Below are 112977 nucleotides of genomic sequence, written 5' to 3'. Positions count from 1 at the left end.
CCCAGTCCGGTTCGGCGGCGTCCCTGGCCGCCGGCAGGAAGAGGAGATCGGTTTCATAAGCGTTGAAGAGCAGCCGGTGCAGGACCAGAGCGCTGTTGCTGGCGAGACGGTCTGGGCCCAGCGGCCGGTCGAGCGGGATGAAGGGGAGATCCTTGGCCCGTGTCGGGCGGCGGAAGGGATCGCCCGCGATCAGACATTCGCTGGCCCGCGCTTCCGCCTGAAAGGAAAGGCCAGCGAACAGGGTGATCGGGTCGCAAGCTGCGTCGACAAGAGAGGTCATGTGTCGCCTCCGTTTCGCATCTACAACTTAAACGATATGTATTTATATTCTACACAACCTGTATTCGAACGCCACAACCAGGCCGAGTAAAATACATCGGCGCTACATTTATTTTCGGGGTGGGAAAGGGGCCATGGAGCGCCCATAATCGTCGGCGCGTGCTGCCCCGCCGCGACCGGGCGGCAGTGAACGGATCGGCTGCAATCATGCCCCAGGCGAAAGCGCAGAAATTTTCGGCAGCGGTGCGCGAAGCCATCGACGCGCAATGGTTCGACGTCGATGCCGTGCCGGTTCCGGTCCTGGTGGTGCCGATCAACTATCCGGCCGACTGGCATATCGAACCGCATTATCACCGGAAATCGCAGCTGATCTATTGCTGCGCCGGCGTGATGACGGTGGAGACCGCCCATGGACAATGGGTGGCGCCGCCTAACCGCTGCGTCTGGGTGCCGGGCGGCACCGAACACGAAATCCGCATCAACCAGGCAGCGGCGATGCGGACACTCTATGTCGAGCCGGATATACGTGCCGGTCTGCCGCCCCTGCCCTGCTCGCTGGCCGTTTCACCCTTGCTGCGCGAGTTGATCCTGGCCGCCGTCATTTCGACCCAGGCACCGGATCCGAAGGATTTTGCGCCCGGCACGCCCAATGCCCACATCGCCGAAGTTCTGCTCGACCAGATCATCGCCATGCCGGCCAGCGAATTGCACATACCGATGCCGAGCGACCGGCGCTTGCGGCCGATCTGCGCGGCATTGACTGCCGATCCCGGCGATCGCCGCAGCCTCAAGGACTGGGCCGAGCGCGTCGGCACGTCCGACCGCACCATCGAGCGCCTGTTCATGCAGGAGACCGGCCTCACCTTCCATCGCTGGCGCGAACAGATGCGGGTGCTGAAAAGCCTCACGCTGTTGGGCTCCGGCCGCGCCGTGAAGAGCGTGGCGCTCGAGCTGGGCTTTGCCAATCCCAGCACCTTCATCACCATGTTCCGCAAGATCATGGGCGTCACCCCCGGCGCCTATCTGAAGGGCCCCATCTGAAGAGCCCCATTTGAAGAGCGGGGAATAGCGCCCTTCAGGCGGCATTCTCGCGCAGCTTTGCGGCATCCGGTTGCCCGACTGTCTCCGGCGGCAGCGTGACTGCCGGCACCTCGGGTCGTTGTGGCGCGGTGTTGTCGGGTCGGCGCGATTTCAGCACGGGGGCATCGCCGATAACGTCGAAATCGAAGCGGGTCATGGTCGGTCTCCTTGGTTGAGACCGCCTCCCCCAAATCGGCACCCGGATTATCCAATCACTGGAAAAGCAAAGGCCGCCTGGTGGAAGGCGGCCCTGATGTCTTGAAGCGAAGGTGTGAATACCTCTCAGGCCGCCGGGTTATACCAGCGGTACCAAAATCGCTGGCCGAGCGACACGGCAGCGGAGAGGGTCAGGTTCTTGCTCATGCGCGAAACTCTAGCCGGGTGGCGGCGTCCTGGCAAGAGGGGGTCGCCGGGACGACAGCGCGCTCCGGTGTCGCAGGGTCAAGCTTGCGGCAGACATCCGCGAGGGACACATGGATCAAGCCACCCGGGAGCAAGCCACCCCGGACCAAGCCACCCAGAAGAGCGGAAGCGGACAGTGCCTGTGCGGCGCCGTCCGTTACCAGGTGACGGGCAGGCTGCGCCCGGTCATTGCCTGTCATTGTTCGCAATGCCGGCGTGCCACCGGGAACTTCATGACCGCCACGGCGGCGATGAGCGGCGACCTCGCCATCGAAGGCGCCGAGAACCTCACCTGGTTCACTTCCTCCGACACGGCGCGGCGCGGCTTCTGCCGCATCTGCGGATCGAACCTGTTCTGGGAAGGGAACGGCCTGTCCTATGTCAGCATCACGGCAGGCTCGCTCGACAGCCCCACGGGGCTCACCCTGGATCGGCATATCTTCGTCGCGGACAAGGGCGACTATTACACCATTGCCGATGGCGTCCCCCAATCGCAGGCCTTTGAGGATTACGATCCGACGCCACCGCAGAACGGAAGCGCCGAATAGCGACAAGGGCGGAAAATTCGGCTAAACGGTCGCCATGCTCGACCCAGCTCTCGATAGCCTGTTTCTGCCCTTTGCCACCGGCGCCCTGTCCTGGCCGACGGAAGGCCAGATTCTGTTCCTGCGCGCGCGCATGGGCGCCGCTTTGCGCGAAAGCGGCGTGCCCCGCGAGCGCTTCATCTGCCGGCAGAGCTTTCTGCCCTTCGCCAGGGAATTGTCGCTGGGCTTCCGCGCGCCCGACGCGGGCGCCGAGACGCCGGAAGGCCCCTTCCCGCTCGTCATCAGCCTGCCGCCGCGCCAGCGCGACGAGGCGCGCTTCGTGCTCGCTGAGAGCGTCGCGCGCGCCGGTGCCGGCGGCATCGTGATGGCTGCTGCGGCCAACGGCGAAGGGGCGCGGTCGCTGGAATCGGATCTCGGTGCTCTTGCCGGCGACGTCATCTCGCTCTCCAAGAACAAATGCCGCGTCTTCTGGGCCAGGATCGACCCGGCACGGATCGACCGCGACCTGTTGCTGGCCTGGACAAGGCTGGGCGAAGCGCGGCGCTTGAGTGAGGATGCGCGCTTCCTCAGCCGGCCCGGTCTTTTTGCCTGGGACCGCATCGATGCGGGATCGGCTTTGCTGGCCAGGCACCTGCCCGCCGATCTTGCGGGGAAAGGTGCGGATCTCGGTTGCGGCTTCGGCTATCTCAGCGCCGAGATTCTGGCGCGCTGCCCGCGGGTGACGGGCATCGATCTCTACGAAGCGGAGCGCGTGGCGCTGGAACTGGCCCAAATAAACCTGCCGCCGCTGGCGCATGGCGTGGCGCTCGATTTCCTGTGGCATGACGTCACCACCGGGCTGCGCGGTTTTTATGATTTCATCGTCAGCAATCCGCCCTTTCATACGGGCAAGGCCGACCGGATCGATCTCGGCCAGGCCTTCATCATCGCCGGCGCCAAAGCACTCAGACCCGGCGGACGCATGCTGATCGTGGCCAACCAGCATCTCCCCTATGAGGCGACCTTCGCCGGGCATTTCGCCCGGCAGCGGATCGTTGCCGTTGCCGACGGATACAAGATCATCGAGGCGGAAAAATAGGAATGAAGCTGGTCAAGCACCTCGCCAATCTGGGTTATGGCAGCCGCAAGGAGATGATGGCCCTCATCCGCAATGGCCGCATCACCGATGCCGCCGGCGGCGAGCTCGATTTCGACACGAGCATCGCGCATAAGGACATCCGCTTCGACGGCAAGCCGCTCGACCCGGATGCCAGCGCCGTCATCATGCTCAACAAGCCGCTGGGCGTCACCTGCTCGACCAAGGATCCGGGCCGCATCGTCTATGACATCCTGCCGATGCGCTGGCGGTTCCGTAAACCGCCCATCTCGCCCATCGGCCGGCTGGATCGCGACACCTCCGGCCTGCTGCTCTTCACCGCCGACGGCGCCTTTCTGCACCGTGTGATCTCGCCCAAGTCGAACGTGCCGAAAATCTATGAAGTGACCCTGGCGCGGCCGCTCGAGGGCACCGAGGCCGCCGTTTTTGCGAGCGGGACAATGATGCTGGAATCGGAAACCAAGCCGCTGCTGCCGGCCGAGCTTGACGTGACCGGCGAGAAGACCGCGCGTCTGACCCTGCATGAGGGACGCTATCATCAGGTGCGGCGCATGTTCGCCGCCATCGGCAACCATGTCGAGGCACTGCACCGGTCCAGCATCGGCGCACTGACCCTGGGCGATTTGCCGGAAGGACAATGGCGCGAACTGACGGCGGAAGAGATTGCCCAGGTCATTCTGCCCTGAAGGTCAGGCGAAGGAGAGATAGTCCAGCAGGTAATGGGTGAAGCCGATCGGCCAGAGCGAGCCGGTGCGGCGGTAGCAGGCCATGGCAAGGGCGCCGTAGATTGCCGCCGCGATCATGCCGGCGGGGGCCCGCCACCAGTGAATGAGACCGAAGAGAACCGCGCTGACCAGAATGACGCGCCAGGATCCCCAGCCGAGGGCTGAAAGAGCCTGGTTGGCGAGCTTGCGGAAGATGAGCTCCTCATGGAGCGCCACCAGGCCGAGCCCCAAGGTGATGTCGATCGCATAGAGCAGGCCCTTGGGTTGCGGATAGTCCCCCAGCGGCGCCTGCGGGAACAGGGCGCCGAGATAGGCTTCGATGGGGGTGGCCTGGAACAGCAGCACGATGCCGAGCACCCAGAGGGCGGCTTCGAGCGTGCCGACCTTGAGATCATCCTTCTGCTTCAGGCACCAGCGCCCGGCCGGCAGGACGAAGAGGACACCGATGGCCATGAACCGGCCGGCATAGTCAGCCAGAAGCCAGGGCAGCGCCTGATCCTGTGCCAGACGGTAAAGCTGGGTCGGCAACATGGCGAGAATGGCCAGAAGGACACAGAGCAGCAGCCGCTGCGACCGGGGAACCGGATCGGTCCGCAGCTGCTGCCCTGTGATCAACGCCTCGATATCCGTCATGGCTGGCACCCCATGGCCACATCATGTGTCCGCCCCAAAACGCCAGCATGCCAGCTGGCGGTCGGGGCGGACTGTGACGGCCATCACATTCCAGCGGCGTTGGGGGGCATCGGCTGGAATAATTTCAGGGCTGCGGCACGGACGGAATACAGAGGAACGGGGCAGCAGCGGCATGACAAGCGCCGCCGCCCCGGACCGGCATGCGGATCTCAGCTGTAAAAGTAGGGATCCAGCACGCGGACTTCGGAAATCTTGTCGACCGGCAGATTGGTCTTGCCGGCCACCCGGCGAATGGCCTCCGGATTGGGACCGTCATAGATGCAATAGGATTTCTTCTTGTCGGTGCTGACATAGGAATGCACCCAGGTCACGCCATCGGCGAGATTCGTATCGACCACCTTGAGGCAGGCCTTGGCGCCCTCGTCATTGATCGGCACGACGAGACCGGCGGCGAATTCACGTTCAACGACATAGCGAGGCATGTCAATTCTCCTGATCTGGTTTCCGGGCACGGGACCTGCCGGCAGAGCGCAGCCTATGGCCCGGGCCACGCCCTCACATCGGGAGATTTCCCTATTTTGTCCTCATCCTTCCCAGGGTCGCTTGAGCATTTCGAACTCGATGTCGGCACGGGTCAGGCCGATATCCTTCAGCATATGGTTGCTGAGCCGGCCGAGGCGACGGCGCTGGCGGCTGCGTTCGAGCCAGAACAGGAGCCGGTCGATCGTGTCGGCCAGCATTTTCTTGCGCACAGCCGGCATTTCGGCGGCGGGCAAATAGCGCTTGCTCATGACGGGTCCTGCCATGATCAAAGCTCCCGCTCATAGAAGACCAGCCAGTCGCGCATTTCCGCCGGCATGGCGTAATAGGGTTCGATGCGGTTGAAGCCGCAGCTCTCATAGAGGCGGATCGCTTCCGCCTGGCGCTTGCTGGTGTCGAGCCGCATGGTGCGGTAGCCGACCTCGCGCGCCTGCGCCATGACGCGCATGGCCAGCGCCCGGCCGATGCCGAGGCCCCGAAAGGCGTCGCCGACGAACATCCGCTTCATTTCACAAATTCCAAGACCGAGATTGCGCAAGGCGACGCAGCCCGCCGGCTGGCCGCGGTGATAGGCGACAAGAAGTGCGCCATGCGGCGGCGCATAGACGCCCGGCAATTCGTCCAATTCGCGGTTGAAGGTCGCGGCATCGAAATAGCGGTTGATGAGGGCGAGATCCTGGTGGTGCCGCGAGCGGTGCCACGCCACGAAGTCGCGCATCAATCCGCGCACATGATCCAGTTCGGTGTCGGTCGTCGCGCGGACGATGTCGGCACTCATATTGAAGGCCGCCGGATTTGGCTCGGCCTTGATGGCATTGTTCATATCAGGTCCTTGAAGAGCTATCGGAGCCTGAAACCTAGGTGTGCCGGCATCCAGGCACATCGGGAGGATTCCCTATTTTTTCCCCATGGCAACCTTCGCCACCTCGAATGTGGGTGCAAGACCCAGCCGGTTGGCCATGGCCGCCGCCTCGCCGCGCGAGCGCACGCCGAGCTTCGCCAGAATCGAGGAGACATGATGATCGACGGTCTTTTCCGAGACGAACAGGCGCCTTGCGATATCGGCGTTCCGGCAACCTTCGGTGAGCTGCGAGAGAACGCCGAGCTCGCGCGTGGTGAGGCCGTGCGGGTTCTGGCGGTTGCGTTCCTGCACCCCGCGCGAGATGCCGCGGATGCCACCGGCCCGAAGCTTGCGGCGCAGGATGCCGGCAAGCGGTGCGGCGCCCAGTCGGTCGCAGATCTGCAAGGCCGCGCGCAAATCCTGTTCGTCTTCGCTGTCGGCCAGGGCCATGGCGCATTGATAGTCGCAGCCGAAAGCCCGCCAGGCGGCGGCGGCCTTGTGCCGGGCGCCGGCAATCTGGTCGACGAAAGGGCCGGCGCAGCCATCGACGTTGCGGATCATGGGATTGCAGCGCCAGCGCCAGAAGGCAAGCTCGCCATCCATCCAGGGTTCCGGCTGCTGGGCGGCAAGATCCGCGGTCCAGGCGAGCTCGTCCGCCATGGCGGCGATGTCACCCTGCAGCCAGGCGGCCTCGGCGCGCGCTATGGTGACGAGGCCGAGGCGCTGCATCTCGCCGGTCGGAAGTGCCAGGCTGCGCGCTTCATCGAGCAGCTGCGCCACGCCTTCCTCGCCGCGACGCGCGCGGATCAGTCCGAGGACGATCAGCGCCGGTATCTTGCTGATCGGCGCCGTGCGCGGATGGCGGACCACGGCTTCGGCATCGGCCACCGCCTCGGCCCAGTTGCCCAGTTCCATTTCCATGCGTGCGCGCAGGACGGTCATATACCGGCCCCAGGCATCGAGATCGTATTTTTCGCAGAAGGAAATGCCGTCATCGAGATAGCTGCGCGCCATCTTGAATTCACGCATGCCAACGGCGCGGGTGGCAAGGTTGGTGTAGGCGCGCGCCGCCTGTTCGCGGAAACCCCCGTCAAGCGCCAGGGCGAGACTCTGTTTGAGTTCACTTTGCCCGCTGAGGTCGCTTTTGGTCAGTTTGGCCGTGCCCACATTGTTGAGGGCGTGGCTGAGGATTTCCATCTCGTTGAGTGCGGTCGCAAGCTTGATCGCCTTGGCGCCCCATTCCAACGCCAAAGCGGTGCGATTGGAGAGCATGTAGAGCTGCGCGCAATTGCTGTAGGCCATGGCGAGCTCGGGGCCAGGCGGCAGCGGTTCAAGCAAGGCGATGGCTTCGCGGGCATATTGCTCTGCCTCGGCCTTCTGGCCGTTGAACCAGGAGAGGCGCGACAGCCAGCGCAGGTTATCGCCCTCGCGTAAGCGCTCGCCGACCTGGCGCCACAGTGTCAGCGCTGCCTTGCGCGCGGCGATCGCGTCCGGCGCGCGGTCGATCACATAGCATTCATAAGAGAACTTCTCGTGCAGCTGGGCATGTTCGGCCGGCGGCAATTGCGCCGCATAGCGCAAGGCCGTCTCGTAATGGGCGGCGGCTTCCCGATGCGCGCTGAGGCGTGCTGCACTTTCCGCCGCCAGCGGCGCCAGCCGCAGGACGGCGGCGCGGTCCTGCGCCCGGTCGGCATGATGCACTAGGCGCGCCGCCACCACTTCCTCCGCCGCATGGTTTTCCAGGGCGTAGAGGATGCAGGCATGAAGATCGCGCTGGCGCGGCAGCGGCACATTCTGCTCGACCGCGCGCCGGGCCAGTTCGTGGCGGAAAGCGACCGGCCCTTCCGGCAAGACGACCATGCCGACCGCGAGGCATTCCTCAATGGCGGCGCTGTTGTCGCCGACGGTGCGGTCGAGCAGCCAGCGTTCGGCCTTGCCGGGAATCAGAGAAACGATGTCGGCGAGCGACCGCGATTCCGGCGAGAGGCGGGCAAGGCGCGCCATGACCGCATCGCGCACGGTGGCCGGCACCTTGTCGTCGCTGACCGCCAGGGCCTCGGTAACGAAGAAGGGATTGCCGCCGGTCGCTTCATGAAGGCCGGCTGCCGAACGCCCGGCGGAGGCCGCAAGCCAGGCCACGGCTTCGGCGCTCAAGGGCGCCAGTTCCAGACGCCGCACATTGGCCGGCGGCAGATCGCCGATGACCGCACGCAAGGGATGCTTGTCGCCGACCTCGTCATCGCGATAGCTGACGATGAGCAGGATGCCGAGTGTCGCCAGGCGCCGGCCGAGGAACTTGATAAGGTCCAGCGTCGCCTCGTCGGCCCAATGCACGTCTTCAAAGACGAGGATGGTGGGAAGGGAACTGCGCGTCAGTTCCTCAATGGTAAGGTTGAAGACCATCTCGCGCCGGCCGGCGGCTTCGAGCGCCGCTGGAAAGGCGCCGCCGATCTGCCGCGCCACGTCATAAAGTGGCGCCAGTGGATGCGGCGTGAACAGGGCTTCGCACCCGCCCCAGAGAATGCGGAACAACCGGCCCGCCTTGCACAAGGAGAGGTCGCCCGATTGATCATTCGTGAATTGCTGCAGCAAGGACGTCTTGCCGATCCCCGCCTCGCCCCGCAGCAGGACGATCCGTCCCGCGCCATTGGCGGCTTCGCAGGCCCAGGTGACCAGTGACGTCAGATGTGACTCGCGCTCAAGCAGACTCATGATCTTCATTGTCTCCCGGCGAAGGATGCCCTGGTGGCAGAGGATGCCCTGGGCATGCCCTGGCGATTGAGGGCCCCGCGGTACCATGCGTGATTCACACTCCGCAAGCCGAGGTCGCTCCATTTCCAGGACTTGCCCCCGTGTTAGTGGCATTTTGTGAACTGGATCACACCGCTTTCTCTGTCGCTTTAAGAAAATGAGCCCGAGCCTTGCACCCGGCTGTATCCACCGCCGTACGCCGCGCCAGCGAGATGTGGCGTGCACCGCAAGCATCAGATAAAGCTGAATTTAGGAGTGCGGATTTTAAATTGCGCGAAGAGGGTTGGGGACCTGGCCACAGGATGCAGCAGCGTTCGGCGAGCCGAAATCCCTTCATTCGACCCCGGGTTGTCAAACCGGAACGGTTTTGCCAGTATGCGCGCGATGATTGTTCACGATTTACCCCGACAACCCCCGGTCAACCCCCTCCAGGTCCCCCATGGTCGCCCGCGTTCGTACCGTTGCATTTGAAGGCGTCGATGTGCGGCCCGTGGATGCGCAGGTACAGGTCTCCGGTGGGATGCCGGCTTTCACGCTCGTCGGTCTCCCCGATAAGGCGGTGGGGGAATCGCGGGAGCGGGTGCGGGCGGCGTTGACGGCGATCGGGCTGGCGCTGCCGCCCAAGCGCATCACGGTCAATCTGGCACCGGCGGATCTCCTCAAGGAGGGGTCGCATTTCGACCTTCCCATCGCGCTGGGGCTGCTGGCGGCGATGGGGGTGATCGAAGCGTCGGCGCTCGACAGTTTCGTCGTGCTGGGGGAATTGGGGCTCGACGGGTCGGTGGCGGCGGTGGCGGGCGTGCTGCCTTCGGCGCTGCATGCGGCGGCCAACGATCTCGGCCTCATCTGCCCGTCGGCCCAGGGTGGCGAGGCGGCTTGGGCGGGTGAGATCAATGTGGTGGCGCCGAACAATCTGCTGGCGCTCATCCACCACCTCAAGGGCCAGCAGGTGCTCCGCGCACCCGAGCCGAAGATGGCGGAGGATCAGGGTTCGACCCTCGACCTCAGGGACATCAAGGGGCAGGAGAGCGCCAAGCGCGCGCTGGAGATCGCGGCGGCCGGCGGGCACAATCTGTTGATGATCGGCCCGCCGGGTTCGGGCAAATCCATGCTGGCGCAGCGCCTGCCGGGGCTCCTGCCGGGGCTTTCGCCAGCGGAAGCGCTGGAAGTCACCATGATCCACAGCCTTGCCGGCAATCTCGCCGAAGGACGGCTGCTGCGCCGGCGCCCGTTTCGCGACCCGCATCATTCGGCGAGCCTGCCGGCGCTGGTCGGCGGCGGCATCCGCGCGCGGCCGGGCGAGATCAGCCTGGCGCATCTCGGTGTCCTCTTCCTCGACGAATTGCCGGAGTTTCAGCGTTCGACCCTGGAGGCCCTGCGCCAGCCGATGGAAACCGGCCGCGTTTCCATCGCGCGCGCCAATGCGCATGTGACCTATCCGGCGCGCGTGCAGGTCGTGGCGGCGATGAATCCCTGCCGGTGCGGGCATCTTGGCGATCCGTCGCTGGGTTGCGGCAAGGCGCCCAAATGCGCGCTCGATTACCAGTCGCGCATTTCCGGCCCGCTTTTCGACCGCATCGATCTGCATGTCGAGGTGCCGGCGGTTTCCGCCGCCGATCTTTCCCTGCCGCCGCCGGCGGAAGGGTCGGCCGAGGTGGCGGCCCGGGTCGCCGCTGCCCGTGCCCGCCAGGTCGAGCGCTATGTCGCGCACAATCTGCGCTCGAATGCCGAGGCCGATGGCGAGTTGCTGGAAGCGCTCGCTGCTCCCGATGCGGAAGGCCGCCGCCTGCTGACGCAAGCGGTCGAGAAATTCCGCCTCTCGGCCCGCGGCTATCACCGCGTGCTACGCGTCGCCCGCACACTCGCCGACCTTGCCGGCGCTGCCGATGTGAAAGCGCTCCACATCGCCGAAGCACTCAGCTATCGACGCATCGCACCAAGCCGGGCCGGTTAGCGCCGCGCTTTCTCCGCCTTCTCCGCGACCTTGGGCACAAAGCGGTCCCAGCGCACGATGGCGCGCTGGTGGCTGCCTTCGCCGATCAGTTCCACCTCGTCTTCGGCGCGGACATGCCAGGCGATGCGGCGGCCGTCGATCCTGGTGCAGGTGGCATGCACCGTCACTTCCATGCCGGGGGGCGTCGCCGCCACATGGGTGACGTCGATATGGATGCCGAGGCTGCCTTCGCCTTCGTCGAGATGGGGTTTCAGCGCATCGATGCAGGCCCATTCCATCAGCCCCACCATGAAGCCGGTGGCAAAGACCGCCGGCATGGCGCGGAAATCGGGCGATTCGGGATAGAGGGCCGGCACCGTCTTCGCGTCCGTCACGGTGAAGCGGAAGGTGTGAGTATCGCCGACCTGCAGCGTCTCCTTCACAGTACGCGCTCCACCAGCGGGATATGCGGGGCGGCCGAGCGCGGCAAGGTGCCGGTGAGGCGCGGGTCATCCTGCACCTCGACCATGAAGGCATAAGGCACGAAGCCGGCCTTTTGATAGAAGCTCAGCGCATTGGGGTGATCGAAGGTGCAGGTATGTACCCACATGCGCTCGATCGGCGCCTGGCCAGTGCGCCGGTTCCAGGCGAGATGGATGCCGCGATCGATGAGATAGCGCCCGGCGCCCTTGCCGATCGCCTCCGGCACGACGCCGAAGAAGGAGAGCTCGCATTGCCCCGCCTCGCGGAAATCGAGCTCCAGCAGGCCCAGGACCGCGTCGCCATCCATCAGCCGATAGAGATCGACATTTTCGTCATCGAGGATCGCCTGCAATTTGGCGTCAGCCATGATGAGGCGCGAATACCACAGCCAATCCTCACCGACACGGCGGAAAAGCGCGCGGAATTCATCAAGCGTCGCTTTCCAGGGCACGAGGCGGAATTTTTCATCCCCCGCCCGGGCTGCGCGCGGCGCCGGCGGCGCCAGCATTTCCAGGCAGGTGACGACATTGGCGATTTGCCCGGGGGCCAGCGGCGAATAGCCCAGTGGCAGCGTTGGATTGGTCATAGCTTTGCGGAACCTGATTGCGAGGACCGATCATTCCTAGCGAGAGTGGCGGCAAAAGAAAAGCGCCCGGCAGATCCCGGGCGCTTTCATGAGCGGCAGGCAATGCTGCCGGCTTATTTGACGACGGTCACCGGCGCCGAGGCATGGGAGACAACGGCGGTCGCCACCGACCCCAGGAACAGCCGCGCCAGCTCGTTGGTGGTGTTGGTGCCCATGACGATGTGGTCGGATTTGTTCTTCTCGGCATAGGAGACGATGGCGTCCGCCACATTGCTGCCATTGGCGACGACGCAATCGTAATTGTCGAATTTCACGGCCTTGGCCGACTTCACCGCCGAGGCCAATTGCTTGTCGGACTGGGCAGCGGCGGCATTCATCGATTCGGCGTCCCAATAATGCGTGCGCCGCGCGCGGGTCGGCACGACATTGACGGTGAGAAAGGTCAGCTTCGCCCCCGTCGCCTGCGCCAGCTCGACCGCGCAGCCGGCAACCCGACCGGTGATCTTCGATCCGTCAATCGCGCAGAGAATTCTCTTGATGGCCATGATCCATTTTCCTCCGGTATATCGGCGTGCGGGCGCACTGCCCCACCCGAAGCAATCATGCACCGCGGGTGGGGGTGATTGCTTGACCTAAATCAACCGGAAATGTGTCGAAAATGGACCGAAACAAAGCGGCCGTGGGATCGGAATCCACACGGCCGCTTCGGGTCGGGTCTTTGGCCGGGCGCTTACACCCCGGCCAGATTCCGCAACACATAGGGCAGGACGCCGCCATGGCGGTAGTATTCGACCTCTTCCGCGGTGTCGATGCGGCAGGTGACGACGATCTCCTCGACCTTGCCGCCCACGCGGGTGATCTTCACCGGCACGTCCATGCGCGGCTTGATATTGCCGGCCTTGCCGGGACCCGCGAGTCCGACGATGTCGAAGATTTCCGAGCCGTCGAGGCCGAGGCTCTTCCTGGTCATGTCGCCCTTGAACATCAGCGGCAGGACGCCCATGCCGACGAGGTTGGAGCGGTGGATGCGCTCGAAGCTCTCCACCAGCACCGCCTTGATACCCAGCAGCAGGGTGCCCTTGGCTGCCCAGTCGCGGCTGGAGCCGGTGCCGTATTCCTTGCCGCCCACCACGACCAGCGGGGTCTTGTCCTTCTGGTACTTCATGGCGGCGTCATAGATCGACATCACATCGCCGGCCGGCATATAACGCGTAACGCCGCCCTCGGTGCCCGGCGCCATCTCGTTCTTCAGGCGGATATTGGCAAATGTGCCACGCATCATCACTTCATGATGGCCACGACGTGCGCCATATGAATTGAAATCCGCCGGCTGCACGCCGTTGGCGATCAGATACTGGCCGGCCGGGCCGTCCTTTTTGATCGACCCCGCGGGGCTGATATGGTCGGTGGTGATCGAGTCACCGAGGATGGCCAGCGGACGCGCACCGCGAATGTCGCTGATCGTGCCCGGCTCCTTCTTCATGCCCTGGAAGTAAGGCGGGTTGGCGACATAGGTCGAGACCTTGGGCCAGGCATAGGTAAGGCCCTTGGCCGTCTTGACCTTGCGCCAATTGGCGTCGCCCTTGAAGACGTCGGCATAGCGCTTCTTGAAGTCGGATAGCTTCACGGCCTTCGCCACCGTGTCGGCCACTTCTTTGGTGGTCGGCCAGATGTCCTTCAAATAGACCGGCTTGCCCTTCTTGCCATAGCCGATCGGGTCCTTGGTGATGTCGATCTTCATCGACCCGGCCAGGGCATAGACCACGCAGAGCATTGGCGAGGCGAGGTAGTTCGCCTTGCAATGCGGATTGACGCGGCCTTCGAAATTACGGTTGCCGGAAAGGACAGCGGCCGCCACCAGATCGCCCTTGGTGATGGCGTCGGCGATGGGTTCCGGGAGCGGACCCGAATTGCCGATGCAGGTGGTGCAGCCATAGCCCACGAGGTTGAAGCCGAGCTTGTCGAGCGGCTTGTTGAGGCCGGCATTCTTCAGATAATCGGTCACCACCTGCGAGCCCGGCGCGAGGCTGGTCTTGACCCAGGGCTTCACGGTGAGGCCGAGTTCGACAGCCTTCTTCGCCACGAGACCGGCACCCAGCATCACGGAAGGATTCGAGGTGTTGGTGCAGGAGGTGATGGCGGCGATGACGACGGCGCCGTCCTCGATTTCCCAATCGGCACCCTTCACGCCGACGGCGCTCTCATTCCCCTTGCGGCCGAAGACGTCGACCAGGTTCTTCTTGAAGCTCTCCGCCGCGGTGTTGAGCGGCACGCGGTCCTGCGGACGCTTCGGCCCCGCAAGGCTCGGCTCGACCGTCGAGATGTCGAGGCTTAAGGAATCGGTGAAGATGGGATCCGGGCTTTTCTTGTCGCGCCACATCCCCTGCGCCTTGGCATATTTCTCGACCAGGGCGATGCGATCAGCCTTGCGGCCGGTGGCCTTGAGATAGCGGATCGTTTCGGCATCCACGGGGAAGAAGCCGCAGGTGGCACCATATTCCGGCGCCATGTTGGCGATGGTGGCGCGGTCCGGCAGCGCCAAATCATCGAGGCCCGGGCCGTAGAATTCGACGAATTTGTTGACGACGCCCTTCTTCCTGAGCATCTGCGTGACGGTAAGGACGAGGTCCGTCGCCGTTGTGCCTTCCTTGAGCTTGCCGGTGAGCTTGAAGCCGATCACTTCGGGAATGACCATCGAGATGGGCTGGCCGAGCATGGCGGCTTCCGCTTCGATGCCGCCAACACCCCAGCCCAGCACAGCGAGGCCGTTGACCATGGTGGTGTGGCTGTCGGTGCCGACCAGCGTGTCGGGATAGGCGACCGTCTTGGCGGGCGTCTTCTTGCCCTTCACCGTGGTCGCCGGTTCCTTCAGCGTCCAGACGACCTGGGCGAGATTCTCGGTGTTGACCTGGTGGCAGATGCCGGTTCCCGGCGGAACCACGCGGAAATTGTCGAAGGCCATCGAGCCCCAGCGCAGGAACTCATAGCGTTCGCCGTTGCGCTCATATTCGAGGTCGACATTCTTCTTGAAGGCGCCGGGGCCGGCGAAGAAATCGACCATCACTGAATGGTCGATGACGAGGTCGACCGGCGACAGGGGATTGATCTTCTGCGGGTCGCCGCCCAAGGCCTTCATCGCGTCGCGCATGGCGGCGAGGTCGACCACGGCGGGAACGCCGGTGAAATCCTGCATGAGCACGCGGGCCGGGCGATAGGCGATCTCGCGGTCCGAGCGCTTGTCCTTCAGCCACTTCTTGACCGCCTGGATGTCCTTCACCGTGACGCTGCTGCCATCTTCGTAGCGCAGCAGGTTCTCCAGCAGCACCTTCATCGAATTGGGCAGGCGCGAGAGATCCCCTAAGGTTTTTTCGGCCGCCTTCAGGCTGAAGTAATCATAGGATTTCGACCCGACCTTGAGGCTCTTGCGGGTTTTCAGACTGTTCAATTGAGGCACGGAACCACTCCCAGTTTGCGGCGCAATATCAGCGACCCCACTCCCTGGCGCAGCGTCATGCGCTCCTCGGCTGCGATATGCGGCTGGCAATTGGGCCGACCGCCCAGGCTAGCAGGACATAAAACCTAAGATCGATCCCCGATCATGACCAACTCACGACCCCGTTCTTGCCCCTTGCTCTGCCGGGGCGTGGGCAAACCGAGTCGAATGGCGGCTAATTTACCATGAAGGACCGGTCCCAGCGAGGGGCAAAGGGCGGCAAAGTCCCGGAATCTCAAGGGAAATCTTCCCTAGGGGCCGTACCGTCCGGCGTCGCTTGGTTAATCCTTAAGTTAGATGCAATTAGAGTAGTTTTACGCGTACCGAGAGAGTGAAATTCCGCAGCCTACCCACAGGAAAAGTTGGGCTGACGATCTGAGGGGCGCCGGATTCCGGCCGCCACCCCGGGCCCTGCCGAGACGGCCAATTCCTTATTCTTGCCACATTCCCGTCCTAAACGGGACACAGGGCAAGTGAAGAGTGCCTTCGGGACCGGAAGGCCATCCCCCTTTCCGTCCCATTGCGACCCAGGCGTTTGGTCGGCCCATTCGCCCGGATGCCCCTCGAAGGGTTCCTCCTGACCGGTGCCCGCGCGCCGAGCAGCGGAACCCAGGCCGAGAACCGCGCCAGTCCCTACCCCCGAATGGCGCGGTGTGAAGGGCAGGCCGCCGCGCGCCATCCCCATCCCCCGGCGCGCGGCGCCGCCTTCTTGAGGCGGCGACGCACGCCTCCGGCTGATCCCTGGGCGCGGCGCCGCCTTCTTGAGGCGGCGACGCACGCCTCCGGCTGATCCCTGGGCGCGGCGCCGCCTTCTTGAGGCGGCGACGCACGCCTCCGGCTGATCCCTGGGCGCGGCGCCGCCTTCTTCAGGCGGCGACAATATGATCTCGTATTGCCGCCAACGTGATCGAAGTATGCAACCGCCACACTGCACCGCGCGCCTTCCCGGCAGCGCGGTTCTTTTTTGCCGGAATTTCGGTGCCGGCATTTATTACGCGCACATTCCAAGATTGGCTTCCGTCGCGGTGAAGCTATGATCGGGTCATGATTCATCATTCCGACCCACCCATTCCGCATTGGCCAGGGCTGGCCGGGCGCAGCATCGACTGGGCGCGGCCCGAGGATTTTGCAACGGCGCCGCTGCGCCGCATTTTCGCCTGGTGGAATGCACATACCGGCACCGAGTTGCCGCGGCGCGAGGATTTCGACATCACCGCCTTTGGCGATATCGCCGAGAATCTCTACATCATCGCCAGCGTGGCCGAAGGGTATGAACTGCGCCTGGCCGGTGAAGAATATATCCGCCTGTTCGGGATCAAGAAGGGCTGGATCTGGCAGCGCAATGCCAGCGACCCGGTGATGCGCGATTCGGCGGCCCTGCTCACCTTCGTCGCCCAGGCGAAGCGTCCATTGCGGACGATCGGCCGGCTGGAGCTCATTGAACGGCATTGGATCGAGCTTGAAGCTCTGATCTGTCCTCTGCGGCCCGACGCCGATGGCGGTGCGAAGTTCCTGGGCTGCACGGCAGCCATACCAAGGCTGACTTAGCGCCCCCTGGCCCTATTCCGCTGCGCTACGGGCCGCCTTGTCGCTGGCGAGCGGTAAGTGCAGCGTCACCACAGTGCCCTGGCCAAGCTCGCTTTCCAGCGTGAAGGAACCGCCGGAGAGATCGGTCAGCGATTTGACGATGGGCAGCCCCAGCCCGGTCCCCGATTGCCGCCGCTGCAAGGCGCCGTCGACCTGCATGAAAGGCTTCAACACCTCGGGGATGTCGGCTTTGGCGATGCCGATGCCGGTGTCGCGCACGATGATTTCGGCCTGGGTCGCATCCAGGCGCCGGGCGATCAGTTCGACCGTGCCGTCCTTGGGCGTGAACTTCACAGCATTCGAAACAAGATTGGTCACAATCTGCTTGGTGACACGCAGATCCGCAAAGAGCGGCGGCAGATCCGGTGCCACCTCGGCCCGCAGCTGGACACCGCCATTCTTGGCCCGTTCGCGCATCAGGATCATCGCCGAATCGAACACGTCGGCGACGGCGACAGGTTCTGGATGCAGCTCCATCTTGCCGGCCTCGATCTTCGAGAGATCGAGGATGTCGTTGATCAGCGACAGCAGCATGTTGCCGCTGTCATAGATGTTCTTGGCATAATCCTGGTATTTCGGCGTGCCCAGCATGCCGAACAGCTCCATCTTCATCACTTCGGAAAAGCCGATGATGGCGTTCAAGGGCGTGCGCAGTTCGTGGCTGACATTGGCGAGGAATTCCGACTTGGCGCGGTTGGCAAGCTCGGCCTGGTTCTTCGCCTCGCGCAGGCTTTCCTCAGCACGGATGCGCTGGGTGACGTCGCTCATGATGCCGACGAATTGCAGGATGCGGCCCTGTTCGTCGGTGATCGGGCTGATCGCCAGCTCGTTCCAGAAGGTGCGGCCGTCCTTGCGGTAGTTGCGTAAGGTGACGCTGATCGACCGGTGCTGCGCCAGCGCCCGGCGCAATCGGTCGAGCGCTTCGGGATCGGTATCGCGCCCCTGCAGGATGCGGCAGTTGCGGCCGATCATCTCCTCGGCCGCGTAGCCGGTCATGCGGGTGAAGGCGGCGTTGACGAAGCTTACCGGGTGGCCCGGTTTGGTCGCATCGCAGATGATGATGCCGCTGGAAACGGCGCCCACCACGGTCGCCAGGACCTCGTTGCGCTGGGCGAGTTCGGTAAGGCGCATCTCGCGCCCCTTGATCGCCGTGACATCCGTCATCAGGCGCAGGGTGCCGCCCTCGGCGGTCCGCGATTCGATGACCAGCAGGGTGCGGCCGTCGGGCCCCGGCGTTTCAAAGCGCCAGGGCAATTGGCGATGGCGTCCCAGATAGTCGGCGATGCTGGCTTCCGGATCGGCCACCGACGTCTCTTCCCGGCTTTGCCCGCGCAGGATGCTGGCGCGCACCAGATCGGCATAGCTGGTGCCGATGACGAGAAGGTCGGAGATGATGGGATTGAGTCGCCGATAGGTCGCGTTGCAGGCAACCAGCCGGTCCGCCGCATCGAACACGGCAACGCCCTCCGGCAGATCGGCAATGGTGCGGCTGATGAGCGGTGCGGCTCTCAGTTCTTCCTCAGGGGCGGCATCGGTCGCCGATTTTGCCGTGACCGGGTCCGCGAGCAGCAGGCGGGCCATGCCGAGCAAAGCGGGACCGTAGGCCAGAAGCGCCAAGGCGCCGAGGCCCATGGCGAGGGGCGTTTGGGCAAGCGCTGCCGGCACCAGCAGCAGCGCCGGCACATAAGCGAGGGCGGCAAAGTGCCGGTCATCATGCAATGCGTCCCAGCGGCGCAGGGCCGGCGGCAGAAAGATAGCGGCCACGGCAGCGATCGCCGCAAGCCCGAGGCCGGGCAGGCCCATCACCGGCACGGCAAGCAGCACGATGGCGATCGCTGCCAGTCGGCCGAGCAGCGCATCGAGGCGCAAGGCCGCCAGCAACGGCAGAATGAAGGGAGACATGAGAAAGGCGCTGTCGCGCCAGGAGGCCCAATCGGTCGCCGCGAGCGATGGTTGCAGCGCGACGCCCAAGCGGACCAGTCCCAGCGCCGCAATCACGAAGCAACCGAACAACAGCCCGGCACCGGCACGGCCAAGTCGCCCGTAGCCGCGCCATCCCAACAGGCCGAGCAGCCGGAAACCGGCCACCAGCGTCAGCGCCAGAGCAAGGTTGGTAAGGCCCAAGGTCGGAGCCGCGCTGAGAATCGAGAGGGTGCCGTCGCTCACTGTCGGGAGTCTTTCCAGGATCAGCTGAGGGTCACCAGGGGTCGGTGCAGCTTATACCCGGCTCAGTAACATGGGGCAATCTTAACAATATCAAGCATTTGAGACAATTTTGCGCCGTCCCGGTTTTCTCTCGATTTCCGTGCAAGAATTTTTGCTCGAAGTAAATTTCTGCCAACTCTTATTGCTGGTCCTGGCTGCCGAATCGGCCAGCGCCAGCAACGGCCTTGCGCAGCTGCGACTCCAAGCCGATCCGCCGGCCCAGGCCATCAGGTTATCGATCGTGGCGCTCTTCCGCCAGCCACCGGCGCGCAGCTGCGCCCAGGCCATGAGATCGCCCATGGCACCGATCGCTTCCTCGCGCCGCGCGGCGTCGCCGGCCAGATGCACGATTTCAAGCTTGTCCTGGTCGGGCTGCAATTCGCGGAAAGTGAAATCATCGGCGCCGATCTTGAGTTCGGTCAAAAAAGCGGGTGCGGCTGCCTGCAGATGATATTCGACCTTCACCACGCGCTCGGCCTCGCTGGCGAAAGGCGGTTGACGATGGCCGGCCTTCGCCAGGGCCTTCACCAGCGCCGAACCCGGCTGCGATTTGAGATCGATGAGCGACTGTCCGTCCTTGCCGCCATTGCCCTTGATGAGCGCCACGTAGCGCGGTCGCCCCAAGGCACCGAGGCCGGCAACGCGCTGCGCCACATCCAGCACGTCGAAAAACTCGGGATGGGCGCGGCGTTTGGCAAAGCGCCGCAGGGCCGATCTGACGGCATCGGTTTCGGCCCCTTCCAGCCTGATGGCCTTGCCGGTATCGAACCGCAAGCGGCGCTCGCCGCCTTTTACGACCGTGCGCTTGTCGAGAAGATCGGCCTGGCTGCGGCGTTCGAGATCGGTCAGCAATTCACCGATTGCGCCGCGGGCCGTGCGCCGTTCCAGCCAGCGCGGCTTGCCGTCGGCAAGTGCGCTGCGATAGCGCTCCAATCCATAGGCGGCAAGGCCCTTCGCCTCCTTGCGCGCCAGGCCCAGTTCGGGTGCTGCCAAAATGATGCCGGTAAGGAACCGGAGCAGATCGATCACCGCCGGCCCCCGGCAGGCGTCGTCGAAATCACCGATATCGAAATAGGTCAGCCGATTGTCACCGCGATAGGTACCGAAATTCTCGAGATGCATGTCACCGTTGAGCCAGACCGAAGGGGCGGCGATACCCAGCACCGGCTTCAGCCATTGCCCATAGAAATCGGGTGCCGTGCCACGATACCAGGCAAAGGCCGATTGGCTCATCTTGCGCTGCTTGAGCGCGGCCAGTTCCGTCGCGATGTTCTTGCGTTTCATGACGTTACTATGCCCCGCCATCCGCCCGATCGCTACTTTTCCTTCTGTGACGTGGATCATTGTCCTGTCCGGGTCATCCAGGTGATGGCAGAAAATGCCGGGGAAATGTCATTGCTGCCATAGACGGTGCCGTGCAGGATGAAATCCGGAACCGAAACCGGAAAGGAAGCGCGCATGTGTGCCGCCCCGCGCCGCAAGGCCCCGCGCGAGATCGCGATGTTCATCTATCCGGATGCGCATCTCCTGGACATATCCGGGCCGATGTCGCTCTTTGCCGCCGCCAATGATTTTGCCGGATATCGCGCTTATGCGGTCAGCCTCGCTGCCGCGAAGCCGGGGCTCGTCACCACGTCGGCCGGCCTCTGCCTCGCGGCGACGCGCCGGATCGGCCCGGTGTTGAAGGGCGTCGACACGCTGCTGGTGGCCGGCGGCATCGGGGTTGATGCCCAGCTTCGCGACAAGAAGGTGATCGGCTGGCTGCAGCGGCAGGCACCGCAATGCCGGCGCGTGGCGTCGGTGTGCAGCGGCGCCCTGCTGCTGGCCGAGGCCGGCCTGTTCAACGGCCGCCGCGCCGTCACGCATTGGGAACGTTGCGAGCAACTCGCCGCCGACTATCCCAAAGTGACGGTCGAGCGCGATCCGATCTTCATTCGCGACGGCAAATTCTATTCATCGGCCGGAATCAGTGCCGGCATGGATCTGGCCTTGGCCCTCATCGAGGAAGATCTGGGCAACGACGTGGTGGCGGCGCTGGCCCGCGAATTCGTCCTTTATATGCGCCGGAGCGGCGGCCAGGCACAGTTCAGCCCGGCCTTGAAGGCGCAAGGCACGACGCCCGGCAAGATTGCCGGCCTGCAGCAATGGATCCTCGCTCATCTCGAGCAGCCCTTGCGGATCGACAATCTGGCGGAACGCGTCGCCATGAGCCCGCGGCATTTTGCGCGCCGCTTCCTGGAGGAAACCGGCCTGACACCGGCAGCTTTCGTGGCGGCAGCGCGGATCGACGCGGCACGCGCCGCCCTCGCCGCCGGCCGCGAGCAGATCGAGGAAGTGGCGGCACGCTTCGGCTTCGGCAGCGCCGAGCGCCTGCGCCGCACGTTCCGTCGCCATCTGGCCGTCACGCCCAGCCAGTTCCGCCAGCATTTCCAGACATCGGGAGTTGCCTGACCATGAAGACCGTCGCGCTGTTGCTGTTTCCGGATGTCGAAGTGCTCGACTTCGCCGGTCCCTTCGAAGTCTTTTCCGTCGCCGCCCAGGCGCGCGAACCGGCCGCGTTCAAGGTCGTCACCGTGGCTTTGAACGACGCACCGCTCGATGCGGTCGGCGGCCTCACCGTGGTGCCTGATTATGCGCTGGAGAACGCGCCGCAGGCCGACATCCTGCTGATTCCCGGCGGCAATGGCAGCCGCCGCGCCATGCGCGATGCGCGCATCCTGGAATGGGTGGCAGCGCAAGCCCGGGGAGCCGAGATCGTCGCCAGCATCTGCACCGGTGCGCTGATCCTGGGCAAGCTCGGCCTGCTTGACGGGTTGCGTGCCACCACGCATTGGACCGCGATCGACGAATTGAAGGCCGTGAGCGACAAGATCAACGTGCAACCGCAGGCGCGGTTCATTGACAACGGCAAGTATCTGACCTCCGGCGGCATCACCGCGGGGATCGATATGTCACTTTACCTGGTGAAGCGCCTCACCGATCAGGCGCTGGTGGATATGGTCATCGCCGAGATGGAATATGATTGGCGGATGAAGGCGGCCGGTTAAAGCCGCCCTCACCCTGCCCACCCCCACCTTTTGCGCCCCTTAGGGAACCGGATCCTCAGATCGCCCGGACCCTCAGATTGCCCGGACCCGGCTGATGAAATCGCCGACCGCGCGGCTCAGCACACTGGATTGCTGGCCGAGATCGGTGGCGGCACCGAGCACCTGGCCGGCCGCCCGGCCGGTTTCGCCGGCAGCTTCGGTGACGCCCTGGATATTGCCGGAAACCTGGGTCGTGCCCTGGCTCGCCTGCTGCACGTTGCGGGCGATCTCATTGGTGGCAGCGGCCTGTTCCTCGACCGCCGCGGCAATGGTCGTCGAGATGTGGCTGATCTCTTCGATCACCTTCGAGATGTCCTGGATGGCAGCCACCGAATGTTCGGTCGCCTGCTGGATCTCGGCGATCTTGCTGCCGATCTCTTCCGTCGCCTTGGCCGTCTGCGAGGCAAGGCTCTTCACTTCGGACGCCACAACAGCAAAGCCTTTGCCGGCCTCGCCGGCGCGGGCCGCCTCGATCGTTGCATTCAAGGCCAGCAGATTGGTCTGGCTGGCGATGTCGTTGATGAGCTGCACCACGGCGCCGATCGCTTGCGCGGAGGTCGCGAGCCCCTGGACCTGGGTGTTGGTGAGGGCTGCCTGATTGACGGCCTTATGCGCGATACTGGTGGATTGGCTGACCTGGCGCCCGATTTCGCTGATCGAGCTGGTCAATTCCTCGGTTGCCGCCGCCACGGTTTGCACATTGGCCGTCGTCTGCTCGGCCGCCGCCGCCACCGCGTTCGATTGCTGGTTGGTCTGTTCAGCGGTCGCCGACATGGATTGCGCCGAGGTCTGCAGCTCAGACGCCGCCGAGGAAAGGGTGCCGACCAGTTCGCCCACCTGGCCTTCGAAGCCCTTGATGAGATCGTTGAGTTCCTGCGCGCGCTGCAGCTTTGCCTCGGCATCGGCCTTGGCGGCGGCATCGGCCGCGCGCTGTGCCACGAGCGCGTCCTTGAACACCACGACGGTGCGCGCCATGTCGCCGATTTCGTCCTTGTTCTGCAGGGCCGGGATCGCGGTATCGAGATTGCCCTTGGCCAGTTGGTCCATGGCACCGGTCATGTCGCGCACCGGATGCGCGATGCTGCGGCCGATCAGCCAGCCGGCAAAGGTGCCGACAGCCAGGGCGACGCCAGCCACGATGATCAGGATGGTGATGGCCGAGGCAATCGTCGAGATGACGGTTCCCTTGACCTCCTCCATGCTGCCGAGCTGCGAGTCGAGCACGGTTTTCGACACCTCGGCAAAGCGGGTGGCCTGTTCGGTCATCGACTTGTCGAGCGTCTCGAGCTTGGTTGCCATGTCGGCAAGGGCCACCAGATTGGCGCCGTAATCCTTCATCGTCTTGGCAACTTCGAGGGCGCGGGCCCGATAGACCATGTTGGCAAGCTTGTTCTGCAGGGTCGTCGCATCCATGCCGAACATGGAGACGTATTTCTGCGCCGATTCGATCAGCTTGGGATCGCCCGTGGCGGTATAGCGCGCCGCCGCGATGCGGGCGGTCAGCATCTTTTCGATGGCCTGGCCAGCAAAGGCCGCGCCGACGAAATCTTCGCTGTTGAGAGCGGCCGAAAGGAGATCGGACATCGTCTTGCCGGCGGTGGCGCCCAAGGTCGCCATCTGTTCGTTCTGCACCTTGTCGCGCTCGGTCTTGAGTGCCACGACATTGTCGAGGCTGCCGGCATAGGCATCGACCAGCTGCGCCATCTCGGTAAACATCGCCTTGCGGTCAGCCGATTTGGTCGTCTGGACGCGGTTGTCGATGTCGGCCTTCAGCTGCGACAGGAGCTCACGCGCCGCGTCCAGGGCTTCCGGCTTGCCTGTCGTCATATAGCCGATGACGTTCCGCCGCAGGTCGACGACGTTGCGGTCGATGCGCTGCACCGTCATCGCGTTTTCGGAGATGCGGACATATTCATCGAGACTGCCGCGGATGTTCTGCAGCGACATGAAGCTGAACAGGATGACACCAGCCAGCAGCGTCAGGACGATGCCGAAGCCGAGCAGGATGCGGGTTCCAATGCGCAAGCGCGCCAGAACGGAATGAAACATGAAGGTCGACCCTCTGCGAGTTCGCGGAATTTTTCTTAACCTTCCTGCGACATGATTCTTAAAAATCCGCCGCATTTAGGCATTTGATCTGCACAGGGCTAAAGCTCGGCCAGAAACTCCAAAGATTCGTTAACGCGAACGCCTATTCTGCAAATTTTTCCGCGATCTCACATTTCGGTATGGCTCGGCCGCTGTGCCGCCCTGATTTGGCCAAGCCAATCTTCCCAAGTATTTTTTCCAGGAATTTCTAAAGAAACCGTCGCCTCTTATGCGGCCACGTGCATTTTGCGCAGGAAAGGCCCCTGGCACCGTAACCGGGATGCAAGACGGACGCAGTCCCGCTTGGGTCTCAGTAACCGCGGGCGCGGTCGGCGACGTGTTCGAGCGGCTGGCCGGTAAGGGAGCGCCCGATCTGGCGGGCGATTTCGCCAAGCCCCCCGGCGGGATCGGTATCGCTGGCATTGTGCGGCGACATGAAAATCCGGGGGTGCCGCCAAAAGGGGTGATCGGCCGGCAGCGGTTCCTTGGCAAAGACGTCGAGGCTCGCCGCCAGCAATTGGCCGCTCGCCAGGGCTTCCAGCAGGTCGGCCTCGACGAGATGCTGCCCGCGCCCGACATTGATGAGCGAAGCACCGGGCTTCAGCCCCGAAAAGAGCCCGGCATTCAAGATGCCCCGCGTCGCCTCGGTCAGGGGCAGCAGGCAGATGAGGATTTCGAGATCCCTGAGGAAGGCCGGCAATTCTTCCGGGCCGGCGAAGCTCTCTATGTCGGCATGCTGTTTGCGCTGGCGCGACCAGCCGCGCACGGGAAAGCCGAATTCAAGGAGCTTCTCGCCCGTGGCGATGCCCAATTCGCCCAGGCCAAGGATGCCGACCGGCCGTTCCCAGGCGGCGGGGTACCAATGCGGCGCCCAGCGGCCTTCGGCCTGCGCCTCCTCCAACTCCCAGATGCGGCGATGATGGCGCAAGGCCTGCCACAGCACATATTCGCTCATGCCGCGGGTCAATCCCGGCTCGACCATGCGCACGATGGGAATCTGCGCGGGGATATCGCTGCTGGCCAGCAGCCGGTCGACCCCCGCGCCGAAGCAGAAGATGGCCTTGAGATCGCGCATGGCGGCGGCAAGTCCCGGCACCGGCCGCCACATCAGCAGATATTGGATGCCGGCGAGATCCTGCCCCGGCTGGTAAGCCACCAGGTCGATCTGCGGCAGCGACCGCGCCGCCGCCTCGAAGGTCGCCAGATATTCATCGGCGCCGGCAAAGAGCAATCGGGTCCGGCTCATTGGCGCACCACGCCGAGATCGACCGGTTCATGATGGAGGGCAGCCGAGAGCAGCGCCTTGGTATAGGCCTCGCGCGGCCGCTCGAACACATCGGCGGCGGTCCCCGTTTCGACCACTTTCCCCTGCTTCAGCACCATGACGCGATGGCTCATCGCCCGTATTACCCTCAGATCATGCGAGATGAAGAGATAGCCAAGCCGGTGGCGTCGCTGCAAATCCCGGAGCAGGTCGACGATCTGCGCCTGCACCGACATGTCGAGGGCCGACGTCGGCTCATCGAGCACGATGAGCTTGGGCTTCAGGATGAGAGCACGGGCGATGGCGATGCGCTGGCGCTGGCCGCCGGAGAATTCATGCGGATAGCGATGCCGCGTTTCCGGATCGAGCCCCACTTCGCGCAAGGTTTCGATGACGATCTCCTCGCGCTCCGTCTCGTCGCGGCCGATATTGTGGATACCGAGGCCTTCCGCCACGATCTCGCCGATGGAAAGGCGGGGCGAGAGAGAGCCAAAGGGATCCTGGAAGACGATCTGCATTTCCCGCCGCAAGGGACGCATCTCGCCGCGATCCAGCTGGTCGATGCGGCGGCCGTTGAAGTGAATGGTGCCCTGGCTGTCGATGAGACGCAGCAGGGCCAACGCCAGCGTCGTCTTGCCGGAGCCGGATTCGCCCACAACGCCCATCGTCTCGCCTTCATGGAGCGCCAGATCGGCATCGACCACTGCCGGCACATGACCGACGACGCGGCGGAAGACACCGCGCTTGATGGGAAAGAGCACCGACAGCTTTTCGGCGCGGAGCAGTTCCGGCGCGCCCGCCGACATCGGCTCGACCTGCCCTTTGGGCTCGGCCGCCAGCAGATGCTTGGTGTAGTCGTGCTGCGGTTCGGCAAAGACGCGCGCCGTCTCGCCCTGTTCGACGATGGCCCCTTGCTGCATGACGGCGACGCGCTGGCTGAATTTCCGCACCACGCCGAGGTCGTGGGTGATGAGCAGGATCGCCATGCCGAGGCGCCGCTGCAGATCCATCATCAGCGCCAGGATCTGCGCCTGGATGGTGACGTCGAGCGCCGTGGTCGGTTCGTCGGCGATGAGAAGATCGGGCTCGTTGGCGAGCGCCATGGCGATCATCACGCGCTGGCGCTGGCCGCCGGACATTTCATGCGGGAAACATTTAAGTTTCTGCGGTGCGTCATCGATCCTGACCAGCTCGAGGAGTTCCAGCGCGCGCTTCTTCGCCGCCGTATCGCTCGTCGGTTTGTGCAGCTGGATGGCTTCGACCAATTGCCGCTCGACCCGGTGCAGCGGATTGAGCGACAGGGTCGGTTCCTGGAAGATCATGGCGATGCGGCCGCCGCGAATCTGGCGGAGCCGCGACAAGGGCAATTGCAGCAGATCTTCGGTTCCGCCATTGGCCCCGGCAAAACGGATGGCACCGCTGGGATGCGAGGCCGCAGGGTATGGCAGCAGGCGCAGGATGGAGAGGGCTGTCACCGATTTTCCCGACCCGGACTCGCCCACCAGCGCCAGCGTCTCACCTTTTTCGATGCTGAAGCTTACCCCGTGCACGACCTCGCGCGCGCCGAAGGCCACCGACAGGTTCTCGATCTCGATCAGCTTCTCCCCCATCAGGCATTTCCCTTGCGGGGGTCGAAAGCGTCGCGGATCGCTTCACCGATGAAGATGAGGAGGATGAGCATGGCGCCGATGACGACGAAGCCGGTGATGCCGAGCCAAGGTGCCTGCAAATTCTCCTTCCCTTGAGCCAGCAATTCACCCAACGACGGCGAGCCGGGCGGCAAGCCGAAACCGAGGAAGTCGAGCGAGGTCAAAGTCGTCACCGAACCGCCCAATGTGAAAGGCAGGAAAGTCAGCGTGGCCACCATGGCATTGGGCAGGATGTGGCGCAGCATGATGCGCCAATCGCCCAGGCCCAGCGCCTTGGCCGCGCGCACATATTCGAGATTGCGCGCGCGCAGGAATTCGGCGCGCACGACACCCACCGGCCAGGTCCAGCTGACCAGCAGCATGATGCCAAGCAGGGTCCAGAAACCCGGTTCGATGATGCTGGATAGAATCATCAGGATGTAGAGGAAGGGAAGGCCGCCCCAGATCTCCAGGAAACGCTGGAAGGTGAGGTCCGTCCAGCCGCCGAAATAGCCCTGCACCGCACCGGCGATGACGCCGACGATGGTGCTGAAGATGGTGAGAATGAGCCCGAACAGCACCGAGATGCGGAAGCCGTAGATGACGCGGGCCAGCACGTCGCGTGCCTGGTCATCTGTCCCCAGCCAGTTGACGCCGTCCGGCGCGGTCGGGGCCGGACCCGGCAGATTGGTCACCACCGTGTCGTAGGAGAAGGGGATGGGCGGCCAGATCATCCAGCCGCCGCCCTGCGCCACGCGCTCCTGCAGGAAGGAACCGGTGAAATCGGCGGTGAGGCCGGCGACACCGCCGAAGACTTCCTCGCCATAGTGATGGAAGACTGGCCAGTAGAGCTCATCCTTGTAGGAAACGAGGATCGGCCGGTCATTGGCGATGAATTCCGCCGGCAGGCTGATGCCGAAGAGGATCAGGAACAGGATCAACGACCAGAAGCCGCGGCCATTGGCGCGGAAGTTGCGCCAGCGCCGGGCCGTCAAGGGCGAGATCTTGGGTTTGACCACGCTCATGTCTCGCGCGCCTCGAAATCGATGCGCGGATCGACCAGCATATAAGTGATGTCACCCACCAGCTGCATGACCAGACCCAGCAGCGTGAACATATAGAGGGTGGCGAACATCACCGGATAGTCGCGATTGATCGTGGCTTCCCACCCCAGCAGACCCAGTCCGTCGAGCGAAAAGATGATTTCGGTCAGCAAGGCGCCGGTGAAGAGGATGCCGACGAAAGCGCTGGGGAAGCCGGCAATGACGATCAACATGGCGTTGCGGAAGACATGGCCGTAGAGCACGCGCTTTTCGCTGAGGCCCTTGGCGCGCGCCGTCGTCACATATTGCAGGTTGATCTGGTCGAGAAAGGAATTCTTGGTGAGCAAAGTAAGACCGGCAAAACTGCCGATCACCAGCGACAGGATCGGCAAGGTCATGTGCCAGAAATAGTCCATGATGCGCGCCGGCCAGGACAGCTGCTCCCAATTGTCGGAGACGAGTCCACGCAAGGGGAACACATCGAAATAGGTGCCCCCTGCGAACAGGACGACCAGCAGGATCGCGAACAGGAAACCCGGTATGGCGGAACCGACGATGATGGCGGTGCTGGTCCAGACATCGAAGGGCGATCCGTCGCGCGCCGCCTTGGCGATGCCGAGCGGGATGGAAATGCCGTAGATGATCAGCGTCGTCCACAGGCCCAGCGAGATCGACACCGGCATCTTCTCGAGAATGAGTTCGACCACCGGCCGGCCTTTGAAGAAGCTTTTGCCGAAGTCGAAGGTCAGGTAGCTCTTCATCATCATCAGGAAGCGTTCATGCATCGGTTTGTCGAAACCATACATGCGCTCGATCTCGGCGACGAATTTGGGATCGAGTCCCCGCGCGCCGCGGTATTTGCTGGTCGTGTCGGCAGGCGTCCCCTGCGACTGGGTCCCCGTCATCACCTCGCTGCCGCCGCCACCAGTGATGCGCGCGGTGGAATCGATCGCCGTTCCCTTGAGCTTGGCAATGGTCTGTTCGACCGGCCCGCCGGGTGCCGCCTGGATGATGATGAAATTGATGATCATGATGCCGAGCAATGTCGGGATCATCAGCAGCAGGCGGCGGACGATATAGGCGATCATCGCGGTGTCACCCTGCTTGCGCTCACTTCGCCTTCTTCCGTCGCGCGACGGCAACAATGATCAGCAGCAGCACGATGGCGCCACCGATATAGAAGACATAGGTGAGCGGCGAACTGCCGCGGCCGTCACCGCCGGCCTGATGAGCCGAATGATCCTCGACAGCGGCCGGTTCCGTCGGCACGGCGTTGGCCGCAGCAGGCGCCGGGGCCTGCGCGGTCTTCTCGGCGATTGCCTTTTCCTTGGCGGGGTCGATCCACCAGGCGGCAAGGCCGATGCCATAGGTCGGCTCCGGCAGCTTCGCGGGCCGCCCGAACTTGTCCCAATAGGCGATGCGCACGGCCGCGAGATGCCAGTTCGGCACCACGTAATGGCGCCATTGCAGAATACGATCGAGCGCGCGGCAATGGAGGATAAGCTCGTCGCGCGACGGTGCCGCAATCAATTCTTCGACCAATTGATCGATGACCGGATCCTTGATGCCCAGTTCGTTGCGGCTGCCGGGCAGATCCGCGGCGGCCGAGCCCCAGAAGTCGCGCTGTTCGTTGCCCGGCGACAGCGATTGCGGGAACAAGGACGAGACCATGTCGAAGTCGAAATCCTCGCGGCGCTTCTGATATTGGGCCGAATCGACCGCGCGCAGGTTGAGCTTGATGCCGAGCCGTTCCAGCGATTTGGCATAAGGCTGCACGATGCGCTCGAAACTGTCGCCGGCCTGCAGCAGGAACTCCAGTTCCAGCGCCTTGCCATCCTTCAAGCGCTTGCCGTTTTCAAGCTTCCAGCCCGCCTGGTCGAGCAGCACAGCGGCTTTTGCAAGATTCTCGGCGTTGCTGCCGCTGCTATCGCTGACCGGCGGGTTGTATTCGGTGGTGAAGACCTCATCCGGGATCTTGCCGCGGAAGCGTTCGAGGATTTTCAGTTCTTCCGGCGACGGCAGCCCCTTGGCTTCCATGGGCGAGTTCTGGAAGAAGGAGCGCGTGCGCGTGTATTGACCGAAGAACAGGGTCTTGTTGGCCCATTCGAAATCGAAAGCGAGCGTGAGCGCCTGGCGCACCAGCGGGTCCTGCAGCTGCGGGCGGCGCAGATTCATGCCGAAGCCCTGCATGCCGTGCGGATTGTCATCCGCGATCAGTTCCTTCTTCATCCGCCCGTCGCGCAATGCCGGGGAATCATAGGCGGTCGCCCATTGCTTGGCCGAATTTTCGACACGCAGATCGAAGCTGCCGGCCTTGAAGGCTTCCAGCACGACCGTGGGATCGCGATAATAATCGGTGCGCACGGTTTCGTAATTGTCGGTGCCGATATTGACCGGCAGATCCTTGCCCCAATAGTCGGGGACACGTTCCATCGTCACGGAACGGCCGGCCTCGAAGCTTTTCAGCTTGTAGGGGCCGCTGCCCAGCGGCACGTCGAGCGACGGTTCGTCGAATTTCCTGCCTTCCCAGAAATGCTTGGGTAGCACGGGCAGTTGGCCCATGATCACCGGCAATTCGCGGTTATTGGCACTGGCGAAGGTGAACTTGACGCGCAAGGGTTCGAGCGCTTCGACCTTGGTGACGTTGCCGTAATAGAAGCGATAAAAGGGCGCGCCCTTTTCCTTCAAGGTGTTAAACGAGAAGACGACATCATCGGCCGTGATCGGCTGGCCGTCATGCCAGCGCGCTTCCTTCCTGAGGTTGAAGATGATCCAGGAATTGTCCTTGGCCACCTCCATGCTTTCGGCAATGAGGCCGTATTCGCCCATCGTGTCGTCGTCGACCTGGGTGGTGAGCGTTTCATAGAGACCGGTGAGGCCCGCCGGGTCGCCGTTCACGATGAACGGATTGAAGCTGTCGAAGCTGCCAAGGCCGGCATAGCGCACCGTGCCGCCCTTGGGGGCGTCCGGATTGACGTAATCGAGGTGTTTGAAATCGGCCCCGTATTTGGGCTTGTCGCCCAAGGTCAGGGCGTGGGTCTTGATGCTGTCTTGCGCGAATGCGGGTCCGGTGCAAGCGGCCCCGGAGAGAATAGCCAGGGCCAAGAATCCGGCAGCGACGCGATTGAGCATGAACAGCCTTCCCGAAATGCGAACAGCTTATTTGCCGCGAGCATAGCGGAAGCGCCGCACGGTCGGAAAGCCTAGAAATATTGGGTGTTTAGCCGGTCTCAGGCGTTGAGGATGGCAAGCGCCTGGTCGAGCACGCGCCGATCGCCCGCTGCCGCCACATGGTCGCCGGAATGGACCGTGAGGGGCTTTCCCTGCCAATCGGTGATGAAAGCCCCGGCCCCTTCGAGCACCGGCACCAGCGACAGGTAGTCGTAGATCCCCAGCGTCTTTTCAACCACCAGGTCGATGAAGCCGGTCGCCACCATGCCGTATTGATAGCAATCGCCACCATAGGTGGCCGATTTGGCGGCACCGGCGAGCCGGTCATGCCGGGCGCGGTCGGCGCCCTGGAACATCTGCGGCAGGGCGGCCGAGAAATAGGCGTCCTTCAGATCGGCGCAGGCGCGGGCATGGACGGGGGCGCCGTTGAGCGTCGTCGCATGGCCCGTGGCGCCGATCCACAAATCGGAAAGAACCGGCATGTCGATGACGCCGAGCAGCGGCTTGCCGCCCTGGGTCAGGGCAATGAGGGTCCCGAAGGTCGGCCGGCCGGTGACGAAGGCGCGGGTTCCATCCAGGGGATCGAGCACCCAGACAAACTCCGCCTCCGCCCGCTCGGCGCCGAATTCCTCGCCGATGATGCCGTGGGCCGGAAAGGCCTTGTTGATGGCCGCCCGCAAGGCCGCTTCGCATTCGCGGTCGGCCCTGGTCACCGGGCTTTCATCACCCTTGGAGATGATGTCGAGCCGGGTGCGATAGTAACCGCGCAGGATCGGCCGGCTGATATCGACGAGGCTTCTGGCCAGCGACAGAAATTCAGCCGGCGCAGCCTGCGCCGTGGCGGCATTGGCCATCGGTGCTACGCCTTATTGCGGCAGGGGCGCCGGAGCATCTGACTGATCACGCAGCCAACGGATGAGGGCTGCGCGCTCTTCCGGCTTCTTCAGGCCGGCAAAGCTCATCTTGGTGCCCTTGGCATAGGCCTTCGGATTGGTCAGGAACTGGTCGAGATGGTCGTAATCCCAGGTGATGTTGAGATTCTTGACCACGTCGGAATAGGTGAAATCGGCCTTGTGCGCCGAATGGCCGCCAAGGACGCCCCACAGATTCGGGCCGACGCGGTTCGGGCCGCCGCTCTCGAAGGTGTGGCAGGTCTTGCACTTGCCGGCGATCTTTTCACCGGCGGCGGGGTCGGCGGCGGCAATCAGCGGCACCGAGGAAACCGGGGCGGCATCCGGGGTCGCCGCGGCGGGGGCGGCCGTCGCAGCCCCCTCTTCAGCGCCACCTTCGGCGGCATGTTCAGCGCCGGCACCGGCCGGGGCACCGTAAATGATGTTGGAGACCAGACCGACCGAAAGGGTCAGCATGCCGCCGACCAGGACCGCAGCGGCGATCTTGTTGGCTTCCAAAGACATTAGACTTCATCCCTCATGGCTTATGCGCAGCGGTGCAGCCCCCTTGGCCCCGATTGGAACCCAAAAAGGCTTACCCCGGGCCGCCGCGCGGTACATTCTGGCTAGTCAAGGGGCCGTAACTCGGCGCGGAATTTAACCGCTTCCGCTGCCGCTGTCCAATGCCGGCGCACCCGAAACGGCGTCCAGGCCCCTGCTTCGGTTCTTTTATTTCACCGTTTCGGGTGGGCTTTGATTTCCGCCACTTAGCGGCATAATGTCGCGCCCCGGGGCGGCCTGCCGCGGGGCAAGCTGCGCCGCCATCCGACCCGCCCACCGCCCGCCACCAGCAGAATTCACAAAGCCCCATGACCGCGACCGCCCTCCCCCACCATCCCGTTATCCTCATTCCGGCCCGCATGGCCTCGACCCGCCTGCCCGACAAGCCGCTGGCCGACATCCATGGGGCGCCCATGATCGTCCATGTCTGGCGCCGGGCGATGGAAGCCGGAATCGGCCCCGTTTTCGTCGCCTGCGCGGAAGCCAGCATCAAGGAGGCCGTCGAGGCCGCCGGCGGACAGGCAGTTCTCACCGACCCCAACCACCCCTCTGGCTCGGACCGCATCTTCGAGGCGCTCTCCCGGATCGATCCGGATCGGCGCTTCGACACGGTGGTCAATGTGCAGGGCGACCTGCCGACCCTCGATCCGGCCCTCATCCGCCGGTCGCTCGACCCGCTGGCAGAGCCGGCGGTCGACATCGCCACCCTGGCGGTCGAGATCACCCGCGAGGAGGAACGGCACAATCCCAATGTGGTGAAGGCGGTGGCTGCCTTTGCCGGCGGCGGCACCGGCATCGCCCGCGCGCTTTACTTCAGCCGGGCCACGGCGCCGGCCAATGCCGATGGCAAGGTCGGGCCGCATTATCATCATGTCGGCCTTTACGCGTATCGGCGGGCAGCGCTTGAGCGCTTTGTGAAACTGGCACCTGGCATTCTCGAACAGCGCGAGAAGCTGGAGCAGTTGCGCGCGCTGGAAAACGGCATGCGCATCGACGTGGCGCTCGTTGACACCCTGCCGCTCGGTGTCGATACTCCGGCCGAACTCGAACGGGCGCGCCAGCATCTGGCGCCCGGCAAATAAATCTTCCAGACATTCGGCATAAGGTAGCAGCGGTCTTGAGCAACAACACCATCGCCTTCCAGGGCGTACCCGGGGCCTATTCGAACCTCGCCTGCCGCGCCGCCTTTCCGGACATGACGACGCTGCCCTGCGCCTCGTTCGAGGATATGTTTGCGGCCGTTCATGAAGGCCGCGCCCGTCTCGCCATGGTGCCGATCGAAAATTCGGTGGCGGGCCGCGTCGCCGACATTCACCATCTGATGCCGGATTCGGGCCTCCATATCGTTGCCGAACATTTCCAGCGCGTGAATCACCAGCTGCTGGGCGTCAAGGGGGCCAAGCTCGGCGACATCAAGACGGCATCGAGCCATATCCAGGCGCTCAGCCAATGCCGCAACAATCTCAGGGCATTGGGCATCAAGCCGGTGGTGCATGCCGATACCGCCGGTGCCGCGGCCGAGCTTGCCGCGCGCGGCGACAAGGACGCAGCCGCCATCGCCTCATCGCTCGCGGCCGAGATCTATGATCTCGAAATCCTGAAGCCCGACATGGAAGATGCCACCCACAACACCACCCGCTTCGTGGTGATGGCGCTGGAACCGATCGACCCGGATCCGGCCAAAGGGCCGATCATCACCAGTTTCGTCTTCCGCGTGCGCTCGGTGCCGGCAGCGCTCTACAAGGCGCTGGGCGGGTTTGCCACCAACGGCATCAACATCACCAAGCTGGAGAGCTATATGCTCGACGGCCATTTCTCCTCGACGCAATTCTACGCCGACATCGACGGCCATCCCGACCAGCGCGCGGTGCGCCTCGCCCTCGAAGAACTGTCGTTCTTCTCGCGCGAGGTGCGCATCCTCGGCGTCTATCCGGCGTCGAAGTTCCGCCAACAAGATTAGCCGGGCAGGATTGGTCGGGCAGGAACGATCAGGCAGGCTGCCGGATCACCTTGAGCACGGTGAGATTCTTGATCTCGCCCGAGCGCGTCTCCCAGGCGATCGATTGGCCGACCTTGAGGCCGATCAGTGCCGCACCCACCGGCGTCAGCACCGAGATCTTCCACGCCGCAATGTCCTGATCGCCCGGATAGACGAGGGTCGCCACATGCGTCTCGCCGGTGCTGTTGTCGCGGTATTGGATCTCGGCATGCATCGTGACGATGTCGGCGCCGATCTGGGCGCGCGGCAGCACATTTGCGCGGGTCAATTCCCGCATCAGGAAATCGCCGATGCCGGGTTGATGTTCGACCGCCAGCGCCAGATTGCTGAGCCGGGCGTGATCCTGTTCGGAAAGTGTGATTGGCGGCGGGGTATGCTGGTTCATAGAGGAGTCCTCCCTGGAAATGATGACGCATTGCGCCGGCCAGGCGCGCCTTCACGCGACCGTCGTCTCGCCATCGGTGATGAAAGAAAATAAGCGGCGTCAGGCCCGGAAACCGGGCGATCCGCGAAGGATCAGCGTCGGGTTCCGGGCTTGGTGCCCGTTTGCAGCCTGCCCGCGCGAAGCTGGGCGGCGAAGATGTGCCGTTGCCGTGACATGATCAGGCATAGATGGGGCGGCTCCAGGCGAAGTTCAAGCCGCGTTTGCGATCGGCCGCCTGGGGGTTCCTAGAAGCGTTCGACCGTGAAGCCGCGTTGGCGGAGCTTGGCTTGCAGCGATTCTTCGCCGGCGAGATGGCCGGCGCCGACGGCGATGAAATGCGTGCCGCCGGCCTTGGCAAGCACCGCGATGCGTTCGGTCCAGGCCGCGTTGCGATCAACCAGCAGACGTTGATAGAAGACCTTGTCCGCGGGCGAGAGCATGTCGGCCGTCATCATGGTACCGAGCTTTTCCGCATCGCCCGCGAGCCACGCATCGAAGATCTGGTTCTGGAACGTTTCGGTCTGCGCCTGGTAGGAGATGACCTGGGCCAGCATGGCCAGTTCCATTTCCGGGGGCAAATCGGCCATGAAGCGCAGCTGCTGCTCGGCCGTCTCGAACCCATTGACCGGCTTGTGCGCAGCCTTCGCTGCCGCCAGCAGGCGATTGTCGGCGCCGAATGCCGATTCATAGCCGGCATTCATCATCGGGGCGCTGGCAAGCGTGGAGGCGGCAAGCCAAGGGCGCAGGGATTCCAGCATCACTGGCTGGATGCCGGCCCGCTCCGCCGCCGCGCGCAGGCGCGTGCGTTCCGCGGCGCTGAGCTTGGTCGAGAGCGGGTGCGCCGGGTCCTTACCGTATTTCCACAGCAACGCTTCGTTGACATCGGTGCCCTCGGCCATTTCCAGCCACAAGGCATCGCTGGAGGCAAAGGCTGCATCGATCTTCTCCGAGCGCCAGTCGATTCCCGGCTTCAGCATGTGGAAGGTACCGAAGAGATAGAAGGTGGCCTGCCCCTGGCGCGCGACCCACAAAGCAGGATCGGCCACCGCGGTACCGGCCATGGGGAGCAGTGCCAGGAGTGCGAGCAACCCGCGCCGCGCGAGATTGCCAAGACGCGTCATGAAAGCCGGCATCGATCCACCATCCCCAGAAGCCGCGCACAGAATTGCCGGGGCAGGGAACCTGGCCCGGGCAGTGTCGGTGCATATGGCCCCGGCCCGCTCCTTTTCCAAGAGGGATCTTTTCCCGCTTGGGGAAGATCAATCCAGATGGCGCCAGCGTTTGACCACGTCGACGAGGTCGGCGGCGTCGAGCTGGTCCTGTTGCCAGGCCCTATCGAAGGGCGCCGTGCTGCTGCGCGGCCGGTGCTCTTCCGCCAAACGGTCGAAATCGATGCGGGTGGGCAGCGGCACGCCCTCGCCCACCGCGATGGCCTGGCCGTTGCGCAAGGAAGGGAGCTCGCTCATCAAGCCCTGGCTCGATTCCGGCAAGGCGGCCGCCAGGAACTCCTGGTCCTTCTGGCTGGTCATGCGCAAGGCGAAGATCGTGCTGCATTGAGAGAGGACGGTGGTGGCAAGTTCCGACGGGCGCTGGCTGATGAGGCAGAGCGAGACGCCGTATTTGCGCCCTTCCTTGGCGATGCGCGACAGCGCCCGCTTGGTCGGCTCGAAGCCGGCATGGGGATCGGCCGGCGCATAGCGATGCGCTTCTTCGCAGACCAGCAGCACCGGTGCCTTCTGCTCACTCCACAGCGCGAAATCGAAACTCATGCGCGAGAGCAAGGAGACGACCACGTTGAGGATTTCCGCCGGCACGCCGGATGTATCGAGAACAGTGATCGGCTTGCCGGCCACCGGCACGCGGAAGAGGCGCCCGAGAATCTTCGCCATGTTGTCGCGCGTGACCAGGCCCTGCAGCGCGCTGTTGCTGCCGCTGCCGGGAAACATGAAGGAGAGGCGCCGATCCGCCTGCATATGCTGGAAGCGCTCGCGGATGCGATGATAGGCCGCCATGTCGGCCGGCCGGTCGAGCTTGCCCAGGATTCCGTCGATGATCTTGGCGATATCGGAGAGGCGATAGGGCACCGGCGTATCGACCGTGATCTGCGCCGCCGCTTCCGGACTTGCCGCCATGTTGCGCTTGGCCTGCGTGACCACCTGGTTGAGCATCACCGCGTCGGCATCGGGCTGGGGCGAGCCGGTGCCGATCACCATTTCCCGCAATTCCTCGAAATTGAGCAGCCAATAGGGCAGCTCGAGATCGTCCGGCGTCACGATTTCCGCCTGGTCCTTGAAGGCGGTCGCATATTCATTGTGCGGGTCGAGCATGATCACATGGGCATGGTCATGCTGGCTGAGAATCGCGCGCAGGATCGTGACGAGGGCACAGGATTTGCCCGACCCCGTCGTACCCAGCACAGCGAAATGCTTGCCCAGCAATTCGCTGGCCAGGATGTCGGCCGGGATATCGTGGTCCTGATGCAATGCGCCGATGCGGGCGCTGCGCTGGCCCGCACCCAGGCGCCGCGTAAATACACGGCGCAGATCCTCGGAGGTGGCGCGCGCCAGCACATCGTCGAGGGCCGGAAAGGCCGTCACGCCGCGCTGGAACGGGGCATCGTCGCCGCCGCGGCGGTCGATCTCGCCGACCATTTCCAGTTCCACCCGGCGCAGTTCCTCGGCCTGGCCCGGATGATCGATGCCAAGCGCGGTAACGAAGCCGAAGACGGTGGAATGATCGGTCACGATCTTGACCAGTTCACCGATATGAGGCCCGCGGCCGCCGTTCTTTTCCCGCTGCAGCTGCCCGACGACCTTGGCACCGGAGACGGCCATGACGCGGCCGAGCTGATTCGCTGTTTCGGGCGTGGGGGCAAGGGTGGTCAAGGGCAGGGCGCTCATGACGATTCTCCGTCACTGGGGCAAAGACTTTCGCGGTTTGGCAGCTCCGCACATCCGGCCTCTAACAAAGGCTGCGAAACCGTACAACGAAAAGTATTTAAATCCTATTTATCGAAAACACATAATATTGTGAGCTTAGGACCAAAGTGCTAGGACCACGCAGCTTTCGGGGCCGGTATGGCGCCGTTGGTCGAATTTCACCGGATTTCAGGACCGAGAGATCATGGCGCCACCGCCCGATACACGAGTCATCAAAGGCAAGCGCATCACCCGCGAGATCTTGCAGCGCCTGGGCCAGCTGCATCTCGACTGGGTCGTCGGCCGGCCCAGCGGCAAGCGGGCGATGCTGGAGGATTGCGACCTCACCAAGCTTGACCTCAGCCACATGAACTTCACCGACGGAATCTTCATCCGGTGCCGCTTCGACGATAGCGAGGGCCGCGGCGTCAAATTCGTCGGTGCCATCCTCAGGAGTTCCTCCTTCGATCGCGCCGACCTTACCAATGCCGACTTCCAGCGCGCCGATCTCCGAAGTGCTTCTTTCCAGGACGCCACCATGATCGGCGCGTCGCTCGACCGTTCCGACATTCGCCGCGACGCGCATAGCGAGGATCATTCCTCGTTCAAAGGCGCCATCCTCACCCGCGCCAATTTCGCCGACAGCAAGATGAAGGGCGCCGACCTTTCCGGCGCCGTGCTGGAGAAAACCAATCTCAGCAACGCGGATCTGCGCGGCGCCTCCTTCCGCCAGGCGGAAATGACCGGCGTGGTCCTCGCCGGCGCCACGATGATCGACAGCGATTTCTCCGGCGCCGTGCTCGACAAGTCGATGGAAGGGAAGCTCGACATCACCTGTGCCAGCGGCCCGGCGCTGAAGAAACTGGATGCGGGCAAGCTGGGCCTCGTTCTCGACGCTCATCACCGCTGGGTATTGAGCCTCGGCATTGAAGGCAGCCGCGCCAATCTTTCAGGGCTCGATCTTTCCGGCGTCGATCTTTCGGGACGCAATCTGGCCGCTGCCAATTTCAACGGCGCGACACTTGCCGAGACATGCCTTGAAGGCGCCTGGCTGATGGCTGCCGATTTCCGCGCTGCCAATCTGCTGCGCGCCAAGCTCGGCAAGGCCGATCTGCGCGGCGCCGATTTCACCGCGGCCCATCAGCGCGGGCTGGATGTTAGAGCCTGCGTGATCGGCGAATTGCCCGGCTCGACCCTGAGCACGCGCGGGCTGCAGGCCAAGACCGCTTCTAGAGCTTGACCCAATCTTCGATGAGGCGGCGCGAGATCGAATCGGCGCGCGGCAGGCGGAAGGTTTCGTCTTCCGGCGAATTCAGCAATTCCATGCGCGACATCCAGCGGGCGGATTCGATTTCGCCGTCCTGAAGATCGAATGCCTCGTTCGACGCCTCCGCGGTAAAGCCCAGCATCAGGGAAGCCGGGAACGGCCAGGGTTGCGATCCGAAATAGCGGATATTGTGTACGCGCAGGCCCACTTCCTCGAACACTTCGCGCGCCACCGCATCTTCCAGGCTCTCACCGGGTTCGACGAAGCCCGCCAGCACCGAATGCATGCCGGGCGCCCACATGCCTTGCCGCGCCATCAGAATTCGGTTGCCGCAGGTAACCCGCATGATCACCGCCGGATCGGTGCGCGGAAACTGCACCGTTGCACAATTGCGGTCGGTGCATTGCCGCTGGTGGCCGGCCGCTTTCACTTCGGTCGGCGCACCGCACACACCGCAATAGCGATGGCGCTGATGCCAATAGGCAAGGCCGCGCGCATAGGCGAGCAGCGCGCCGTCACGCTGCGGTAACAAAGGACCGATGCCGCGCAATTCCTGGAAATCGCCCAGTTCCATCGCCGCGTTTTCATCGAGCACCGAAAGGTCGAGCGCAAAATGAGCGATACCGCCTTCGACTCCCAGCAGAATCACCGTTTCCGCCCGCGCGATGAGATCGGCCTGTGCCACCGGATCAATAAGTCGCAATTGCGGCATGTCCGCCGGCTGAATCTTTTGCGGCTGCACCAGATGCCGCAGGCGCCAGACCGGATAGACGCGGCTGTTCGGATCGGAAAGCCGCGCCCGCAGCCAGGTCTGGTCTTCGCGGTGCTCAGCGCTGCGGTCGAAATCGCCGGTGGCGTAGAAATAGGTCTGCATGTCTCGGATTCGTTAATGCGGCAGCCCGTTTGTCCGGCTGGCCGATATCTTTCAGGATCGCATCTTGACGGACGGATCGTCAGGACGCATTTAGGTTAACGGTCAACTTACGTGGTTTGACCTTTTCGGCTCTTGGGTCGATCATATATCAGCATCCGGATTTTTCAGGTCGATATTCTAGTCATGAGTGTCACGCGTCGACAAATGCTCTGGGTTACGTCGCGCCATGCGTTGGCTGCAACGGCCTTGCTTGCCCTGGCGGCGCCGGGCGCGGTTCTGGCGGATTCGCTCGTCGCCAATACGCAATCCGCTTCCGCCGAAGCCGGCTTCCCCTTCACGCCGCCGCGTGGGCGCTACATCTACACCATCACCCGCGACGGCGATCCCATCGGCACGCAGAAGCTCGATTTCGTGGCCGATGGCAGCAACCGCCTGACCGTCATCACCGATGTCGAGATCGACGTGCGCATGCTGGGTTTGAGTTTCTACAAATTCACCCAGCATACCGAGGAACATTGGCAGGATGGCATGCTGCAGGCCATGCTCTCGCAAACCGACGATGACGGCGAGGAGCGCAAGGTCGATCTGGCGCGCAAGGGCGACCGGCTGGTGGGCAGGTACAATGAGAAACAGCGCGACCTGCCTGGCGATCTCATCCCCTCCACCTTGTGGCATCCCGATGCCGTGAAGCAGCAGGCGGTGCTCGACACGGTGCGCGGCCGTACCCATCAGGTGCAAGTGAGCGACAAGGGAGCCGTGGCCCTGGTCCTGCCCGTCGGACAGATGGACGCAAGGCATTATTCCTTCACCGGCGAACTCAACCGCGACGTCTGGTACGGTTCCGACGGGATCATCCTGCAGGCCGAGATGAAGGCCAAGGACGGCTCGATCATCCGCCAGCAGCTGCTCGACCGCCCGTAACAACCGCCCATCCAGGCTGAGCCCTGCCAAGGATCGGGCCAGCGATGTGGCGCCGTCTTTCGTGGTTGCGGGCAACAGGCTGAATCGCAACGATAATCTCCTGCGGCGATTCTTCGGTTGCGCAAGGTGGGTGAGTTCTTGCTATAAGCTCGCCCGGGAGGTTGGTGGCGGACGTATGTCTCGCCAACCCGGTCAGGTCCGGAAGGAAGCAGCCGTAACGAGTTTGCATGCGGGTCGCAGGCCAGCCTCCCACCCTTCCCCTTCCAATTAGATTGCTGGCATCCCGGCGCGATATTTTGTACCACCTAAAGGAACGATTCCTCCGGTGGGCGACGACGATTGCATGAGTGACCAGAACGGGCAGATTCAGGCAACAGGCGGTGATGCCGACGGGCATTACCGGGTCCTTGCCCGCAAATACCGGCCGAGCGATTTTTCCGGCCTCATCGGCCAGGACGCCCTGGTCCGCACGCTCACCAACGCCATCGCCGCCGGCCGCCTCGCCCACGCCTTCATGCTGACCGGCGTGCGCGGTGTCGGCAAGACGACGACCGCGCGCATTCTCGCCCGCGCCTTCAACTGCGTCGGCCCCGACGGCAAAGGCGGCCCCACCGCCAGCCCCTGCGGCCAATGCGAACATTGCCTGGCCATCGCCGAGGACCGGCATGTCGACGTCATCGAGATGGACGCCGCCAGCCGCACCGGTGTGGGCGACATGCGCGAGCTCATCGAGGGGGTGCGCTATCGCCCGGTCAGTGCGCGTTACAAAGTCTACATCATCGACGAAGTGCACATGCTCTCCAACAGCGCCTTCAACGCGCTGCTGAAGACGCTCGAGGAACCGCCGGGACATGTGAAGTTCGTCTTCGCCACCACCGAGATCCGGAAAGTGCCGGTGACGGTGCTGTCGCGCTGCCAGCGTTTCGATCTCAGGCGCATCGAGGCCGATGTGCTGGCGGCGCATTTTGCGCGCATCGTCGCGGCCGAGAAAGTCGCGGTCGAGCCCAACGCCCTGGCGCTTATCGCCCGCGCTGCCGACGGTTCGGCGCGCGACGGCCTTTCTCTGCTCGACCAGGCGATCGCGATGGCGGAAGGCACCGTCACCGAAGGCCAGATCCGCGAGATGCTGGGTCTTTCCGACCGCACGCAGCTGTTCGATCTCTATGAAGCGGTGATGGGCGGCGAGGCAGCCAGGGCGCTTGACCTGCTGGGGGCGATGTACCGTGCCGGCGCCGATCCGATCGTGGTGGTGCAGGATCTTCTTGACCTCACCCATCTCATCACCCGCGCCAAGATCTCGCCCGACGTGCTAACCGCGCCGACCATGCCGGAAGCGGAAAGGAAGCGCGGCGCGGAACTGGCGCAGAAGCTTTCCATGCCGGTCCTCTCCCGCGCTTGGCAGATGCTGTTGAAAGGCCTGGGCGAGGCGCAGGCCGCCCCGCAGGCCCTGGCCGCTGTCGAGATGGCGCTTATCCGCCTGATGCATGTGGCCGACCTGCCGACGCCGGGCGAATTGGTGAAGCGCTTGAGCAGCGGCCAGATTCCCGCAACACCCGCAAGCGGCGCGCCGATGCGCAACGGGAACGGATCGGCCGGGAACGGATCAGGCGGGAACGGCCCGGGCAGCAACGGATCAACTTCCGCCATCGCGTCCAGTTATGTCGGCGGCGGCAGCAATGGCGGCACGCGCGCCGCGGCACGCCTTGAAGTGGTGCCACAGGAAGCCCCGCCGCCTTTGGGCCACACGGCCGCGAAGCCGGATACGGAATCGCTGGCCGACCCCAGAAGCTTCGACGACATCGTCGCCCTGTTCCGCGCCAAGCGCGAGGCGATCCTGCTCACCCACCTGCTCTCCGACGTGCATCTGGTGCATTTCGAACCGGGCCGCCTGGAATTCCGCCCGTCGGAGCGGGCACCCGGCAATCTTGCCAACCGCATTGCATCCTGCCTGCTGGAATGGACCGGCAAGCGCTGGCTGGTCTCGCTCAGCAATGCCGCGGGCGAAGCAACATTGAAGCAGCAGGAAGCAGTCATCGTTGCCGCCCGCAAGGCGCAGGCTGCGGAACATCCGCTGGTGCAGGCGGTCCTCAAAGCCTTTCCCGGCGCCAGCATCGACGAGGTGCGCGATCTAGGGGTGCCGGAACAACCGGCTGCAGCAACCAGCGACACCGCCGGGATCGACGGCCCCGACCTCGAGAATGGCGGCGATATGGACATGCCTTTTGGAGACGATGAGTTATGAAGAATCTCGGCCAGATGATGAAACAGGCCCAGCAGATGCAGTCGAAGATGGCTGAAATGCAGGCCGCCCTCGAACAGGCCATCGTCACGGGCGAGGCCGCCGGCGGCATGGTCAGCATCACCATGACCGCGAAGGGCGAGCCCCAGCGCGTGAAGATCGACCCCTCCCTGGTCAATCCGGCCGAGGTTGATGTGCTGGAAGACCTCATCAGCGCCGCTTTGCGCGACGCGCGCTCGAAGGCCGACAAGCACATCGCCGACGAGATGGGCAAGGTCACCGGCGGCCTGCCGCTGCCGCCGGGCTTCAAGCTGCCGTTCTGATTTGTCGTTCTTCCGATGAACGACATCGACAAGCTTATCCAGATCATGGGGCGGTTGCCTGGGTTGGGGCCGAGGTCGGCGCGGCGCGCGGTGCTGCATCTTCTGAAAAAACGCGAAGCCCTGCTGCATCCGCTGATCGAGGCGCTGGGCGATGTCGCCGCGCATGTGAAGAGCTGCAGCCAATGCGGCAATCTCGATGCCACCGACCCCTGCACCGTCTGCCGCGACCCCGGCCGCGATGCCAGCCAGATCTGCGTAGTGGCCGATGTCGGCGATCTGTGGGCGCTGGAACGGGTGGCGACCTTCAAGGGGCGCTATCATGTGCTGGGTGGCGTCTTGTCGGCCCTCGACGGCATCGGGCCGGAGCAGCTATCCATCGCCCCGCTGCTGCGGCGCCTGGAAGGCGGTGAGGTCAAGGAAGTGATCCTGGCCCTGGGGGCCACGGTCGACGGGCAGACCACGGGGCATTATCTCAGCGACCGGCTGCAGCCGCCCAGCGGTGGACAGGGGGGCGTCACCATTTCCCGCCTTGCCCATGGTGTTCCCGTCGGCGGCGAGCTCGACTATCTCGATGACGGGACGCTCATCCAGGCGATGAAGGCCCGCCAGAAGATCTGAAGCTGTCGATCGCCCTTCCCGGGCCAACTGGCCCAGGCCTTGCATTTCCGGTAGGATAGAGGCCAGGAAATCTGAGGGAATCAGCCATTGTCGGAGCTCGAGCCACCGATCCCACGCAAGGAAAGGCGCGCCCATAAGCGGCCTTTGCCCCTGCCGGAGGTGAAATTCGTGCCGGCCGGCAATCCGTCTTTGCCCACTTTCGTCAGCCTGATGCTGATGATCACCACCTTCATGATCGTGCTGACCAGCATTTCGCTGCACGAGAATTCGCGCATGCGCGCCCTGATCACGGGGGTCAAGCAGACCTTCGCCCTCACGGCCGGCGACGGGCATTCGACCGAAGCAAGCAATGCCGAATTGCTGGGCGCCGCCGCCAAGGGCTTTCGCACCGCCTTGCCGATGACCGAGGTCGAGGGCGAAAGCGGCGGCAACCGCCTGATTCTCAAGCTGCCCTTCGCCGTGGCGCTGGACACCACCACGAAACAGGCGACGGCCGAGATGGAAAACGCCCTGGCCGCCCTGGCCACCGCGCTCGACAAGTTACCCCCTGAGACCGGCTATGAGGCCGAGCTGCGCTTCGGCGATGCCGAATTGAGTGACACCTATGCCAGCGCGCTCGCCCAGGCGGCCGTCAATCGGGGTCTCGCCCCCGCACGTTTCTTCATCGGCAATCTATCCGGCGACAAGGAGAGTCTGAATCTCCTCGTCAAGCTATCTCCGCAGGCCGGCACTGCGCCGGAAGCACCCTGATGTCAGGCGACGATTTCATCCGCGCCGGCGAGGCGCCCAAGCACGAGGTCAAGCAGCCCGTCTGGTTGATGAGCTTTGCCGATTTCGCCGGCTGCCTGCTGGCAAGCTTCGTGCTGCTCTATTCACTGGCCCAGACCGATCGCGCCCGCATGCAGGCAGCGTTCGGCATCGAGGCGACCGAGTCGCAGATCGAGGCCGAGGAAGGTGCCGCCGAAAAATCCATGGCGGCGAAACCCGCAGCTGAGGGGCGCGATACCGACTACCTCGCCAACCTGCTGCAGACCAAGGTCGATGCAACACCCGCCCTCAAGGAGGTGCTGGTGCTGCCCCAGGGCGACAATGTGATGCTGGATCTGCCCCTGAAGCGCATCGATATGGCTGCGGACGCCGCGACACGCGAGGATGACCTGCTCTTTGCGCTGGCCGGGCTCCTTGCCGTGACGCCCAATGAAGCAGCGCTCAGTGCCGACATGCCGCAGGACGGCACCGGCGAAAACTGGGCCAAGGGCATGACGCTCGCAAACAAGCTGGCCACGCATCTGCGTGACTCGGGGGCCCCCGAGGCGCTCATCGCCCGCACCGGCATCAGCGCCGACGATGCCCCCCATATCCGCGTGGTCATCTTCCGCGAGGCGGGGGAATAGCAGCCACCGCTGCGCGCACGCAAAAGTGATCCCCGTCGCTTGAGCGGCACCACCGTCCCGTCATAGTCTTGCCGCATTCCGTGACCAAATATGTCCGGTCACCGCGACCATCCCAAAAAGGATTCTCCCATGCGTTCTCTGCTCGTTGCCGGCACCGCCCTCGCTCTGGTCTTCACCGCCATCAGCGGCGCCTTCGCCGAAACGGCCGTCACCACCGACAGCCAGACCGGCATTGCCGTCACTATCTACAACCAGGATCTGGCGCTCATCCGCGATTCGCGGAAAGTCACCGTGGCGGCCGGCGAGAACGATATCGCCTTCATCGACGTTTCCGCGGCCATGCGGCCCGAGACGGCACTGCTCAACTCGCCTGGCGGGGCACTCGACGTGCTTGAGCAGAATTTTGATTTCGACCTGCTGACGCCGCAGAAGCTGCTGGAAAAATCGCTGGGGCAGAAGATCCGCGTCTTCCGCACCAATCCGGAAACCGGCGAAGACAGCAGCGAAGAGGCCGAAGTGCTCTCCGTCGCCGACGGACAGGCCGTGCTGAAGATCGGCGACCGCATCGAGACGGCAATCCCCGGGCGCCTGGTCTATTCCGGCGTGCCGACCAATCTGCGCGCGCGCCCCACTTTGGTCATCAAGACGATGAGCGAGAAGGCGGGCGAGGTGCCGGTCGATCTTTCCTATCTCAGTCGCGGCCTCTCCTGGTCGGCCGATTACGTGGTCGATCTCAGCCCCGATGAATCGCACGTCAACATCAATGGCCTCGTCACCCTCACCAACCAGAGCGGCATCACCTATAAGGACGCCAAGCTGCAGCTGGTGGCCGGCAATGTGAACCAAGTGCAGCCGATGCTGGAGCGCGCCTCGGGCGGCGTGATGGCCATGGACGCAATGCCGGCCGCGCCGAAGATGGTCGAGCAGGCGGCGTTCGAATACCACCTCTACAGCCTCGAACGGCCGACCACGATCAAGGAGAACCAGACCAAGCAGGTGGCCATGCTGGCCGCCGCTGAGGTGCCGGTCGAGAAGCAATATCTCATCACCAACAGCGCCAATGTCTGGGGCAATTACGGCTATAATTTCGGCGAGGGCCCGCGCCAGAATGCGCAGGTGAAGCTGAAGTTCAAGAACGATGAGAAATCGCATATGGGCATGCCGCTGCCGGCCGGAATCATCCGCGTCTACAAGAAGGACGACAATGGCAACGCGCTGTTCGTCGGCGAGGATCACATCGACCACACGCCCAAAAACGAGCGCGTCGATCTGACCCTGGGCGAGGCCTTCGACATCACCGCCCGCGCCAAGCAGACCAATTACAGCAAGCTCGCCGACGATCTCTACGAAAATTCCTACGAAGTCGAGATCAAGAACGCCAAGAAGGAGAAGGTCACGGTGGACCTGCGCGAAGCCTTCCCCGGCGAATGGAAGATGCTGCAGGAATCGCAAGGCCACGAAAAGCTCGATGCTAACACCGCGCAATGGCTGGTCGAAATTCCAGCCGAAGGGTCGACGACGCTGAAATACAGCGTGCGCATCAAGCTCTGAACGAGCGAGACGAGGGGACCACCCGGTCCCCTCTCCCTATTCCTCCAGATGCACCTCGATCTTGCCGGCGCGGACGGCCGCTTTGAGGGCGGCGTGATCGCGTTCGGCCTGGTCGGCATAGAGCAAGGCATAGTCGCCCATTGCTTCGTCGAAACCGTCCTTGCTGCCGAGATACCCGCTGATCATCAGCGGGTCGCCGGATTTGGCATGGGCCCGCGCCAGAACCCAGCCGCAGGCCTTGCCGTATTGAGTCAGCATCGACTTGTCCATGACTTCCACCATCGGCTTGATCTTGGCGTCACGCAATTGGCGCACATAGCCGGTGCGGCGATCCTGCGTCGTGACCCAGCCGAGGAAGATGTCCGATGCCGGCTGTGTCAGGCGCTGGCCCATCACGACACGCTGGCCGGCATGTGCATAGGCGCTTTTGCCGGCATAGGGTTCCAGCACTGACTCGCGTGCCTCCTTGTATTGCAGGAACAAGGGCTCGTTGGCGGCGGACATCAACAGGATGATCACGCACATCGTGCCGACGCTGCCGATGCCGACGACCTTGATCGCGCCATCCACCAGCCGATAGCGATCGAGCAATTCACGCCGATCATCGGACAGGGTCTCCCGGTATTCCTTCAGCCTTTGCTCAAGCCGCGTCATCAGCGCATCATTGCTGATCTCTTCGGGGTGATAGATCAAAGGCGGCGTGTCATGGATGCGGATCTTGCCGCCAACCATGCCGGCAAGCTGCGGATAGGCGAGGTCGGAGCCGTTTTCCTCTATGGCTTTGGCGACCCGCTTCTTGATCCGATCCTTGACGCGATCGTCCTTGGTTATTCCCAGGACATCTTCATCGGTGACGCGCGCGTACCAGACCTGGAGCGGGCTCATTTCCGAATACGCGCGCAGGCGCTTGCGGTAGGCGCGCGCGCAAGAAATGGCCATGTCGCGCCCGTCGTCATCGGAGAAGCCATTGCTGCGCGCAGCCAAAACAAAGGAAGCGACCAGGCGCTTCACATCCCATTCCCAGGGCGCCGGCAGGGTCTCGTCGAAATCGTTCATGTCGAAAAGGATATTGCGTTCCGGCGTCGCAAAACCGCCGAAATTGAGGAGGTGGCAGTCACCGCAGGCCTGCACGCGCAAACCGCTGGCCGGCGTGTTGGCAAGATCCGCCGCCATGATCGCGGCCGAGCCACGATAGAAAGTGAAGGGCGATTGCAGCATGCGGCCATAGCGGATGGGAACGAGCCGTTCGACCCGCCCCTTGTCTGAAGTCTTCAGGATCGCCAGCGGGTCAACTTTGTCCTTGTTGCGTTTCCATTTCCCGTGCGCGTCATGCGCCGCCTTTTCGCGCAAAGCCTTGCCGGCCGCCAGGCGCAGCTCGCGCGGCGCCTGATGATCGACGTCCGGCACAGCGCCCGCTGTGGTACCTCCCTCGACGATCCGTGGCGCAGCCGGCGACTTCTTCTTGGTCGGTCGCTTCCGATCCTTAACCTCGCCGGTCGATGCCGGATCGGCAGGTTTTTCGGGTTGATCCTTCTTGCTCCGCTTCATCTCTGCCTCCACCCACCCGATGGCCAACCTGCCTTCCTCCCCTCAGGGCATCCGGGCAAGCAACAGCATCATTCGACCGGCGCACCGGCGATCCCGCCTTGATCTAACGCAACGGCGGCCAGAGTTGATTTCGGCAAGCAGCGAAATTAGCGATCGCCCTGGGTATAAGGTCTCAATCCCTATTCGCCATGGGCGAAGGCCATCTCCGGGTCGAGTTGGTCCTTCAGGTTCCAAGGTTCCCAGATCAGCGTCGATTCCATCTGCTTGACGAAGTCGCGCCAGAAGGCCCGCTTGCCCTTCACCTCGGTGGGCCAGGCCTCATCGAAGGTTTGTGCTGCGATATCGGCATGGCCGGAATAGATGAGGTCGAGGAGGCCGCTCCAGATGATAGGATCAAGCTCGCCCTTGGTCGCCGGTGCGGTTTCGCTGGCGGCCATCGGCGTATAGGGGCCGCCGAATGCGACAAGACCGCTGTTGATCTCGTCGCGCAGGGCTTTGAGGCCGTCCGCATCCGGCGCGTCGCTGCGCATGGAATCGGAAAGCCGGTAGCCTTCCGCCGACCAATCGAGCATCACCCCGCCGGCGGGTGAGCCGGCATAGGAAACATTCCAATAGGCAAAGCTGTCATCGCCGAAGTTTAAGCGCGGGGCACTGCCGGCCCAATCCTGCGAGATGTTGGCTTCGGCATTGCCGAGGGTCAGTTCCTGCAGCTTCAGCGCCTTGCCCGGAAACAGCACATGCAGCGTGGTGCAGCAATGGGCGCCGCCGCTATAGCTGGAAAAGATCGCAAGCGGCGCCGGATCCGCGGCCGAATAGCCGTCGGGCGCGCTGGGCCGAGCCCACATGATGAAGGCATTGGCGTCGGCGATGACATGCTGGCAGGCGCCGCCGCGTTCGATCGCGATATATTCCATCGGCAATTCGCCATCGGCCAATTCAGCATCCGCCCGGCGCGGATAAAGCGTGATGGCGAGATCATCGATGACGAGGCGCGAGGTCGTTTCCGGCCCTTCGGCGCGGCGCTTCTCGAACAGTGCCGAATCCTCGACCGCGCAACCATTACCCGTGCCAATCTCGCCGACGATGCCGGCCGTTTTGGCCACATCGCTTTCCTGCGCGCGGGCAGGGATATGAAGGGCAGCAAGCGCCAGAGCGGCGCACAGCAGAAAACGAGTCACGACATCGACACTCCCAGGGTCATACTTCTCAAAACACCGACCGCTACTGCACCAGCGTCTTGCCCTTGAACTGGCAGATATCGGCGACCAGGCAGGACGGGCAATCGGGTTTCCTGGCCTTGCAGACATAGCGGCCGTGCAGGATCAGCCAGTGATGGCAGTGCAGCTTGAATTTCGCCGGCACACGTTTCTCCAAGGCCAGTTCGACGGCCAGCACATCCTTGCCCGGCGCCAGGCCGGTGCGGTTGGCGACGCGGAAGATATGTGTGTCGACGGCGATGGTTGGTTCACCGAAAGCGATATTGAGGACGACATTGGCGGTTTTCCGCCCCACCCCCGGCAGGGTCTGCAGGACCGCGCGGTCGCGCGGCACCTCGCTTTTGTGATCCTTGACCAGGATCTCCGACAGCTTGATGACATTCTTGGCCTTGGTGTTGTAGAGGCCGATCGTCTTCACATGTTCCTTCAGTCCCGCTTCGCCGAGTTTCAGCATTTTCTCCGGCGTGTCGGCGATCTTGAACAGTTTTGCCGTGGCCTTGTTGACGCCGACATCGGTCGCCTGGGCGGAGAGCACCACGGCCACCAACAAGGTGTAAGGGTTGACGTAATTGAGCTCACCCTTGGGTGCCGGATTGGCCTTCTGCAGCCGGCCGAAGACGGTCTCGATCTGGTCTTTTTTGAGCATGGCTGGCCTGTAGGGGGCTTATGGCTGGGCCGGTTGTACCGGACGGGCCAGAGACTATACTCGCGCGCATGACAGCGGAAGAGACACCAAACCCCAGCGAAGCCAGGCATGCCAGCGAAGCCCGGGATGCCGGCGACGAATTGCCGGTCTTCGAAGCCCTGCTCTATCCCCACCGCTCGCTTGGCCGGCGCGGTTATCTCATCCTCATCCTCGGCACGGCGCTGATCATGGGCGCCTATGCCCTCACCTTCCTGATCATGGGTGCCTGGCCGATCTTCGGTTTCATCGGCGCCGAATGGCTGCTGTTCTGGTTCCTCTTTTCGCGCCATTTCCGCGGCGACCGGCGGGCCGAGCGGCTGCGCCTGTTTCATGACCGGCTGGTGCTGGAACGGCTCGACGCCAAGGGCCGCTTCACGGCCATGGCGCTGCAACCCTATTGGCTGCAGGTGGTCCTTACCCGCGCCGCCGATGTCGACAACGCGCTATACTTGCGCTCCCACGGCAAACAGATCGAGATCGGCGCCTTTCTCTCGGCGCCCGAGCGGCGCAATTTCGCCGATGAGCTGACCCGCGTGCTGGATCGCCTGCGCGACGGCCGATACAACGCCCGCCAGGCCTGAGAGTCGCATGACCACTTCTTCGACCCCAGTGTCATCTCGGGCGTCGAGCTCGCTGCGCCATCCCGGCCTTGTCGAATTCTCCCTGCTGTTGCTGCTGGCCCTGGTCTGGGGCTCGTCCTTTCTCTTCATCAAGATCGCGGTCAGCAACGGCATGCCGCCGCTGACGCTTGCCACCAGCCGCATCTTCATTGGCGCCGTGGTGCTCATTTCCGTGGCGCGGCTGCGTGGCCAGGCTTGGCCGGGGGGCACGGCCCAGCATCATCAGCCGGGCGGCGCCGGCCTGTGGCTGCGCCTGGTCTTCCTTGGCATCATCGGCAATTCGCTGCCCTTCTTCCTCATCGGCTGGGGCGAGCAGTTCACGGCGTCGCAGCTCGCCGCCATCCTGATGGCGACGATCCCGCTCCTCGTCCTCATCATCGCCCATGCCATGACCCATGACGAAAAGCTGACCGGCCCCAAGGTCATCGGCGTCATCTGCGGCTTTGCCGGCGTCGTCGTGCTGGTGGGCGTCGATGCGCTGCAAGGGCTGGGTGCGCAGGTGATCGGGCAGATCGCCATCATCGGCGGCTGCCTCAGCTATTCCTTCTACGGCGTCAACGCGCGGCGCCTGCCGCAGATGGGTGCCGAAATGACCGTCGGCATCATTCTGGGGCTGGGTTTTCTTTCGATCCTGCCGATCTGGCTCACGATCGATCGCCCCTGGGACCTCGCCCCGTCGGGCAGCGCGCTCTTTGCCGCCCTTTGGCTGGGGCTGCTCTCGACCGCCTTCGGCAATTGGCTGTTCTTCACCCTGATGCGCCGCTCGGGGGCGAGTTTTGCCTCCAACAACAATTTCCTGGTGCCGGTGATGGGGCTGGGCTGGGGCTTCTTCGGCTATGGCGAAGTGCCCGGCATCAATGCGCTGGTGGCCTTGGTGCTGATCCTGGTCGGATTGGCCGTGCCGAGATTGCGGCGCAAAACCGCGTAATTAATAGGGGACCTGAATTGCCTTACGTGAATGTACAGATCACCCGCGGCGCCACGCGTGCCCAGAAATCAGAGCTTGTCGCCGACATCACCAATTCACTGGTGCGCATCCTCGGCAAGAAGCCCGAGCATACGCATATCGTCATTCAGGAGATCGACGAAGGCGATTGGGGCTTTGCCGGCATGCTGACCGACGATTGGAAAAGACAAGGCGGCGATTGACGCCGCCGCGCCTTTAGCTGTTGCGCGCCTTTAGCTGTTTCCGGCCGCCGGCGCACCGACGCTGAAGCCCAGCACATCCTTCATCGTATAGAGCCCGGGCGTCTTCCCCGCGGCCCAGAGCACGGCCTTCACGGCACCGCGGGCGAAGATTTCGCGGGACGAGGCTTTGTGGGTCACTTCGACCCGTTCGCCATCGACCGCGAAGATGACGGTGTGGTCGCCCACCACATCGCCGCCGCGCAAGGCGGCAAAGCCGATTTCGCCCTTGGCGCGGGGGCCGGTCTGGCCGTCGCGGCCGCGCTTGGCGACCCGGCGCAGGGTGGTGCCGCGCCCACGCGCCGCCGCCTCGCCCAGAATGAGCGCGGTGCCGGAGGGGGCATCGACCTTGTGACGATGGTGCATCTCGACGATCTCGATATCCCAATCAGTATCGAGGATGCGGGCCATCTGCTCGATCACCTGTTCGAGGAGGTTGACGCCCAGGGACATGTTGGCGGCCATCACGATCGGCGCCTTCTGCGCCGCCCGTGCCACCGCCGCCTGCTGGTCATTGTCGAGGCCGGTCGTGCCGATGACATGGGCCGTGCCGTTCTTGGCGGCAAAGCCGGCATGCAGGGCCGTGGCGGCCGGGTTGGTAAAATCGATCACCACGTCGGCGCTGTCGAACAGCAAGGCCGGGTCGTCGCCCACGGTGATGCCGAAAGGTTCGGTCCCGGCAAGCGCCCCCAGATCCATACCGAGCGCCGGCGATCCGCGCCGTTCGGTGCCGCCGACAACCAGGACACCCGGGGCCTGGGAGAGCATTTTGAGCAGCATCTGGCCCATGCGGCCGGCGCAGCCGGCAATGCCGACGCGGATGGCACCATTGAGCTGGCGCTTCGGCCTAGGACCAGATGCCTGAGTTTTGAGGGCCGGAACGGCCGCCTTTGCAGCCGGCTTGGCGGGTGCCGCAACCGGCGCCTTGGCCTTTTTATCGTTTTCAGGCAGAGGCTTACCCTTGCCGACCGGGGCCTTCACCGCAGCCGCCTTGGGAGCCGGAGTGGGTGCCGTCTTGGTGGCGGCCTTTACCAATGGCCGCTTCGCCTGCGTCTTGCCCGCCATGTATCCCCCTGAACCAATGTTGCGTGAAATCTAGACGAGGTTGAGCGGAATGGGCAACAGGGGTGTCCGAAAGGGCTCGGGAAGGGGTCTATCTGGGCCCAGAATCGACCGGCAGGATGACGGTAACCTCGGTTCCGTGGTGCGGGCGGCTGGCGACGCGCAGCTCTCCGCCATGTAATTCGACCAGATTCTTGACCAGAGCGAGGCCCAGCCCGGTACCGCGATGGGTGTGGGCGATCGAGCTGTCGATCTGGCTGAAGGGGTCGAGGGCGCGGGCGATTTCGTCGGCGTTCATGCCGATGCCGGTATCGGAAACGGTGATGGCGCTGGTGCCGTCGGGGAAGCTTCCGATGGCGAGAGTCACCTTGCCGCCGGCCGGGGTGAACTTCACGGCATTGGAGAGCAGGTTGATGATGACCTGTTTGACGGCCCGCTCGTCGCCATAGACCGGGCCGACACCGTCGTCGATATCGGTGAGGAGCGCCACGGCGGATTCCCGCGCCATGCCGGAGATGAGGCGGATGCTGGTCTCGGCGAGCTCGCGCGCCTCGATCTGCGTCGGCCGGAGCTCCATCTTGCCAGCCTCGATCTTCGAGATGTCGAGGATGTCGTTGATGAGGTCGAGCAGCAGGCGGCCGCTTTCATGGATAAGTTCGGCATAGTCGCCATAGCGCCCGGGCTGCACCGCGCCGAACGTGCCGCGGCGGGTAACGTCGGAAAAGCCGATGATGGCGTTCAACGGCGTGCGCAGTTCGTGGCTCATATGGGCAAGGAATTGCGACTTGGCGCGATTGGCACTTTCGGCGGCGTGATGCGCCTCCCGGAGCTGCCTGGCCTGGGCCTCGAGCTTGGCGCGGCTGGCCTCCAGTTCCGCCTGATATTCCTTCGATTCCGTGACGTCGATCTCGGAGACCAGCCAGGCGGGCGCTCCCGTCGCTGCGTCCGAACAGGCGCGCGCGGTAATTTCGTGCCAGCGCAGGCCATGCGCCGTCCGCACGCGGGCAACGATGCGCGCCTCGCCCTGTTCGCCCAGCCCCACGACGAGGCGGGCATGATCGTCGATGTCGACAAGCCGCTCCAACAGGGGCGCCGTACCGTCCGCCCCAAGCGGCAAGGCGGCGCTGCGCGCGGCGGGATTGCTATAGAGGATATGCCCGTCGAGATCGTAGAGCGTGATCATGACGGAGCTGTGCAGCAACGCCTCGGCGCTGCGGAGCGCTTCCGGCGTGTCGTTATATTCGGCAAGACCCTCGCAGAACATGGCCATGCGCCCGTCCTGCAGACGGATGCCGCTGAAAAGGCAGCGCAGCGACCGGGGCTTGCCTTGCGGGTAGAGCGTCCACACTTCGGAAAAAGTGGCGCCGCTGTCGATGAAATCTTCCTGATATTGCCGGAGGCGCGCCGCCACTGCCGGCGACATGTCGCTGGCGAGGTTGCGGGCATAGAGCGCCTCGATGCTGTCGGCGCGCCAGACCCGCAACGCGGCGGGATTGGCCCAGATGACGCGGGCAAGATCGATGTCGAACACCCAGAGCGCCGTGCGCAGCCGGTCGGTCAGGGATGTGGAAAAGCCGTCCGGCAAGGCCGGCAGCGGCGGGATACCGCCCGATGTCACCTGCGCGCTGCTGCCGTCATCGCCCATGGATTTCCCCAAACCCCGAAGCTGGTTCCCCGGCGCGTCGAGGGATGCCGGGAACGGGGCAGAGAAAAGGCTGAGGAAGGCTCAACCGTCAAGGGATGATCGTGCGGCGGAACAAACTTTCCAGAGTCAGTCCTTGGAACTGTCAAAGAATTCCTTCACCCGGGCAAAGAAGCCTTCACTCTGGGGTGAGTGGTTGCCGTGCTTCTTGCCCTCGGCTTCGAACTGGGTGAGCAGTTCCTTTTGCTTCTTGCTGAGGTTGACCGGCGTTTCGACGGAAAGCTCGACATACATGTCGCCGCGCGATTGGCTGCGCAAGACCGACATGCCCTTGCCTTTGAGGCGGAATTGCTGGCCGGTCTGGGCGCCGTGGGGGACCGTGACCTTGGCCCGGCCGCCATCGACCGTGGGGATTTCGATATGGCCGCCCAGCGCCGCCGTGGTCAGGGCGATCGGCACACGGCAATGGATGTTGGCCCCGTCGCGCTCAAAGATGCGATGCGGCTTGATCGAGAGGAAGATGTAGAGGTCGCCCGCGGGGGCGCCCATCATGCCAGCCTCGCCTTCGCCGGCGAGGCGGATGCGTGTTCCTTCCTCGACGCCGGCCGGCACATTGACCTGCAGCGTCTTTTCCTTGGCGGTGCGGCCGGAGCCGTGACAGGTCTTGCACGGCTTTTCGATCACCTTGCCGGCGCCGCCGCAATGCTGGCAGCTGCGCTCGATGGTGAAGAAGCCCTGTGTCGCACGCACCTTGCCATGGCCGTGGCAGGCCGGGCAGGTGATGGGCTGGGCGCCCTTTTCGCCACCGGTACCGTGGCAGTCGTCGCATTGGATCGAGCTCGGCACGCGGATCGTGGTCTGCTTGCCGTGGAACGCTTCCTCAAGGGTGATTTCCATGTTGAAGCGGAGGTCGGACCCCCGCCCGCGCCCCTGGCCGCCACCGCGGCGCCCCATGAAGTCGCCGAACATTTCGTCGAAGATATCGGCAAAGCCCGAGGCATCGAAACCGCCGCCGCCCCTGCCGCCACCGCCACCATGGCCGTTCTCGAAGGCGGCGTGACCGAAGCGGTCATAGGCTGCGCGCTTCTGCTCGTCCTTCAGCACGTCATAGGCTTCGTTCAATTCCTTGAACTTCGCCTCGGCTTCAGTATTGCCGGGATTGCGGTCCGGGTGGAATTCCATCGCCTTCTTACGAAAGGCCTTTTTGAGGGCGTCGGCATCGGCACCCTTTTCAACGCCGAGCGTTTCGTAATAGTCGCGCTTCATGCTGCAATCGTCTGTACAGGGTTCATTTGGACAAAGGGAGAGGTCGGAACCGGTATCTTGCGGATACGGGCGCCGACCTCTCTATCTACCACGCGTCTTCTTATAACGCGCTAAGCGATTAGGCGCTCTTGCCCTTGCGGTCGTCGACTTCCTCGAAATCGGCGTCGACCACCTTTTCGTCATTGGCGGAAGCACCGGCACCCGGGGCTTCGCCGGCATCGGCACCCGGCGCGCCGCCTTCGGCGGCCTGGGCCTTGTAGAGCGCTTCGCCAACCTTCATCAGGGCCTGCGTCAGGGCCTGGGTCTTGGCTTCGATGGCTTCGATATCCTCACCATCCTTGACCGCCTTGAGATCGGCGGCCGCCGTTTCGACCAGGGCCTTGTCCTCGGCAGAGACCTTGTCGCCGGCGTCCTTGACCTGCTTCTCGGCATTGTGCACGAGGGCATCGGCCTGGTTGCGGGCTTCCACGAGCTTCTTTCGCTTCTCGTCGTCGGCCTTATGGGCCTCGGCGTCCTTGACCATCTTTTCGATGTCGGTATCGGAAAGACCGCCCGAGGCCTGGATGCGGATCTGCTGCTCCTTGCCGGTGGCTTTGTCCTTGGCCGAGACGTTGACGATGCCGTTGGCGTCGATGTCGAAGGTGACTTCGATCTGCGGCACACCGCGCGGCGCGGCGGGCAGGCCGACGAGATCGAACTGGCCGAGGATCTTGTTGTCCGCAGCCATTTCACGTTCGCCCTGGAAGACGCGGATGGTGACCGCGGTCTGGCCGTCCTCGGCCGTCGAGAACACCTGGGACTTCTTGGTGGGGATCGTCGTGTTGCGGTCGATGAGGCGGGTGAAGACGCCGCCCAGCGTCTCAATGCCCAGCGACAGCGGGGTCACGTCGAGCAGCAGCACGTCCTTCACTTCGCCCTTCAGCACCGCGCCCTGGATGGCGGCACCGATGGCGACGACTTCGTCCGGGTTCACGGAACGATTGGGTTCCTTACCGAAGAACTCCTTCACCTTTTCCATGATCTTGGGCATGCGGGTCATGCCGCCCACCAGGATCACTTCCTGGATGTCGGACGACTTCAGGCCCGCATCCTTCAAGGCCTTCCGGCACGGCTCCATGGTGCGCTCGATGAGGTCGTCAACGAGGGCTTCGAGCTTGGCGCGGGTCAGCTTGATGATGAGATGCTTCGGTCCGGTCTGGTCAGCCGTGATGAAGGGCAGGTTGACCTCGGTCTGCATGGCGGAGGAGAGCTCGATCTTGGCCTTCTCCGCAGCTTCCTTGAGGCGCTGCAGGGCCAGCTTGTCCTTCTTGAGGTCGATGCCGTTCTCTTTTTTGAACTCTTCGGCGAGGTAATCGATGATGCGGGCGTCGAAGTCTTCACCGCCGAGGAAGGTGTCGCCGTTGGTCGACTTCACCTCGAACACGCCGTCGCCGATTTCAAGCACCGAGACGTCGAACGTGCCGCCGCCAAGGTCATAGACCGCGATGACGCCGCCATTCTTCTTGTCCATGCCATAGGCCAAAGCGGCGGCCGTCGGCTCGTTGATGATGCGCAGCACTTCGAGACCGGCGATGCGGCCGGCATCCTTGGTGGCTTGGCGCTGGCTGTCGTTGAAGTAAGCGGGCACGGTGATGACGGCCTGCGTCACCTTTTCGCCGAGATAGGCTTCGGCCGTTTCCTTCATCTTGCCGAGGATGAAGGCCGAGATCTGGCTGGGGCTGTAATTCTTGCCCTGCGCATTGACCCAGGCATCGCCATTGTCGCCGGAAACGATCTTGTAGGGGACGAGGTCGATGTCTTTCTTGGTGGTCGAATCGTCGAAGCGGCGGCCGATCAGGCGCTTGATCGCGAAGAGGGTGTTTTCCGGATTGGTCACGGCCTGGCGCTTGGAAGCCTGGCCGACGAGGCGTTCGCCGGATTCAGTGAAGGCGACCATCGACGGGGTGGTGCGGGCACCTTCCGAGTTCTCGATGACCTTGACGTCCTTGCCTTCCATGACGGCGACGCAGGAGTTGGTCGTGCCGAGATCGATGCCGATAACTTTAGCCATGGCGTTCATCCTTTCTTGCGGCAAATCCCGCTCCTGGGCCTTCCATGATGAAGCACCCTTCCGGGGATCCCCGACTTCGCAGCAACAGTGATCAGAATATGCCAAAGTGCTGGGCAAGTGGGCCCTACCAGCCCTTAGGCATTGGTTTCGAGGGGATATATAGGCGGTTCCCTAGGGTGCGCAAGGTCGCGCTGCGGGGAATCTTAACGATTATGGCGGGCTGTCGGCTTAACCGACGATTTTAGTCAACTACCCGCATCTGACAGAGGGGGTCGAATCGGCTAGTATTAACAGATGAGGATGTCGGCGGCTTGGCGCTTTACCCACCTGCCGCCCATTCGATCCAGGGGAAGAGATGCGCTGAAATGACCGCCAATGAGCCGTCCCTGCACACCGCCGCCCGACCGGCCATCGATCCGGCCATCGATGACGAGGGAGAGGCTGGAGCAGCCGGGAACATGCCGGCGGCCAAAACCCCGATCGTCACCAAGCTGACCACCCCGCTCGGCAAGGCGCAGCGCAATAATTGGCTGGTCATGGCGCTGCTGGGGCTCGACGTCGTCCTGGGCGCCACGTTCGGGCTGGTCGGCCATTTCGGCCTGGAAAGCAGCAGCATCAGCCTGGCTGGCGCCGTCATGGCGACGATCGGCCTGGTCCTGATGGTCTGCTTTCAGCTTTTCGGCCGGGAAAAGTAAGCCGGGGCCCCGCTAGGTCAGGGCCGAGTTGAAGTCCGGCAGGCCGAGACCGGCCGCCGCATCGCGGCGTGATCCCGCGGCGGACACCCGGGCGGCCAAACCGCCGCCCCGTGCCAACTGGTCGCGCAAGGCGCCGGCCCGCTTTTGCGCCAGCAGCGCCAGGATGCGCGCGGCGACCATGTCGAGTTCCTGGACCACCAGCTGGGCCATATCCGTCCGCGGCGCCAGCGCATCGCTGAGCCGCGCCACATGCCGTTCGCGCAGCAGGCTGCTCATGATGGTCGGCACATAGCGGGTCGGCTGGGCCCTGGCCCGGCGCACCTCTGCCTCGAACCAGCGGTCGAGCATATCCGCCGGCTGACCGCGCACCAGGCGCTGGTTGCGCCGGCGCCCGACCCAATGGGCCAGCGGCCAGCTCGGCTCCCAAAGCGGGCGCGGCCGCTTCACCGGCAGCTCAAAGAGCCGCACCTGGCGGCCGGTGAGGCAGGCATCCGCCACCATCGACACGCTGTCGCTGGTGACGATGAAGGAATCGCAGCGCGCGAGCAGGGCCGGATAGGGATTGCGGTCGCCCGCACCGGGCTCGAACGGGAACAGGCGATGCGGCGCCGGCAGGGCAGCCTGGAGATGTGCCACCACCTCGGCCGGCGTGCGCGGGGAAGTCGCGACCAAAAGCGTCCCACGGCACCGGTCGGCAAAGGCCAGCGCTTCGGCGGCCAGTCTTTCGCCGTCCCTGGCGCCGAATTGGATCGGATTGGAGGGGCCGCCGACCAGCACGCCGATGACTGGCCCGGCATCTATGGACCCGGCATTCGTGGGCCCGGCATTCGTGGGCCCTTTGATGCTGTCGAAAAGCGGCGCAAAGGCCGTGGCGGCCGCCGCCAGGACGTCAGGCCTGCGCGCGGTGATCGGCAAGCTGAGATGGAGCGCGTTGGCCGCACCGGGCAAGCCATATTGCGCCGTCGTCACCAGCAGATCGACGGTATCGTAGGGGTCCTGGAACCGGCCGAGCTGGATGTGGATGGCATAGGGCGCGTTCTGCGTCTTGACCCAGCGCGCCACGGGACCGGACCGGCGCCCGATGGCAATGACGACATCGGGCCAGGGATCGTCGAGCGTCGCGTTGATGGAATCGCTTTCGGCCAGATTGACGTGGTCGATGCCCCGCGCGGGGTCGCGGTTTGGTCGATGGCCGCTGTGGAATTTCAGCTGCTTGACGACGGTACGCCAGCCAAAGCGCACTTCAAGGGCCGCGCCGAGGGCCAGAACCTGCATGTTGTCGCCCAGGCGCTGGCCCTGCAGCAGCCACACCACCGCATTCGCGCGCGGCTGGCTGCTGTCCAGACCCGCAATGGGAACAGGCTGCGATGTTGGCGAAGTGAATTCCCTGGTCATCTGTCGGCTCGATCTGGTCCCGGTGGTGTTGATAGCCGGAACCTAGCCGAGCGTCGATGACAAGTTGATAACGGTGGAATGACAGGGAGGAGTCAGTGGCGCCGCGAGCGGACAGGTTGGCGTCAGTTTGCCGAACCCGCGCGGTGCAACGCTTCAGGCGACGGCCAGGAAATCGCGCCGGCGCGCCAGCAGTTCCGAGGGGCGTTCGCCGAAATTGCGCTGGAACTCCTTGGCAAAGCGGCTGAGATCGCCAAAGCCGCAACTGAAGGCCACTTCGGTGACCGTGGTCGATTCCTGCGGGTGTGACAACAGGCGATGGGCCTGCTGCAGGCGCAGGCGGCGCGCGAATTCCAGCGGCGAACAGCCGCGATTCTGCTTGAAGGTGCGGAACAGGCTGCGCACCGACGTGCTGGCGGCAGCCGCCAGATCTTCGATGGTGATGGGCTGGTTCCAATTGGCTTCGATATAGGCCTCCGCCTCACGCACCTGCCGGGGAGCGACCCGCGGCGCCGGCGTGTCGAGGAGGGCACGGCCCTCGAGCGTGCCGCTCATCAGCAGGCTGGTGATGAAGGCCTGCTCCAGCTCGACCAGAAAAGTGCGCGACGCCAGCGGGTCGATGCTGTCGGCAGCCTGTATCAGGCAATGCAGTATCTGCTGCAAGGCGACGGTCTGCGGCGCGGCGAGATCGAGCGAGGCTTCGACATCGATGCTGCGAACCGCGGGACTGCCGGTGAGGCTGGCCAGTTTCTGTGCCACTCTTTCCTTGGGACTGCGCCAGCAGATCTGTTCGAAACCGGCATCGAACTGGACCTCGGTGGCGCGGCTGGAGAGATGTGCCACGCCCTGCGTCACCGCGGCGGCATGCCGGCCGGTGCAAAGGGCGCCGCTGCCGCCATGCCACAGGCGCAGGCGCAGCATGTCGTCATCGGGATAGCCGACAGTAATGCTCGTATTGGAACGGCTGAACCACAATTCGCTGAGCGGCAGGAAACAATGATTGCCGAAAGCTTCGAAGCCGTGACCGCCACTGCCGACATTGACCAGGCGCGCGCCGTTTATCGGATTGAGCGAGGCTTCGAGCGCCTCGATGCTGCTGACATCGAAGAGGCGGTGCGCCTTGAGCGGTTCCAGGTTCGTCGTCATGACTCGCAGTTCCGATCAGGCAAGATAAATCCGGCGGCGTCGGCTGGCCAGCATTTCAGAAGGGCGCTGCCCGAAGGCACGCTGGAATTCCTTGGCGAAGCGGCCGAGATCGCCAAACCCGCAGGCGAAAGCGACATCCGTAACTGTCGTTGCGCCCTCGGCGTTCTCCAGCATCCTTCTGGCGTGTTGGAGGCGCAAATCCCGCGCGAATTCCATCGGGCTGCAGCCGCGCGCTTCCTTGAAGCTGCGGAACAGGCTGCGCGCTGAACTGCCGGTGGCGGCGACCAGATCCTCGATGGTGATCGCCTGGTCCCAATTGGCTTCGATATGCGCTTCGGCACGGCTGACCTGCGCGGCGCCGGCACGCACCGGCGTGGCTTCAAGCAGACTGCGGCCGCTGTGATCGGCGGTCGCGAGGAAGGCGCTGATGAGCGCCTGTTCCAGTTCGCGCACGACCAGCTGCGAGGCGGGCATGGTTCCGGCTTCGATCGTCTGGCGCAGGCAATTGACGATCTGCTGCAGCATGGCGCCCTTGGGTGACGTGAGATCGAGCGCCGGGGCGAAGTCGAGGGCATAGGCGACCGGCCGACCGGTCATCAGGGCCAGGCGCTGTTCCAGTTTGCCCTTGGGCACGCGCCAGACCAATTGCTCGAAATCCGGCGCAAAATCGATCTCGACCTCGGCGCGCGAAATGCAGGCTTGCGTCGGCGTCACCGCGGCCAGACTGCCCTTTTGCCAAGTGCCGCCGACACCCCGATGCTGCAGTTGCAGGCGCAGATAATCCCCGTCCGGAAACTTGACCGAAAGCGGCATGCCGTAGGCGCAATACCAGAACTCGCTGTTCTCCAGCCGCTTGGCATTGGCGACGGCTTCGATATGGCTGCCATCGACCGGCATCCGCGCAATCCTGGCGCCGAGTTGCGCTTCAAGAATTCCGGAGAGCTGGTCAAAGTTCGACACGGCAAAAGCCGGGAAGGCACCTAGCGGTCTTTTGCGGGCTCCAGGAGCGGGCGACATGGGAACTTCCTCGTTGCGCGATCGCCAGCGACTCTGCGCTTTCAATCTTTAACAAAGGTTAAGTATGCGCGCGAGGACGGCCCCGATCTAAGCTCTCTTTGGTATTATACTTTCGGGTAAACATTGCTGCCGCATTGTTTAGTGAAGGGAACATCGTCTTAATTCTTTCCGTTTCGCCGTTGCTCACAAGAAGAAATGACTAAGTGCCGGCATGGGCCGCAGTGATTTGGCCCCGGATGACGATGCTTCCGACGCGATAAGGATGCGGCCGGTCAGCTTGTGGCAGTTTTCGCGCAAGGCTGGCACTCCGCGCGGAGCGCCGGCAGCTGCAACCCCCTAAATTCCACCCATCAGCACCGGGCCCATGTCATGTCCGGTTGCGCGAAACGCGACATACAGCAAGAGGGCGCAAACATGGGTTTCTTCGGAACGTCCGGCGACGCGGCGGACAAATTGGCGGCGTTGGACAAGTCGCAGGCGATCATCGAATTCAAGATGGATGGCACGATCATCACGGCCAACGCGAACTTCCTCAATGCGCTTGGCTATTCACTGGATGAAGTCAAAGGCCGCCACCACAGCATGTTTGTGGAACCGGCCTACAAGGACAGCAGCGACTATCGCGATTTCTGGGCCAGGTTGAATCGTGGCGAGTTCCAGGCGGCGCAGTACAAGCGAATCGGCAAAGGCGGCAAGGAGGTATGGATCGAGGCATCCTACAACCCGCTGCTGCGCGGCGGCAAACCCTACAAGGTCGTCAAATACGCCACCGACATCACGCGCCAGCGCACGGAATACGCCGAATTGCTGGGCAAGGTCGACGCCATCGGCCGCTCTCAGGCCGTCATCGAATTTGAACTCGACGGGACGATCATCACGGCCAACGAGAACTTCCTGAAGACGCTGGGCTATACGCTCAACGAGATCAAGGGGCGGCATCACAGCATGTTTGTCGAGCCAGCCTTTAAGGACAGCAGCGACTATCGCCTGTTCTGGGAAAAGCTGCGCAAGGGCGAATTCCAGGCCGCGCAGTACAAGCGAATCGGCAAGGGCGGCAAAGAAGTCTGGATCGAGGCATCCTACAATCCCATCATGGACGCAAATGGCCGGCCGGTGAAAGTGGTGAAGTTCGCCACCGACCTGACGCCGCGCAAAGAGCAGAATATGGCTCTGGCCAAGGATTTCGAAGACAGCGTCAAGTCGATGGTGCAGAGCCTGGCATCGTCCGCGCAGACCATGCAGGGAACGGCGCAGACCCTCGCTGCCTCTTCCGAGCAGACCAGCCAGCAATCTTCGACCGTCTCGGCAGCGACCGAGGAACTTTCAGCTTCGGTCAATGAGATCGCCCGCCAGCTTGCGGAATCTAACAATGTTGTGAGTGTCGCCGTCGAAGAGGCGGAAAAGTCGGAGCGCATGGTCAATGATCTCGTTTCGGCCGCGCAGAAAATTGGCGAAGTCACGCGCATCATTTCCGAGATCGCCAGCCAGACCAATCTCCTGGCTTTGAACGCCACCATCGAGGCCGCCCGCGCCGGCGAAGCCGGCAAGGGTTTCGCGGTGGTTGCTTCCGAGGTCAAGTCATTGGCCACGCAGACAGCCAAAGCGACGGAAGAAATCGATCTGCACATCAAGGGGATTCAGGAATCGAGCTCGACGACGGCCGACGCAATCCGCCAGATCGGCAATATCATCAATCAGGTCAGCGGCATCAGCACGTCCATTTCGGGCGCGGTCGAAGAACAATCCGCGGCAACCAAGGAAGTATCGCAGAACATCAGTGGCGTGACGATTGCGGCGCAAGAATCCGGACAGGCTTCCGCCTCGGTGCTTGACGGTGCGCAGTCTCTTTCCACGCAGGCTGCGGACCTGGAACAGCGGGTGGATCGGTTCCTCGCCAACGTCCGCGCAATGTAGGCAAGGACATATCCCACCGACAAGGATGCTCGCCCAGAAACAACAGCGGGCAATCCGGGACCGCCATAGTCAAGGATAGACATCGTGACCAAATCTCAAATCGACATCGGCGTGTTGAGCCGTATCGAACACACAACGCGGCGCGCGCGGGATACCGTGCAGGATTCCTTCAGCCAGCTGCAGGACTGCCTGTTCAGCGGCGGCAACGACTATCCGGACGAAGCCGAGCTCGATCGCAGTCAGGTTCTGCATTCGGTGGCCGAAGCTGTGGGTGACCTCACCCGTCGTGTGCTAGAGGATCTGCGCATCATGTGCGAGATCACCGTGACCAACGGCGCGCTGACCAGCCCGGCGCATGTGGCGCTCGCGGCGACGCTCGGCGCCATTCCGACCCGGTCGGGTCGCGGACCGGTCATCGACTTGCGCCAGCAGCGCATGATGCGGCTGCCGCTCAACGAGGCGCTGCAGATCCTGCTCGGCAATCTCGACGAGATGTGCAACGAGATCGAGGATCTCATCGCCGCGGTGGCGTTCAAGCCGACTGCGGTGTCGAGCGGGCGCGCGGTGCGCCAATGACCGTCCTGCCCAGTGCCGTGGGCATCGACACGCTGGTGCGCTTGCGGGCCACGGCCGGGCGCGCCATCGAAACGTCCCTCAACTCCTACCAGCGGCTGGTCATGCTCGCCAACGAGCCGGAAGATATCGTCCGCTACGAGCAATCGGCGGCCTACGCGGCTTCGGCTCGCCGGAGCTGGGCATTTGCCACCGTCTCCAACGAGGTGGCGCGGCTGACCGTCAGCATTGCCGAAGAACTTCTGTTTCTGTGCAATCTATCCATCACCGCCGGGGTGATGCGGGGCGATGTCCGGCAGAAGCTTGCCCGGATATTGGGCGAGGATGTGCCACACGCATGCCAGCCCGTGGATCTGCGCCAGCAGCGGATCCGCCGCATGGCACCGGTCGACGGGCTCAACCTCGTCATGGATAGCCTGGAATCCATGTGCGATCAGGTGGATGCGTTGGTCTTTTCGCTCGGCGCGAATGCCGGAGGCCGCGATTTCGTCCCTGGACACCTGTCCAACTGAACCGGCGAGGTTTCCGGCAACATCGCCGGTTCACCCAGGCAGCGACCGAACTCAGCCGCAACGGCTCTGCCCTGCGGAGCGAAGTCGACGGCTTGCTGCGAACCGTGCGTGGCAGGCAGGTCCCTTTAGAAAATGGCAGCGTAAATCATATAATAGTGTGATTCTTTACGTGTAGCCTTATAATCCAAACGACTTATCCATTCGTAAAACTGTCATTGAAGAAACATGCAGTGGGAATGGACAATGAAATTTCCTTGGTTCCGTAGCGACAGCGCCGCCAAGCTGAGGGCGCTCGACAAGTCCCAGGCGATCATCGAATTCAAGATGGATGGCACCATCCTGACCGCCAACAGCAATTTCCTCAAGGCGATGGGCTATACCTTGGCCGAGATCCAGGGCAAGCATCACAGCATGTTCGTCGACCCGGCATTCCGGGAGAGCGCGGAATACCGTGACTTCTGGGCTCGGCTGAACCGCGGCGAATTGCAATCGGCGCAATACAAGCGCCTCGGCAAGGGCGGCAAGGAGGTCTGGATCGAGGCCTCCTACAACCCGTTGCTCGACGGCAGAGGCAGGCCCTTCAAAGTCGTCAAATATGCGACCGACGTCTCGGCGCAAAAAGCTGTCTTTGCCGATCTCCAAGGCAAGGTGGAGGCGATCGGCCGCTCGCAGGCCGTCATCGAGTTCGACCTCGACGGCAACATTCTCACCGCGAACGATGCTTTTCTGAAGACGCTGGGCTACAGCCTGCCGGAAATACAGGGCAAGCATCACAGCATGTTCGTCGATCCGGCGGAGCGGCAGAGCGAAGCCTATCGCAGCTTCTGGGCCAATCTGCGCAAGGGGACATTCCAGTCGGGGCAGTTCAGGCGCATCGCCAAGGACGGGCATGGGGTTTGGATCGAGGCGACCTACAACCCGGTGATGGACCTCAACGGCCGGCCGTGGAAAGTGGTGAAATTCGCCATCGACCTCAGCAAGCGCAAGGCGGAAAACGCGGCCCTTGCCAATGAATTCGAGCAGGGCGTCAAAGCCATGGTGCAGACCGTCGCTCAATCCGCGCAGTCGATGGAATCGACGGCGCAATCCTTGGCCGCCGCGTCGGTGCAGACCAGCCAGCAATCGTCGACCGTTTCGGCCGCGACCGAAGAACTGGCGGCATCGGTCAATGAGATCGCCCGGCAGATCACCGAATCGACCCGCGTCGTCGGCATTGCCGTGAGCGAAGCGCGCAAGTCGGAATCGATGGTGACCAACCTGGTGAGCGCTGCCCAGAAGATCGGCGAGGTCACCCAGATCATCACCGACATCGCCAACCAGACCAACCTGCTGGCGCTCAACGCCACCATCGAAGCAGCACGCGCTGGCGAAGCCGGCAAGGGCTTTGCCGTGGTCGCATCGGAGGTGAAGAGTCTCGCCAACCAGACGGCGCGCGCCACCGAGGAAATCGACCAGCAGATCCGCAGCATCCAGGATTCCAGCCAAGCTACCGCAACCGGCATTCAACGGATCGGCGAGATCATCAGCCAAGTCAACGATATTAGCACGTCGATCGCGAGTGCCGTCGAGGAACAATCGGCGGCGACCCGTGAAGTCTCGGCCAATATCAGCGGCGTCACACAGGCCGCTGAGGCATCGGGCGAGTCCTCGACCACCGTGCTCACGGGTGCTCAATCCCTGGCGAGCCAGGCCGCCCGGCTCGAAGAAAAGGTCGACGAATTCTTGGTCAGCGTGCGCTCGATGTAGCGGCCGCTATTCGGCCTTCAGATCCAGCTTTTCCAGCTGCTGCTGGGCGGCGGCGGCGACATCGGTCTTGGGCGCCACTTCAAGGACGCGGAGGAGATCCTTGCGCGCGGCATCCTTGTCGCCTTGCAACTGCCGCAGTTTGCCACGTTCCAGCAGCGCCTGCGGATAGTCCGGGGCGATTGCCAGGGCCCGGTCGAGATTGTCGCCGGCAAGGTCGAGCTCGCTCATCGAAATATAAGCCGAGGCGCGATAGGCATAGATATCGGGGCGCCCCGGCAGCAGATCCGCCGCCGCATTGAGGTCGTCGAGCGCTTCGAAATACATGCCGTTCTGCCCATAGAGCATCGCCCGGTCGATGAGCAATTCGCCATTCTTGGGCTGCAGCATCAGGCCCTGGTTGAGATCGTGGAGGGCGCGCTCCAACTTGCCGGCAAGGCCCCAGGCATAGGCGGCCTGGGCGAAGACTTCGGAGGCGATCGGCGCCTTCACCTGCGGCATGGTTTCGGCGATGCGTTCCAGCAGCACGCCGGCATCCTCATATTGGCCGAGGGCGATGAGGGCGCGGGCCTGGCAATGCTGGGCGGCGTCGGCCCCGCCCTGCTTTTCCCAGGCCACGGCGCTTTCCAGCGCCTCGGTCGCGTTCTGGTCGACCAGTACCATGCAGGCGGCATATTGCTGCTCGTTTTCGGCACTGGTCAGTTTTTCCTCAGCCGATGCCGCCAGCGGGATCACCACCTGCGGGATCGCCACCAGAAGCCCTGCCAAGAATACCGTCAATCGCATGGTCGATATTTCCGCCCTGCTTGATGTTTCCAGCCCGCTTGATGTTTCCATCGGGGCCCGTTAGGACCGTTTCATGAATTGCTGCCGGATTGATGGAACCGGTGCGAGGAATTTGCAAGTCTCATGACGGCAACAAATCTGCCGCAAACGGGATCGTGAGGTCGGAGAATGACGGTACCAGCGCGGCAAAGACCCCTCGATTCCGGCCATCTCTTCTGTTTCGGCCTGGGCTTTTCGGCCCTGCATCTGGCCGACAGGTTGCTGGCGCGGGGCTGGCGCGTGTCGGGCACCTGCCGCTCTGTTGAAAAGCAGCGTGCCCTCGCCGCGCAGGGGATCGAGGCGCATCTCTTCGATCGCGGCCGGCCGCTGGCGGATCTTTCTACGCTGCTCAGAGACGTAACCGATCTGGTGAGTTCGGTGCCGCCGGATGCCGCCGGCGATCCCGTGCTCGACCAGCATCGTGCTGAGATCGCCGCCGCCGTGCAGCACCTCGCCTGGATCGGCTATCTTTCGACCACCGGGGTTTATGGCGATTGCGGTGGCGCCTGGGTCGATGAATCGAGCCCGCTGCAGCCCAGCGGCGAGCGCGGCCGGCGGCGCCTTCATGCCGAACAGGCGTGGACTGCGCTGCCGCAGCCGGCGCATCTTTTCCGCCTCGCCGGCATTTATGGCCCCGGTTCCTCGGCACTCGACACGGTGCGCGATGGCCGCGCCCGCCGCGTGGTGAAACCGGGACAGGTCTTCAGCCGCATCCATGTGGCCGATATCGCCTCGGTGCTGGTGGCCTCGATGGCGCGGCCGCATCCCGGCACCGCCTATAATGTCTGCGACGACGATGCGGCCCCGCCCGCCGATGTTGTCACCTATGCCTGCGAATTGCTGGGGGTCGAACCACCACCCGTGGTGCCCTATGACCAGGCCGACCTCTCCCCCATGGCGCGCAGTTTCTATGACGACAACAAGCGCGTGCGCAACGACCGCATCAAGCAGGAACTGGGGTTTTCACTGGCTTTTCCGAGTTATCGCCTGGGCCTGAAAACGCTGTTCGACGCCGGGTTCTGAGAAGTTATTACGACACTTCCTCGATCGTCATGATCAGGCGCTCGATGTCCTGCTGGCGCGAGAGGCGATGATCGCCGTCTTTCACCAAAGTGACGGCGACATCCTCCGCCACCAGATGATCGGCCAGGCGCAGCGAAACACTGAACGGCACGTCCTGGTCGGCCTGGCCGTGAATGAGCCGCACCGGCCGGTCGATATGGATGGCGCCCTGCAACAGCAGATGCCGGCGACCGTCTTCGATGAGGGCGCGCGTGATGACATAGGGATCGTCGCTATAAGCGCTCGGCTCCTCGATGCGGCCTTCCTGCATCAGGCGCTGCTGCATGCCGGCATCCATCGTCTGCCACATCAGTTCCTCGGTGAAATCGGGCGCCGGGGCAAGGCCGATGAGGGCGTGAATGCGATCGGGCCGCGCCAGGCCGGCCAGCAGCATCAGCCAGCCGCCCATGGAGGAGCCGATGAGAATCTGCGGGCCTTGTGTCAATTGATCGAGCACGGCCAGTGCATCGTCGCGCCACGCGCCGATCGTGCCGTCGATGAATTTGCCGGAGGATTGACCGTGGCCGGAATAATCGAATCGCACAAAGGCGCGACCTGTTGCGGCGCAATAGGCGTCGAGCGCCATCGCCTTCGTGCCCGTCATGTCTGAGGCAAATCCGCCCAGAAAGATGATGCCGGGTGGTTGACGGCGCGAATTTATTCCATCGGCTTCATGGTCATTGGCAGCGAGATTGCGTCGGTGATAGGCAAGGTATCGGCCGCCCGGAAGGTGCAGTCTTTCGGCTTCGGCACGCATTGGCACCATCACGCGATCGTGGCTGGCCGCCCACCCACCCACTGCGCCAAGCGCTTGCAATCCGGCGGTGGGGCCTGATAATGGTTGCCGGAATTGTAATTCCCCCGCGCCCGGTGGGGTGACCTGTGGGGCAACCTGTGGGTTCTTGATGGACTGCATCAGCGAAGCTCTCCCCGGATAAGAGATGTCAATCGACACCGTTTCCGCGCCACCTCTTTACACCACTCCCGCCTTGGATCGAAAGGCACCAGCCGTCTTGCAACTGGTGCCGCATTTCGACGGCGGCGGCGCATCGCGCCTGGCGTTGGAGATCGGCGGCGCGGTCGTGGCGGCGGGCGGGCGCGCTTTCCTTGCCAGCGAATCGGCTTTGGTCTCGACGCATGAATTGCCGCGCATGGGCGTGAAAGCGGTCGAGATGAAGCTTGCCAGCCGCAACCCGGTCACGAATTTCAACGTCGCCCGCCGCGTCGCGCGCTTTGCCACCGAGAACAAGATCGACATCATCCACGCGCAGAGCGCCAGTCTGGCCGTCATCGGCCATGGCGCCGCCAAGAAGTCCGGTTGCCGCCTGGTCACGACTTTTCACGACGGGCCGGCCAATGTGCACAATCTGAGCAAGCGGAGCCTCGCGGCCTTCGCCGAATCGGACCTGGTCGTCACCCTGTCGCATGCGACCGCCGAGGAGATCGCCAAGGCGGTGCCGAGCCTCGGCAGCCGTTTGAGCGTGGTCCCTTATGGCATCGACCTCACCCGCTTCGACCCCACCCAGGTGACGGCGCCGCGCGTGGTGCAGCTGGCCAATCAGTGGCGCGTGCCGGACGATCTGCCGGTCATTATGGCGCCGGCCGCGTTCGAGCGCGGCAAGGGCCAGTCACTGCTGCTGGAAGCCCTGGCCCTCATCCGCGATCTCGATCTGCGCTGCATCATCGTCGGGCCCGAGACTGACGGCGGCGCCTATCGCGCGCAGCTGGAGAAGGAAATCGTGCAACACCAGCTGCAGGACCGCGTGCTGATGGCCGAAGAAGTGAAGGACATGGCGGCGGCCCTGATGCTGGCCGACCTCATCGTCGCCCCCTATCTGGAACCGGCCACCTATAACCGCGTCATCATCGAGGCCCAGGCCCTGGGGCGGCCGGTGGTGGCCAGCGACTTCCCCAACGCCCGCGAAGTACTGGAAGGCAGCTCGATGGCCTGGCTGACCCCGCCGGGCGATGCCATGGCGCTGGGCTGGGCCATCCGCGATGCCCTGTCCCTGCCCCTCGACGAGCGCGAGGCACGCACCGGCCAGGTCATCGACAATCTGCGCCAGCGTGCCGACCGCCTGGTCATGACCGACAACATGCTGGCCCTTTACGGCCATCTCGTCAGCGCCGACCAGGCTGCCTGAGCAAATATCCTGGCTGAGCAAATATCCTGGCTGAGCAAATATCCTGGCTGAGCAAATATCCTGGCTGAGCAAATATCCTGGCTGAGCAAATATCCCTAGCCGAGTTTTGGCGCCACGCGGGCCCGCATGAAGGCAAGGTATTCGGCTTCCGATGTCTCGCGCCGGGCCGCGACCAGCGGCTTGATATCCTCGGTGGCGACATAGCGCAGCTGGTTCGTGCCGTCCGTGGCGGCGGTGAAGATGACCTCGGCCACTTCCGCGCTGGTGGCATTGGCGCGCGACGCGCGAAGGCCCGCAAAGACCGCATTGCTGGCCGCCACGAAAGGCGCATAGTCGGGAATGCTATGGGCGCCCGCCGCTTCCGCACCGCTGCGCTGGCCGAAGGCGGTGCTGGTGACGCCGCCCGGCTCGACGATCTTCACGCCGATGCCAAGACCTGAGAGCTCATAGGAAAGCGCCTCGGAAAAGCCCTCCAGGGCGAATTTCGACGCGCAATAGAGCGAGATCATCGGCAAGGCAAAAACGCCGGCACCCGAGCTGATATTGACGATGGTCCCCGACCGGTTGGCGCGGAAATGCGGCAGCAAAGCGCGGGTCACGTCCATCAGCCCGAAGAGATTGACCTCGAACTGTTCCAGCACCTTCTCCCGCGACGTTTCCTCGAACACCCCGAACAGGCCGAAACCGGCGTTGTTCACCAGCACGTCGATGCGCCCGAACCGGGCAAGTCCGGCGGCCATTGCCGCTTCGATGCTGGCCGGATCCTGGACGTCGAGCCGGGTCACCAGCACGTTGGGAAGGTTGGCGAGGCCAGCCTCCGCTTCCGGCCGGCGCATGGTGGCGATGACGTTCCAGCCGCGGCTGGCAAAGAGGCGTGCCGTCGCCTCGCCGAAGCCGGTCGAGCAGCCGGTAATGAGAATCGTCTGGGTCATGAGGAGCTCCTTGGTTGAGGCTGCCTATATGACCGCTGCAGATTGATGTGATAATCTGCGCAATATTGCATGCAATCATGCAAATTGTAGAACAATAGCGGATTGCCGAATGAGCCTCGCCCTCAATGAACTCCATGCCCTGGCGGCGGTGGCGGCCCATCGCAGCTTTCGCGCCGCGGCCGCGGAACTCAATGTCTCCCCCTCCTCGCTCAGCCATGCCGTGGCGAGCCTGGAACGGCGCCTCGGCGTCCGCATCTTCAACCGCACCACGCGCAGCGTCGCGCTGACCGAGGCGGGGGCGAGTTTCCTCGCCCGCATCCAGCCGGCACTGCGCGAGATCGAACATGCGGTGGAGAGCGTGAACAGGTTCCGCGACACACCGGCGGGCCTGCTGCGCCTCAACGGGTCGGAAGGGGCGGCCGAACGCGTGCTGCCGATCGTGCTCGACTTCATGGCGACCTATCCCGACATGCGCGTCGACTTGGTGAGCGAGGGTCGCATGGTCGACATCGTCGCCGCCGGCTTCGATGCCGGCCTGCGCCTCGCCGAATCGGTGCCGCAGGAGATGGTGTCGCTGCCGCTGGGCACAGAGGAGGAATTCGCCGTCCTGGGCACGCCCGGTTATTTCGCGGCGCGCGGCGCGCCGAAGGTGCCGGCGGATCTTTTCGGCCATGAATGTATCCGCGCGCGTATGCCGAGCGGCGCCATCCATCGCTGGGAATTCGAACGCCAGGGCGAGGAGATCCGCATCGATCCGCCGGGGCGGCTCACCCTCGGCAGCCATGGGCTCAGCCTCGGCGCGGCACGGGGTGGGGCGGGCCTCGCTTATGTCACGCTGAAATCAGCGGCAGCGGATCTGGCCGCGGGCAAGCTAAGGCGCGTACTTGCCGACTGGACGCCGCCCTTTGCCGGCATCTGCCTCTATTACCCGCAGCAGCGCTTGCCCTCGGCGGGCCTGCGCGCCTTCATCGCCCACTTCCAGGCAGCGCGTCAGAAATCGAGATCGGCGTAATGGGGCGGCGGCTGGGTCCCGGGCCAGGTATCGGCGAGGATCTGGCGGAAGCTGGGGCGGGATTTGACCCGCGCATACCATTCGGCGGCTTCGCGGTGCTGGTCCCAGGCGACGTCGCCCAGATAGTCGATGGCCGAGATCTGCGCCGCCGCGGCGATGTCGGCAAGGCTGAAATCCTCGCCCGCCAGCCAGTTGCGGCGATCAGCCAGCCAGGAGATGTAGTCGAGATGGATTCGGATATTGGCCTTGCCGGCGCGGATGGCGCCTGAATCCGGCCCGCCCTGGCCAAGGAGCCGCTTCACCATCTTTTCATAGAGCAGGTTCTGCGTGACCTCGCGCTCGAATTTGCCGTCGAACCAGCCGACCAGGCGCCGGACCTCGGCCCGCACGACCGGCGAACGGCCGAGCAAAGGCGTTTCGGCATAGCATTCTTCGAGATATTCGCCGATGGCATAGGCGCCGGCGATGACGGCCCCGTTTTCCTCGACCAGGACCGGCGTCTCACCAGCAGGATTAAGAGCAAGCAGGCCTTCGCGGCGCTCCCACGGCTTTTCCGCGACGGCGTCGAAATCGAGCTTCTTCTCGCGCAAGTGAATGCGCACGCGGCGCGATTGCGGCTGAAGCGAAAAATGGTGCAGCGAGCGCATCTTGTCTCCGAATCGGCGGCGGAGACTATCACTGGCATCGGCCCTCGGCTAGGCTTGGGATAAGCGATATTTCCGTGATTCCGACACCAGGGGGAAGAGATCAAATGCGCGCCGCATTCTATGAAAAACTGGGCTCCGCCCGCGATGTTCTGCAGGTGGGGACCCTGCCCGATCCCAGCCCCATGGCCGGCGAGGTGCGGGTCAAGATCGCTGCTTCCGGCGTCAACCCGTCGGATGTGAAGATGCGCACCGGCACCGGCAGCGCCGCCAGCCAGTTTCCTCGCATCGTGCCGCATAGCGATGGCGCCGGCATCATCGACCAGGTCGGCGCGGGCGTGCCGCAAGCGCGCATCGGCGAGCGGGTCTGGGTGTGGAACGCGCGCTGGAACCGGCCCTTCGGCACAGCGGCGGAATTCGTGACGCTGCCGGCCGAGCAGGCGGTGAAGCTGCCGGACGGTACGGATTTTGCCGCCGGCGCCTGCTTCGGCATTCCGGCCCTCACCGCCTGGCAGGGGGTCGAGACAGATGGCGGCGTGCAGCAAGGCGATTGGGTGCTGGTCAATGGCGGCGCCGGTGCCGTCGGCCATTACGCGGTGCAGATGGCGGCCCGGAAGGGCGCCCGCGTCATCGCCACGGTAAGTTCCGCCGCCAAGGCCGCCCATGCCCGCGCCGCCGGGGCCGAGATCGTCGTCGACCGCAAGCAGGAGGATGTCGCAGCGCGCATCAGGCATGTGACCCATGGCAAGTGTGTGGCGCGTGCGATCGAGGTCGATTTTTCCGGCAATATCGAGTGGCTGCCATCGGTCATGGCCGATTACGGCCTCATCGCCATCTACGGTTCCAGCCAGCGCGAAGGGATGGTGCAGTTCGGCCCGTCGATCCTCAGCAATATCGGCTACCGTTTCTTCATCGTTTATAACCAGCCGCCGGCCCTGCGGGCGCGCGCCATCGCCGATCTCACCCATCTGTTGCAGGAAGGCCGTTTGAAGCACAGCATTGCTGCGACCTTTCCGCTCAGCGACATCGCCGCCGCGCATGAGGCCGTCGAAAATGGCAGGATGATGGGAAACATCGTGGTGACGCCATGAAGTACGACCGTAAATCCCTGGCCGGCCTGATCGCCCCTTTCCGCGTCGACAGCGGCAAGGGCTTTCACCTGAAGGATTTCGCGACGGCACCCGCTGCCGGTGCCGCGGACAAGAACGCGAATGAGGAATTGCTGCGCGAGTGCAGCAAGGAACTCAACAGCCTGCAGGAACGGCTGCATGCCGAGGGGCGCTGGTCGCTGCTCGTCATCCTCCAGGGCATGGATGCCTCCGGCAAGGACGGGGCCATCAAGAACGTGATGTCCGGCGTCGATCCGCAAGGTGTCGACGTGACCTCGTTCAAAGCGCCCGCCGGTGTCGAGGTCGAGCATGATTTCCTGTGGCGCTGCAGCCTTGCCACGCCGCGGCGCGGCCGCATCGGCATCTTCAACCGCTCCTATTACGAAGAGGTGGTGGCGGTGCGCGTCTATCCGCATTTCCTTGAGGGGCAACGCCTGCCGGCCGCCGTGGTCGGCAAGAACATCTGGGACGAGCGCCTGGGCGACATCGCCAATTACGAAAGCTATCTGGCGCGCAACGGCATCGTCTTGCGCAAGATCTTCCTCAACATCTCGCCGGCGGAGCAGAAGCGGCGCCTTCTGGCCCGCATCGAGGACCCCGACAAGATCTGGAAATTCTCGCCCGACGATCTGCGCGACCGGCAGCGCTGGCCGGACTTCATGAATGCCTATGAGGAGGCCGTCCGGGCCACGGCCAGCAAGTCGGCGCCCTGGTTCATCGTGCCGGCCGACGACAAGCCGTTCGCGCGCCTTGCCGTCGCGCGCATCGTCATCGAGGCGCTCGAAGAACTCAATCTCGCCTTCCCCACCGTCGGGCCCGAGAAGGCGCAGGCCGCACAGGAGGCCGCGGCGCGGTTGGCCGCCGAAAGCGAACTAGGAAATAACTCCTCAAAAAAGACGGCCGAATACACGGGGCCGGAGAGGCGCAAGAACAAGCGTTAATATTACTTCCACCAGATATTCGAGAATTCCGTTTAATTAACTACAACCACTGGAATCTTTAATGAGTCCATGGTTAACTTCCGGCCTTGTTGGGGGCAGCAACGAGACCGAACACCATGGACATGGATATTCTGCGCGCAACCCTGGTTGCGCATCGCCGCTGGCTTCGCCAGGAGCGCGGCGGCAAGCGCGGCGATCTCTCTCTGGTCGTGCTGCAGAATTTCGGCCTGCCGGGCGTGGTCTTGACCCGGGCCAAGCTGACCGGCGTCCAGATCATCAATTCCGACCTCAATGACGCCAAGCTGGACGAGGTCGATTTCTTTGCCGCCAACCTCGCCGGCAGCACCTTGCTGCGGGCCGATTGCCGCGGTTCGGATTTCCGCGGCGCACATCTGCAGGGGACCGATTTCAGCGAGGCGTTGCTGACCGGCGCCGATTTCCGCGACGGGTCGTTGATGGTCAATATCGGCGGCCATACCAAGCCCGCCGAACGCACCAGCGCCGTCACCGCCCAGGACGGCACCGGCATGACGCGCGCCAATCTGGAAGGCGCCAAGCTCCATGCCTCGGTCGTGCGCAAGGCCGATCTTTCCGGTGCCATCCTGCGCAACGCCGATCTCAGCCAGGCCGATTTTTCCGGCTCGTCGCTCAAGGATGCCGATTTGCGCGGCGCCAACATGCAGGGCTGCAACCTCAGCGGTGCCTTCCTCAATCGTGCTGCGATCGAGGGCGCCAAGCTGGACGGCGCCATCCTCAAGGACGCCAATATTCACGGGGTCGAAATCGAGAAGGCCTCCTATACCAATCTCGATCTATCCGAAGCCATCGCCGTCGATGATTCGGTCGAAGCGGCGCTCAAGATCGGCGATCTGGTGCTGGCCCATGAGCAGTGGGTAGAGAGCTCCGGCGCCATCGGCACGCGCGCCGATTTTTCCGGCATGGATCTTTCCGGCGTCGATTTCACCGGACGCAATCTGTCCGCCGCGCTCTTCGTGCATACGCGCCTGCGATCGACGAAGTTTGTCAAGGCGATCCTGGACCTCACCGATTTCAGCCATGCCGACCTCACCGGTGCCGACATGTCGCGAGCCGACCTCAGGGGCGCCAATCTGTCCGAGGCGATTCTGCGTCGGACCAATTTCAGCGGCGCCGATCTGAAGATGCAGACGGCGCATCTTCCCAACGGCATGACGCGCGAATTTCCCGTCACGCTGCGCGGCTGCCGTTTCGGCGAAACGAATTTCACCGGCGTCGAATGCGATCGGCTGAAAACCAGCGGCACCCAGCCCGCCGGCATCATCGCAGAGGATCACTTCAAGGCCCTGTTCGCTGCTATCGCTTGATGGATCGGTGATCCGGCGCCGATACTGGGCCGTAAAGCTCGCATGCCTTTAGTGGAGCAGCATGAGCGGCCGGACAGACAACGCGTTGCAGAGCAGAACCTGGTCCTGGACTTTCAAAAATCCACCGGCAGCCATGTGGCCGCTGCTGGCCGACACGGCACGGTTCAATGAGGCAGCCAGGCTGCCGCGCCACAAGATCACGGAAATTCCACAAGGCGACGGCAGCGTCGCCTATTACGGCGACGCAAAGGTGGGACCCTTCGCCATCAAATGGCAAGAGCGGCCGGTCAATTGGGTTGCCGAGCAGTTCTTTGAGCATATCCGCGATTTTTCCAGCGGGCCGCTTCGCCTGCTGGGCGCGCATCTCGCCTTGCGACCCGATCCGGCGAGCGGCGGTTCCATCGGCACCTATACGCTGACTGCCGCACCGCGTAACTGGATCGGCCGGCTGTTGCTGGCGACGAAATTCTTCTCCGCAACCGCCGACACCTTCGGCCGCATGGTGGCGGAAGCGGATCGCTTCGCCGGTGGGGAGACGCCGACCATCTTCACCTATGCGGCGCCTGAGATCACGGCCGAGACGACGGCAAAGGTGGCACGGCTGGTGGCGGAGATCGAAGCGACGCCGAATGGCCATGGCCTGGCGCAGCGCCTCGCCGATCACGTCCTGCGCGCGCAGGAGGTCGATCTGTGGCATGTCCGCCCGATCGGCCTGGCGCGCCTGTGGCAGGTGCCGGAACGGCATGTGATCGAGCTCTGCCTGCAGGCCGTGAAGGCCGGCCTTCTCGAATTGCGCTGGGACCTTCTGTGCCCGCGCTGCCGTGTCGCCAAGGCCTGGGTGGGCGGTCTCGACCGTCTGCCGACGGGTGCACATTGTTCATCCTGCAACATCGATTACGACCGCGACTTCTCGAAGAATGTCGAAGCGAGCTTCCGCCCGGCGGCCGGCATCCGCCCGCTGGAATCCGGCGAATATTGCATGTGGGGACCGATGTCGGTGCCGCATGTGCGGGCACAGATCCACCTCGCTCCCGGCGAAACGCGCGAGCTGCCCGGCAGCCTTGGTGCCGGTCCCTATCGCCTGCGCACGTTGGAACCGGGTCCCTCCGTCGATATCGTGCATGACGGCAGCAATTTTCCGGCCCTCGTCATCGAGGATGACGCCGTCATTGCCGGCGCGGCGCCGGCTGAAGGGCACTTGCGCTTCACCAATCACAGCAGGCAAGCGCGCATCGCGGTGATCGAGAGCCGGCATTGGGTGGCCGATTGCCTGACGGCCGATCGCATCACGGCGCTGCAGGCCTTCCGCGATCTCTTCTCCGACGACGTGCTGCGCCCGGGTGACGAGGTGTCGGTGGGTCGCGTCGCCCTGCTCTTCTCCGACCTCCGCGCGTCGACGGCACTCTACCAGCAGATCGGCGATGCCAGCGCCTATCATCTGGTGCGCGATCATTTCGCCTTCATGGCCGACATCATCCGCAGCCATGACGGCGCCGTGGTGAAGACCATCGGCGATGCGGTGATGGCGGCGTTCGCGCGACCGCAGGACGCCGTCGCCGCGGCACTCGCCATCCAGCACCGTATTGCCGCCAACGCTGCCGCCAGCGGACGGCCCATCGTCATCAAGCTGGGACTGCATCAGGGACCCAGCATCGCCGTGACGCTCAACGACCGGCTCGATTATTTCGGGTCCACCGTCAACATGGCAGCACGCCTGCAGGGGCAGAGCCTTGGCGGCGATATCGTGCTGTCGCAGGAAATGCGCGACGATCCGGCCGTGGCGCCGGCCCTGGCGGGATTCGCGATCAGCGCGGAACGCGCGACGCTGAAGGGCTTTGACCAGCCGCTCACCTTCTACCGGGTGACGCCCTAGCTACCGTTTTTTAACCATAACTATGTGTCGTTCGGCGCTATCTTCTTGACTTCGTGGGTCTTTTTAGCCCATGAGGATTTATGACCGCGACCCAAGCCCAGCCGGACAAGGACGCCGCCCGGCGCTACCGCGAACTTTGCGCGCGCGCTGCCGGCTCCAACGTCAATGAGATCTCGCTGCTGGCGACCGACTATCTCAATCACATCAACGAAGTCATCATGCTGCTGGAGATCGTTCCGGACGCGCCGGAATGTCTCGAGGATTGCAAGGCCTGGCAGCCGCTGGAATATACCGAGCATTTCAAGAATTCAGGCATCGCCGACAAGGATCTGGCAATCGAGGCCTATCCCTATTCGCCGCCGCAATACAAGCAGCCCTTCGACCAGCTGGTGCGCGAGATGAACCGGCTCATCGCCATTTCCATCAAGCGGCTGGAACTGGTGCTGGCCGAGGGCAATGAGGATCAGGCTCGCCACGTCGCCGCGCGCGCCTCGCAGAACCTGCAGGACCTCATCGGCCAAGCCTCGGCCATCATCCATGGCGATAATCACGTCATCGACCAGAAGCAGATCGACGCGCTGATGGATCTTTAGACGCCGGGTTGAAGGGGGCCTCATCTGGGACCAGATGAGTCGCGGTTGCCCGCACCAAGTGCGGGCATGACGGAAGGACGAGAAACCATGCGTCATCCCTTGATAATCGCCGTGTTTGTTTTCATCGTCCTCACGGTCGAAGCCCACGCCCAGCAGCTTCCCTTCAAGGTCTCGACCCTTGCCGACGGACTGGAGCACCCTTGGTCCATGGCACTTATGCCGGATGGCAAAATGCTGGTGACTGAACGGCCCGGGCGCCTGCACCTGATCGATCCGGCAAGCGGTCAGGTGAAAAGCGTCGGCGGCATGCCGGAAGTGCGCGCAGAAAGCGAGGCCGGCGCCCTTGGCCTAGCGCTCGATCCCGATTTTGCCAGCAATGGTCGCCTTTATCTCTGCTATTCGACCGGCTGGACGCTTGCACCGGCCAACCGCCTCTCCGCCTTCGTCCTGAAAGGCAACAAGCTATCGGGCGAGCAGATCCTGCTCGACGACCTGCCGGGGGCCAAGTGGCACAATGGCTGCCGCGTGGCGATCTCGCCCGACGGTCATCTCTTCGCCAGCCTCGGCGATGCGACCGCAGCCGATGGCGCGCAGGATGTGGCACAGAGGCGCGGCAAGATCTTTCGTCTCAATCGCGACGGCGGCGTGCCGACCGACAATCCCTTCCCCGGATCGCCGGTCTGGAGCTTCGGCCACCGCAATCCGCAGGGCCTCGCCTTCCGCCCTGCGGATGGTGCGCTGTGGTCGACCGAACATGGGCCCGACACCCAGGACGAGCTCAACCGCATCGAGAAGGGCGGCAATTACGGCTGGCCGCTCTGCCGCGGCACCGATGAATGCGGCAAGCTTACCGACTATCATCCGGCCATTGCCGAATTCGAGCATGACCGCACCATCGCCATCTCGGATCTGATCTTCTACCAGGGCGATGCGTTTCCCCAATGGAAAGGCGATATCCTCTTCGTCAGCCTGAAGACCGGGCGGCTCTATCGCCTCAAACTCGACGGCGACAAGGTGGCCAAGACCGAAATCCTGCTCGACGACGAATTCGGCCGCCTGCGCGACATTGCGGAAGCATCCGACGGCAGCCTCTATCTCGCCACCGACAATGGCGAGGATCAGATCCTGCATGTGACGCCGCGGTGAGGCCTTAACCCTGCACAGTTTCTGGACTTCCGCGCCCGGCCTCTGCTACTTTGACAAAAATGCTGCACTGCGAAAGGCTCGCAAGCCAAACTGGGGCTGGCGTGGGCAGGGCGGGAACGGTTGGAGGAAGCTATCGTGGCGGATTTTCCGAAGAAGTCGCTGGCCGACTGGCAGAAGCTCGCATCCCAGGAGCTGAAGGGCGCGGACCCCCAGACCCTCAACCGTGAAACGCCGGAGGGCATAAGGCTCAAGGCGCTTTACACCGAAGCCGATCTCGAGGGGCTGGAAGTCGTGGGCACGCTGCCCGGTTTCGCCCCCTATACGCGCGGTCCCCGCGCCACCATGTATGCCAACCGCCCCTGGACCATCCGCCAATATGCCGGCTTTTCGACGGCGGAGGATTCCAATGCCTTTTACCGCGAGAATTTGAAGCGCGGGCAGATGGGTCTTTCGGTGGCCTTCGATCTTGCCACGCATCGCGGCTATGACAGCGACCATCCACGCGTCATGGGCGATGTGGGGAAAGCCGGCGTCGCCATCGATTCCGTCGAGGACATGAAGATCCTGTTCGACGGCATCCCCCTGGACAAGATGTCGGTCAGCATGACCATGAACGGCGCGGTACTGCCCGTTCTGGCGGCCTTCATCGTCGCCGGCGAGGAGCAGGGCGTGCCAGCGGCGAAGCTGTCGGGCACCATCCAGAACGACATCCTCAAGGAGTTCATGGTCCGCAACACCTATATCTACCCGCCGGCCCCGTCGATGCGGATCGTCGCCGACATCATCGAATACACGGCGCAGAACATGCCGAAATTCAATTCGATCTCGATCAGCGGCTATCACATGCAGGAAGCCGGCGCCAATGCCGTGCAGGAACTGGCCTTCACTTTGGCCGACGGCCTCGAATATGTGCGCGCGGCCTTGTCGAAGGGATTGAAGGTCGACGAATTCGCGCCGCGCCTTTCCTTCTTCTTTGCCATCGGCATGAACTTCTTCATGGAGATCGCCAAGCTCCGCGCCGCGCGTTATCTGTGGGCGAAGCTGATGCAGCAGTTCAACCCGCAAGACCCGCAGAGCTCGGCCCTGCGCACGCATTGCCAGACGTCGGGTGTCTCGCTGCAGGAGCAGGATCCCTATAACAACGTGATCCGCACGACGATCGAAGCGATGGCAGCGGTCCTTGGTGGTACGCAATCGCTGCACACCAATGCGCTGGATGAAGCCATCGCTTTGCCCACGCCCTTCTCGGCTCATATCGCACGCAACACGCAGCTGGTTATTCAGGAGGAAAGCGGCATTCCGGCCGTCGTCGATCCGCTGGGCGGCAGCTATTATGTCGAAGCGCTGACCGCGAGCCTGGTGGCACATGCCGAGAAGCTGATCGCCGAGGTCGAATCCCTCGGCGGCATGACCAAGGCGGTGGAAAGCGGCATGCCGAAACTGCGCATCGAAGAGGCTGCAGCGAAGCGTCAGGCGCGCGTCGATCGGGGCGAGGACATCATCGTCGGCGTCAACAAATACCAGGCAAGAGAGCAGACGCAGGTCGACGTGCTCGACATCGACAACAGCAAGGTGCGCCTGTCGCAGATCGAGCGCTTGAACGCGATGAAGGCCAAGCGCGACGGCGCCAAGGTGACAGTGACGCTGGATGCCTTGCGCAAGGCCGCCAAGGATGGCAGCGGCAATCTGCTGGGCTTGAGCGTCGAGGCGATGCGCGCCCGCGCCAGCGTCGGCGAGGTTTCCTCGGCGCTTGAGGACGTCTATAGCCGCCACAAGGCTGAGATCCGCTCCATCGCCGGCGTCTATGGCGCCGCTTATCGCGACGATCCGGATTTCGCCGCCATCCAGGGGCGCGTCAAGGAATTCGCCGCCGCCGAAGGCCGCCGCCCGCGCATGCTGGTGGTGAAGCTCGGCCAGGACGGCCACGACCGCGGCGCCAAGATCATCGCCACCGCCTTTGCCGATCTCGGCTTCGACGTCGATGTGGGGCCGCTGTTCCAGATTCCCGAGGAGGCCGCACGCCAGGCGATCGAGAACGACGTCCATGTGATCGGCGTCTCATCCCAGGCCGCCGGCCACAAGACGCTGGTGCCGCAGCTCATCAAGGCATTGAAGGACCAGGGCGCCGAAGATATTCGCGTCATCTGCGGCGGTGTCATTCCGGCCCAGGATTATCCGATGCTGCGCGAGGCGGGTGTCGCCGCCATTTTCGGCCCCGGCACCAACATCCCCAAGGCTGCGGCCGAAATCATCGGACTGCTGCAGAAGCCCGGCAGCAAAGCGGCCTGATCCACCGCCCGCCTGATCCATCGCCACTGCGTGCAGGCTTCTTACGGGCTTGTCACGCCAGGGCATGGTCGGGGCATTTGCACCTGTCCGAACAATGGCTTAGACTCCGCACTTCATTTCCTGCCTGAACTACGGGTTGGGGCTGGCGCACGTTCGCCGCCTAGATACAGCGTGGCAGGCAGGTCAAGACGCGACAGGGGTTGATGATGGGCAAAGGGGACCAGGAATCGGGAACGGCGCGCGGCCTGTTGAAGGCTGCCGCGGGAAGTGACCCGAACACCCGCCATCATCGCCGCGCCGTTATTCTCGGTGCCTTCCTGACGCTGGCCTGGTTCGGCGCCTATGGCTGGCATGTGGCCGATGCCGTGGGGCTCGACAATCTGCAGGATCTGATGCCGGCCGAGCTGGCGCAGATCATCATCGCCCTGGTTTCGCCGGCGGTCTTCGTCTGGGTCGTCATCGGTTATGTCATGCGCGGGCGCGACCTCGAACGGCAGACGGCGCTGCTGGCCCAGCAGCTCAACATGCTGACCTATCCCAATCCGCAGGCCGAGCAGCGCGTCGCCACCGTGGCCGATGCGATCCGCCGCCAGACCATCGAATTGAAGGCCGCGACCGAGGATGCGGCGGCGGCCCTCGCGCAGATCGAGAATCGCTTCCAGCACCAGCGCGGCGACCTCGACCATGCGGCCGAAGCAGCGCGCGCCGAAACCCGTGCCGTCGAAGCGCAGCTTTCGACCCAGCGCCAATTGCTGGCCGAGATGCAGGCGACCCTGGCCGAGCAGAAAGCCGCCCTGAAGAAGGCCGGTGAATTGGAATCCGATGCCTTGCGCGATGTCGCGGCCGATTCCGCCGAGCGCGTCGTCGCGGCCTTCGAAGAACGGCGCCAGGAGATCACGGCCATCCTCGACCGTGTACTCGATCACGGCTCCAGCGTGCGCGATGCGGTCGAGCGCCAGGCAGAGATCCTCGCCGACAGCGCCGAGAAGGCAACCCTGGGTCTCAAGAACGAACTTACCGCCATTGGCCGCCGTCTCGATGAGGCCGGCGAATCCGCGCGTCGCGAGGGCCGCGCCCTCTCCGAAGCGGGCGATCAGCAACTGGCGGCCATCAGCGACATCGTCTCCCGCGCCGCGCGCGAGTTCAACCAACAGCTCGACAATCTCAACCGCGGCACGGCGGATGCGATCGAGGCCGGCAAACGCAACACGGCGGAAGCCGAAGGCGCCTTGCGCCAGGTCGTGGTCGAGATCACCGCCCAGGCCGGTCGCCATGCCAATGACGTAGCGCAGGCCCTGGCGCTGCAATTGCAGGGGATCAACGCCGCCAAGGCGCAAGCGATCGATGCCGGCGAGGAATTGCAGGCAGCCCTCACGGCGCAGGCAGCGCGCCTGGCCGAACGCACCACCGATGCCTTCGCCCTGATGCGGGGCGAGATCGCCGGCGAGATTTCGACCCTGCGCGAGGCGGAAGAGAAGGCGAGCGCGCGCTACCGCGAGCTTGACCGCAACATGTCGGCGCATCTTGCCGCCCTCGACCGCAGCTTTGAAACAGCGGGTTCGGCACTGGAAACCCGTTCCGCCGCCGAGCAGGCCAGCATCGCCGCCGCGACGGAGGCCACCGAAACGCGCATCAACGCCGTCCTCGCCGCCATCGAACGGCAGAGCCGCGACATGCACGACCAGGCCGAAGCCAGCGCCGAGCGCTTCGCCAATACGCTGCGCCGTCATCACGAGCTGGTATCCGCCACCGCCACGGCGACAGTGGGCGAAGTCATGCGCAAGACCGCCGAAATCCAGCGCCAGATGCGCGAGGAGGGCGATCTGTCGGTCGCCGCCGCGAAGACCCTGGCCGAGGATTTCGTGACCTCGCTCACGCGCATCGGCGACATCGTCACCGAAAGTTCGACCCGCGCCCGCAGCGACAATGCGCTTCTCGAGGAAACCACGCGCCAGCAGGCGGAGCGCTTGACGACCGCCGCCTTGTCCGCCGCCGAGCAGTTCCGCCAGTCGCTCGACCGCATGTCGGGCGACACCGCCGCCATGATCCGCGCCCTGATGGACAAGATCAGCGAACAGAACCAGGCGGTGAAGACGGCCCTGCGCACCGAGGCCGGCGATTTCCAGGACGCCACGGGTCGGGTCGGCGAGCAGATCGGTCAGCGTTTTGCCGAGATGCTGAAATCGATCGAGGCCGTGGCCGCCACCACCAGCAGCGAAACCGAAGGCCTCGTTGCCAAGGTCGACGCGCAAGGCCAGCGCCTGACGCTGGCAGCCGACGTCGCCGCCCAGCGCCTCAAGCAGCATATCGATACCGAGACGGCGCGGATCGCCGAACTGAGTGCCGCCAACGAATTGCGCCAGGCGACGATTGCCAAGGCGATCGAGGGTGCAACCGGCGAGCTCGACAACGCGGCCGAGAACCATGCCGAGCGCTTCGCGGCCTTGCTGAAGCGGCAGGAGGAACGGCTCATCGTCCTCAATGACGCGCAGGATGCGGCGAGCCGCCGCCTCGGCCAGACCATCGAATCCCAAGGGCATCTCCTGGAACAGGCCGCCGATCGCGCGGCCGAGCGCCTGGCCCAGCGCCTGCGCGAAAACGAATCCGCCGTCAGCGCCGGCATCGCGGCATTGGTGGCCGAAACAAAGGCGCTCGATGCGACCGTGGCGGCCCAGCGCGACCGCCTGGTCGAAGCGGGCAGCGAGGCCAGCACCAGGATCCGCGGCGAACTCGACACCCACGCCGCGAGCCTCAACGAGATGGCGGCCCAGCTTGCCGCCAATGTGGCGCTGCTCAGCACCGCGGTCGATGCCGAAGGCATTGCGCTCACACGCAGCCTGCAGGCGGCCGGCGACAAGGCGCTAAGCGAGCTTCGTGCCGAGACGGAACGCCAGCAGGCGGCGATGGGTACCCACGCCGAGGCCGTAAGCGCACGGCTGCGCGCCAACGAGACCGCCATCACCGCCAATGTGAACGAGGTGCTGGAACGGGCCGCCGCCCTCGATACCGCCATCGCCGCCCAACGCGCGCGCCTCGCCGAAGCAGGCAACGCCGCCAGCGAACAGATCCGCGCCGAGCTTGATGCCCATGCCGCGAGCCTCAACGAGATGGCGGGCGGATTGGCGGCGAAGGTCGCGGCCCTCTCGGCCACGATCGGCAGCGAGAGCAGCAGCCTTGGCAGCAATTTCCAGAATGCGAGCGAACAGGCGCTCGCCCGCATGCGCGAGGCTTTTGCCGCCCAAGAGGGCGAAGTCAATCGGCTGACCGAAGCCTTAGGGGGCAAGGTCTCGACCCTCGGCGAGACGGTCAAAAGTGAAAGCCTGGTCCTCGCCGATGCCATCCAGAGCGCCGGCGACGGTGCCGTGGCAAGGCTGAAAGGTGAGATCGAGCGGCAGATTTCCGGCATGGAAGGCCTCACTGCGACCCTCATCACCCGCACCACTGCGCTCGACGGCACGATCCTCAGCCAGCGCGATCATCTGGTGGAATCCGCCGCCGCTGCCGCCGAAGGCTTCCGCGACATCCTGCGCCGCCAGGCCGATGAATTTGTGGCCGCCGCCGAAGCGGTCGCCAGCCGCTCGGCAGCGCTTGAAGGTGTGACCCATGCCCAGCGCGACGAGTTGATTGCCGCCTCGAAGCATGCCGCCGAACATTTCGCGAGCGCCTTGCGCCTGCAGGCGCAGGAGATCGCCGCGGCCACCGCCGCCGCTGTGCAGCAGACGGAAGGGTTAGGCGCCGCGGCCCGCGTCCAGGCCGAAAATCTTGCCGCCATGATGGCCGAGAGCACGCGGCGTTTTGAAATCGTCACCGCCGAACATGGCCATCGGTTGGGCGATGCGGGCGAGAAGGCGGGTGACACCGTGCGCGCGCGCCTCGCGGAACAATATGCCGAGATCGACCGCCGCTTCACCGCCATCGTGGCCACCAGCGACAAGCTCCATGCCAGCGCCGACGAGCAGGCCGTGACCCTGGGCAAGGCCGCCGAGCAGGCGGCGCAGGTGGCCATCGCCATGCGCGACGCCCTGGCCGACCAGGCCAAACAGGTCAATATCTCGGGGCTCGAAATCAACGAGCGCGCGCTGGAAGCCGGCCGCGTCATGCAGCGGCAAGCCAGCGATCTCTCCGACGCGCTGCAGGCCATCGTGCAGAAGAATGCCGCCAATCTGAAAGCCGCCACCGAACAGGCCGGCATGCAGGCGATCGAATTGGGCCAGACCCTGATGCGCCAGAATGACGATCTCACCGCGGCGCTGGCGCGCACCCAGGCCGCCACCACCGAGATCCGCAGCGCGCTGCAGGCGCAGATCGAGGAATTGTCGGCGGTGACGCAGAAGGTCGAGGTCGAGGCGCGGGTCATCGGTACCGTCTTCCGCACCGAGGCTGACACCCTGCGCGAGGCGGCCGAGAAAGCCTCCGGCACCGCCGGCGATCTGCAGCAGCGGATGCGCGACGGGCTTTCGGCCCTGGAAGGTGTCGCCAATTCGGCGCTCGAGAAAGCCGCCTTGCTGCACCAGGACGTGGCGCGGCAGAGCGAGCTGGTGAAACAATCGACCGAAGAAGGCGGCAAGCGCACGGCGGAACTGGCCGGCCTTTATGAGGGCCATGCGCGGCAATTGTCGCAGGCCTCGGAAATGGCACGCGACAAGCTGGAGCAGATGGGCAAGTCGCTGGCCGCCCAGGCGGAAATTCTCTCCACCATCACCGACCAGGCCGTCGGTCGCCAGCAGCAGCTCAACGTGACTCTGGGGCAGCGCGTCGAGCAGTTGGCGGCGGTCGGCAAGGAAGGCCAGCATCAGCTCTCCACGCTCAATATCTCGGCGCAGAATCTGGGCGAGTTCCTGCGCGCGACGACGTCGGAGAGCACGCGCCAGGCCAAGGAAACCATCCAGCTGTTCCGCGACGGCGCCGAAGCCCTGTCGCAGGTGACCAAGAAGGCGGCGCAGCAGGTGAGCGGCGTCAAGGCAGCGGTTGCCGAGCAGATCACCGAGCTTTCCGACCTTTCCGTCAAGGTCCATGACATGGCCGAACAGGTGCGCGCGCAGCTCCGTGCCCAGGCCAAGGAGTTTTCCGACGCGGCGCTTGCGGCCAAGGCCAGCGCCGAAGGAGCGCGAGGCGATGCACAGCAGGCCAGCGAGATCCTGAACCGCCAGGTAGAATCCCTGGCCCAGGCGGCAGCCCGCATGAACCAGCATCTCGCGGGCCTCGGCACCGATATCGACAAGCGCATCGAATCGATGAGCCGGGCCGCCGAAACGGCCGCCGGCCGTGTCGGTGCCATCGGGCAGAGTTTCGAGCGGCAGGCCGAAGGCTTCGGCCGCGCCCTGGATCTTGCGCAGGCAAAAGCCGCGGAACTGGGCGAAGCTTTCCGCGGGCAGAGCCTGGAACTGGCCAAGACCTCGCAGATCGCGCTCGAGCGCATCGACAAGCTCCGCGAGACGCAGAACAATTCGACCCGCGACAGCTTCCTGCGGGCGGCCTCGGTGATGATCGAAGAGCTGAACAGCTTGGCCCTCGACATCCATTCGCTGCTCGACAACGAGATTCCGGAGGATATCTGGAAGCGCTACCGCGAGGGCGACCGCTCGGTCTTCGCGCGGCGCCTGTTCCGCAACAAGGATTCCTACGTCATTCCGGCGATCGAGCAGCGCTACAGCCGCGATGAACGTTTCCACGACATCGTCGACCGGTACATGAAGAAGTTCGAGGACCTGCTCACCCAGTCCGCGAAGGCGGACCCCGAGGCGGTGCTCAACGCCGCCATCGTCACGGCCGATGTCGGCAAGCTCTATCTCGTGATGGCAAAAAGCCTGGGACGCACGCTGGAGAATTGAGCCCTGGGGAAATGAGCTCTGGGGAAATCGGGGCCAGGGCTCACTTCGCCCCTTCTATCTCGGCATAGGTCAGCACCATGTTGACGGTCTCGTCATCGTCGGAGAGAGGCAGGAGCAGGCCTTCCTGGCCTTTGAGATAGCCCGATTTGCTGAGATAGTCCGACCAGTCATAGAGGGGCCGGCGTTCGGTAATGACGATGTCGTAATTCTTCAGCGTTTCTTCCAGGCTGAGCCCGATGCCGCATTCCTCGACCGTGCGTCCGGTCGGGTTGTAGCCGCGGAAACTGACGTCGAGTTCGCCCACCAGCCGATAGACCAGGCGCCGGGGATTGTGATGCACGTCGACCAGCTGAATCTGCGCCAGCCACGGCTTCATCTCGACCGGGTCGATATCGCGCCGCGACGGCATCCGGCGGCCGGCGCGTTTCCCGTCCCAATAGCGATAGATGGCCAGGGTACCGGGCCGGCAGCGCTCTGCCATCAGCGTCATATCGGTCGTGCGGGGATACATGGCTTCTCTCATAAACCGGCCACGAAAAGGGGGCAATGCGCCCGAAGTATGAGGGGGGATGCATTTCCGAGGGGGCATCTCGTTCGCAAAAGTCATTTGCTTACCGCCCCCGATCCGGGATCATAGGCCCAAGCAAACGGAGTTATTGCCCGATGGCACAACAATTTCCGGCCGGCAGCTTCCTGGCCCATATCGACGCCACCCTTTCCACCATCCGGGCGGAGGGATTCTGGAAAGCTGAACGCGTCATCGCGACACCACAGGGCGCCGATATCGCCCTTGCCAATGGCCAGCATGTGCTCAATTTCTGCGCCAACAATTACTTAGGCCTTGCCGATGACACGCGCCTCATTGGCGCCGCCAGGAAGGCCTTTGGCGACCACGGCTTCGGCATGGCGTCGGTGCGCTTCATCTGCGGGACCCAGGATATCCACAAGCAGCTCGAAGCCGATATCGCCCGCTTCCTCGGCACCGAGGACGCGATCCTCTATTCATCCTGCTTCGATGCCAATGGCGGCCTGTTCGAGACCGTGCTGGGCGAGGAGGATGCCGTTATTTCCGACGCGCTCAATCATGCCTCGATCATCGACGGCATCCGGCTCTGCAAGGCCAAGCGCTTTCGCTATGCCAACAACGATCTCGCCGATCTTGAAGCCAAACTGAAGGAAGCGGACGCGGCCGGTGCTCGTTTCAAGCTCATCGCCACCGATGGCGTCTTTTCCATGGACGGCATCATCGCCGACCTCAAGGGCATCGCGGATCTCGCCCAGCGCTACAATGCGCAGGTCATGGTCGATGACAGCCATGCGGTGGGCTTCGTCGGCAGCCATGGGCGTGGTGCTGCCGAACACAATGGCGTGCAGGCAAGGATCGACCTCTTCACCGGCACCTTCGGCAAGGCGCTGGGCGGGGCATCCGGCGGCTATATCGCGGGCAGGAAACCGGTCATCGACCTACTGCGCCAGCGCTCGCGGCCCTATCTCTTTTCCAATTCACTGATGCCGGCGATCGTCGCCGCGACCAGCGCCTGTCTCTCACTCATCGACAGCGCCGAAGGACAAGACCTCCGCGCACGCCTCAGCGAGAACGGCCGGCATTTCCGCGCCGCGATGACCGCGCTGGGCTTCAGGCTGGTGCCAGGCGAACATCCGATCATCCCGGTCATGCTGGGCGATGCCAAGCTTGCCACCGCCATGGCCGACGCGCTGCTGGTTGAGGGCATCTATGTGATCGGCTTCTCCTATCCCGTGGTACCCAAGGGCCAGGCGCGCATCCGCACCCAGATGTCCGCCGCCCATTCGCGCGCCGATATCGACCGCGCCGTCGCTGCTTTCGCCAAGGTCGGCAAGCAGCTTGGCGCGATTTGAGGAAGAAACAGATGAAAGCCCTGGTCAAAGAGAAAGCCGGTCCCGGCCTCATCCTCACCGAGGTACCCAAGCCCGAGGTCGGGCATAACGACGTCCTCATCCGCATCAGGAAGACGGCGATCTGCGGCACCGACATTCATATCTGGAAGTGGGATGAATGGGCGGCAAAGACCGTGCCGGTGGGCATGCATGTGGGCCATGAATATGTGGGCGAGATCGTCGCCATGGGCCAGGAGGTGCGCGGCTTTGCCATCGGCGACCGCGTGTCCGGCGAAGGACATGTGACCTGCGGCTATTGCCGCAACTGCCGCGCCGGGCGGCGGCATCTCTGCCGCAACACCTTCGGCATCGGCGTCAACCGGCCGGGCGCCTTTGCCGAGTTTCTGGCGCTGCCCGCGGTCAATGCCTTCAAGATCCCCGACAATATCAGCGACGATCTGGCGGCGATCTTCGACCCTTACGGCAACGCCACGCATACGGCCTTGTCGTTCAACCTGGTGGGCGAGGATGTGCTCATTACCGGCGCCGGTCCCATTGGCATCATGGCGGTGGCGATCGCCAAGCATGTGGGTGCGCGCCATGTCGTTATCACCGATGTCAACGATTACCGGCTGGATCTGGCGCATCAGATGGGCGCCACCCGCGCCGTCAATGTGACCAAGGAAAAGCTTGCCGACGTGATGGCCGAGCTCGGCATGGTCGAGGGATTCGATGTGGGCCTTGAAATGTCCGGCGTACCCACGGCCTTCAATACCATGCTCGACGTCATGAACCATGGCGGCAAGGTGGCCTTGCTCGGCATTCCGCCCGGCAACACGGCGATCGACTGGAACAACGTCATCTTCAAGGGGCTGGAGATCAAGGGCATCTATGGCCGCGAGATGTTCGAGACCTGGTACAAGATGGTGGCGATGCTGCAATCGGGCCTTAACCTCAACCCCATCCTCACGCACCAATTCGCGCTCAAGGATTATGTGACCGGCTTCGAGACGATGCTGTCCGGCCAGTCCGGCAAGGTGATCCTCAATTGGCCCTAAGAAAAAGCCCCGCCTGAATTGGCGGGGCCAGAAGTTTCACGACTTGAGGTCACGGCTGCAAAAGCAATGTCGGGACTTAGGGGTAAGTCTGGGTAGGATCAATGCATCGTCTTGCCGCTTGGTTCCCGTTTTTCCTCTTCGGGAATGTTGGCGGCAGTGACTTTGCCGGCCGAAGCACTTTGAGGGTGCTCTGGATCGCCTTCGACACCCAGAAGCTTGATCGCCTCGCGTACCGAGCGCAGGCGCTCGGATGTCAGCGACGAGCCGGGGCCGGCCATGTTCTCTTCCGCCGCCACCAGCAGCAGTCCCAGATCGTAATCCCATTGCTGCAGCAGCTTCAATTTCTGTGCGCGCGTCAGACTGTCATCCGCCAGCAGGGCGGCGGGATTGCCATAAACCTTGGCGACATCCTGCATTGCCGCCTCGAAATCTTTCAGCTGCATCATGGCATTCTCCATGCGTGTTGCCGTCATGCTTCGTAACGGGTCGGCCGCCATGAGGGTTCCCTCAGCGGAACAGGAACCAGATCAGGAGCAGCACCGGGATCGGCACGCCCAGCAGCCAGAGAAAAGCGTAGCGCATGAAGAATCTCCGTCTTTATTGAAGTCGCAACAACACAGCAGCGCAGCGCGCGAGGCGTCGGCCCAGGCTGGATCGTCAATGTCGATAACGGAGATGTAACCGAGGAGCCGCCGGGTTGTTCCCAGGCGCCCGCTCTCCCTAACCCTTCCCCACATGGGGGAGGGTGTTGGTGTGTTATCCCGCCTTGAGGATCCGCGCGGCGAAGAAGCCGTCGAGACCGCCTTGATCAGCAAGGTGAGAGGGCAAGGAGCGGAAGTCGCCCGCGGGCGAGATGAGTTCGAAGAGGCCGCCCACTTCTTCCGTGTGGATGCGATCGCGCTTCAGGTTGGAATGGCGCGCCAGCACCGCCTCGACGCGGTCGGGGCCTTCCTCGGGCTGCAGCGAACAGGTGCAGAAGATGAGCGTGCCGCCGGGGCGCAACAGCGAGACGGCCTTGTCGAGCAGCCGGTCCTGCGTCGCCGTCAGCTTGTTGAGGTCGCGCGGATCCTTGAGCCAGGCGACGTCCGGATGGCGGCGGATGGTGCCGGTCGCCGAGCAGGGCGCATCGAGCAGGACAGCGTCGAAATCGCGGCCGCGGTCCCAGAGGGCAGCGTCTGCCGCTTCAAGCTCGGCATGGAGGCGCAGCCGTTCGAGATTTTCTTTGACGCGGGCGAGGCGCGGGCGGGACCTGTCGAGCGCCGTCACCTGGGCACCGGCGGCGGCGAGCTGCGCCGTCTTGCCGCCGGGTGCGGCACAGAGATCGATGACGCGCTGGCCGGCGACATTGCCGAGGAGGCGCGCGGGAATCTGCGCTGCCAGATCCTGCACCCACCAGGCGCCTTCGGCATAGCCCGGCAGGTCTTCGACTCGCTGATGCAGGCGCTCGCCACCTTCCGACGCCGCCGGGCGGCGCAAGGTGCCGGGCAGCGGCATGATGCGGGCATGAAGCTGCTGCGCCCAATAATCCGCCTCGGCCGGGCGGCGGCAGCAGAAATCGAGCGGCGGCTCGTAGAGATGGGCGGTCGCGATCTGCGTCGCCTTGGCAACGCCATAGGCCTTGACCCAGCTCTGCCACAGCCAATCGGGCAGGCTCACGGCACCGGCCGGCGCCGCGGCCAGAAACGCTTGCGGGTCGCGGGCAATGCGCCGCAGCACCGCGTTGATGAGGCCCTTGAAGCCGGTTTCACCGCGCTGGCCGGCCAGCGTCACCATCGTGTCGACGGCGGCGTGCGGCGCGGTCGAGAGGAACATGATCTGCGCGGCCCCTAAGCGCAGAATGTTGCGCACGATGAGGGCGCGGACAGGCAGCGGCTTTTCCAGGCATTGCCCCAGCGCGTGGTCGATCTGGCCCATATGCCGCAAGGTGGTGGCAACCAGGGCGCGCACGAATTGCCGGTCGCGGGTGGCGAGCTTTTCCAGCTCGGCATGTTCGCCCAGCGCCTCGTCGAGCGGCTTGCGGCGCCGGAAGACGGCATCCATCAGGTCGAGGGCGATCGACCGGGCCGAGAGAGTGGGTGAATCGCCGCTGCCGCCCGTTTCGGGCGCGGTTTCGCGGGGGTCTCGCCCCGGACCGGCAGGAGGGCCGGAAACGGGGGCGGAAGGTTCTTTGGCTGACATGGCCGACCTGATAGCGGATTGAGCCGCACTTGTCTAATCGGCGGAGGGGTGCCGCCGGCCTATTTCCGGCCATTGCGCCCGCTTTCCACCCCGGAAGGTGCGCACCGTCACAAACCCTGGCCGCCGGGGAGCGACAGATCTGTATCGGCCCCGGCGCTGCCGCTTTTGCCCTTAGCGCCTCAAGGGAGGTCATTATGGCTTTGGTCACGAATATCGGTACCACCCCGATCGGTCAGTATCCGCAGCCCTACTATCCGTATTATCTGCCGATCTACGGCACCAATGGCGCCGACCTCATCAACGGCACCGCGCATGCCGACACGATCTACGCCCAGGGCGGCGACGACACGGTGAGTGCGGGCGGCGGCAATGACTGGGTCGATGGCGGCGCCGGCAATGACAGCCTTCTGGGCGGCGACGGCAACGATACGGTCCTCGGCGGCAATGGCGACGACTTCATCTGGGGCGGCAGCGGCAACGATCTTATCTATGGCGACAGCAACGCGCCCTATAATCCCACCATCGGCACGCCGAAGGGCAACGACACGATCCACGGCAATGCCGGCGATGACGAAATGCATGGCGGACTCGGCGACGACACGCTCTATGGCGACGGCGACAACGATTTGCTGTTCGGCGATGCCGGCTATGACTGGCTCTATGGCGGCAGCGGCAATGACGAGATCCATGCCGGGCTCGACAATGACCGCCTGTTCGGTGATGCCGGCAACGACAAGCTCTTCGGCGACGACGGCAATGATCGCCTCTATGGCGGCACCGGCGACGATCTGCTCGATGGCGGCGCCGGCGAAGATCGTCTCTATGGCGAAGAGAACAACGACACGATCTTCGGCGGTGCCGACAAGGACGATCTCTACGGCGAAGCCGGCGACGATACGCTCGATGGCGGCGATGGTAATGACCGCCTGTTCGGCGAGGAAGGTTCCGACGTCATGCGCGGCGGCAGCGGCGACGACACTTTCTATGTCGACACGACGCTCGACGGCAACGACGTCATCATGGATTTCGACACTTCGATGGAAGGCCTGGTGCTGGAAGGTCTCGCCGACGCCAATGCGCCGGGCGTCACCGTGGGTTCGACCGACGATGGCGACGTGCTGATCAAGTTCGCCAATGGCAGCTCGGTCGAACTCGACGGCATCCAGAACCAGGGCTGGTCGACCTTGGACCAGCTCGACAATTTCGTGCAGATCACCTACCAGCCGTAAGCAACAGCCAAGGAACGCGTCAGCCGCGGATGATGCGTTCCTTCGGCAGCCACAGGGTAACGCGGGTGCCGAGTCCGAGGCGGCTGTGGAGATCGAGCTTGCCGCCCTGCGCCTCGGCCAGCGCCCGCGCGATGGGGAGGCCAAGGCCCGCTCCTTCATGGCCGCGCACAAAGGCATCCTGCACCTGGCCGAAGGCGGAGAAGACCAGCGGGATGTCGTCGCTGGCGATTCCGATGCCGGTATCCGAGACGGCGATGGCAAGGCCTTCGCCCACCTCGCCCTGATTGACCAGGGCCGCTTCCACCTTGATCTCGCCGCCGGGCAGAGTGAACTTGACCGCATTGTTGGCAAGGTTGAGGAGGATCTGCGTCAGCGCCCGCTCGTCGGCCCGCACCATCGGCAGATCCGACGGCACCGCATTGACCAGCTTCAAGGACTTGGCCTGGGCGGCATTGGCGACCAGGTTGAGGGCGCCGCGCGCGATTTCGGCAACGTCGCAGGGCGCTTCGGTCAGCACCATCCGCCCGGCCTCGATCTTGGAAAGATCGAGAATGTCGTTGATGATGTTGAGTAGCAGCCGGCCGCTTTCGTGGATGTCGCCGGCATAGGCCTGCACCTTGTCCGGCCCGATCGGGCCCAGCGCATTGCGGGCGAGAATTTCCGAGAAGCCGAGAATGGCGTTCAGGGGCGTGCGCAATTCGTGGCTCATATTGGCAAGGAACTGCGACTTGGCCTGGCTCGCGGCCTCGGCATGTTCCTTGGCCTCGATCAGTTCTTCCTGCGCCTGCTTGGTGGCGGTGATCTCGATACCGATGCCGCCGATGGCGGCAATGGCGCCGCTCTCATCGGGGATGGGGAATTTGATGTCGCGGTACCAGCGCTTGCCACCATCGCGCTCATAGCAGATTTCGCGCGTCACGGATTTCCCTGCCATGCGCATGTCGGATTCCAATTCGGCGATCGCCTCGGCACCGCTCGACTTTTCGATTTCGCCGATGCGCCGCCCCAGGATCTCCGCGGCAGGCTCGCCGTAGAAGCGTTCGCTGGCCCGGTTGACCATCAGATAGTGACCGTCGAGATCCTTCACCGACATGGTGATCGGCGCATGCTGCATGAAGGCGCTGAGGCGCGCCTCGGTCGAACGCAGCGCCTGGCTGTGGTACGAGACCTGCCGTTCGAGATCGCGGAGCAGGCTGCGAAGGGCAATGAGGTTGTTGCATTGCCGGGCGAGGCGGCTGAGGCCTGCCCCTTGCGCCTCGGTCAGCGGTCGCACATGGCGGTCGAGCACGGCCAGCGTGCCCAGTACCTCGCCGCTGGGGGCCTTGATCGGCGCCGAGGCGTAGAAGCGCAGCCCGTTCTCGCGCACCATCGGATGCTCGGCAAAGCGGGCATCGGCCGCCAGGTCCTCGATCGCAAGGATGCCCTCGCCACGGATGGCAAGATCGCAGAAGGAGCCCAGTCGCGGATATTCACTTAAGGGAGCGAGGCTGCCTTTGGAATCATGGGTCGATTTGAACCAGAGCCGGCCCTCATCGACCAGCACGACGAAGGCAAAGCGCGTGCCGGCGACCTGCGCCGCCAGCGCCGTGAGGTCGTCGAATTCCGGTTCGGGCGTTGAATCGAGCAGCCCGCTCTGACGCAAGGCCGCCAGCCGGCGCTGTTCCCACATCGCGGCCGCCTGCGGATCGGCCGGGCAAGTCGGAAACACGACGCCAGCTTCGGCGCGCTGTCCCCCATTTGTGCCGGAATGTCCGCCGCTGACTTGCAAGCTGCTCTCCAGTCCCCGGTGCCGGATCCGCCGTCCTGGCAAAAATTAACGAATTCGGCAGCTAAAGGCGGATATCTACACTTTGAGGTGATTTCTACGATAATTCCTAGGAGCAGAGGCGGCCTGGGGACAAGTCTTTTCTTCCTCTCCGGGAATAAAACGGCGGTGCCGTCACCAAGCTGCAACGGGTTCCGGGTTAGGCCGGTCGCCACCCTAAACCGGAGCCCGCCATGCCGACCCACCGCCTCATCCAGGTCACCGACCTGCATCTCAGTGCCGAGCGCGCCTATAATTACCCCGGCTGGGCGCGCTGCCTCGAGCATATCAACGGCGCCCGTCCGGACCTGGTCGTGGCGACCGGGGATCTGGTGCTGTGCGACCCGGACCATGTCCCCGACCACCAATTCGTCCGCGGCGAGCTGGGGCGGATCGAGGTTCCTTGGTCAGCACTCCCCGGCAATCACGATATCGGCGACACAGGTCCCAAGCCCTATATGGGCCAATGGATCACCGATGCGCGCCGGCAGCGGTTCATCGACCATATCGGCCCCGATTGGTGGGGCCGCGACCTCGGCGCCTGGCGCATCCTGGGGATGAACGCGCAATTGCCGGGCAGCGATCTGGCGGCGGAAGAGGAACAGCTCGACTGGCTGGAGCGTGAGATTGCGGCCGCCGGCGACCGGCCGCTCGGTGTCTTCCTGCACAAGCCGCTTTTCGTGAACGAGGTCGCGGAGGCCGGCGACCCCATCTGGTGCGTGCTGCGCCCGGGCCGGATGTCGCTGCTCGACCGGCTGAAGCGCGGCAATCTGCGCCTCATCGCCAGCGGCCACGCGCATCATTACCGCACCTTCAATTTCGGCAATATCGCCATCGTCTGGGCACCGAGCACGGCGCTGGTCATCGACGACGAAGTAGCGCCCTTCCAGGGCCTGCATGAACCGGGCCTGGTCGAATATTGCTTCCGCGGCGACACGGTCGAGTTCGGCCTGGTCAAGCCGCGGGGTTTGGTGACCAGCGACTTGACCGAACTCGTCGCGCGCCACGGCGCGATGCGGCAAGCGCCGGTGTTGGCGCTGGCCGATGTATTGGCCTAGCCGCGGATGAAGGCGAGGAGATCGGCGTTCAGCTGATCCTTATGCGTCTCGGTGATGCCGTGGGGGGCACCGGGATAGACCTTCAGCACCGAACCCTTCACCAGCTTGGCTGAGGCGCGGCCCGCCGCGTCGATCGGCACGATCTGGTCGTCATCGCCATGGATGATCAGCGTGGGCACATCGAACTTCTTCAGATCCTCGGTGAAATCCGTTTCCGAGAACGCCTTGATGCTGTCGAAGGTGTTCTTGTGCCCGCCCATCATGCCCTGCATCCAGAAGGCATCGATGGCGCCCTGGGATGGCTTGGCGCCGGCGCGGTTGTAGCCGAAGAAGGGCCCGCTCGCGATGTCCTTATAGAGCTGCGAGCGGTCCTTGATGCTGCCGGCGCGGATGCCGTCGAACACGTCGATCGGCAACCCGCCGGGATTGGCGGCGGTCTTCACCATCAAAGGCGGCACCGCGGAGACCAGCACCGCCTTGGCGACGCGCGACGTACCGTGGCGCCCGATATAACGCGTGATCTCGCCGCCGCCGGTCGAAAAGCCGATGAGCACGATGTCCTTGAGATCCAGCTGCGCGATCAATGCCGCCAGATCATCCGCGTAATGGTCCATGTCGTTGCCGTCCCAGGTCTGGGTCGAGCGGCCATGGCCGCGCCGGTCATGGCCGATGGCGCGGTAACCATTATTGGCGACATGCAGCATCTGCGCTTCCCAGCTGTCGGCGGTGAGGGGCCAACCATGGGCGAACACGACCGGCTGACCTTGGCCCCAATCCTTGTAATAGATCTCGGTGCCGTCCTTGGTCTTGATGAAGCCCATGGTTTTTTCCTTCTAGATTTTCTTAGGTGGGAAGATCGGGATGAACGCGGCGCGCGAGACTACGCCTTGGTCAGAGTAGAAGTGATGACATCCGCCGTCGATACGACCTTCGCATAGGAGCCGAGTGCTGCCATGAACGCCGCATGGACTTCCCGCGCCGGCACCTTGACGCCGTCGAACTCCGCATCGCGCGTGGCACAGGCGTCATGGGCCAGAATCACCTTGTAGCCGAAATCGGACGCAGCACGGGTCGCCGCATCGACGCACATATGGCTCATCGCCCCACAGACGACGAGGTCTTTGACACCGGCCGCGTCGAGCTTCGCCTTGAGATCGGTGCCGAGGAAGGCATTGACCTCGTTCTTCACCACCAATGCCTCGCCCGCGGCAGGCTTCACCTTGGCGTGGATCTCGGCGCCAATTGTCCCCTTGGTAAAGAAGGGCGAATCGGCTTCATCCATGATGTGCTGGACATGAAAGACTGGGAGTCCGGCCGCACGCGCGGCGGCGATGAGCTTGGCCACGTTGTCGCTGGCCTGGTCCATGTTGCTCAGCGTCCAGCGGCCGCCGGGGAAATAGTCGTTCTGCACGTCAACGACGAGAAGGCCGTTCTTGCTCATGATAGATCGCTCCTGAAGCGTGGTGTTTCGATATGGCTTTTTTAGCGGGCCGGGCCCATTCTGCCTATTGGCAGAACTGACATAGATCTGGTCAAAACTGACAAATGAATCCCGGCAGATGAATCCGGCCGCAAAAGTCATCGATATCGGCATCCTGGACTATCCGGGGGCACAGGTCTCGGCGCTGCATGGCCTCACCGATATGTTCCTGGTCGCCAACCGGCTCTGTGCAGAGCAAGGGTTAACCGGCACCCCGATCCTGCGGGTCAGTCATTGGGGCTTGGATGCCGGGGGGCAGGTCACGCGCGGCTTCACTTCCCCGGACGGCGCGCCCAGATCCCTCGACGTTGTCATCCTGCCGCCGAGCCTCGGCGATCCCGTCTGGCCCGACGCCCGCGACCCGCTGCTGCGCTTCCTCAAGAGCCTGCACAGCAAAGGCGCGGTCATCTCCTCGGTCTGCGCCGGGGCCTTCCTGCTGGCCGAAGCAGGTCTCCTCGACGGGCGGCCCGCGACAACCCATTGGTCGCTCGCCGAAGAACTGCAGGCGCGCTTTCCTGAGATCGCCGTCGATGGCGACAAGCTGGTGATCGATGACGGGGACATCATCACCGCCGGTGGCGTCATGGCCTGGGTTGAGATGGGGCTGAAGATCATCGAGCGCTTCATCAGCCCCGCCATCGTGCTCAGCGTCGCGCAATTTTTCCTGGTGGATCCCGCCGGGCGCGAGCAACGCTTCTATTCAGCCTTCGCGCCGAAGCTCGCGCATGGCGACGCGGCGATCTTGAAACTGCAGCACTGGCTGCAGCGCCACGCCATGAAGAAGATCACCTTGCCGCAGATGGCGGAACAGGCGGGCCTGGGCGAGCGCACTTTCCTGCGCCGCTTCCAGCACGCGACCGGCCACAATCCGACCCGCTATCTGCAGCTCCTGCGCCTTGCAAAGGCCCGCGAGATGCTGGAACTCACCCGAAGGCCGATCGAACAGATCGCCCACCGCATCGGCTATGAAGATCCGGGCGCGTTTGCCAAACTGTTCCAATCCCAGATCGGTTTGACGCCGAGCGAATATCGCAAACGGTTCGGCGTGGGTGGGAAGCAATAGAACTGGCCTTGCCGATCTCATTCGTCATGGTCCGCGAAGGCGGACCACCCATGAGTGTTTTTCATCTACAAAATAAACTTCGAGAGATCGGCATTCTTCGCGAGCGGTGCCACGCGGTCGCGGACGTAAGCGCCGTCGATGCTGACGGACTTGCCGCTCATCTCGGAGGCGGTGAAGCTCACTTCCTCGAGCAGGCGTTCGAGCACCGTCTGCAGGCGCCGGGCGCCGATATTTTCGACGCTGGCATTGATCTCGGTCGCTAGGTCAGCGAGCGCATCGATGGCGTCGTCGGTGAAGTCGAGTGTCACACCTTCGGTCCCCAGCAGCGCCACATATTGCTTGATGAGGCTGGCTTCGGGTTCGGTGAGGATACGCCTGAGATCGGCGCGGGTCAGCGCATCGAGCTCGACGCGGATGGGCAGGCGCCCCTGCAATTCGGGCAGCAGATCGCTGGGTTTGGCGATATGGAAGGCACCCGATGCGATGAAGAGGATATGGTCGGTCTTCACCTGGCCATGCTTGGTCGCCACCTGCGTCCCCTCGATGAGCGGCAGCAGGTCGCGCTGGACGCCTTCGCGGCTGACATCGGCGCCGGCGCGGCCTTCGCGTGCGCAGATCTTGTCGATCTCGTCGAGGAAAACGATGCCGTTCTGCTCGACGGCGCGGATCGCTTCCGACGTCACCTTCTCCATGTCGAGGAGCTTGTCGGCTTCCTCGGCCACCAGCACATCATAGGAATCGGCGACGTTCATGCGGCGCGCCTTGGTGCGGCCGCCCAGCGCATTGCCCAGCATCTCGTTGAGGTTGATCATGCCCATCGAGGCACCCGGCATGCCGGGGATGTCGATGGTCGGCATGGACGTGCCGGCATTGTCCTTCACATTGAGCTCGATCTCCTTCTCATCGAGCTCGCCTGCGCGCAGCATGCGGCGGAACTTGGCGCGCGTCTCGGCCCCGGCACCTTCGCCGACCAGCGCATCGAGCACGCGTTCCTCGGCCAGCGTTTCCGCCTTGGCGCGCACCTGGCGCCGCATCTTCTCCTTCGACATGGTGATGGCGATTTCGACAAGATCGCGCACGATCTGTTCGACGTCGCGCCCGACATAGCCCACTTCCGTGAACTTCGTCGCCTCGACCTTCAGGAACGGCGCCTGCGCCAGCTTGGCAAGGCGCCGCGCGATTTCGGTCTTGCCCACACCCGTCGGCCCGATCATCAGGATGTTCTTCGGATTCACTTCCTCGCGCATGCCGGGCTCGAGCTGCTGGCGGCGCCAGCGATTGCGCAAGGCGATGGCCACGGCGCGCTTGGCGTCATTCTGCCCGACGATGAAGCGGTCGAGTTCCGAGACGATCTCCCGCGGCGTCAGCGAGGAGGTCACCAATGGTTCTTCGGCCTTGGTCGTGGATTTGCGGGCGGCACTGGATTCGGTCATCGGCTCAAAGCTTTTCAATAAGGACGTTGTGATTGGTGTAGATGCAGATATCGCCGGCGATCTTCATCGACTTGCGGGCGATGTCTTCGGCGCCGAGGCCGTCGATGTCGATAAGGGCGCGCGCGGCCGCCAGCGCATAGGCGCCGCCCGAGCCGATGCCGATGAGCCCGTCTTCCGGCTCCAGCACGTCACCGGTCCCGGTCAGGATCAGGCTGACCGACGTATCCGCCACCGCCATCATGGCCTCGAGCCGGCGCAAATACCGGTCGGTGCGCCAATCCTTGGCCAGTTCCACGCAGGCGCGGGCAAGCTGGGCCGGGTATTGTTCCAGCTTGGCCTCCAGCCGCTCGAACAGCGTGAGGGCATCCGCCGTTGCCCCGGCAAAACCGGCGATGACCTGGCCCTTTCCCAGCCGGCGCAACTTCTTGGCGTTGGATTTCATCACCGTCGGCCCCACGGTCACCTGGCCGTCGCCGGCCAGGACAACCTCGGACCCCTTGCGCACGAGCAGGACGGTGGTGCCGTGCCAAGGAGCAAGGCCGTGTTTGTCGTTTTCGTCGCGGGCCATGGAAAATCCTTAATTTCCCCCGGATGGGGGCTTTGGAGGTTGCTTGGGAGATAGGTTAACGCCAGTTCCCAATCAAGCCGCAAGAATCTGACCCCCATCCGCTTCTGCGTCATGCCCGGGCTTGACCCGGGCATCAGGATTGACTGGGCAGGACCCGTCAGCTGGCACCTGATCCCCGGGTCAAGCCCGGGGATGACGCATCATGGCAAAGAGGTGCGCCAAGCCACTGGCCAGATCGCCCCGCGGCTGCTAAGAACCCGCCAATTAAGGCCTTTTTACCCAAACGGATCGGCAAAATGCGCAAGGGTCAGATCGAACGGCGGACCAAGGAAACCGAGATCGCGGTGGAGGTCAATCTCGACGGGCAGGGCCGGTCGGAGATTTCGACCGGCATCGGCTTCCTCGACCATATGCTGGACCAGCTGGCCAGGCATTCCCTCATCGACCTTAAATGCAAGGCGAAGGGCGATCTGCATATCGACTATCACCACACCACCGAGGATACCGGCATCGCCATCGGCCAGGCCGTCGCCCAAGCCCTGGGCGAACGCGTCGGCATCAACCGCTATGGCGAGGCGACCATCCCGATGGACGAGACGCTGACCCGGGTGGCGCTCGACGCGTCGAACCGCGCTTACCTCATCTGGAAGGTGACGTTCAGCCGCGACAAGCTGGGCGAGATGGACACGGAACTCTTCAAGGAATGGTTCCAGGCCTTCGCCCAGAATGCGGGCCTGACGCTCCATGTCGAAAACCTCTACGGCGAGAACAACCACCATATCGTCGAGAGCTGCTTCAAGGCGCTGGCGCGGGCACTGCGCCATGCCATCGAGATCGATCCGCGGAAATCCGATTCCGTGCCCTCGACCAAGGGGACGCTTGGTAAGTCTCTCGCCAGATCATGACGGTCGCAGTCATCGATTACGGCGCGGGGAATCTCAAATCCGCCGCCAAGGCCCTGGCCCATGCCGCAAGCGCCACGGGCGAGGAGGTTATCGTCACGGCTGATGCAAAGGCGATCGCGCGCGCCGACCGCATCGTGCTGCCCGGCGTCGGCGCCTTTGCCGAATGCAAGCGCGGCCTGGAAGCGGTTCCCGGCGGTGTCGAGGCAATGCGCGAAGCTGTGCTGACCAAGGGCCGGCCGTTCCTCGGCATCTGCGTCGGCATGCAATTGATGGCGACGGTCGGCGTCGAATATGGCGAGCATCCCGGCCTCGACTGGATCAAGGGCCGCGTCGTCAAGCTGACGCCGAATGATCCCTCGCTCAAGATTCCGCAGATGGGCTGGAACGATCTGCGCCTGAAGAAGCCGGAACACCCGATCTTTGCGGGCCTTGCCACCGGCGCTCACGGCTATTTCGTCCATTCCTACCACTTCATCGCCGACAATGCGGATGAGGTGCTGGCCGATGTCGATTACGGCGGTCCCGTCGCCGCCGCGATCGGCCGCGACAACATGGTCGGGCTGCAGTTCCATCCCGAGAAGAGCCAGGCCGTCGGCCTTGCTTTGCTTGCCAATTTCCTGCGCTGGAAACCCTGAAAAATGGCCGACATCGCCATCAGCATCGTCACCGAATTGAAGCGCAGCGAGCTTGAGGAGCTGTGCGACGCGACCGAGGCCGCGATCGAGGCCGGCGGCGGCTTCGGCTGGCTGAAGCCGCCCCATCGCAACATCCTCGAAGTGTTCTGGAAAGGTGTCACCCTGGTGCCCGACCGCGCGCTCTTCATCGGCAAACTCGACGGTACGGTCGCGGGGTCGGCGCAGCTGGTGCGCCCCACGCGCAACAACGAAGCGCAGAGCCATTCGGCGCAGCTCACCACGTCCTTCGTCGCCCCCTGGGCGCGCGGCCATGGCCTGGCGCGGCATCTGACGCTGGCGGTGGAAACCGAGGCACGGGCGCGCGGCGTCAAGGTGCTCAACCTCGACGTCCGCGAAACGCAGCAGGCGGCGATCAGCCTCTACCGTGCCATGGGCTATCACGAGATCGGCCGGCATCCGCGTTATGCCCAGGTCGACGGGCAATATGTCGGCGGTCTCTATTTCTGGAAATCGCTGGAAGGTGCAGCTTGATCCTCTTTCCCGCGATCGACCTCAAGAACGGCCAATGCGTGCGCCTCATCAAGGGCGACATGGCGCAGGCAACCGTGTTCAACACCGACCCTGCCGACCAGGCGCGGCAATTTGCGGCGGCCGGCGCCCAATGGCTGCACCTCGTCGATCTTGACGGCGCCTTTGCCGGTGAGGCTGTCAACGCGGCGGCGGTCGAGGGCATTCTCGCCGCGATCGACATTCCCGTGCAACTCGGCGGCGGCATCCGCGAGATGGCGCATATCGAGACCTGGCTTGGGAAAGGCATCGCCCGCGTCATCCTCGGCACGGTCGCCTTGAAGAATCCGGATCTCGTGAAGGCCGCGTGCAAACGTTTCCCCAACCAGATCGTCGTCGGCATCGACGCCAAGGGCGGCAAGGTCGCGGTCGAGGGTTGGGCGGAGACATCCGAACTCGGCGCGCTCGATCTCGCCTTGCGCTTCGAGGATGCCGGGGTGGCCGCCATCATCTACACCGATATCGACCGCGACGGGCTGCTGCAGGGTGTCAACGTGACGGCAACAGCGGATCTTGCCGCCGCACTGTCGATCCCGGTGATTGCCTCCGGCGGCGTCTCCTCGATCGCCGATATCGACTCACTTCTCGCCGCGCAACCGCACGCCCGAAAGAAAGGCGGCGGCATCAGCGGCGTCATCTCCGGCCGCGCCATCTATGACGGCCGCCTCGACCTCAAGGAAGCGCTGCAGAGATTGCGGGAGAGCGCGCCATGCTGAAGATGCGCGTCATACCCTGTCTTGATGTGAAGGACGGGCGGGTGGTGAAGGGGGTCAATTTCGTCAACCTGGTGGATGCCGGTGATCCGGTCGAGCAGGCCAAGCTCTATGACGCGGCCGGTGCCGATGAGCTGACCTTCCTCGACATCACGGCAAGCTCCGAGAACCGCGACACGCTTTACGACGTCGTTTCGAAAACCGCCGAGGCCTGTTTCATGCCGCTCACCGTCGGTGGCGGTGTCAGGAAGTCCGAGGACATCCGCAAGCTGCTGCTGGCCGGCGCCGACAAGGTGTCCATCAACACGGCGGCGGTGAAGAATCCGGATTTCGTCAAGGAGGCGGCGCAGAAATTCGGCGATCAATGCATCGTGGTATCGATCGACGCCAAGGAAACGGCGCCGGGCAAATTCGAGATCTTCACCCATGGCGGCCGCGAGGCGACCGGCATCGACGCGGTGGCTTTCGCCAAGCGCATGGCTGAGAACGGGGCCGGCGAATTGCTGGTGACCTCGATGGACCGGGACGGTACGAAGAAGGGCTATAACATTCCCCTGACGCGGGCCATTGCCGATGCCGTCACCGTGCCGGTCATCGCCTCGGGCGGTGTCGGCTCCCTCGACGATCTGGTGGCCGGCATCCGCGACGGCCATGCCACGGCGGTGCTGGCCGCCTCAATTTTTCATTTTGGCACCTTTACCATTGCGCAAGCAAAAGCCCATATGCTGAAGGCTGGTTTGCACATGCGCCCTTGAACAGGGGGCGCGGCAAGGGGTTTAGAGATGTCCACGCACAAATTCGACGCCACGGTCCTGGATAGCCTGTTTCGCACCATCGAAGGGCGAAAGGGCGGCGACGTGACCCAGTCGCATACCGCGCAGCTCTTTCAGAAGGGCACTGCCAAGATCGCGCAGAAGCTGGGCGAGGAGGCGGTCGAGGCAGTGATCGAGGCCATGCGTGGCGACAAGGCGGCGCTGGTCGCCGAATCCTCGGACCTGCTTTATCACCTGTTGGTGCTGTGGGCCGACCGCGACATTGACCCTTCAGAAGTCTGGGCCAAGCTCAAGGAACGCGAAGGCATCTCCGGCATCGCCGAGAAAGCCGCGCGCCGCGAAGCCAAGAGCGGCGGCAAGTAAGAGCGATCAACTGCTGGGGACGTTGTTCGCGACGACGGGCGCGGGCAGCGATTTCAGGCAGGCATCGACCGGCTGTCTGTCGGCCGCGACCGAACGCGCCTCGGCATAGGAAACGCGGTAGGCGCCAGCCGTTTCCTGATAGAGGAAAAGGTCGAGCACGCAATCGCTGCCGATATACTGATAGATGCGGCTGGCTTCCTCATCGCGGATGCGCGCCGGCTTGCCGAGGGCGGCCAGCAATTCTTCCGCCGCCAGGCCCATGAGCTTGTCGGCGCTCTGCCAGATGGTAGCCGGGGCAACGCTTTGCGTCTTCGGTGCGGCAACCGTGTTGGTAGCCGTGGCCTCAACCTTGGCGGTTTCCGCCTCGGGCGTCATCACGCCATGGGCCGGGTTCTTGGGCTGGCGCATGGCCGAACCGACTGTATGCGGCTGGCCGGCGCAGGCGGCAAGCAGGAAGCTGCCGGCAAAGCAGAGCATGGAAAGACGCAAGGCTCGCGACAAGGCGGCTGGGCGGCTGCCGCCGTCGCCCTGTCCTGATCCTTCACGCATGTTCAGGGAACGATACACGTTCCGCTCTCCCCCAGCACAAGCACCCCGAGGCGGGGTGCCGCCCCTTCAAACCGCAAGCTTAATCCCCGACATGTTTCCCGCTCGTTAAGAGCCGGGAAACATGCGGGTAATCTGGCTAGCGGCCGTTGCCGGAGGCAGCGGGAACCGGGGCACTGTCGGCAAGAGATTCGACGGTACCGGAGATGACGCCACCGCGTTCGACCTCGAGCTGGCCGTAGCGGATCTTGCCCAGCACCTTGCCGGTGGCGCGGATGGTGAGGCGCTGACGGACGACGAGGTCGCCGTCGAAGCGGCCGGAAATGTCGGCGGATTCGATTTCAGCGGAACCGCGGAATTCGCCCGAACCGGCGATGTCCATGGCGCGGCAATCGGAGAGGACGGCTTCGACCTTGCCTTCGACGACGAGGCTGTCGCAGGTGCGGATTTCGCCGTTGAGGAAGATATCGCGGCCGACGATCAGCTTCTTCTGTTCGGCTTCGGGAGCGCGCGGCGCGGTTGCGGCACCGCCGGAGGGACGCGGCGCGAAGGCGCTCATATCCGGGCTGCGGCGGGCGATGTCGGGGTTCATGGCCGGGCGCGCGGGGGCGGCGGGGCTGCCCGCATCGGGCTTCGCGTAATTCTTGCTGTCGCTATCCGTCGTCGCGGCGGACGCGCTCTGGGTCGGTTGCTCGTCTTTCTTCTTGCCAAACATGCGATGCTGGTCCCTAGCCTGAAACGTGAGAATTGGTCCCGGGATGTTGGTCCCGGGTGCTGCGCCTGCCGTTCCCGTCGGCCGCCTGGATTGCGTCCCAGCAGCCTACCCCCTGTTTACCTAACCCGGCGCGGTCCCAGATTTACCACAGATTCAAACATATGCACCATAAAAGCGATGCCGATGACGGGTACGATGAGATTGAGAATCGGGATCGTGCCGAGGAAGGCTATAGCAACCCCGGTGAAGACGAAGCGGCCGCGGTGACGCTGGAAGAGCGCCTTCGCCTCGGGCCGCTTCAGGCGCCGGAAGGCGGGCATTTCGTAATACTCCCGCCCCAGCAGATAGCCGTTGAGACCATAAGCGACGACGGCATAGACCGGCGGGAAGAGCAGCAGCGGCAAGGTCACGATATTGGCAAGGATGGCGATGCTGGCAAGCTTCACGGCATCGACCACCGTTTCAAGCACCGAGACCTTGTAGGGCAGGGTTTGTCCCGGATAGTGCCGCGCCATCACCGCGTCGATGACCTCGTCGGCGAAGAATGCCGCCGTCGTTGCCGTCACGATCGGGAAGGTGAACCAGGCGAAGACGAAGGTGCCGACACCGCTGAGGGCGGCGCCCATCCAGCCATCCACGTGAAGGAAGGTCGAAAAGGCATAATCGGCCGCGGCATAGATGCCGATGAAGACGGCGGCGGCGATGACGATGCTGATGCCGATAACTTTCTTGATGCGCGGGTCGGAGAGCTGGCCGAAAGCGAGGGAAAGGGCGTGCAGCAAAGAAATATCCAGTTCTGTCAGAATGTTGCCACTTTTTAGCGGAAAGTTCAGATGGGCGACAACATAGTGGGTCAGGTCGTTTCGACCTAAAGGAAATAGGTGCATGCAAAGCTGGCACAAGAGCGGTTGGCGGAAGGGCGACCGGCGGGGTCTTTCCTGGCTTGTCGGGACCATATTCCTGGCTGCAAGCCAGTTCGCGCCGCTGCTGGCGCAGGCAGCGGCGGCCGATCCGCTTTACGGATCCTGGTGCGACGAGACCGGCTACCGCATCGATATCGGCCCGCAGGGCATCAGTTTCCGCGACCGGCAGATGGGCGACCCGCCGCGCGGCACCGACCTGGTGGTGAAGGACGGCATCGCCACCTATCGCCAGGATTTCCGCGACAGCCCCTGGCCGCATATCGGCCTCCTCGACTGCTCCTTGCGCCTGCTGGGCGAGAACGCCGCGGCCGAAACCTGCACCGGCACCGGTTACGGCTACATGCCCTTCTTCGCCCTCAAACGCTGCCCAGAGGAAGTGATCAGCTAGGGCTCACATCTCGGCAGCTTCGCCCCCCACCCGACCTCCCCCCTGAAGGTGGGAGGAGATGAGAGCGAGAACCCCTCCCACCTTCAGGGGGGAGGCTGGGAGGGGGGCCGGGGCAGAACCGGATCTTTCCCGCCTTTGCTTGCCCAAACGGGCCCGATCCCTATACTCCGGCCCGAAAAGCGCCCGGACAGGAAACCAAACGGACAGGGGCGCGCAGCATCTATTGCGGGGATGAATGAGCGACAAACTGTTTGACGTCTGCGGCATCGGCAATGCGATTGTCGACGTGCTCTCGCATTGCGATCTCGATTTCATCGACCGCATGCAGCTGAACAAGGGCACCATGACCCTGATCGACACCGCCCGCGCCGAGGAGCTTTACGACGCGATGGGGCCGGCGGTCGAAGCCTCCGGCGGGTCCTGCGGCAACACCATCGCCGGTATCGCCAGCCTGGGCGGACGCGGCGCTTATATCGGCAAGGTCGGCAACGACCAGCTGGGCGGCATCTTCCGCCATGACATGCGCGCCAGCGGCGTCCATTTCGAGACGCCCTCGGCCACCAGCACGACGCCCACCGCGCGCAGCATGATCTTCGTGACCCCGGATGCCGAGCGCACCATGAACACCTATCTCGGCGCCTGTGTCGAGCTCACCCCCGACGATGTCGACCCGGCCGTAGTGACGCGGGCGAAAGTCACCTATCTCGAAGGCTATCTGTGGGATCCGCCCTTGGCCAAGCAGGCCTTCCTGAAGGCCGCCAATCTTGCCCACGGGGCGGGGCGCGAGATTTCGCTCTCGCTCAGCGATCCCTTCTGCGTGCAGCGTTATCTCACCGAATTCCAGGACCTGGTGAAGAACCATGTCGACATCCTGTTCGCCAACGAACATGAGATCACGGCCCTGTGGGAGACGAGCGATTTCGACGAGGCCGTGCGGCTGACCCGCGAGCATTGCTCGCTTGCCGCCATCACGCGCAGCGCCAAGGGCTCGCTCATCGTCGCCGGCCCGCAGGTCATCGACGTGCCGGCCTGGCCGGTGCGGCAGGTGGTCGACGTGACCGGCGCCGGCGATCTCTACGCCGCCGGTTTCCTCTATGGCTATACCCAGGGACGCGACCATGCCGATAGCGGCCGCATCGCCGCCTTGGCCGCCGGCGAGGTGATCAGCCATTTCGGCGCCCGGCCCGAAACCCCCCTCGCCGAGCTTTTGTTGCAGCAAGTGGGTTAATCAGGTAAAAGCCCCGCTGAAACAACACCCCTCATTCCAACCGTGGCCCCATTCTGTGGGGCGCGGGTGAGGAAGTCGCTGCCAAACCATCGGTGGCGCTGTTAACTGGTTGCCATTCCACAATAATTTCCTCCACCGGGCAGGGCCGGGTAAGAGGGATGGGTGAGGGCGGCCGATGGCGATTGTAACAATCGCCATGGGATGATGGGCGTTACAGCAATTTTTGGATCAAGTGACGTCATGAAACTGCGCAACATCGCCATCATCGCCCATGTCGACCACGGCAAAACCACGCTCGTCGACCAGCTTCTCCGCCAATCCGGCGCCTTCCGCACCAACCAGCAGGTGGCGGAACGCGTCATGGATTCCAACGATCTCGAAAAAGAACGTGGCATCACCATCCTCGCCAAATGCACCTCGATCCAATGGCAGGACACCCGCATCAACATTGTCGACACGCCGGGCCACGCCGATTTCGGCGGTGAGGTCGAGCGTATCCTCAGCATGGTCGATGGCGTGGTTCTGCTGGTCGACGCCGCCGAGGGCGCCCTGCCGCAGACCAAATTCGTGACCACCAAGGCGCTGCGTCTGGGCCTCCGCCCGATCGTCATCATTAACAAATGCGACCGCCCGGATGCCGATCCGCACGCGGTCCATGACCAGGTGTTCGATCTCTTCGCCGCCCTCGACGCCAGCCCTGAGCAGCTCGACTTCCCGACCCTCTTTGCCTCCTCGAAGCAGGGCTGGGCCACGACCGATCTGGAGAAGGGCGAGCGCAAGGATCTGGCGCCGCTCTACAATCTCATCGTCGAACACGTGCCCGCACCCAAGGTCGAGGAGAACAAGCCTTTCTCGATGCTGGTGACGACGCTGGAATACGACAACTATCTCGGCCGCGTGCTCACGGGCCGCATCCAGACCGGCACCGCCAATGTCAACATGCAGCTCCGCGCCATGCGTCCCGACGGGACCCAGGTCGAAACGGGCCGCTTGACCAAGCTGCTGGCTTTCCGCGGTATCGAACGCGTGCCGGTTGAAAGCGCTGAAGCCGGCGACATCATCGCCATCGCCGGCCTCACCGAGAGCACCGTTGCCGACACCATCGCCACGATGGAAGTCGAAGTGCCGCTGAAGGCGCAGCCGATCGATCCGCCGACACTTGCCATGTCCTTCTCGGTCAATGACAGCCCGCTTGCCGGCCGCGATGGCGACAAGGTGACGAGCCGCATGATCCGCGACCGCCTGATGCGTGAATCCGAAGGCAATGTCGCCATCCGCGTCACCGAGACCGAGGACAAGGACGCGTTCCAGGTCGCCGGCCGTGGCGAATTGCAGCTGGGCGTGCTCATCGAAGTGATGCGCCGCGAGGGCTTCGAGCTTTCGATCAGCCGCCCGCGCGTCATCTATCAGAACGATCCCAAGACCGGCCAGCGCCTGGAGCCGATCGAGGAAATCGTCATCGACGTCGACGAGGAATTCACCGGCGTCGTCATCGACAAGCTGGGCCAGCGCCGCGGCGAACTGGTTGAGATGCGCCCGTCGGGCGGCGCCAAGACGCGCCTCGTGATGCTGGTGCCGGCCCGCGGCCTCATCGGCTATCACGGCGAGTTCCTGACCGACACCCGCGGTACCGGCATCATGAGCCGCCTGTTCCACGGCTATGCGCCCTATAAAGGCCCGATCGAAGGCCGCCGCAACGGCGTGCTCATCTCCAACGCCGACGGCGTTTCGGTGGCTTACGCTTTGTGGAATCTTGAAGAGCGCGGCAAGCTGATGATCGATGCCGGCGTGCCCGTCTATGAAGGCATGATCATCGGTGAACACAGCCGCGCCAACGATCTTGAAGTCAATCCGCTGAAGTCGAAGCAGCTCACCAACATCCGGACCACGTCGAAGGATGAAGCCATCCGCCTGACACCGCCGATGAAGCACAGCCTGGAACAGGCGCTGGCCTATATCCAGGATGACGAGCTGGTCGAAGTGACGCCCAAGGCCATCCGCATCCGCAAGGCGGTCCTGGACCCCAACGAACGCAAGAAAGCCG

Annotated in this window: 101 protein-coding genes and 1 other RNA gene (1 of these 102 only partly in view); 52 read left to right on the top strand and 50 right to left on the bottom strand. The window is 63.9% G+C overall.

Going from position 1 to position 112977, the window contains the following annotated elements:
- A protein-coding gene (locus ACE3OA_RS19290; RefSeq protein ID WP_374313809.1) for an iron-containing redox enzyme family protein crosses the window boundary here: on the bottom strand, positions 1-280 show its 5' portion. Its footprint begins 1139 nt before the window's first position; 280 of the gene's 1419 nt are visible here — the first part of the coding sequence; the start codon lies at positions 278-280; its stop codon lies off the left edge, out of view.
- A gap of 206 nt (positions 281-486) precedes the next feature.
- Between ACE3OA_RS19290 and ACE3OA_RS19285 the strand changes: the two genes are divergently transcribed.
- Positions 487-1320, top strand: a complete 834-nt coding sequence (locus tag ACE3OA_RS19285) for a helix-turn-helix domain-containing protein (RefSeq protein WP_374313806.1) — start codon at positions 487-489, stop codon at positions 1318-1320.
- A 34-nt stretch (positions 1321-1354) separates the two neighbouring features.
- On the opposite strand, the gene ACE3OA_RS19280 is transcribed toward ACE3OA_RS19285, so the two are convergent.
- The gene (locus ACE3OA_RS19280) at positions 1355-1516 is read right to left on the bottom strand and encodes a hypothetical protein (RefSeq protein ID WP_374313804.1); all 162 of its coding nucleotides are present in this window, start codon (positions 1514-1516) and stop codon (positions 1355-1357) included.
- Positions 1517-1832: 316 nt separating this feature from the next.
- On the opposite strand from ACE3OA_RS19280, the gene ACE3OA_RS19275 reads away from it, so the two are divergent.
- From ACE3OA_RS19275 to ACE3OA_RS19265, 3 genes are read left to right on the top strand one after another with little or no spacing between them, the layout of a single operon-like run.
- On the top strand, positions 1833-2309 hold the full coding sequence (locus ACE3OA_RS19275; RefSeq protein ID WP_374313802.1) for a GFA family protein: 477 nt from the start codon (positions 1833-1835) through the stop codon (positions 2307-2309).
- Positions 2310-2343: 34 nt separating this feature from the next.
- Complete coding sequence (locus ACE3OA_RS19270; protein WP_374313800.1) at positions 2344-3384, top strand: class I SAM-dependent methyltransferase; 1041 nt, start codon at positions 2344-2346, stop codon at positions 3382-3384.
- 2 nt (positions 3385-3386) lie between these two features.
- Positions 3387-4088: a pseudouridine synthase gene (locus tag ACE3OA_RS19265; protein WP_374313798.1), complete on the top strand. Its 702-nt coding sequence runs from the start codon at positions 3387-3389 to the stop codon at positions 4086-4088.
- A gap of 3 nt (positions 4089-4091) precedes the next feature.
- Here the strand turns inward: ACE3OA_RS19265 and ACE3OA_RS19260 are convergent, their stop codons facing one another.
- The 5 genes from ACE3OA_RS19260 to ACE3OA_RS19240 form a co-directional block, all read right to left on the bottom strand.
- On the bottom strand, positions 4092-4760 hold the full coding sequence (locus ACE3OA_RS19260; RefSeq protein ID WP_374313796.1) for a CPBP family intramembrane glutamic endopeptidase: 669 nt from the start codon (positions 4758-4760) through the stop codon (positions 4092-4094).
- A gap of 209 nt (positions 4761-4969) precedes the next feature.
- A complete protein-coding gene (locus tag ACE3OA_RS19255) occupies positions 4970-5242 on the bottom strand; it encodes a DUF4242 domain-containing protein (RefSeq protein WP_374313794.1) in 273 nt (90 codons plus the stop codon).
- Positions 5243-5344: 102 nt separating this feature from the next.
- Positions 5345-5551 (bottom strand): DUF1127 domain-containing protein, encoded by a 207-nt coding sequence (locus tag ACE3OA_RS19250; RefSeq protein WP_374313791.1) that lies wholly within the window; start codon positions 5549-5551, stop codon positions 5345-5347.
- Positions 5552-5568: 17 nt separating this feature from the next.
- Positions 5569-6123, bottom strand: coding sequence for a GNAT family N-acetyltransferase (locus tag ACE3OA_RS19245; protein ID WP_374313789.1), 555 nt, complete (start codon positions 6121-6123; stop codon positions 5569-5571).
- Between the two features lie 72 nt (positions 6124-6195).
- Positions 6196-8853 (bottom strand): AAA family ATPase, encoded by a 2658-nt coding sequence (locus ACE3OA_RS19240; RefSeq protein ID WP_374313787.1) that lies wholly within the window; start codon positions 8851-8853, stop codon positions 6196-6198.
- A gap of 478 nt (positions 8854-9331) precedes the next feature.
- On the opposite strand from ACE3OA_RS19240, the gene ACE3OA_RS19235 reads away from it, so the two are divergent.
- The gene (locus tag ACE3OA_RS19235) at positions 9332-10846 is read left to right on the top strand and encodes a YifB family Mg chelatase-like AAA ATPase (protein ID WP_374313785.1); all 1515 of its coding nucleotides are present in this window, start codon (positions 9332-9334) and stop codon (positions 10844-10846) included.
- Here ACE3OA_RS19235 and ACE3OA_RS19230 read toward each other — a convergent pair.
- From ACE3OA_RS19230 to acnA, 4 genes are all read right to left on the bottom strand, one after another.
- Positions 10843-11268, bottom strand: coding sequence for a thioesterase family protein (locus ACE3OA_RS19230; protein ID WP_374313783.1), 426 nt, complete (start codon positions 11266-11268; stop codon positions 10843-10845). The genes ACE3OA_RS19235 and ACE3OA_RS19230 overlap by 4 nt on opposite strands.
- On the bottom strand, positions 11265-11894 hold the full coding sequence (locus ACE3OA_RS19225) for a GNAT family N-acetyltransferase (RefSeq protein WP_374313780.1): 630 nt from the start codon (positions 11892-11894) through the stop codon (positions 11265-11267). Before ACE3OA_RS19225 ends, ACE3OA_RS19230 begins: the two co-directional genes overlap by 4 nt.
- Before the next feature lie 113 nt (positions 11895-12007).
- The gene (locus tag ACE3OA_RS19220) at positions 12008-12439 is read right to left on the bottom strand and encodes a universal stress protein (RefSeq protein WP_374313778.1); all 432 of its coding nucleotides are present in this window, start codon (positions 12437-12439) and stop codon (positions 12008-12010) included.
- 185 nt (positions 12440-12624) lie between these two features.
- Positions 12625-15348, bottom strand: a complete 2724-nt coding sequence (gene acnA / locus ACE3OA_RS19215) for an aconitate hydratase AcnA (protein ID WP_374313776.1) — start codon at positions 15346-15348, stop codon at positions 12625-12627.
- Positions 15349-16431: 1083 nt separating this feature from the next.
- Here acnA and ACE3OA_RS19210 point away from each other — a divergent pair.
- A complete protein-coding gene (locus ACE3OA_RS19210; protein WP_374313774.1) occupies positions 16432-16935 on the top strand; it encodes a PAS domain-containing protein in 504 nt (167 codons plus the stop codon).
- Positions 16936-16947: 12 nt separating this feature from the next.
- Here ACE3OA_RS19210 and ACE3OA_RS19205 read toward each other — a convergent pair whose 3' ends face one another.
- On the bottom strand, positions 16948-19140 hold the full coding sequence (locus ACE3OA_RS19205) for a PAS domain-containing sensor histidine kinase (RefSeq protein ID WP_374313771.1): 2193 nt from the start codon (positions 19138-19140) through the stop codon (positions 16948-16950).
- Positions 19141-19230: 90 nt separating this feature from the next.
- Entirely contained in the window at positions 19231-20463 is a 1233-nt protein-coding gene (locus tag ACE3OA_RS19200; RefSeq protein WP_374313769.1) for a DUF2252 family protein, read from the bottom strand.
- Between the two features lie 174 nt (positions 20464-20637).
- Here ACE3OA_RS19200 and ACE3OA_RS19195 point away from each other — a divergent pair, with 174 nt between their 5' ends.
- On the top strand, positions 20638-21630 hold the full coding sequence (locus ACE3OA_RS19195; RefSeq protein WP_374313767.1) for a GlxA family transcriptional regulator: 993 nt from the start codon (positions 20638-20640) through the stop codon (positions 21628-21630).
- Between the two features lie 2 nt (positions 21631-21632).
- On the top strand, positions 21633-22226 hold the full coding sequence (locus tag ACE3OA_RS19190; RefSeq protein ID WP_374313765.1) for a DJ-1/PfpI family protein: 594 nt from the start codon (positions 21633-21635) through the stop codon (positions 22224-22226).
- A 72-nt stretch (positions 22227-22298) separates the two neighbouring features.
- Here ACE3OA_RS19190 and ACE3OA_RS19185 read toward each other — a convergent pair whose 3' ends face one another.
- The 8 genes from ACE3OA_RS19185 to ACE3OA_RS19150 all read right to left on the bottom strand — a co-directional run bounded on the left by ACE3OA_RS19185 (position 22299) and on the right by ACE3OA_RS19150 (position 32874).
- The gene (locus ACE3OA_RS19185; protein WP_374313763.1) at positions 22299-24314 is read right to left on the bottom strand and encodes a methyl-accepting chemotaxis protein; all 2016 of its coding nucleotides are present in this window, start codon (positions 24312-24314) and stop codon (positions 22299-22301) included.
- Between the two features lie 349 nt (positions 24315-24663).
- Positions 24664-25599, bottom strand: coding sequence for a 2-hydroxyacid dehydrogenase (locus ACE3OA_RS19180; RefSeq protein WP_374313761.1), 936 nt, complete (start codon positions 25597-25599; stop codon positions 24664-24666).
- The gene (locus tag ACE3OA_RS19175) at positions 25596-27227 is read right to left on the bottom strand and encodes an ABC transporter ATP-binding protein (RefSeq protein ID WP_374313759.1); all 1632 of its coding nucleotides are present in this window, start codon (positions 27225-27227) and stop codon (positions 25596-25598) included. The genes ACE3OA_RS19180 and ACE3OA_RS19175 overlap by 4 nt, the downstream gene beginning before the upstream one ends.
- Entirely contained in the window at positions 27227-28270 is a 1044-nt protein-coding gene (locus ACE3OA_RS19170) for an ABC transporter permease (protein ID WP_374313757.1), read from the bottom strand. Before ACE3OA_RS19170 ends, ACE3OA_RS19175 begins: the two co-directional genes overlap by 1 nt.
- Positions 28267-29376: a microcin C ABC transporter permease YejB gene (locus ACE3OA_RS19165; RefSeq protein WP_374313755.1), complete on the bottom strand. Its 1110-nt coding sequence runs from the start codon at positions 29374-29376 to the stop codon at positions 28267-28269. The genes ACE3OA_RS19170 and ACE3OA_RS19165 overlap by 4 nt, the downstream gene beginning before the upstream one ends.
- 22 nt (positions 29377-29398) lie before the next feature.
- Complete coding sequence (locus tag ACE3OA_RS19160) at positions 29399-31420, bottom strand: extracellular solute-binding protein (protein WP_374313753.1); 2022 nt, start codon at positions 31418-31420, stop codon at positions 29399-29401.
- Between the two features lie 98 nt (positions 31421-31518).
- Positions 31519-32313, bottom strand: a complete 795-nt coding sequence (gene hisN / locus ACE3OA_RS19155) for a histidinol-phosphatase (RefSeq protein WP_374313751.1) — start codon at positions 32311-32313, stop codon at positions 31519-31521.
- Positions 32314-32325: 12 nt separating this feature from the next.
- Positions 32326-32874 carry a cytochrome c family protein gene (locus ACE3OA_RS19150; RefSeq protein WP_374313749.1) on the bottom strand — a complete coding sequence of 183 codons (549 nt, stop codon included), beginning with the start codon at positions 32872-32874 and terminating at the stop codon, positions 32326-32328.
- A 344-nt stretch (positions 32875-33218) separates the two neighbouring features.
- Here ACE3OA_RS19150 and ACE3OA_RS19145 point away from each other — a divergent pair, with 344 nt between their 5' ends.
- A complete protein-coding gene (locus ACE3OA_RS19145; RefSeq protein WP_374313747.1) occupies positions 33219-33992 on the top strand; it encodes a 3-deoxy-manno-octulosonate cytidylyltransferase in 774 nt (257 codons plus the stop codon).
- A 35-nt stretch (positions 33993-34027) separates the two neighbouring features.
- Positions 34028-34870, top strand: a complete 843-nt coding sequence (locus tag ACE3OA_RS19140; protein ID WP_374313745.1) for a prephenate dehydratase — start codon at positions 34028-34030, stop codon at positions 34868-34870.
- Between the two features lie 28 nt (positions 34871-34898).
- Here the strand turns inward: ACE3OA_RS19140 and rnk are convergent, their stop codons facing one another.
- The 3 genes from rnk to ACE3OA_RS19125 form a co-directional block, all read right to left on the bottom strand.
- Positions 34899-35294, bottom strand: coding sequence for a nucleoside diphosphate kinase regulator (gene rnk, locus ACE3OA_RS19135; RefSeq protein WP_374313743.1), 396 nt, complete (start codon positions 35292-35294; stop codon positions 34899-34901).
- 284 nt (positions 35295-35578) lie between these two features.
- Positions 35579-36466 carry a TraB/GumN family protein gene (locus tag ACE3OA_RS19130; RefSeq protein ID WP_374313741.1) on the bottom strand — a complete coding sequence of 296 codons (888 nt, stop codon included), beginning with the start codon at positions 36464-36466 and terminating at the stop codon, positions 35579-35581.
- Between the two features lie 126 nt (positions 36467-36592).
- Complete coding sequence (locus tag ACE3OA_RS19125) at positions 36593-38233, bottom strand: ATP-binding protein (RefSeq protein WP_374313739.1); 1641 nt, start codon at positions 38231-38233, stop codon at positions 36593-36595.
- A gap of 223 nt (positions 38234-38456) precedes the next feature.
- On the opposite strand from ACE3OA_RS19125, the gene ACE3OA_RS19120 reads away from it, so the two are divergent.
- Complete coding sequence (locus ACE3OA_RS19120) at positions 38457-39491, top strand: pentapeptide repeat-containing protein (RefSeq protein ID WP_374313737.1); 1035 nt, start codon at positions 38457-38459, stop codon at positions 39489-39491.
- Here the strand turns inward: ACE3OA_RS19120 and nudC are convergent.
- Complete coding sequence (nudC, locus tag ACE3OA_RS19115; protein WP_374313735.1) at positions 39481-40392, bottom strand: NAD(+) diphosphatase; 912 nt, start codon at positions 40390-40392, stop codon at positions 39481-39483. The two genes, ACE3OA_RS19120 and nudC, sit on opposite strands and share 11 nt — an antisense overlap.
- A 183-nt stretch (positions 40393-40575) precedes the next feature.
- On the opposite strand from nudC, the gene ACE3OA_RS19110 reads away from it, so the two are divergent.
- From ACE3OA_RS19110 to ACE3OA_RS19075, 8 genes are all read left to right on the top strand, one after another.
- Positions 40576-41313 (top strand): DUF6134 family protein, encoded by a 738-nt coding sequence (locus ACE3OA_RS19110; protein WP_374313733.1) that lies wholly within the window; start codon positions 40576-40578, stop codon positions 41311-41313.
- A gap of 155 nt (positions 41314-41468) precedes the next feature.
- Positions 41469-41567, top strand: an RNA gene (gene ffs / locus ACE3OA_RS19105) — signal recognition particle sRNA small type.
- A gap of 89 nt (positions 41568-41656) precedes the next feature.
- The gene (locus tag ACE3OA_RS19100; RefSeq protein ID WP_374313731.1) at positions 41657-43555 is read left to right on the top strand and encodes a DNA polymerase III subunit gamma/tau; all 1899 of its coding nucleotides are present in this window, start codon (positions 41657-41659) and stop codon (positions 43553-43555) included.
- A complete protein-coding gene (locus ACE3OA_RS19095; protein WP_374313729.1) occupies positions 43552-43875 on the top strand; it encodes a YbaB/EbfC family nucleoid-associated protein in 324 nt (107 codons plus the stop codon). The genes ACE3OA_RS19100 and ACE3OA_RS19095 overlap by 4 nt, the downstream gene beginning before the upstream one ends.
- A gap of 15 nt (positions 43876-43890) precedes the next feature.
- On the top strand, positions 43891-44493 hold the full coding sequence (gene recR / locus ACE3OA_RS19090; RefSeq protein ID WP_374313727.1) for a recombination mediator RecR: 603 nt from the start codon (positions 43891-43893) through the stop codon (positions 44491-44493).
- An 87-nt stretch (positions 44494-44580) separates the two neighbouring features.
- Positions 44581-45243, top strand: a complete 663-nt coding sequence (locus ACE3OA_RS19085; protein ID WP_374313726.1) for a hypothetical protein — start codon at positions 44581-44583, stop codon at positions 45241-45243.
- Positions 45243-45887 (top strand): flagellar motor protein MotB, encoded by a 645-nt coding sequence (locus ACE3OA_RS19080; protein ID WP_374313724.1) that lies wholly within the window; start codon positions 45243-45245, stop codon positions 45885-45887. The genes ACE3OA_RS19085 and ACE3OA_RS19080 overlap by 1 nt, the downstream gene beginning before the upstream one ends.
- Before the next feature lie 129 nt (positions 45888-46016).
- Complete coding sequence (locus tag ACE3OA_RS19075; RefSeq protein WP_374313722.1) at positions 46017-47438, top strand: DUF4139 domain-containing protein; 1422 nt, start codon at positions 46017-46019, stop codon at positions 47436-47438.
- A gap of 36 nt (positions 47439-47474) precedes the next feature.
- Here ACE3OA_RS19075 and ACE3OA_RS19070 read toward each other — a convergent pair whose 3' ends face one another.
- From ACE3OA_RS19070 to nth, 3 genes are all read right to left on the bottom strand, one after another.
- Entirely contained in the window at positions 47475-48986 is a 1512-nt protein-coding gene (locus ACE3OA_RS19070) for a DUF2252 domain-containing protein (protein WP_374313719.1), read from the bottom strand.
- A gap of 179 nt (positions 48987-49165) precedes the next feature.
- Complete coding sequence (locus ACE3OA_RS19065) at positions 49166-50164, bottom strand: hypothetical protein (RefSeq protein ID WP_374313717.1); 999 nt, start codon at positions 50162-50164, stop codon at positions 49166-49168.
- Positions 50165-50207: 43 nt separating this feature from the next.
- Positions 50208-50849, bottom strand: coding sequence for an endonuclease III (gene nth, locus ACE3OA_RS19060; protein WP_374313715.1), 642 nt, complete (start codon positions 50847-50849; stop codon positions 50208-50210).
- Between the two features lie 68 nt (positions 50850-50917).
- Here nth and ACE3OA_RS19055 point away from each other — a divergent pair, with 68 nt between their 5' ends.
- Genes ACE3OA_RS19055 through ACE3OA_RS19045 form a run of 3 tightly spaced genes read left to right on the top strand, consistent with a single transcriptional unit; the run spans position 50918 to position 52657 of the window.
- Positions 50918-51469: a DUF2244 domain-containing protein gene (locus ACE3OA_RS19055; protein ID WP_374313713.1), complete on the top strand. Its 552-nt coding sequence runs from the start codon at positions 50918-50920 to the stop codon at positions 51467-51469.
- Between the two features lie 7 nt (positions 51470-51476).
- On the top strand, positions 51477-52436 hold the full coding sequence (locus ACE3OA_RS19050; RefSeq protein WP_374313711.1) for a DMT family transporter: 960 nt from the start codon (positions 51477-51479) through the stop codon (positions 52434-52436).
- A gap of 26 nt (positions 52437-52462) precedes the next feature.
- Entirely contained in the window at positions 52463-52657 is a 195-nt protein-coding gene (locus tag ACE3OA_RS19045; RefSeq protein ID WP_374313819.1) for a 4-oxalocrotonate tautomerase family protein, read from the top strand.
- Positions 52658-52687: 30 nt separating this feature from the next.
- Here ACE3OA_RS19045 and dapB read toward each other — a convergent pair whose 3' ends face one another.
- From dapB to dnaK, 4 genes are all read right to left on the bottom strand, one after another.
- Positions 52688-53515 (bottom strand): 4-hydroxy-tetrahydrodipicolinate reductase, encoded by an 828-nt coding sequence (gene dapB, locus ACE3OA_RS19040; RefSeq protein WP_374313817.1) that lies wholly within the window; start codon positions 53513-53515, stop codon positions 52688-52690.
- Positions 53516-53846: 331 nt separating this feature from the next.
- Entirely contained in the window at positions 53847-55400 is a 1554-nt protein-coding gene (locus tag ACE3OA_RS19035; protein ID WP_374313709.1) for an ATP-binding protein, read from the bottom strand.
- 126 nt (positions 55401-55526) lie between these two features.
- On the bottom strand, positions 55527-56663 hold the full coding sequence (gene dnaJ, locus ACE3OA_RS19030) for a molecular chaperone DnaJ (protein ID WP_374313707.1): 1137 nt from the start codon (positions 56661-56663) through the stop codon (positions 55527-55529).
- Positions 56664-56781: 118 nt separating this feature from the next.
- Complete coding sequence (gene dnaK / locus ACE3OA_RS19025; protein ID WP_374313705.1) at positions 56782-58713, bottom strand: molecular chaperone DnaK; 1932 nt, start codon at positions 58711-58713, stop codon at positions 56782-56784.
- Between the two features lie 365 nt (positions 58714-59078).
- On the opposite strand from dnaK, the gene ACE3OA_RS19020 reads away from it, so the two are divergent.
- A complete protein-coding gene (locus ACE3OA_RS19020) occupies positions 59079-59408 on the top strand; it encodes a hypothetical protein (protein ID WP_374313703.1) in 330 nt (109 codons plus the stop codon).
- Between the two features lie 12 nt (positions 59409-59420).
- Here ACE3OA_RS19020 and ACE3OA_RS19015 read toward each other — a convergent pair whose 3' ends face one another.
- The 3 genes from ACE3OA_RS19015 to ACE3OA_RS19005 form a co-directional block, all read right to left on the bottom strand.
- Positions 59421-60803, bottom strand: a complete 1383-nt coding sequence (locus tag ACE3OA_RS19015) for an ELM1/GtrOC1 family putative glycosyltransferase (RefSeq protein WP_374313701.1) — start codon at positions 60801-60803, stop codon at positions 59421-59423.
- Positions 60804-60956: 153 nt separating this feature from the next.
- Positions 60957-61946: a helix-turn-helix transcriptional regulator gene (locus ACE3OA_RS19010; protein WP_374313699.1), complete on the bottom strand. Its 990-nt coding sequence runs from the start codon at positions 61944-61946 to the stop codon at positions 60957-60959.
- Between the two features lie 15 nt (positions 61947-61961).
- Entirely contained in the window at positions 61962-62963 is a 1002-nt protein-coding gene (locus ACE3OA_RS19005) for an AraC family transcriptional regulator (protein WP_374313697.1), read from the bottom strand.
- A gap of 414 nt (positions 62964-63377) precedes the next feature.
- Between ACE3OA_RS19005 and ACE3OA_RS19000 the strand changes: the two genes are divergently transcribed.
- The 4 genes from ACE3OA_RS19000 to ACE3OA_RS18985 all read left to right on the top strand — a co-directional run bounded on the left by ACE3OA_RS19000 (position 63378) and on the right by ACE3OA_RS18985 (position 67708).
- Positions 63378-64877, top strand: coding sequence for a PAS domain S-box protein (locus ACE3OA_RS19000; RefSeq protein ID WP_374313695.1), 1500 nt, complete (start codon positions 63378-63380; stop codon positions 64875-64877).
- An 84-nt stretch (positions 64878-64961) separates the two neighbouring features.
- Entirely contained in the window at positions 64962-65453 is a 492-nt protein-coding gene (locus ACE3OA_RS18995) for a hypothetical protein (protein ID WP_374313693.1), read from the top strand.
- Entirely contained in the window at positions 65450-65962 is a 513-nt protein-coding gene (locus tag ACE3OA_RS18990; RefSeq protein WP_374313691.1) for a hypothetical protein, read from the top strand. The genes ACE3OA_RS18995 and ACE3OA_RS18990 overlap by 4 nt, the downstream gene beginning before the upstream one ends.
- A 243-nt stretch (positions 65963-66205) precedes the next feature.
- Complete coding sequence (locus tag ACE3OA_RS18985) at positions 66206-67708, top strand: PAS domain-containing protein (RefSeq protein ID WP_374313689.1); 1503 nt, start codon at positions 66206-66208, stop codon at positions 67706-67708.
- Between the two features lie 6 nt (positions 67709-67714).
- Here the strand turns inward: ACE3OA_RS18985 and ACE3OA_RS18980 are convergent, their stop codons facing one another.
- Positions 67715-68491 carry a hypothetical protein gene (locus ACE3OA_RS18980; protein WP_374313687.1) on the bottom strand — a complete coding sequence of 259 codons (777 nt, stop codon included), beginning with the start codon at positions 68489-68491 and terminating at the stop codon, positions 67715-67717.
- 168 nt (positions 68492-68659) lie between these two features.
- Here ACE3OA_RS18980 and ACE3OA_RS18975 point away from each other — a divergent pair, with 168 nt between their 5' ends.
- Complete coding sequence (locus ACE3OA_RS18975; protein ID WP_374313685.1) at positions 68660-69553, top strand: SDR family oxidoreductase; 894 nt, start codon at positions 68660-68662, stop codon at positions 69551-69553.
- 7 nt (positions 69554-69560) lie between these two features.
- On the opposite strand, the gene ACE3OA_RS18970 is transcribed toward ACE3OA_RS18975, so the two are convergent.
- Positions 69561-70349, bottom strand: a complete 789-nt coding sequence (locus ACE3OA_RS18970) for an alpha/beta hydrolase (protein ID WP_374313683.1) — start codon at positions 70347-70349, stop codon at positions 69561-69563.
- A 184-nt stretch (positions 70350-70533) separates the two neighbouring features.
- On the opposite strand from ACE3OA_RS18970, the gene ACE3OA_RS18965 reads away from it, so the two are divergent.
- Positions 70534-71736, top strand: a complete 1203-nt coding sequence (locus ACE3OA_RS18965; protein WP_374313681.1) for a glycosyltransferase — start codon at positions 70534-70536, stop codon at positions 71734-71736.
- Between the two features lie 95 nt (positions 71737-71831).
- Here ACE3OA_RS18965 and ACE3OA_RS18960 read toward each other — a convergent pair whose 3' ends face one another.
- Positions 71832-72668, bottom strand: coding sequence for an SDR family oxidoreductase (locus tag ACE3OA_RS18960; RefSeq protein WP_374313678.1), 837 nt, complete (start codon positions 72666-72668; stop codon positions 71832-71834).
- Positions 72669-72777: 109 nt separating this feature from the next.
- Between ACE3OA_RS18960 and ACE3OA_RS18955 the strand changes: the two genes are divergently transcribed.
- Positions 72778-73680 (top strand): LysR family transcriptional regulator, encoded by a 903-nt coding sequence (locus ACE3OA_RS18955; RefSeq protein ID WP_374313676.1) that lies wholly within the window; start codon positions 72778-72780, stop codon positions 73678-73680.
- Here ACE3OA_RS18955 and ACE3OA_RS18950 read toward each other — a convergent pair.
- Positions 73659-74327 (bottom strand): glutathione S-transferase family protein, encoded by a 669-nt coding sequence (locus tag ACE3OA_RS18950; protein WP_374313673.1) that lies wholly within the window; start codon positions 74325-74327, stop codon positions 73659-73661. The genes ACE3OA_RS18955 and ACE3OA_RS18950 overlap by 22 nt on opposite strands.
- Positions 74328-74431: 104 nt before the next feature.
- On the opposite strand from ACE3OA_RS18950, the gene ACE3OA_RS18945 reads away from it, so the two are divergent.
- The 8 genes from ACE3OA_RS18945 (at position 74432) to ACE3OA_RS18910 (ending at position 89449) form a co-directional block, all read left to right on the top strand.
- Positions 74432-75415, top strand: coding sequence for an NADPH:quinone reductase (locus ACE3OA_RS18945; protein WP_374313671.1), 984 nt, complete (start codon positions 74432-74434; stop codon positions 75413-75415).
- Entirely contained in the window at positions 75412-76374 is a 963-nt protein-coding gene (locus tag ACE3OA_RS18940; protein ID WP_374313669.1) for a polyphosphate kinase 2 family protein, read from the top strand. The genes ACE3OA_RS18945 and ACE3OA_RS18940 overlap by 4 nt, the downstream gene beginning before the upstream one ends.
- Positions 76375-76490: 116 nt before the next feature.
- On the top strand, positions 76491-77717 hold the full coding sequence (locus ACE3OA_RS18935; RefSeq protein WP_374313667.1) for a pentapeptide repeat-containing protein: 1227 nt from the start codon (positions 76491-76493) through the stop codon (positions 77715-77717).
- A 61-nt stretch (positions 77718-77778) separates the two neighbouring features.
- The gene (locus tag ACE3OA_RS18930) at positions 77779-79590 is read left to right on the top strand and encodes an adenylate/guanylate cyclase domain-containing protein (protein WP_374313665.1); all 1812 of its coding nucleotides are present in this window, start codon (positions 77779-77781) and stop codon (positions 79588-79590) included.
- An 80-nt stretch (positions 79591-79670) separates the two neighbouring features.
- Positions 79671-80183: a hypothetical protein gene (locus ACE3OA_RS18925; protein WP_374313663.1), complete on the top strand. Its 513-nt coding sequence runs from the start codon at positions 79671-79673 to the stop codon at positions 80181-80183.
- An 87-nt stretch (positions 80184-80270) separates the two neighbouring features.
- The gene (locus tag ACE3OA_RS18920; RefSeq protein ID WP_374313661.1) at positions 80271-81329 is read left to right on the top strand and encodes a sorbosone dehydrogenase family protein; all 1059 of its coding nucleotides are present in this window, start codon (positions 80271-80273) and stop codon (positions 81327-81329) included.
- A 135-nt stretch (positions 81330-81464) separates the two neighbouring features.
- A complete protein-coding gene (scpA, locus tag ACE3OA_RS18915) occupies positions 81465-83618 on the top strand; it encodes a methylmalonyl-CoA mutase (protein ID WP_374313659.1) in 2154 nt (717 codons plus the stop codon).
- Positions 83619-83821: 203 nt separating this feature from the next.
- A complete protein-coding gene (locus ACE3OA_RS18910; protein WP_374313657.1) occupies positions 83822-89449 on the top strand; it encodes a hypothetical protein in 5628 nt (1875 codons plus the stop codon).
- Between the two features lie 40 nt (positions 89450-89489).
- Here the strand turns inward: ACE3OA_RS18910 and ACE3OA_RS18905 are convergent, their stop codons facing one another.
- Positions 89490-89960 (bottom strand): PAS domain-containing protein, encoded by a 471-nt coding sequence (locus tag ACE3OA_RS18905; protein ID WP_374313655.1) that lies wholly within the window; start codon positions 89958-89960, stop codon positions 89490-89492.
- 152 nt (positions 89961-90112) lie between these two features.
- Between ACE3OA_RS18905 and ACE3OA_RS18900 the strand changes: the two genes are divergently transcribed.
- Positions 90113-91327, top strand: a complete 1215-nt coding sequence (locus ACE3OA_RS18900; protein WP_374313653.1) for a glycine C-acetyltransferase — start codon at positions 90113-90115, stop codon at positions 91325-91327.
- Between the two features lie 11 nt (positions 91328-91338).
- A complete protein-coding gene (gene tdh / locus ACE3OA_RS18895; protein ID WP_374313651.1) occupies positions 91339-92364 on the top strand; it encodes an L-threonine 3-dehydrogenase in 1026 nt (341 codons plus the stop codon).
- Between the two features lie 98 nt (positions 92365-92462).
- On the opposite strand, the gene ACE3OA_RS18890 is transcribed toward tdh, so the two are convergent.
- The gene (locus ACE3OA_RS18890) at positions 92463-92810 is read right to left on the bottom strand and encodes a hypothetical protein (protein WP_374313649.1); all 348 of its coding nucleotides are present in this window, start codon (positions 92808-92810) and stop codon (positions 92463-92465) included.
- Positions 92811-93120: 310 nt separating this feature from the next.
- Positions 93121-94542 carry an RsmB/NOP family class I SAM-dependent RNA methyltransferase gene (locus ACE3OA_RS18885; protein ID WP_374313647.1) on the bottom strand — a complete coding sequence of 474 codons (1422 nt, stop codon included), beginning with the start codon at positions 94540-94542 and terminating at the stop codon, positions 93121-93123.
- Positions 94543-94736: 194 nt separating this feature from the next.
- Between ACE3OA_RS18885 and ACE3OA_RS18880 the strand changes: the two genes are divergently transcribed.
- Positions 94737-95771 carry a calcium-binding protein gene (locus ACE3OA_RS18880; RefSeq protein ID WP_374313645.1) on the top strand — a complete coding sequence of 345 codons (1035 nt, stop codon included), beginning with the start codon at positions 94737-94739 and terminating at the stop codon, positions 95769-95771.
- Between the two features lie 19 nt (positions 95772-95790).
- Here ACE3OA_RS18880 and ACE3OA_RS18875 read toward each other — a convergent pair whose 3' ends face one another.
- The gene (locus ACE3OA_RS18875; protein WP_374313643.1) at positions 95791-97539 is read right to left on the bottom strand and encodes an ATP-binding protein; all 1749 of its coding nucleotides are present in this window, start codon (positions 97537-97539) and stop codon (positions 95791-95793) included.
- A gap of 230 nt (positions 97540-97769) precedes the next feature.
- On the opposite strand from ACE3OA_RS18875, the gene ACE3OA_RS18870 reads away from it, so the two are divergent.
- Positions 97770-98633 carry a metallophosphoesterase gene (locus ACE3OA_RS18870; RefSeq protein WP_374313640.1) on the top strand — a complete coding sequence of 288 codons (864 nt, stop codon included), beginning with the start codon at positions 97770-97772 and terminating at the stop codon, positions 98631-98633.
- Here the strand turns inward: ACE3OA_RS18870 and ACE3OA_RS18865 are convergent.
- Together ACE3OA_RS18865 and ACE3OA_RS18860 are read right to left on the bottom strand one after the other, a co-directional pair.
- Positions 98630-99454 (bottom strand): alpha/beta fold hydrolase, encoded by an 825-nt coding sequence (locus tag ACE3OA_RS18865; RefSeq protein WP_374313638.1) that lies wholly within the window; start codon positions 99452-99454, stop codon positions 98630-98632. The two genes, ACE3OA_RS18870 and ACE3OA_RS18865, sit on opposite strands and share 4 nt — an antisense overlap.
- Positions 99455-99513: 59 nt before the next feature.
- Positions 99514-100074 (bottom strand): cysteine hydrolase family protein, encoded by a 561-nt coding sequence (locus ACE3OA_RS18860; protein WP_374313636.1) that lies wholly within the window; start codon positions 100072-100074, stop codon positions 99514-99516.
- Between the two features lie 118 nt (positions 100075-100192).
- Here ACE3OA_RS18860 and ACE3OA_RS18855 point away from each other — a divergent pair, with 118 nt between their 5' ends.
- A complete protein-coding gene (locus tag ACE3OA_RS18855; RefSeq protein ID WP_374313634.1) occupies positions 100193-101176 on the top strand; it encodes a GlxA family transcriptional regulator in 984 nt (327 codons plus the stop codon).
- 65 nt (positions 101177-101241) lie between these two features.
- Here ACE3OA_RS18855 and hslU read toward each other — a convergent pair whose 3' ends face one another.
- Positions 101242-102609 (bottom strand): ATP-dependent protease ATPase subunit HslU, encoded by a 1368-nt coding sequence (hslU, locus tag ACE3OA_RS18850; RefSeq protein ID WP_374313632.1) that lies wholly within the window; start codon positions 102607-102609, stop codon positions 101242-101244.
- A gap of 4 nt (positions 102610-102613) precedes the next feature.
- The gene (hslV, locus tag ACE3OA_RS18845) at positions 102614-103177 is read right to left on the bottom strand and encodes an ATP-dependent protease subunit HslV (RefSeq protein WP_374313630.1); all 564 of its coding nucleotides are present in this window, start codon (positions 103175-103177) and stop codon (positions 102614-102616) included.
- A gap of 296 nt (positions 103178-103473) precedes the next feature.
- Here hslV and hisB point away from each other — a divergent pair, with 296 nt between their 5' ends.
- Genes hisB through ACE3OA_RS18815 form a run of 6 tightly spaced genes read left to right on the top strand, consistent with a single transcriptional unit; the run spans position 103474 to position 107133 of the window.
- Positions 103474-104082 (top strand): imidazoleglycerol-phosphate dehydratase HisB, encoded by a 609-nt coding sequence (hisB, locus tag ACE3OA_RS18840; protein WP_374313628.1) that lies wholly within the window; start codon positions 103474-103476, stop codon positions 104080-104082.
- Positions 104079-104717: an imidazole glycerol phosphate synthase subunit HisH gene (gene hisH / locus ACE3OA_RS18835; RefSeq protein WP_374313626.1), complete on the top strand. Its 639-nt coding sequence runs from the start codon at positions 104079-104081 to the stop codon at positions 104715-104717. Before hisB ends, hisH begins: the two co-directional genes overlap by 4 nt.
- Positions 104718-104720: 3 nt before the next feature.
- The gene (locus ACE3OA_RS18830; RefSeq protein ID WP_374313623.1) at positions 104721-105248 is read left to right on the top strand and encodes an N-acetyltransferase family protein; all 528 of its coding nucleotides are present in this window, start codon (positions 104721-104723) and stop codon (positions 105246-105248) included.
- Entirely contained in the window at positions 105245-106000 is a 756-nt protein-coding gene (gene hisA, locus ACE3OA_RS18825; protein WP_374313621.1) for a 1-(5-phosphoribosyl)-5-[(5-phosphoribosylamino)methylideneamino]imidazole-4-carboxamide isomerase, read from the top strand. The genes ACE3OA_RS18830 and hisA overlap by 4 nt, the downstream gene beginning before the upstream one ends.
- Positions 105994-106752 (top strand): imidazole glycerol phosphate synthase subunit HisF, encoded by a 759-nt coding sequence (hisF, locus tag ACE3OA_RS18820; RefSeq protein WP_374313619.1) that lies wholly within the window; start codon positions 105994-105996, stop codon positions 106750-106752. The genes hisA and hisF overlap by 7 nt, the downstream gene beginning before the upstream one ends.
- A 27-nt stretch (positions 106753-106779) precedes the next feature.
- Entirely contained in the window at positions 106780-107133 is a 354-nt protein-coding gene (locus ACE3OA_RS18815; protein ID WP_374313617.1) for a phosphoribosyl-ATP diphosphatase, read from the top strand.
- Between the two features lie 6 nt (positions 107134-107139).
- Here ACE3OA_RS18815 and ACE3OA_RS18810 read toward each other — a convergent pair whose 3' ends face one another.
- From ACE3OA_RS18810 to ACE3OA_RS18800, 3 genes are all read right to left on the bottom strand, one after another.
- Positions 107140-107700, bottom strand: coding sequence for a hypothetical protein (locus ACE3OA_RS18810; RefSeq protein ID WP_374313614.1), 561 nt, complete (start codon positions 107698-107700; stop codon positions 107140-107142).
- Positions 107701-107818: 118 nt separating this feature from the next.
- Positions 107819-108394, bottom strand: coding sequence for a polymer-forming cytoskeletal protein (locus ACE3OA_RS18805; RefSeq protein ID WP_374313611.1), 576 nt, complete (start codon positions 108392-108394; stop codon positions 107819-107821).
- 116 nt (positions 108395-108510) lie between these two features.
- Entirely contained in the window at positions 108511-109176 is a 666-nt protein-coding gene (locus ACE3OA_RS18800; RefSeq protein ID WP_374313609.1) for an EI24 domain-containing protein, read from the bottom strand.
- 103 nt (positions 109177-109279) lie between these two features.
- On the opposite strand from ACE3OA_RS18800, the gene ACE3OA_RS18795 reads away from it, so the two are divergent.
- From ACE3OA_RS18795 to typA, 3 genes are all read left to right on the top strand, one after another.
- On the top strand, positions 109280-109705 hold the full coding sequence (locus tag ACE3OA_RS18795) for a hypothetical protein (protein ID WP_374313607.1): 426 nt from the start codon (positions 109280-109282) through the stop codon (positions 109703-109705).
- A 235-nt stretch (positions 109706-109940) separates the two neighbouring features.
- Positions 109941-110933 carry an adenosine kinase gene (locus ACE3OA_RS18790; protein WP_374313605.1) on the top strand — a complete coding sequence of 331 codons (993 nt, stop codon included), beginning with the start codon at positions 109941-109943 and terminating at the stop codon, positions 110931-110933.
- Between the two features lie 240 nt (positions 110934-111173).
- Positions 111174-112977, top strand: a 1804-nt coding sequence (typA, locus tag ACE3OA_RS18785; RefSeq protein ID WP_374313603.1) for a translational GTPase TypA, incomplete at its 3' end; no start/stop codon positions are given.

The sequence above is a fragment of the Dongia sp. genome (assembly GCF_041906375.1).
Taxonomy (GTDB): Bacteria; Pseudomonadota; Alphaproteobacteria; order Dongiales; family Dongiaceae; genus Dongia.
The sequence above is the reverse complement of the archived record's forward strand: the minus strand, read 5'-3'. Positions and strand labels throughout refer to the sequence as shown.

Excerpts from the sequence above, each read along its gene's own strand:
- ACE3OA_RS18970 (WP_374313683.1), bottom strand. The coding sequence starts at position 70,349 with ATGCGTGCCGAAGCCGAAAGACTGCACCTTCCGGGCGGCCGATACCTT.
- ACE3OA_RS19035 (WP_374313709.1), bottom strand. The coding sequence starts at position 55,400 with ATGGGCGATGACGGCAGCAGCGCGCAGGTGACATCGGGCGGTATCCCG.
- ACE3OA_RS18990 (WP_374313691.1), top strand. The coding sequence starts at position 65,450 with ATGACCGTCCTGCCCAGTGCCGTGGGCATCGACACGCTGGTGCGCTTG.
- ACE3OA_RS18885 (WP_374313647.1), bottom strand. The coding sequence starts at position 94,542 with ATGTCAGCCAAAGAACCTTCCGCCCCCGTTTCCGGCCCTCCTGCCGGT.
- ACE3OA_RS19125 (WP_374313739.1), bottom strand. The coding sequence starts at position 38,233 with ATGAGCGCCCTGCCCTTGACCACCCTTGCCCCCACGCCCGAAACAGCG.
- ACE3OA_RS19100 (WP_374313731.1), top strand. The coding sequence starts at position 41,657 with ATGAGTGACCAGAACGGGCAGATTCAGGCAACAGGCGGTGATGCCGAC.
- ACE3OA_RS18805 (WP_374313611.1), bottom strand. The coding sequence starts at position 108,394 with ATGTTTGGCAAGAAGAAAGACGAGCAACCGACCCAGAGCGCGTCCGCC.
- ACE3OA_RS18815 (WP_374313617.1), top strand. The coding sequence starts at position 106,780 with ATGTCCACGCACAAATTCGACGCCACGGTCCTGGATAGCCTGTTTCGC.
- ACE3OA_RS18945 (WP_374313671.1), top strand. The coding sequence starts at position 74,432 with ATGCGCGCCGCATTCTATGAAAAACTGGGCTCCGCCCGCGATGTTCTG.
- ACE3OA_RS19170 (WP_374313757.1), bottom strand. The coding sequence starts at position 28,270 with ATGAGCGTGGTCAAACCCAAGATCTCGCCCTTGACGGCCCGGCGCTGG.
- ACE3OA_RS19165 (WP_374313755.1), bottom strand. The coding sequence starts at position 29,376 with ATGATCGCCTATATCGTCCGCCGCCTGCTGCTGATGATCCCGACATTG.
- ACE3OA_RS19005 (WP_374313697.1), bottom strand. The coding sequence starts at position 62,963 with ATGTCGCCCGCTCCTGGAGCCCGCAAAAGACCGCTAGGTGCCTTCCCG.
- ACE3OA_RS18865 (WP_374313638.1), bottom strand. The coding sequence starts at position 99,454 with ATGGGCTTCATCAAGACCAAGGACGGCACCGAGATCTATTACAAGGAT.
- ACE3OA_RS19200 (WP_374313769.1), bottom strand. The coding sequence starts at position 20,463 with ATGAAACGCAAGAACATCGCGACGGAACTGGCCGCGCTCAAGCAGCGC.
- ACE3OA_RS19275 (WP_374313802.1), top strand. The coding sequence starts at position 1,833 with ATGGATCAAGCCACCCGGGAGCAAGCCACCCCGGACCAAGCCACCCAG.
- ACE3OA_RS18900 (WP_374313653.1), top strand. The coding sequence starts at position 90,113 with ATGGCACAACAATTTCCGGCCGGCAGCTTCCTGGCCCATATCGACGCC.
- ACE3OA_RS18855 (WP_374313634.1), top strand. The coding sequence starts at position 100,193 with ATGAATCCGGCCGCAAAAGTCATCGATATCGGCATCCTGGACTATCCG.
- ACE3OA_RS18965 (WP_374313681.1), top strand. The coding sequence starts at position 70,534 with ATGTCAATCGACACCGTTTCCGCGCCACCTCTTTACACCACTCCCGCC.
- ACE3OA_RS19240 (WP_374313787.1), bottom strand. The coding sequence starts at position 8,853 with ATGAGTCTGCTTGAGCGCGAGTCACATCTGACGTCACTGGTCACCTGG.
- nudC (WP_374313735.1), bottom strand. The coding sequence starts at position 40,392 with ATGCAGACCTATTTCTACGCCACCGGCGATTTCGACCGCAGCGCTGAG.
- ACE3OA_RS18910 (WP_374313657.1), top strand. The coding sequence starts at position 83,822 with ATGATGGGCAAAGGGGACCAGGAATCGGGAACGGCGCGCGGCCTGTTG.
- ACE3OA_RS18790 (WP_374313605.1), top strand. The coding sequence starts at position 109,941 with ATGAGCGACAAACTGTTTGACGTCTGCGGCATCGGCAATGCGATTGTC.
- ACE3OA_RS19015 (WP_374313701.1), bottom strand. The coding sequence starts at position 60,803 with ATGACCAGGGAATTCACTTCGCCAACATCGCAGCCTGTTCCCATTGCG.
- recR (WP_374313727.1), top strand. The coding sequence starts at position 43,891 with ATGAACGACATCGACAAGCTTATCCAGATCATGGGGCGGTTGCCTGGG.
- ACE3OA_RS19270 (WP_374313800.1), top strand. The coding sequence starts at position 2,344 with ATGCTCGACCCAGCTCTCGATAGCCTGTTTCTGCCCTTTGCCACCGGC.
- ACE3OA_RS19210 (WP_374313774.1), top strand. The coding sequence starts at position 16,432 with ATGATTCATCATTCCGACCCACCCATTCCGCATTGGCCAGGGCTGGCC.
- rnk (WP_374313743.1), bottom strand. The coding sequence starts at position 35,294 with ATGAACCAGCATACCCCGCCGCCAATCACACTTTCCGAACAGGATCAC.
- ACE3OA_RS19185 (WP_374313763.1), bottom strand. The coding sequence starts at position 24,314 with ATGTTTCATTCCGTTCTGGCGCGCTTGCGCATTGGAACCCGCATCCTG.
- ACE3OA_RS19130 (WP_374313741.1), bottom strand. The coding sequence starts at position 36,466 with ATGCCGGCTTTCATGACGCGTCTTGGCAATCTCGCGCGGCGCGGGTTG.
- ACE3OA_RS19175 (WP_374313759.1), bottom strand. The coding sequence starts at position 27,227 with ATGGGGGAGAAGCTGATCGAGATCGAGAACCTGTCGGTGGCCTTCGGC.
- ACE3OA_RS18880 (WP_374313645.1), top strand. The coding sequence starts at position 94,737 with ATGGCTTTGGTCACGAATATCGGTACCACCCCGATCGGTCAGTATCCG.
- hisN (WP_374313751.1), bottom strand. The coding sequence starts at position 32,313 with ATGGCCAATGCCGCCACGGCGCAGGCTGCGCCGGCTGAATTTCTGTCG.
- ACE3OA_RS18890 (WP_374313649.1), bottom strand. The coding sequence starts at position 92,810 with ATGATGCAGCTGAAAGATTTCGAGGCGGCAATGCAGGATGTCGCCAAG.
- ACE3OA_RS19260 (WP_374313796.1), bottom strand. The coding sequence starts at position 4,760 with ATGACGGATATCGAGGCGTTGATCACAGGGCAGCAGCTGCGGACCGAT.
- ACE3OA_RS19110 (WP_374313733.1), top strand. The coding sequence starts at position 40,576 with ATGAGTGTCACGCGTCGACAAATGCTCTGGGTTACGTCGCGCCATGCG.
- ACE3OA_RS19000 (WP_374313695.1), top strand. The coding sequence starts at position 63,378 with ATGGGTTTCTTCGGAACGTCCGGCGACGCGGCGGACAAATTGGCGGCG.
- ACE3OA_RS18935 (WP_374313667.1), top strand. The coding sequence starts at position 76,491 with ATGGACATGGATATTCTGCGCGCAACCCTGGTTGCGCATCGCCGCTGG.
- ACE3OA_RS19120 (WP_374313737.1), top strand. The coding sequence starts at position 38,457 with ATGGCGCCACCGCCCGATACACGAGTCATCAAAGGCAAGCGCATCACC.
- ACE3OA_RS18925 (WP_374313663.1), top strand. The coding sequence starts at position 79,671 with ATGACCGCGACCCAAGCCCAGCCGGACAAGGACGCCGCCCGGCGCTAC.
- hisH (WP_374313626.1), top strand. The coding sequence starts at position 104,079 with ATGACGGTCGCAGTCATCGATTACGGCGCGGGGAATCTCAAATCCGCC.
- ACE3OA_RS18955 (WP_374313676.1), top strand. The coding sequence starts at position 72,778 with ATGAGCCTCGCCCTCAATGAACTCCATGCCCTGGCGGCGGTGGCGGCC.
- ACE3OA_RS19020 (WP_374313703.1), top strand. The coding sequence starts at position 59,079 with ATGACCGCCAATGAGCCGTCCCTGCACACCGCCGCCCGACCGGCCATC.
- ACE3OA_RS18860 (WP_374313636.1), bottom strand. The coding sequence starts at position 100,074 with ATGAGCAAGAACGGCCTTCTCGTCGTTGACGTGCAGAACGACTATTTC.
- tdh (WP_374313651.1), top strand. The coding sequence starts at position 91,339 with ATGAAAGCCCTGGTCAAAGAGAAAGCCGGTCCCGGCCTCATCCTCACC.
- ACE3OA_RS19080 (WP_374313724.1), top strand. The coding sequence starts at position 45,243 with ATGTCAGGCGACGATTTCATCCGCGCCGGCGAGGCGCCCAAGCACGAG.
- hisF (WP_374313619.1), top strand. The coding sequence starts at position 105,994 with ATGCTGAAGATGCGCGTCATACCCTGTCTTGATGTGAAGGACGGGCGG.
- ACE3OA_RS19075 (WP_374313722.1), top strand. The coding sequence starts at position 46,017 with ATGCGTTCTCTGCTCGTTGCCGGCACCGCCCTCGCTCTGGTCTTCACC.
- ACE3OA_RS19245 (WP_374313789.1), bottom strand. The coding sequence starts at position 6,123 with ATGAACAATGCCATCAAGGCCGAGCCAAATCCGGCGGCCTTCAATATG.
- ACE3OA_RS19180 (WP_374313761.1), bottom strand. The coding sequence starts at position 25,599 with ATGAGCCGGACCCGATTGCTCTTTGCCGGCGCCGATGAATATCTGGCG.
- ACE3OA_RS19010 (WP_374313699.1), bottom strand. The coding sequence starts at position 61,946 with ATGACGACGAACCTGGAACCGCTCAAGGCGCACCGCCTCTTCGATGTC.
- ACE3OA_RS19280 (WP_374313804.1), bottom strand. The coding sequence starts at position 1,516 with ATGACCCGCTTCGATTTCGACGTTATCGGCGATGCCCCCGTGCTGAAA.
- ACE3OA_RS19150 (WP_374313749.1), bottom strand. The coding sequence starts at position 32,874 with ATGTCTTTGGAAGCCAACAAGATCGCCGCTGCGGTCCTGGTCGGCGGC.
- dnaJ (WP_374313707.1), bottom strand. The coding sequence starts at position 56,663 with ATGAAGCGCGACTATTACGAAACGCTCGGCGTTGAAAAGGGTGCCGAT.
- ACE3OA_RS19070 (WP_374313719.1), bottom strand. The coding sequence starts at position 48,986 with ATGAAGCGGAGCAAGAAGGATCAACCCGAAAAACCTGCCGATCCGGCA.
- ACE3OA_RS18940 (WP_374313669.1), top strand. The coding sequence starts at position 75,412 with ATGAAGTACGACCGTAAATCCCTGGCCGGCCTGATCGCCCCTTTCCGC.
- ACE3OA_RS19195 (WP_374313767.1), top strand. The coding sequence starts at position 20,638 with ATGTGTGCCGCCCCGCGCCGCAAGGCCCCGCGCGAGATCGCGATGTTC.
- ACE3OA_RS19050 (WP_374313711.1), top strand. The coding sequence starts at position 51,477 with ATGACCACTTCTTCGACCCCAGTGTCATCTCGGGCGTCGAGCTCGCTG.
- ACE3OA_RS19235 (WP_374313785.1), top strand. The coding sequence starts at position 9,332 with ATGGTCGCCCGCGTTCGTACCGTTGCATTTGAAGGCGTCGATGTGCGG.
- ACE3OA_RS19145 (WP_374313747.1), top strand. The coding sequence starts at position 33,219 with ATGACCGCGACCGCCCTCCCCCACCATCCCGTTATCCTCATTCCGGCC.
- nth (WP_374313715.1), bottom strand. The coding sequence starts at position 50,849 with ATGCTCAAAAAAGACCAGATCGAGACCGTCTTCGGCCGGCTGCAGAAG.
- hslU (WP_374313632.1), bottom strand. The coding sequence starts at position 102,609 with ATGACCGAATCCAGTGCCGCCCGCAAATCCACGACCAAGGCCGAAGAA.
- ACE3OA_RS18960 (WP_374313678.1), bottom strand. The coding sequence starts at position 72,668 with ATGACCCAGACGATTCTCATTACCGGCTGCTCGACCGGCTTCGGCGAG.
- ACE3OA_RS19255 (WP_374313794.1), bottom strand. The coding sequence starts at position 5,242 with ATGCCTCGCTATGTCGTTGAACGTGAATTCGCCGCCGGTCTCGTCGTG.
- ACE3OA_RS18980 (WP_374313687.1), bottom strand. The coding sequence starts at position 68,491 with ATGCGATTGACGGTATTCTTGGCAGGGCTTCTGGTGGCGATCCCGCAG.
- ACE3OA_RS18975 (WP_374313685.1), top strand. The coding sequence starts at position 68,660 with ATGACGGTACCAGCGCGGCAAAGACCCCTCGATTCCGGCCATCTCTTC.
- ACE3OA_RS18930 (WP_374313665.1), top strand. The coding sequence starts at position 77,779 with ATGAGCGGCCGGACAGACAACGCGTTGCAGAGCAGAACCTGGTCCTGG.
- dnaK (WP_374313705.1), bottom strand. The coding sequence starts at position 58,713 with ATGGCTAAAGTTATCGGCATCGATCTCGGCACGACCAACTCCTGCGTC.
- ACE3OA_RS19160 (WP_374313753.1), bottom strand. The coding sequence starts at position 31,420 with ATGCTCAATCGCGTCGCTGCCGGATTCTTGGCCCTGGCTATTCTCTCC.
- ACE3OA_RS19285 (WP_374313806.1), top strand. The coding sequence starts at position 487 with ATGCCCCAGGCGAAAGCGCAGAAATTTTCGGCAGCGGTGCGCGAAGCC.
- ACE3OA_RS18795 (WP_374313607.1), top strand. The coding sequence starts at position 109,280 with ATGCAAAGCTGGCACAAGAGCGGTTGGCGGAAGGGCGACCGGCGGGGT.
- hslV (WP_374313630.1), bottom strand. The coding sequence starts at position 103,177 with ATGGCCCGCGACGAAAACGACAAACACGGCCTTGCTCCTTGGCACGGC.
- ACE3OA_RS19225 (WP_374313780.1), bottom strand. The coding sequence starts at position 11,894 with ATGACCAATCCAACGCTGCCACTGGGCTATTCGCCGCTGGCCCCCGGG.
- ACE3OA_RS18920 (WP_374313661.1), top strand. The coding sequence starts at position 80,271 with ATGCGTCATCCCTTGATAATCGCCGTGTTTGTTTTCATCGTCCTCACG.
- ACE3OA_RS18870 (WP_374313640.1), top strand. The coding sequence starts at position 97,770 with ATGCCGACCCACCGCCTCATCCAGGTCACCGACCTGCATCTCAGTGCC.
- ACE3OA_RS18905 (WP_374313655.1), bottom strand. The coding sequence starts at position 89,960 with ATGTATCCCCGCACGACCGATATGACGCTGATGGCAGAGCGCTGCCGG.
- ACE3OA_RS18950 (WP_374313673.1), bottom strand. The coding sequence starts at position 74,327 with ATGCGCTCGCTGCACCATTTTTCGCTTCAGCCGCAATCGCGCCGCGTG.
- ACE3OA_RS18830 (WP_374313623.1), top strand. The coding sequence starts at position 104,721 with ATGGCCGACATCGCCATCAGCATCGTCACCGAATTGAAGCGCAGCGAG.
- ACE3OA_RS19250 (WP_374313791.1), bottom strand. The coding sequence starts at position 5,551 with ATGAGCAAGCGCTATTTGCCCGCCGCCGAAATGCCGGCTGTGCGCAAG.
- ACE3OA_RS19220 (WP_374313778.1), bottom strand. The coding sequence starts at position 12,439 with ATGGCCATCAAGAGAATTCTCTGCGCGATTGACGGATCGAAGATCACC.
- ACE3OA_RS19265 (WP_374313798.1), top strand. The coding sequence starts at position 3,387 with ATGAAGCTGGTCAAGCACCTCGCCAATCTGGGTTATGGCAGCCGCAAG.
- hisB (WP_374313628.1), top strand. The coding sequence starts at position 103,474 with ATGCGCAAGGGTCAGATCGAACGGCGGACCAAGGAAACCGAGATCGCG.
- ACE3OA_RS19055 (WP_374313713.1), top strand. The coding sequence starts at position 50,918 with ATGACAGCGGAAGAGACACCAAACCCCAGCGAAGCCAGGCATGCCAGC.
- ACE3OA_RS19190 (WP_374313765.1), top strand. The coding sequence starts at position 21,633 with ATGAAGACCGTCGCGCTGTTGCTGTTTCCGGATGTCGAAGTGCTCGAC.
- ACE3OA_RS18985 (WP_374313689.1), top strand. The coding sequence starts at position 66,206 with ATGAAATTTCCTTGGTTCCGTAGCGACAGCGCCGCCAAGCTGAGGGCG.
- ACE3OA_RS19095 (WP_374313729.1), top strand. The coding sequence starts at position 43,552 with ATGAAGAATCTCGGCCAGATGATGAAACAGGCCCAGCAGATGCAGTCG.